Origin of the sequence: Sorangium sp. So ce321 (assembly GCF_051530195.1) — a bacterium.
Taxonomy (GTDB): domain Bacteria; phylum Myxococcota_A; class Polyangia; order Polyangiales; family Polyangiaceae; genus Sorangium.
Genome location: NZ_CP150329.1, coordinates 4,122,844 through 4,238,186, shown reverse-complemented (window position 1 = coordinate 4,238,186; position 115,343 = coordinate 4,122,844). Strand labels below are relative to the sequence as shown.

General features: G+C 72.7%; 81 protein-coding genes and 1 pseudogene (1 of these 82 running past the window's edge). 38 read left to right on the top strand and 44 right to left on the bottom strand.

What is annotated here, in order from left to right:
• Nucleotides 1-220: 220 nt before the first annotated feature.
• On the top strand, nt 221-1,642 hold the full coding sequence (locus tag WME89_RS16270) for an RICIN domain-containing protein (RefSeq protein ID WP_438010057.1): 1,422 nt from the start codon (nt 221-223) through the stop codon (nt 1,640-1,642).
• Nucleotides 1,643-1,679: 37 nt separating this feature from the next.
• Here WME89_RS16270 and WME89_RS16265 read toward each other — a convergent pair whose 3' ends face one another.
• The 3 genes from WME89_RS16265 to WME89_RS16255 are packed head-to-tail and all read right to left on the bottom strand — an operon-like array spanning nt 1,680 to nt 4,012.
• A complete protein-coding gene (locus WME89_RS16265) occupies nt 1,680-2,354 on the bottom strand; it encodes a glycine-rich domain-containing protein (protein ID WP_438010056.1) in 675 nt (224 codons plus the stop codon).
• A 3-nt stretch (nt 2,355-2,357) separates the two neighbouring features.
• Nucleotides 2,358-3,371 (bottom strand): hypothetical protein, encoded by a 1,014-nt coding sequence (locus WME89_RS16260; protein ID WP_438010055.1) that lies wholly within the window; start codon nt 3,369-3,371, stop codon nt 2,358-2,360.
• A complete protein-coding gene (locus tag WME89_RS16255) occupies nt 3,368-4,012 on the bottom strand; it encodes a hypothetical protein (protein ID WP_438010054.1) in 645 nt (214 codons plus the stop codon). Before WME89_RS16255 ends, WME89_RS16260 begins: the two co-directional genes overlap by 4 nt.
• A gap of 253 nt (nt 4,013-4,265) precedes the next feature.
• On the opposite strand from WME89_RS16255, the gene WME89_RS16250 reads away from it, so the two are divergent.
• Nucleotides 4,266-4,421 carry a hypothetical protein gene (locus WME89_RS16250; protein ID WP_436617348.1) on the top strand — a complete coding sequence of 52 codons (156 nt, stop codon included), beginning with the start codon at nt 4,266-4,268 and terminating at the stop codon, nt 4,419-4,421.
• A gap of 124 nt (nt 4,422-4,545) precedes the next feature.
• Here WME89_RS16250 and WME89_RS16245 read toward each other — a convergent pair whose 3' ends face one another.
• A complete protein-coding gene (locus WME89_RS16245) occupies nt 4,546-5,439 on the bottom strand; it encodes a LysR family transcriptional regulator (RefSeq protein WP_438010053.1) in 894 nt (297 codons plus the stop codon).
• Nucleotides 5,440-5,597: 158 nt separating this feature from the next.
• Between WME89_RS16245 and WME89_RS16240 the strand changes: the two genes are divergently transcribed.
• Together WME89_RS16240 and WME89_RS16235 are read left to right on the top strand one after the other, a co-directional pair.
• The gene (locus WME89_RS16240; RefSeq protein ID WP_438010052.1) at nt 5,598-6,884 is read left to right on the top strand and encodes an MFS transporter; all 1,287 of its coding nucleotides are present in this window, start codon (nt 5,598-5,600) and stop codon (nt 6,882-6,884) included.
• A 540-nt stretch (nt 6,885-7,424) separates the two neighbouring features.
• Nucleotides 7,425-7,580 (top strand): hypothetical protein, encoded by a 156-nt coding sequence (locus tag WME89_RS16235; RefSeq protein WP_437626131.1) that lies wholly within the window; start codon nt 7,425-7,427, stop codon nt 7,578-7,580.
• Nucleotides 7,581-8,061: 481 nt separating this feature from the next.
• Here the strand turns inward: WME89_RS16235 and WME89_RS16230 are convergent, their stop codons facing one another.
• The 7 genes from WME89_RS16230 to WME89_RS16200 all read right to left on the bottom strand — a co-directional run bounded on the left by WME89_RS16230 (nt 8,062) and on the right by WME89_RS16200 (nt 17,895).
• Nucleotides 8,062-10,173 carry an ATP-binding cassette domain-containing protein gene (locus tag WME89_RS16230; RefSeq protein WP_438010051.1) on the bottom strand — a complete coding sequence of 704 codons (2,112 nt, stop codon included), beginning with the start codon at nt 10,171-10,173 and terminating at the stop codon, nt 8,062-8,064.
• The gene (locus WME89_RS16225) at nt 10,170-12,968 is read right to left on the bottom strand and encodes an ATP-binding cassette domain-containing protein (RefSeq protein WP_438010050.1); all 2,799 of its coding nucleotides are present in this window, start codon (nt 12,966-12,968) and stop codon (nt 10,170-10,172) included. The genes WME89_RS16230 and WME89_RS16225 overlap by 4 nt, the downstream gene beginning before the upstream one ends.
• On the bottom strand, nt 12,965-14,116 hold the full coding sequence (locus WME89_RS16220; protein ID WP_438010049.1) for an HlyD family secretion protein: 1,152 nt from the start codon (nt 14,114-14,116) through the stop codon (nt 12,965-12,967). Before WME89_RS16220 ends, WME89_RS16225 begins: the two co-directional genes overlap by 4 nt.
• A 1-nt stretch (nt 14,117) precedes the next feature.
• Nucleotides 14,118-15,128, bottom strand: a complete 1,011-nt coding sequence (locus WME89_RS16215; protein WP_438010048.1) for a sigma-54 interaction domain-containing protein — start codon at nt 15,126-15,128, stop codon at nt 14,118-14,120.
• An 827-nt stretch (nt 15,129-15,955) separates the two neighbouring features.
• Complete coding sequence (locus WME89_RS16210; protein ID WP_438010047.1) at nt 15,956-16,159, bottom strand: hypothetical protein; 204 nt, start codon at nt 16,157-16,159, stop codon at nt 15,956-15,958.
• A 71-nt stretch (nt 16,160-16,230) separates the two neighbouring features.
• On the bottom strand, nt 16,231-16,764 hold the full coding sequence (locus WME89_RS16205) for a hypothetical protein (protein ID WP_438010046.1): 534 nt from the start codon (nt 16,762-16,764) through the stop codon (nt 16,231-16,233).
• A 108-nt stretch (nt 16,765-16,872) separates the two neighbouring features.
• Nucleotides 16,873-17,895: a hypothetical protein gene (locus tag WME89_RS16200; RefSeq protein ID WP_438010045.1), complete on the bottom strand. Its 1,023-nt coding sequence runs from the start codon at nt 17,893-17,895 to the stop codon at nt 16,873-16,875.
• A gap of 329 nt (nt 17,896-18,224) precedes the next feature.
• On the opposite strand from WME89_RS16200, the gene WME89_RS16195 reads away from it, so the two are divergent.
• On the top strand, nt 18,225-19,892 hold the full coding sequence (locus tag WME89_RS16195) for a LamG-like jellyroll fold domain-containing protein (protein WP_438010044.1): 1,668 nt from the start codon (nt 18,225-18,227) through the stop codon (nt 19,890-19,892).
• Between the two features lie 87 nt (nt 19,893-19,979).
• Here the strand turns inward: WME89_RS16195 and WME89_RS16190 are convergent, their stop codons facing one another.
• The 3 genes from WME89_RS16190 to WME89_RS16180 all read right to left on the bottom strand — a co-directional run bounded on the left by WME89_RS16190 (nt 19,980) and on the right by WME89_RS16180 (nt 24,189).
• Nucleotides 19,980-22,844, bottom strand: a complete 2,865-nt coding sequence (locus tag WME89_RS16190) for a CHAT domain-containing protein (RefSeq protein WP_438010043.1) — start codon at nt 22,842-22,844, stop codon at nt 19,980-19,982.
• Between the two features lie 142 nt (nt 22,845-22,986).
• The gene (locus tag WME89_RS16185; protein WP_438010042.1) at nt 22,987-23,235 is read right to left on the bottom strand and encodes a hypothetical protein; all 249 of its coding nucleotides are present in this window, start codon (nt 23,233-23,235) and stop codon (nt 22,987-22,989) included.
• 72 nt (nt 23,236-23,307) lie between these two features.
• Nucleotides 23,308-24,189 (bottom strand): hypothetical protein, encoded by an 882-nt coding sequence (locus WME89_RS16180; protein ID WP_438010041.1) that lies wholly within the window; start codon nt 24,187-24,189, stop codon nt 23,308-23,310.
• Between the two features lie 441 nt (nt 24,190-24,630).
• Here WME89_RS16180 and WME89_RS16175 point away from each other — a divergent pair, with 441 nt between their 5' ends.
• From WME89_RS16175 to WME89_RS16160, 4 genes are all read left to right on the top strand, one after another.
• Nucleotides 24,631-25,344 carry a hypothetical protein gene (locus WME89_RS16175; protein WP_438010040.1) on the top strand — a complete coding sequence of 238 codons (714 nt, stop codon included), beginning with the start codon at nt 24,631-24,633 and terminating at the stop codon, nt 25,342-25,344.
• Nucleotides 25,345-25,372: 28 nt separating this feature from the next.
• Nucleotides 25,373-32,314: an eIF2A-related protein gene (locus WME89_RS16170; protein ID WP_438010039.1), complete on the top strand. Its 6,942-nt coding sequence runs from the start codon at nt 25,373-25,375 to the stop codon at nt 32,312-32,314.
• Nucleotides 32,314-34,263: a metallophosphoesterase family protein gene (locus tag WME89_RS16165; protein WP_438010038.1), complete on the top strand. Its 1,950-nt coding sequence runs from the start codon at nt 32,314-32,316 to the stop codon at nt 34,261-34,263. The genes WME89_RS16170 and WME89_RS16165 overlap by 1 nt, the downstream gene beginning before the upstream one ends.
• A gap of 303 nt (nt 34,264-34,566) precedes the next feature.
• Nucleotides 34,567-35,742: a polysaccharide deacetylase family protein gene (locus WME89_RS16160; protein WP_438010037.1), complete on the top strand. Its 1,176-nt coding sequence runs from the start codon at nt 34,567-34,569 to the stop codon at nt 35,740-35,742.
• 177 nt (nt 35,743-35,919) lie between these two features.
• Here WME89_RS16160 and WME89_RS16155 read toward each other — a convergent pair whose 3' ends face one another.
• From WME89_RS16155 to WME89_RS16130, 6 genes are all read right to left on the bottom strand, one after another.
• Nucleotides 35,920-36,918, bottom strand: coding sequence for a HupE/UreJ family protein (locus WME89_RS16155; RefSeq protein WP_438010036.1), 999 nt, complete (start codon nt 36,916-36,918; stop codon nt 35,920-35,922).
• A complete protein-coding gene (locus WME89_RS16150) occupies nt 36,915-37,691 on the bottom strand; it encodes a peptidyl-prolyl cis-trans isomerase (protein ID WP_438010035.1) in 777 nt (258 codons plus the stop codon). Before WME89_RS16150 ends, WME89_RS16155 begins: the two co-directional genes overlap by 4 nt.
• Nucleotides 37,692-38,000: 309 nt before the next feature.
• The gene (locus tag WME89_RS16145) at nt 38,001-39,332 is read right to left on the bottom strand and encodes a DUF1254 domain-containing protein (RefSeq protein WP_438010034.1); all 1,332 of its coding nucleotides are present in this window, start codon (nt 39,330-39,332) and stop codon (nt 38,001-38,003) included.
• Nucleotides 39,333-39,844: 512 nt separating this feature from the next.
• Nucleotides 39,845-41,896: a hypothetical protein gene (locus WME89_RS16140; RefSeq protein WP_438010033.1), complete on the bottom strand. Its 2,052-nt coding sequence runs from the start codon at nt 41,894-41,896 to the stop codon at nt 39,845-39,847.
• A 303-nt stretch (nt 41,897-42,199) separates the two neighbouring features.
• Nucleotides 42,200-42,607, bottom strand: a complete 408-nt coding sequence (locus tag WME89_RS16135; protein WP_438010032.1) for a tautomerase family protein — start codon at nt 42,605-42,607, stop codon at nt 42,200-42,202.
• A 95-nt stretch (nt 42,608-42,702) separates the two neighbouring features.
• Nucleotides 42,703-43,119: a MarR family winged helix-turn-helix transcriptional regulator gene (locus tag WME89_RS16130; protein WP_438010031.1), complete on the bottom strand. Its 417-nt coding sequence runs from the start codon at nt 43,117-43,119 to the stop codon at nt 42,703-42,705.
• Nucleotides 43,120-43,412: 293 nt separating this feature from the next.
• Here WME89_RS16130 and WME89_RS16125 point away from each other — a divergent pair, with 293 nt between their 5' ends.
• Nucleotides 43,413-43,853, top strand: a complete 441-nt coding sequence (locus WME89_RS16125; RefSeq protein ID WP_438010030.1) for an NADAR family protein — start codon at nt 43,413-43,415, stop codon at nt 43,851-43,853.
• Nucleotides 43,854-43,878: 25 nt separating this feature from the next.
• Here the strand turns inward: WME89_RS16125 and WME89_RS16120 are convergent, their stop codons facing one another.
• From WME89_RS16120 to WME89_RS16095, 6 genes are all read right to left on the bottom strand, one after another.
• Entirely contained in the window at nt 43,879-44,016 is a 138-nt protein-coding gene (locus WME89_RS16120) for a hypothetical protein (protein ID WP_438010029.1), read from the bottom strand.
• Nucleotides 44,017-44,128: 112 nt separating this feature from the next.
• Nucleotides 44,129-45,607, bottom strand: a complete 1,479-nt coding sequence (locus WME89_RS16115) for a sigma-54-dependent transcriptional regulator (protein ID WP_438010028.1) — start codon at nt 45,605-45,607, stop codon at nt 44,129-44,131.
• A gap of 265 nt (nt 45,608-45,872) precedes the next feature.
• Entirely contained in the window at nt 45,873-47,294 is a 1,422-nt protein-coding gene (locus WME89_RS16110; RefSeq protein WP_438010027.1) for an SGNH/GDSL hydrolase family protein, read from the bottom strand.
• Nucleotides 47,295-47,694: 400 nt separating this feature from the next.
• A complete protein-coding gene (locus WME89_RS16105) occupies nt 47,695-48,906 on the bottom strand; it encodes an MFS transporter (RefSeq protein WP_438010026.1) in 1,212 nt (403 codons plus the stop codon).
• 175 nt (nt 48,907-49,081) lie between these two features.
• Nucleotides 49,082-50,209, bottom strand: a complete 1,128-nt coding sequence (locus WME89_RS16100; RefSeq protein WP_438010025.1) for a Kazal-type serine protease inhibitor family protein — start codon at nt 50,207-50,209, stop codon at nt 49,082-49,084.
• Nucleotides 50,210-50,343: 134 nt separating this feature from the next.
• Nucleotides 50,344-51,072 carry a hypothetical protein gene (locus WME89_RS16095; RefSeq protein WP_438010024.1) on the bottom strand — a complete coding sequence of 243 codons (729 nt, stop codon included), beginning with the start codon at nt 51,070-51,072 and terminating at the stop codon, nt 50,344-50,346.
• Nucleotides 51,073-51,197: 125 nt separating this feature from the next.
• Here WME89_RS16095 and WME89_RS16090 point away from each other — a divergent pair, with 125 nt between their 5' ends.
• The 3 genes from WME89_RS16090 (at nt 51,198) to WME89_RS16080 (ending at nt 57,754) form a co-directional block, all read left to right on the top strand.
• On the top strand, nt 51,198-56,369 hold the full coding sequence (locus WME89_RS16090; RefSeq protein WP_438010023.1) for a sigma 54-interacting transcriptional regulator: 5,172 nt from the start codon (nt 51,198-51,200) through the stop codon (nt 56,367-56,369).
• A gap of 211 nt (nt 56,370-56,580) precedes the next feature.
• Nucleotides 56,581-57,186, top strand: coding sequence for a BON domain-containing protein (locus tag WME89_RS16085; protein WP_438010022.1), 606 nt, complete (start codon nt 56,581-56,583; stop codon nt 57,184-57,186).
• Nucleotides 57,187-57,208: 22 nt separating this feature from the next.
• A complete protein-coding gene (locus WME89_RS16080) occupies nt 57,209-57,754 on the top strand; it encodes a DUF3341 domain-containing protein (RefSeq protein WP_437666279.1) in 546 nt (181 codons plus the stop codon).
• 150 nt (nt 57,755-57,904) lie between these two features.
• On the opposite strand, the gene WME89_RS16075 is transcribed toward WME89_RS16080, so the two are convergent.
• A complete protein-coding gene (locus tag WME89_RS16075; RefSeq protein WP_438010021.1) occupies nt 57,905-58,504 on the bottom strand; it encodes a cysteine hydrolase family protein in 600 nt (199 codons plus the stop codon).
• 257 nt (nt 58,505-58,761) lie between these two features.
• Here WME89_RS16075 and WME89_RS16070 point away from each other — a divergent pair, with 257 nt between their 5' ends.
• Nucleotides 58,762-59,679 carry a Ku protein gene (locus WME89_RS16070; protein ID WP_437626095.1) on the top strand — a complete coding sequence of 306 codons (918 nt, stop codon included), beginning with the start codon at nt 58,762-58,764 and terminating at the stop codon, nt 59,677-59,679.
• Between the two features lie 165 nt (nt 59,680-59,844).
• The gene (locus WME89_RS16065) at nt 59,845-61,056 is read left to right on the top strand and encodes a putative sensor domain DACNV-containing protein (protein WP_438010020.1); all 1,212 of its coding nucleotides are present in this window, start codon (nt 59,845-59,847) and stop codon (nt 61,054-61,056) included.
• Here the strand turns inward: WME89_RS16065 and WME89_RS16060 are convergent.
• The 8 genes from WME89_RS16060 to WME89_RS16025 form a co-directional block, all read right to left on the bottom strand.
• Nucleotides 61,041-62,273 (bottom strand): PAS domain-containing protein, encoded by a 1,233-nt coding sequence (locus WME89_RS16060; protein ID WP_438010019.1) that lies wholly within the window; start codon nt 62,271-62,273, stop codon nt 61,041-61,043. The genes WME89_RS16065 and WME89_RS16060 overlap by 16 nt on opposite strands.
• 141 nt (nt 62,274-62,414) lie before the next feature.
• Entirely contained in the window at nt 62,415-63,452 is a 1,038-nt protein-coding gene (gene cheB, locus WME89_RS16055) for a chemotaxis-specific protein-glutamate methyltransferase CheB (RefSeq protein WP_438010018.1), read from the bottom strand.
• Complete coding sequence (locus tag WME89_RS16050) at nt 63,449-64,279, bottom strand: CheR family methyltransferase (protein ID WP_438010017.1); 831 nt, start codon at nt 64,277-64,279, stop codon at nt 63,449-63,451. Before WME89_RS16050 ends, cheB begins: the two co-directional genes overlap by 4 nt.
• Before the next feature lie 10 nt (nt 64,280-64,289).
• Nucleotides 64,290-66,650, bottom strand: a complete 2,361-nt coding sequence (locus WME89_RS16045; protein ID WP_438010016.1) for a HEAT repeat domain-containing protein — start codon at nt 66,648-66,650, stop codon at nt 64,290-64,292.
• The gene (locus WME89_RS16040; protein WP_438010015.1) at nt 66,647-69,184 is read right to left on the bottom strand and encodes a methyl-accepting chemotaxis protein; all 2,538 of its coding nucleotides are present in this window, start codon (nt 69,182-69,184) and stop codon (nt 66,647-66,649) included. The genes WME89_RS16045 and WME89_RS16040 overlap by 4 nt, the downstream gene beginning before the upstream one ends.
• On the bottom strand, nt 69,174-69,608 hold the full coding sequence (locus WME89_RS16035; protein WP_438010014.1) for a chemotaxis protein CheW: 435 nt from the start codon (nt 69,606-69,608) through the stop codon (nt 69,174-69,176). Before WME89_RS16035 ends, WME89_RS16040 begins: the two co-directional genes overlap by 11 nt.
• Nucleotides 69,605-71,758, bottom strand: coding sequence for a chemotaxis protein CheA (locus WME89_RS16030; protein WP_438010013.1), 2,154 nt, complete (start codon nt 71,756-71,758; stop codon nt 69,605-69,607). Before WME89_RS16030 ends, WME89_RS16035 begins: the two co-directional genes overlap by 4 nt.
• A gap of 4 nt (nt 71,759-71,762) precedes the next feature.
• Complete coding sequence (locus tag WME89_RS16025; protein ID WP_437666300.1) at nt 71,763-72,146, bottom strand: response regulator transcription factor; 384 nt, start codon at nt 72,144-72,146, stop codon at nt 71,763-71,765.
• A 528-nt stretch (nt 72,147-72,674) separates the two neighbouring features.
• On the opposite strand from WME89_RS16025, the gene WME89_RS16020 reads away from it, so the two are divergent.
• Nucleotides 72,675-75,212 (top strand): hybrid sensor histidine kinase/response regulator, encoded by a 2,538-nt coding sequence (locus WME89_RS16020; protein ID WP_438010012.1) that lies wholly within the window; start codon nt 72,675-72,677, stop codon nt 75,210-75,212.
• 88 nt (nt 75,213-75,300) lie between these two features.
• On the opposite strand, the gene WME89_RS16015 is transcribed toward WME89_RS16020, so the two are convergent.
• The 3 genes from WME89_RS16015 to WME89_RS16005 form a co-directional block, all read right to left on the bottom strand.
• Nucleotides 75,301-75,789: a VOC family protein gene (locus tag WME89_RS16015; protein WP_438011940.1), complete on the bottom strand. Its 489-nt coding sequence runs from the start codon at nt 75,787-75,789 to the stop codon at nt 75,301-75,303.
• A gap of 397 nt (nt 75,790-76,186) precedes the next feature.
• The gene (locus tag WME89_RS16010; protein WP_438010011.1) at nt 76,187-76,567 is read right to left on the bottom strand and encodes a response regulator; all 381 of its coding nucleotides are present in this window, start codon (nt 76,565-76,567) and stop codon (nt 76,187-76,189) included.
• An 83-nt stretch (nt 76,568-76,650) separates the two neighbouring features.
• Nucleotides 76,651-79,797, bottom strand: a complete 3,147-nt coding sequence (locus WME89_RS16005; protein WP_438010010.1) for an ATP-binding protein — start codon at nt 79,795-79,797, stop codon at nt 76,651-76,653.
• A gap of 272 nt (nt 79,798-80,069) precedes the next feature.
• Between WME89_RS16005 and WME89_RS16000 the strand changes: the two genes are divergently transcribed.
• The 14 genes from WME89_RS16000 (at nt 80,070) to WME89_RS15935 (ending at nt 95,621) form a co-directional block, all read left to right on the top strand.
• A complete protein-coding gene (locus WME89_RS16000; protein WP_438010009.1) occupies nt 80,070-81,083 on the top strand; it encodes a carbohydrate kinase family protein in 1,014 nt (337 codons plus the stop codon).
• Between the two features lie 21 nt (nt 81,084-81,104).
• Entirely contained in the window at nt 81,105-82,214 is a 1,110-nt protein-coding gene (locus WME89_RS15995; RefSeq protein WP_438010008.1) for a hypothetical protein, read from the top strand.
• Entirely contained in the window at nt 82,211-82,834 is a 624-nt protein-coding gene (locus WME89_RS15990) for an RNA polymerase sigma factor (RefSeq protein WP_438010007.1), read from the top strand. The genes WME89_RS15995 and WME89_RS15990 overlap by 4 nt, the downstream gene beginning before the upstream one ends.
• On the top strand, nt 82,831-83,745 hold the full coding sequence (locus WME89_RS15985; protein ID WP_438010006.1) for a hypothetical protein: 915 nt from the start codon (nt 82,831-82,833) through the stop codon (nt 83,743-83,745). The genes WME89_RS15990 and WME89_RS15985 overlap by 4 nt, the downstream gene beginning before the upstream one ends.
• A 63-nt stretch (nt 83,746-83,808) precedes the next feature.
• Nucleotides 83,809-84,543, top strand: a complete 735-nt coding sequence (locus WME89_RS15980; RefSeq protein ID WP_438010005.1) for a hypothetical protein — start codon at nt 83,809-83,811, stop codon at nt 84,541-84,543.
• A gap of 273 nt (nt 84,544-84,816) precedes the next feature.
• Nucleotides 84,817-86,391, top strand: coding sequence for an MYXO-CTERM sorting domain-containing protein (locus tag WME89_RS15975; RefSeq protein WP_438010004.1), 1,575 nt, complete (start codon nt 84,817-84,819; stop codon nt 86,389-86,391).
• Between the two features lie 16 nt (nt 86,392-86,407).
• Entirely contained in the window at nt 86,408-87,097 is a 690-nt protein-coding gene (locus tag WME89_RS15970) for a helix-turn-helix domain-containing protein (protein WP_438010003.1), read from the top strand.
• Nucleotides 87,098-87,217: 120 nt separating this feature from the next.
• On the top strand, nt 87,218-88,378 hold the full coding sequence (locus tag WME89_RS15965) for an epoxide hydrolase family protein (protein ID WP_438010002.1): 1,161 nt from the start codon (nt 87,218-87,220) through the stop codon (nt 88,376-88,378).
• A gap of 523 nt (nt 88,379-88,901) precedes the next feature.
• Nucleotides 88,902-90,935 (top strand): type VI secretion system Vgr family protein, encoded by a 2,034-nt coding sequence (locus WME89_RS15960; RefSeq protein WP_438010001.1) that lies wholly within the window; start codon nt 88,902-88,904, stop codon nt 90,933-90,935.
• A gap of 27 nt (nt 90,936-90,962) precedes the next feature.
• Nucleotides 90,963-91,298, top strand: a complete 336-nt coding sequence (locus tag WME89_RS15955) for a PAAR domain-containing protein (RefSeq protein ID WP_438010000.1) — start codon at nt 90,963-90,965, stop codon at nt 91,296-91,298.
• Nucleotides 91,299-91,300: 2 nt separating this feature from the next.
• Complete coding sequence (locus WME89_RS15950) at nt 91,301-91,819, top strand: DUF4123 domain-containing protein (protein WP_438009999.1); 519 nt, start codon at nt 91,301-91,303, stop codon at nt 91,817-91,819.
• Nucleotides 91,820-91,843: 24 nt separating this feature from the next.
• Nucleotides 91,844-94,606 carry an RHS repeat-associated core domain-containing protein gene (locus WME89_RS15945; protein ID WP_438009998.1) on the top strand — a complete coding sequence of 921 codons (2,763 nt, stop codon included), beginning with the start codon at nt 91,844-91,846 and terminating at the stop codon, nt 94,604-94,606.
• A gap of 15 nt (nt 94,607-94,621) precedes the next feature.
• Complete coding sequence (locus tag WME89_RS15940) at nt 94,622-94,990, top strand: dihydroorotate dehydrogenase (quinone) (RefSeq protein WP_438009997.1); 369 nt, start codon at nt 94,622-94,624, stop codon at nt 94,988-94,990.
• 70 nt (nt 94,991-95,060) lie between these two features.
• Nucleotides 95,061-95,621: a hypothetical protein gene (locus tag WME89_RS15935; protein ID WP_438009996.1), complete on the top strand. Its 561-nt coding sequence runs from the start codon at nt 95,061-95,063 to the stop codon at nt 95,619-95,621.
• A gap of 40 nt (nt 95,622-95,661) precedes the next feature.
• On the opposite strand, the gene WME89_RS15930 is transcribed toward WME89_RS15935, so the two are convergent.
• Nucleotides 95,662-98,376 carry a DUF2169 domain-containing protein gene (locus WME89_RS15930; RefSeq protein ID WP_438009995.1) on the bottom strand — a complete coding sequence of 905 codons (2,715 nt, stop codon included), beginning with the start codon at nt 98,374-98,376 and terminating at the stop codon, nt 95,662-95,664.
• Between the two features lie 346 nt (nt 98,377-98,722).
• Here WME89_RS15930 and WME89_RS15925 point away from each other — a divergent pair, with 346 nt between their 5' ends.
• A complete protein-coding gene (locus WME89_RS15925; RefSeq protein ID WP_438009994.1) occupies nt 98,723-99,898 on the top strand; it encodes an amino acid--tRNA ligase-related protein in 1,176 nt (391 codons plus the stop codon).
• Here the strand turns inward: WME89_RS15925 and WME89_RS15920 are convergent, their stop codons facing one another.
• Together WME89_RS15920 and WME89_RS15915 are read right to left on the bottom strand one after the other, a co-directional pair.
• Nucleotides 99,899-100,615 carry a hypothetical protein gene (locus tag WME89_RS15920; protein ID WP_438009993.1) on the bottom strand — a complete coding sequence of 239 codons (717 nt, stop codon included), beginning with the start codon at nt 100,613-100,615 and terminating at the stop codon, nt 99,899-99,901.
• A 1-nt stretch (nt 100,616) separates the two neighbouring features.
• The gene (locus WME89_RS15915; RefSeq protein WP_438009992.1) at nt 100,617-101,561 is read right to left on the bottom strand and encodes a histone deacetylase family protein; all 945 of its coding nucleotides are present in this window, start codon (nt 101,559-101,561) and stop codon (nt 100,617-100,619) included.
• A gap of 143 nt (nt 101,562-101,704) precedes the next feature.
• Here WME89_RS15915 and WME89_RS15910 point away from each other — a divergent pair, with 143 nt between their 5' ends.
• Nucleotides 101,705-102,709 (top strand): metallophosphoesterase family protein, encoded by a 1,005-nt coding sequence (locus WME89_RS15910; protein WP_438009991.1) that lies wholly within the window; start codon nt 101,705-101,707, stop codon nt 102,707-102,709.
• 138 nt (nt 102,710-102,847) lie between these two features.
• Here the strand turns inward: WME89_RS15910 and WME89_RS15905 are convergent, their stop codons facing one another.
• Complete coding sequence (locus WME89_RS15905; protein ID WP_438009990.1) at nt 102,848-103,414, bottom strand: hypothetical protein; 567 nt, start codon at nt 103,412-103,414, stop codon at nt 102,848-102,850.
• A gap of 821 nt (nt 103,415-104,235) precedes the next feature.
• Here WME89_RS15905 and WME89_RS15900 point away from each other — a divergent pair.
• From WME89_RS15900 to WME89_RS15875, 6 genes and pseudogenes are all read left to right on the top strand, one after another.
• A complete protein-coding gene (locus WME89_RS15900) occupies nt 104,236-104,880 on the top strand; it encodes a hypothetical protein (protein WP_438009989.1) in 645 nt (214 codons plus the stop codon).
• Nucleotides 104,881-105,243: 363 nt separating this feature from the next.
• The gene (locus WME89_RS15895) at nt 105,244-107,622 is read left to right on the top strand and encodes a DUF2169 family type VI secretion system accessory protein (RefSeq protein ID WP_438009988.1); all 2,379 of its coding nucleotides are present in this window, start codon (nt 105,244-105,246) and stop codon (nt 107,620-107,622) included.
• 60 nt (nt 107,623-107,682) lie between these two features.
• On the top strand, nt 107,683-108,456 hold the full coding sequence (locus WME89_RS15890) for a hypothetical protein (protein WP_438009987.1): 774 nt from the start codon (nt 107,683-107,685) through the stop codon (nt 108,454-108,456).
• Nucleotides 108,457-108,566: 110 nt separating this feature from the next.
• Entirely contained in the window at nt 108,567-110,573 is a 2,007-nt protein-coding gene (locus WME89_RS15885; RefSeq protein ID WP_438009986.1) for a type VI secretion system Vgr family protein, read from the top strand.
• A 13-nt stretch (nt 110,574-110,586) separates the two neighbouring features.
• A pseudogene (locus tag WME89_RS15880) lies at nt 110,587-110,844 on the top strand (PAAR domain-containing protein); the annotation flags it as partial.
• 116 nt (nt 110,845-110,960) lie between these two features.
• Nucleotides 110,961-111,794 carry a DUF4123 domain-containing protein gene (locus WME89_RS15875; RefSeq protein WP_438009985.1) on the top strand — a complete coding sequence of 278 codons (834 nt, stop codon included), beginning with the start codon at nt 110,961-110,963 and terminating at the stop codon, nt 111,792-111,794.
• A gap of 21 nt (nt 111,795-111,815) precedes the next feature.
• Here WME89_RS15875 and WME89_RS15870 read toward each other — a convergent pair whose 3' ends face one another.
• Together WME89_RS15870 and WME89_RS15865 are read right to left on the bottom strand one after the other, a co-directional pair.
• Entirely contained in the window at nt 111,816-113,117 is a 1,302-nt protein-coding gene (locus WME89_RS15870; protein ID WP_438009984.1) for a peptidoglycan-binding protein, read from the bottom strand.
• A 45-nt stretch (nt 113,118-113,162) separates the two neighbouring features.
• Nucleotides 113,163-115,343, bottom strand: the 3' portion of a protein-coding gene (locus tag WME89_RS15865) for a hypothetical protein (RefSeq protein ID WP_438009983.1). Its footprint extends 1,566 nt past the window's final position; only the last 2,181 of its 3,747 coding nucleotides appear in the window; the start codon falls outside the window, past its right edge — the gene reads right to left on this strand; its stop codon occupies nt 113,163-113,165.

Genomic DNA, 115,343 nt, shown 5'->3' with positions numbered 1-115,343 from the left:
GCCCCTGCGTGGCGGCGGGCGATCCCGCAGATCGCCCCTCGGCGTGAGGGGGCGATCCCGCAGATCGCCCCCGCTCCTCCCGGATCTCGGCGAAATCACAGGAGAATTGGCGCGGCCTCGTCGCGCGCCCGGCGCGGCCCAGCAGGAACGCGACGTGCAGTGTCGCCTCCACGAGAGGCGCCCCGAGATCCAGGGCGCACCGCAACGACGAGGAGGGCTCATGGCTCGCAAGATCCAGGTGGGTGGTCTGGCGCTGGCGCTGGGGTGGACCCTGCTGCTGGGGGGGTGTCTGGTCGCCGACGACGAGACGGCGTTGACGGAGGACAGCGCCGAGGACTCGGACGCGGTCATCGTCTCGAGCATCACCGAGGGGGACTATGTCATCCGCTCGGTCGCCACGAACAAGTGCCTCGACGTGCCCTCGGCCAGCACCGCCGACGGGACGCGGATGCAGCAGTGGACCTGCAACGGCTCGAGCGCGCAGAGGTTCCACATCTCGCCGACCAGCGACGGCTACTGGAAGATCGTCAACGTCAACAGCAACAAGGCGCTCGACGTGCGCGACGTGAGCACCGCGCCGAACGCGGTCATCCATCAATGGACGTACGTCGGTGGCGCCAACCAGCAGTGGAAGCTGGTCAATCGCGGGGGCACGGAGTTCAGCATCCACGCGCGCCACACCGACCAGGTCGTCGACCTGGCGTGGGGCAACGCCGCGGACGGGACGGACATCCTGCAGTACCCCTATGGCGGCACCACCAACCAGCGCTGGACGCTCGACAGGGTGAGCGGCGGTGGCGGCGATACCTCCACCGGCGGCGCCCGCACGCTCAAGATCATCAACAACTGCTCGGCGCCGATCTGGGTCGCCCACTCCACCAACGTGGAGGGCGCGCAGAACGTCAAGCTCACCCGCGGCGCCGCGTACACGTACAACGTGCCCGAGGGCGGCATCAGCGCGACGCGCTTCTGGCCGAAGACCGGCTGTGACGAGAGCGGCCGCAACTGCACCACGGGCGACAGCGTCGCTCCCTGCCCGGCCGGCGGCTGCCAGCCGCCGTTCGAGTCGAAGTTCGAGGCCACCTTCGCGGCCAAGGGGGGCGCGGCCCAGACCTGGTACAACCTCAGCCAGGTGGACGGCTATACCCTGCCCTTCAAGGTCGTCCCCAGGGGCGTCGGCGCCGAGCAGGGGAGCTGTATCACCTCGGACTGCTCCCGGCTGTCGCTGGCGCAGTGCCCCGGCGACGAGGATCTCGGCAACGGCCAGTTCCCGGCGTACGCGCACCAGGACCTCCGGGTGCGCGACCGGAACGGCGTCGTGGTCGCCTGCATGGCACCGTGCAAGAAGTGGAATTACCCGGCGCCCTGGGGCCTCGGCCAGCCGGAGAGCGCCGATCCCGGGCTCCACCTGTGCTGTCCGACGCCCATCGATCCGGCCACGGGGCAGTGCACCGCCGCCAATGCGTGCATGACGTCGGACGCGTGCCGGAACACAGCGGATCCGCGCAGCGTGGAGCACACGGATTACGTGCTGCGGATGCACGAGATGTGTCCCACGGCGTACAGCTACGCTTACGACGACGCCGCGGGGCTCCACGCCTGCTCGTCGGAGACGAGCTTCGAGGTCACCTTCTGCCCTTGATCGACGGTCTGCGCTGCCCGCGGCGCTACACCGCAGGCTACGGCGCGACGCGGAGCGTGCGCGACGCGACGAGCGCCTTGCAGAGGGCGATCCGGTCGTCGAGATCGAGCCCGGGGAGCTCGCGCACGTAGAAGATGCCGTGCCGGGCGATGAAGCGCAGCGCGGCCTCACCCCAGGCGTCGATGCGGACGAGCACCGCGTCGCCGTCGACCAGCTCCGCCTTCCCGTCCTTCAGCCGCACCGACACCTCGCGATCCCGGATGACGCGCCGCGGGCCGCACACGGACGCCGCGTCGTTCCACACCTCGGGCGGCGGCTCGCCGTAAAGGGCGCTGTACGCGGCCACGAACTCGTCCCACGTCGCCTCGCGGACCGCGTGCGTGACCGGCGCGTTGCCGGGCGCGTGGTGCAGGAAGCGGCCGAAGAAGCGCTGGCAGAAGTCGGCATACTCGATCGTGAACAGGACGAACTGGTGCCAGGCCTCGTCGACGCGCAGCGAGAACATGGGATAGGCGCGGGTGCGGTCCGACTCGACGAGCCAGAGATAGCGCGCGAGCTCCCGGAACAGCACCTCGGCCTCGTGCTCGGTGGCCACGGTCTTGTTCATGAGCAGCTTGGAGATCACGAAGGGCGCCCGGTACGCGAAGAGATCGGGCCGCCTGCGCGCGGGCGAGGTGCTCGACGTGGAGGGTTCCGTGTGCATGAGTTCCATGGGTCAGTTCTCCTGGGCTTCGAGGGGCTGAAAGGTCCCCCAGTCGACGAGCGCGCGGGCGAGCGCGAGCTGCTCCGCCTCGGCGAGACCGGGGATGTCGCGGGGTCGGAGCTCGCCGGCGACGGAAAGCGCGCGGAGCGCGGGCGCGGCCCACGCCTCGACGCGGAGCAGGGGCTGCGCGCGACCGCCGCAGCGCGCCAGGAGCTCGGCGCGGCCCGCGTCCGACGCCACGTCGAGGTCCACGCCAGGCCACCTGCGCGCGAGGACCGTTTGCGCGTCGAGGTCCTCTGTCCGGCCGCCCGCGCGGGCGGCGCGCCGCCGGGTCCCGGCGTCCCCGCGGGCGTGGAGGCGCGCGAGGAGCGCGGCGGCCGCCGGGCCCCGCCGCGCGAGGGCGTCGATCTGCGCCCGGCGCACGCACTCCCGCTCGTGCGAGAGGAGCGCCGCCGAGAGCGCATCTTCCGCGGCGGCCCGCGGCGCCGGGGGGCTCAGCCCCTCGATGGGGCCCACCTGCTCCTCGAGCACGGGACCGTCGTGAGGGCCGAACAGGTGCAGCGAGATCGACCAGCTCCGGGTCGGGTTCCGCGGGTCGTGGATGCACGGCCCGTGGATGTGGCCGACCCGCCCGGCCTCCGCGGAGAACAAGCGCTTCGGCACGAGCCGCCGCGCGCGCACCGTCTCTTCCAGGTCGAAGGTCGCCACGTCGAGCGCGTTGTGGAGCACCGCCGTGACCGTCCAGTCCGAGTGCTCGTGCGCGCCGGCCGCGCGCCCCGGACGCCAGTACGCGAACGCCATGCGGACACCGAGCTCGGGAATCACGTGGAACGGCGCGAGGTCCGGCGCGCCGTCCCGCCGCTCGATCTCGAGCGCGAGGAGCTCCAGCGGGAGCTCGTCGTCCGAGAGCCCGGCCCGGACCGCGCCCTCGACCGCGCGGACATGATCGCGCGGCGGCCGGGTGCGGTCCGCGGCGCGCGGGAAGTCGAGTTGCCCGAACAGGGCGGTGAGCTCGGCGAGCCTCATGGCGCGATCCGGAGGATGTCGCCCTTCACGAGCGGACGGCAGAGCGCCACGCGGTCGCCGTCCTCGAGGCCGGGGAGCTCGCGGACATAGAAGTGGTCGCAGTCGACGATGAACTGCAGCGCTTCCCTCGCCCACGCGTCGATGCGCAGGAGGACGCGCGGCGGCTCGAGCGACCACACCAGCTCCGCCATCCCCTGCTCGACCTGCACGAAGATGGGGCGGCCGAACTTGACGCGGATGAGGCGCGTGTCGAGCGTCACCGCGAGCTCGTCTCGCCACGACTCCGAGATGGGCCCGAACAGCGCCTCGTACTCTGCGCGGTACTGGGCGAAGGTCATCTCGGGGCGCGCGCCGAGCTCGCCGCGAGGGGCGGTGTTGGCGGTGTGGTGGACGAACTCGCCGAAGAAGCGGTGGCCAAAGGCCGAGTACTCCTCGGTGAAGAGGACGAACTGGTGCCAGACCTCGTCGATCCGCCGGGAGAACATGGGGACCTGACGGGATCGGTCCGCCCGGCAGACGAAGATGTACTTCTTCACCTCGTCGAAGAGCCGCGCCGCCTCCTCGCGGGAGGAGGCCATGCGGTCCTTGACGAGCTTCTCTTCGAGCCACGGCGCACGGAAGGAGAGCAGCTCGGGGATCATCGACGTTTCCATCACCGGGAGCTCGCTGCGAAGTCCGTGCCGCGCGCTTGAGCGCTGCGCGCCTCGGCCGAGCACGGCGCCAGGGAAGGTCGGTTCCCTAGCCGCTGCCCCAATTGGGAAAGGGGTTGCCCAACCCGCCCGAGCGGGGCCGTTTCACCGCGAAAACCGCGGTGGCACGGCCGCTGCACTAGCCCTCATCGCACGACGTCGAGTGCGCAACTGAAAATAACCAACCATCCACGGAGCGATCACCATGAGCGAGCAGATCAAGATCGAGGTCGAGGGCGAGATCGAGCAGAAGCAGGACAAGATCGAGGAGCGCCCTGCGCGCCTGACGGTCGAGGTCCCCACGGACCTCCAGGCCGGCGCCAACGTCGTCTGTACCTGCCCGCCCGGCTGCTGCTGCTGACAAGCCCGCGAGGAGCCGCGGACCGCTGCCCGCGGCGAACGGCTCCTCGAGCATGACGGCACGACACGACCGCGAAGGCCCGCGCTGCGAAGAGCAGCGGCGGGCCTTTCGCGTTTGGACCGGCTCAGCGCGCCCGGGCCGGGCGGCGGGCGAGATCCGCCTCGATGAGCGCCCGGAACGCCGCGACCGCGGGGTTCGGCTGATCGCGGCGCCACATGGCGCCGACACGCCAGAGCGCCTCCGCCGGGGGGAGCCGCAGCGCCGCGACCCGCGCGCTGCGCCCCTTCATCGCCGACGCCGGCACCAGGGCGACACCGACCCCCGCAGCCACGAGCGCGAGCACGGTGGCGAGATCGCGCGCCTCCTGCGCGACGCGCGGCCGGAAGCCGAGGTGCGCGCAGACGCGCAGCACGTGGTCGTAGAAGCTCAGCGACACGGCGCGGGACACCACGACGAACGGCTCGTCGCCGAGCGCGCGCAGGCCGGCCGCCTCGATGGCCGCGGCGCGCCCGCGCGGCACCGCGGCCACGAGCCTGTCGCGCACGACCGCGAGCGACGCGAGGTCGGGCGGCGCCGGCAGCCGCGCGAAGCCGAGGTCGAGCGCGCCGGCGCGCAGCGCCTCGAGCTGGGCGGGCGTCGACATGTCCTGGAGGTCGATGTGCACGTCCGGAGCCCGCTGGCGGAAGCGCACCACGACGCGCGCGACGAGCGCGGCGCTCGTGACGCCGAAGCCGAGCCGCAGCGCGCCGGCCTCACCGCGCGCGATCCGCCGCGCGCGCGAGAGCGCCTGGTCGGCGTCGCGCAGGAGCGCGCGCGCGTCGTCCGCGAACTGCCGGCCCAGCGCCGTGGGCGCGACGCCGCTGCGGCCGCGCACGAAGAGCGCCCCGCCCAGCTCGCCCTCGAGCTGCTTGAGCTGCTTGCTGAGCGCCGGCTGGCTGACGTGCAGCGCCCGCGCGGCGCGCCCGAAGTGCAGCTGCTCGGCCAGCGCCGCGACGGCCCGGAGGTGGTGGAGGTCCATTCGATTCCTCCAGGTTATCGAACCCGGCTCGAGATGTCATTGGACGCATCGAACGCACGACCCCAACTTCTGGACAGGCAGAGTTCCCGGGGGAGACGCGACCAGGCGCGTTGCCGCGTTAGCCGCGCGCGAGGGGCCTCTCACCGCCGAGGAGACCTATGGAACCAGGGTTCGTGATCGAGACCGATGGGTTGCTTGCGCCCGCGCTTCCCGGCCGGGGCGGAGGGGCGACTCGCCGCCGTCCCGGTGCGGCGCCGGCGCGCCCTGCGCCGCGCTCCGCGCCGCCCCACCTGCGGGCGGCGCGCATCGGCGTCGGGGCGACGTTCTTCGCGTACGGCGCGGCGTTCGCCAGCTGGATCGTGCGCATCCCCTCGGTGCGGGAGGATCTCGCGCTGAGCACGGCGGCGCTCGGCGGCGCGCTGTTCGGCGCCTCCGCGGGCGCGCTCGTCGCGATGCCGCTGGCCGGCTGGCTCGTCGAGCGCGCCGGCAGCCGGACGCTCATCCGGGTCGCGCCCCTCGCGCTCGGCGCGGCGCTCGTGCTGCCCGCGCTCGCGTCGAACCTGCTGGAGCTCACGATCGCGCTCGTCGCGATGGGCCTCGCGGGCGGCGCGCTCAACCTCGCCGTCAACGCGCAGGGCACCGCGGTCGAGCGCGCGTACGGGCGCCCGATCTTCGCGTCGTTCCACGGGCTGTACAGCCTCGGCGGGCTCGCCGGCGCGGCGGTCGGCGGCGCGCTCATCGGGCGGGGCGTCCCGACCCTGGCCCACCTCGCGGCGGCCGGCGCGGGCATCGCCGCGCTGGCGTGGTGGGCGACGCGGCACGCGCTCTTCGTGGTTGCCGCGCCGGAGGCCGGGCCCGCCACCGCTGGCAGCCGGCCCGGCCTCCGCGCGCTGGCGCCGGTCGGCGTCATCGCGTTCTGCGTGCTCGTGGGCGAGGGCGCCGTCGCCGACTGGAGCGCTGTCTACCTGCGCGACGTCGTCGGCGCCTCGCCCGCGGCGGCCGCGGCCGGCTATGCGGTGTTCTCGATCGCGATGACGAGCGGCCGGCTCGTGGGCGACCGGCTCGACGCCGCGCTCGGGCCGCGCCGGCTCGTGTACCTCGGCGGCCTCGTCTCGGCGCTCGGGCTCGGCCTGGCGCTCGCGGCCCCGGGCTTCTGGACGGTGCTCATCGGCTTCGCCGGCGTCGGCGCGGGGTCGTCGGTGGTGTTCCCGATCGCGCTGCGCGCCGCGAGCCGCGACGGCGGCCCCGGGTCCGATGCAGCCATGGCGGCGGTCTCGACTGCAGGCTTCCTCGGCTTCCTGATGGGTCCGCCGCTCATCGGCCTCACTGCGTCTTACGTGTCGCTGCGCGGCGCGCTCGTGTGGGTTGTGCTCGCGAGCGTTGTGATCGCCGTCCTCTCGCCCGCCGTGCAGCGGCGGGCCGGGGCGCTCGCCGCCGGGCAGTGACCGCGTTCCCGCGGAGAGCCCGCGCCTGCCGGGCGGCGGCGCTCGGCAAGCTCTCTGGGTCCAGACAGAGGGATGTCGGGATGGCATCGGGCAGGATCCTCTTCCCGGTCTCGTTCTCTCAGGGCTTGTGATGAAGGTGGGGGCCTCCGACAAGGCGGAGCTCCGGGAGGCTCGAGGGTGGCAGCCCTCGAGCCTTCAACGTTTCGGCGGGCGCAACGGCCACGACGCGGAGGCGACTGCCTGGCGCCCTGGCGCCCTGGCGCCCTGGCGCCCTGACGCCCTGGAGCCCTGACGCCCTGACGCCCTGACGCCCTGACGCCCTGGGGGCTCGTATCCTTGGTCCGCGCAGCAAGCCAGGGAAGGTCACTTCCCGAGCCGCTTCCCCAACTGGGAAAGGCGTTGCCCAAGGAGAGCCGCTGGTTGCCCGAAGGAGGCCGCTGCAGCGCGAAAACCGAGGTGGCACGACGGCTGCACTAGCCCTCATCGCGCGACGCCGAGTCCGCAACTGGAAATAACCAATCAGCCTACGGAGCAATCACCATGAACGAGCAGATCAAGATCCAGGTCGAGGGCGAGATCGAGCAGAAGCAGGAGAAGGTCGAGGAGCGCCCTGCGCGCCTGACGGTGGAGGTCCCCACCGATCTCCAGGCCGGCGCCAACGTCGTCTGTACCTGCCCGCCCGGCTGCTGCTGCTGACAAGCCCGCGAGGGGCCGCGGACCGCTGCCCGCGGCGAACGGCTCCTCGAACATGACACACGACCGCGAAGGCCCGCGCTGCGATGAGCAGCGTCGGGCCTTTCGCGTTTGTAACGCGCGGAACGATGGCGAGACAGGCCTTCGCGATGGCCGATCCGATCGCTACGCCGCCGCTGCGATCACCCGCCTCAGTCGCCGGCCGCTGCCGCTGGTTGGACGCGCCGGACAGCCATCAGGATGTTTGACGCGCTCCCGGAGGGAGCCGTTCGACGCGCTCCCGGAGGGAGCCATTCGACGCGCTCCCGGAGGGAGCCGTTCGACGCGCTCCCGGAGGGAGCCGGCGAGCTCCGCCAACCGCGACGACGCTCGGCCCAGGGTGAGCGTCGAGGCAGCTTGACCATCGCTGGTCCCGTGAAGGCGACACGCCCTCGGAGCCACTGTTCGTCGTGATCGCGGGGAGGGCCGATGCGTGAGTGCTCGCTCAGGGGTGCGCGATGACGACCAGCGCCGGCGCCCTCTCGAGCACAGCCCCCACGCACTCGCGGGCCGTCAGCGGATCCAGCGCGCCGAAGCTCTCGTCGAGGATCACCGCGTCCGCGCGCTGCAGCAGCGCGCGCGCCAGGAACAGCCGGCTCCGCTCACCATGTGAGAGCTGCCACCCCGTCTCGCCCACGACCTGATCGAGCCCCGACGGCATCCGGTCGAGCAGCGGCCCCAGGCCGAGCTTGCGGCAGACGCTCTCCGCCTCTCGCCGGTCCTCGGGCGACGCGGGCCACGCGCGGCCCATGAGCAGGTTGAACGCGAGCGTCCCCGAGAGCACGTGGTTGTCGTGGAACTGCGGCGCGCTCGCGACGCGGCTACGCCACGCCGCGCCGCCCAGCGTCCGCCGATCGAGGCCGCGGAGGAGGACGAGGCCTGACGCCGGCGCATGGAGGCCGCTGAGCACGCCGGCGAGCGTCGACTTGCCGCCGCCCGAGCGTCCTTCGAGCAGCAGCCGGTCGCCCTTCGACAGGACCAGGCCGCAGTCGCGGAGGACCGGCTCGCCGCCCTCCCCGTAGCGAAACGACACCCCCCGCGCCTCCAGGACCACGTCCGACGTCGCGGGCCGCCCGAGCACGGCCTGCGGGATCCCGGGCGGCTCGCGGTCCGCGGCCGCCGTGAAGAGCCGAGCGATCGAGCGCCACGATACTGCGGCGGAGAGCAGCGCCCCGAGGCTCGTCGCCAGCATCGCGAACGCCGCCTGCGCCTGGAGAATCCCGCCCGTCGCCACCACGAGCGGCCCCACGCTCACCCCGCCGAGCACCGCCGGGACCAGCCCGAGCAGCCCGAGCGCGAGCCACCCGCGCGCCGGCAGCGACGAGAGCAAGTCGCCCACCCGGTCCATCGCGCGCGACGCGACGTGGTACCGCTCGAGCACCGCGTCCTCCTCCACGTGGTGCAGCTGCGGGAGCTCCTGGGCAACGCGCGTCCGGTGCCCGACGACGTTCTCCACGAAGCCGCTCGTGATCGCGAACCGCTCGCGCGTCCACGCCGCCCGCTGCCGCGCGAACCGCCGCGAGAGCAGCGCCACGGCGAACGCCCACCCGAACAGCAGCGCCACATGCAGCCCGCCGCCCGCGCCCGCGGCGAGGACCACCGCCGCGCTCGCGAGCTGCACCACGCCGACGATCGCCCCGAGCGCGCCGCCGAGCCCCGCCGTCTCGACCGCCTCGGACTCGGAGACCATCGCCAGGAGCGCGCCCGACCCGCGCGTCCGGATCGCGGCCGGATCCAGGCGGAGCGCGCCGCAGAGCAGGCGCTGCTTGAGGAGCGCGGCGACGTCGATCGTGAGCAGCCCGCCCGTCCACGACGCGAACAGCTGCACGAAGATCGCCGAGAGCGACAGGAGCACCCACGCGACGAGCCACCCCGGCTGCACGTCGCCCTCGAGCGCGCCCGCGCCGATCAACCACCACGCGAACACCCCGAGGGCGATCTGCAGCGCGGCGGCGCCCAGGAAGACCGCGCCCCGGCGGAGCACGCCGCGCATTGACAGCAGGCGCCGGAAGCTCGACCCGGGGTCAGCGCGCAGCAGCCACATGCCGCTGATCGGCTTATCCGCGACGAGCTGGGCGAGCAGCTCGGCGCGCGCCCGCGCCGCGCGCCGCGGCGAGACGCGCGCGGCCGCGAGCCATTTGTCCACGTGCGACGCGGGCCGGTCCTCGAGGTGGGCCGACAGCGCCCGCCGCACGGTCTCCAGCGGGACCCGCGCCCGCGTGAGCGCCGGCGTCAACACCGAGAGGCCCCGCCCGCTCGCGGACGTCACCGCCAGGTAGCCCTGCTCGACGCGGACGATCGACGGCCCGAGCGACGCGATCGCGCGCGGCAGGTCGGCGAAGCTCGACTCGACCGCCTCCGCCTCGACGCCCATGCAGCCCGCGTACGCCTCGATCCACGCGGTGGGGTCGCTCTCCGGCGGCGCGCCGGGCGACGCCGCCGCGCCGCTCGCGAGCCCGCACGCGGCCGTGAGCGCGCTCATCGCCTGCCCGAGCGCGGCGGGCTCCCACGCGACAGCGGCCAGCGCGGCCGCGCGATCGGTCTCGTCCGCCTTCATACAGCCTCCTCGAGCAGCCGCCCGCTCTCCATCGTCGCGCTCCGGAAGCGCCCCTTCGACCACACCTCGTCGCGCGCCCGCGCATCCGCGTCGGCCAGCGCGCGGTATCTGCTGCGCGCATCCTCCATGAGCTCGCGCGGCGCGCCGTCCTCCACCACCTTGCCGCCCTCGATCACGAGCACGCGATCGAACCCGAGCGTGTCCATGACGTCGTGGCTGACGAAGATCAGCGTCGCGCCCCGCCAGTGCTCGCGCGCGCGGGCGAGGAGCGCCCGCCGCCGCTCGCGCTCCAGCCCGCGGAACGGCTCGTCGAGGAGCACGAGGCGGGCGTCGCCCTTCATCAGCGCCCGCGCGAGCCGCACGCGCTGCCCCTGCCCTCCGGAGAGGCGCGCGCCGCCCTCTCCGATCGCCGCCTGCAGCCCGTCGGGCAGGCTCTCGAGGACGTCGGCCAGCTCGGCCTGGCCCATGGAGTGCGGCACGCGCGCGAGGGCGTCACCGGCGTGGCCGAAGGTGATGTTCTCGAGGAGCGTGCGGTTCCAGAGCTGGATGGCCGGATCCACCCACGCCGTCCCGCGGCGGAGGCGCGCGAGCGCCGCGTCGTCGAAGGGCCGCCCGTCGACGAGGACCTCGCCCCGCGCCGCCCGGAGCCACCCGAGGAGCAGCGAGAGCAGCGACGACTTCCCCGCGCCCGAGCTCCCCACGATCGCGACGTGCTCCCCGGCCGGGACGCTCAGCGACACGTCAGACAGCAGCGTGTGCCCGCCCGCCTGCACGCTGACGCCCCGCAGGTCGATCGACGCGCCGCCGGCGCTGCCCACGCCGCCCGCGTCGCCCGGCGCGGCGCCCTCGCCCGGCGCGGCGCCCTCGCCCGTGTCGCGGGGCATGTCCATCTCCGGCGCCGCCAGCGGCGCGAAGAGGCGCACGGACGCGTTGCGCACGTTCTTCCAGCCGAGGAGCGCCGCGACGAGCTCCTGCGCCATCACGGGCAGGCGCAGCGACCAGAAAACGAGCAGGAGCAGCGCCGCCGGGGGCCCGCCGGAGACGACGTATCCGCCGACGATCGCGACCGCCACCGCCGTGCTCGCGAGCCCCTGGACGGCCTGCATCGCCGTCGACTGCGCGTGCACGAGCCGGCCCGTCCGCGCCCACTCCACGAGGAGCGCCTCGTGCTCGCGCCGCACCGCCCGCTCCGCGCCGTGGACCCGGATCGGCACGACGCCGAGCAGCGCGTCGAGGTAGAACCGCTCGAGCGACGCCGCGTGCGTGCGCAGCCGCATCAGGCTCTCGACGAGCGGCCTCCGCGCGAGATACGGGGCGACCAGCGCGACCGCCGCCGCGACGAGCGACAGCCGCGCCCCGCCCGGGTAGAGCCAGAGGACGCCGAGCAGCGTCGCCGCGAACGACAGCCCCGCGCGCGCGATGCGCGAGAAGAGCGCCGGGGCCTCGCGCATCAGGTGCATCGCGTGCCCCCGCGCGGTCATGTCCGAGGTGGGCCGGCTGCGCAGGTAGCGGTCCTCGAGGCGCGGCAGCTTCTCCAGGAAGGCCGCGCGGAAGCGCACCTCCAGGGCGCGGCCGAGGCGCGAGACGGCGTGGGCCGCGAAGAGCTCGAGCAGGAGGCCCCCGGCGGCGAACGCGACGAGCGCGAGCAGCCCGAGCGCGCGCTGGTAGTCGACGGTGATGTGCTTCACGGCGTCGAACAGCCCGCGCAGGACGACAACGTCGATCGCGGCGATGGCCGCGCTCGCCGCGAGCGCCACGAAGACGAGCGCGAGCGCCCGGCCCGCGTCGGCGCGCAGCATCCAGAAGAAGAGCCGGGAGGGCGACGGCGTCGGCAGCTCGAGCTCGCGGCGAACGGGCGCCGGGAGCACCGCTGTCGCGACAGCGCGCGGCGCCTGCTCCGCCGGCGGGACCGGTGGCGCCGCGCTGCCGCGGTAGCTCGGCGGCGGCGGCGTGCGCTCCAGCGTCGCCGTGCCGGCCCCCGCGCCCACGGCGGCGCCCGCCCCGACCGCGCCGCCCTCGCGCTGGGCGAAGTGCACGATGACGGCCCCGTGCACGAGGAGCTTCCCCGCCCCCTTCCCCTCCGTCGCCCAGAAGAACCCCTTCGGGATCGCGCCCGCCTCCCCGGCGAGCGCCCGGTCGAAGACGCCCTCGAGCACACGCTGCGCCTCGCCCCCGCGCGAGATCGCGCCGCCGCGGACCAGGCGCGCCGCCATCCGCACCGCGGCGTCGAGCGCCGCGAACGGCCGCCACCCCGGGTCGGCGTCTGCCCGGCGGATGAGCGCCTCCCCGCCCGCGCCCGACACGCCCAGCGCGCGCAGCTTCGCGCGGAGCGGCCCGAGCGAGTCCTCGGACGACACCCACCGCCGCCACCGCTCGATCGAGATCGGGATGGGGAAGTGCGGCATGTCCTCCATGAAGCGCTCGCCGTGCACCCAGCGGCGCCCGCTGCCGGGGTCGAGGATCTGGACGAACGGCCCGAGCCTGCGCCAGACGACGACGAAGTGCAGCGTGTCGCCCGCGCCGCGCTTGACCACGATCGCGGGGAGGCAGTCGGCCTCCGGCAGCAAGAAGCTGTCGTGCGGCACCACCATCTCGGCGGTCGCGAGCCCGAGCTCCTGCCCGAGCGCGGCGAGCGCGTCGATCGACGTCCCGTCGACGTCCGTCTGGCACCTGTCGCGGAGCCACTCGTAGTGCACGTCGACGCCGAACCCCTGGAGCACGGCCTTGAGCGCGGCCGGCCCGCAGTCCATGAGCGACGTCTGCAGCACCTCGGGCACGAGGAACGCGCGCTTCATCGCGGACCTCCCGGCGCCACGGCGCGCAACAGCAGCGCCCACGGGGAGACGCGCTCCACCTCGACCTCGGTCGTCCCCGGCATGCCGTGCTGCACCGGGATCGACGCCGCGCTGTCCGGCCGCACCAGGAGCTCGACGCGGATCGCGCCGTCGAACGGCTCGCTCGCCACGTGGGAAACCTCCCCCTCGAGCATGCCGAACTGCGTCCACGCGAACCCGTCGAGGCGCATCCGCGCCTTCTGGCCGGGGACGATGCGCCCGACAGCGTCGGAAGGCGCGAAGAGCGCCACCGCGTGCACGTCTTCGCCCGGCACGACCGTCGCCACGACGTCGCCGGGCTTCAGCACGTCGCCCACCTGGAGCGCGGCGATGTTCCCGAGCTTGCCCGCGATCGGCGCGCGGATCTTCCGCCGCTCGATCTGCGCGAGCGCCGTGTGCACCGCGGCCTCCGCCGCCCTCTGCTCGGCGAGGAGATCGCCGAGCGAGCGCTCGAGCTCGGCGACGTGGGCCGCCGCCTGCCGCTCGTCGTGGCGCCGCGCCACCGACAGCCGGTGCAGATCGGCGCGCGCCCCCTCGGCCTTGAGGAGCTCGTCGGCGGCGCGCGTCTTCGCCTGCAGGTGATCGGCCTTCGACGCGAGCTGCTCGTCGCGCAGCCGCTCGGAGATGGCGCGGAGCTCCTCGCCCTGCGCGGCCGCGAGATCCCGCTGGCGCAGGTCGATCCTGGCGCGCGCGATCGAGGCGTCGGACAGCCTGTCCTGCCACGCGCGCACCTCCTCCTCGACGGCGATCTGGCGCCGCACCGCCTCGAGCTTCGGCGCGAGCACGGCCACCTTGGTTTGCTCCTCCTCGAGGCGCTTCTCCTCGACGGCGGCGTCCAGCTCGACGAGCACCTCGCCCTGCTCGACCGCTCGCCCGAGCTCCACCCGGACGACCGACACGCGCCCCGGCTCGGCGGCGGCCACGCGGTGGGCCATCCGGCTCACCTCCAGGCGCGCCTTCGCTGTCGTGGCGTAGACCGAGACGCGCGCCGCGTGCATCCAGGCCGCCCAGGCGCCGAGCACGGCGAGGATCACCGCGAGGCGCATCCAGGTCCTCGTCCCGCGCTCGATCTCGAGCGATCGCATGGTGCGGAGGAACGGCGAGGCCACGTCAGCACTCCTCCAGCGCGACCTTCTTCCGGGGTCGCGCGATGCCGTAGGCGTTGAGCTTGTTGGTGAGCGTGCGCCGCGACACGCCGAGCAGCTCGGCGGCGCGCGTCTGGTTCTGGCGGGTCTGGTCGAGCGCGGCGACGATGCGGTCTCGCTCGAACGAGCGCACGTCGCCCCTGATCCCGGCGACCTCGGCGTGCGCGCGCGGCGCCTCGAGCATCAGGTGGCTCGCGAGGGCGTGCGCGCGCGGCGCCTCGAGCATCAGGTGGCTCGCGAGGATCGGCCCCCCCTTGGACATGACCACCGCGCGCTCGATCACGTGGCGCAGCTCCCGGATGTTCCCCGGCCAGGTATGGGCGAGCAGCGCCGCCGTCGCCTCGGGGCCGAGCCGCGGCGCCGGGCGCTCGAGCCGACGCGCGAGGCGCGCCGCGAAGAGCTCCGCGAGCGGGAGGATCTCGGTGATGCGGGCCCGGAGCGGCGGGATCCGCAGCGTGACCGCGTTGAGGCGGAAGTAGAGGTCCTGGCGGAAGTCCCCGTCCCTCACCATCTGCTCGAGATCGCGGTGGGTCGCCGCGATGACGCGCACGTCCACGCGCCGCGGGCGCGTGCTCCCCACGCGGACGATCTCGCCGTACTCCAGCGTGCGGAGCAGCTTCGCCTGCGTGCGCGGGGACAGCTCCCCGACCTCGTCGAGGAAGAGCGTGCCCTCGTGCGCGGCCTCGAACAGCCCTTCACGGGGCGCCACCGCCCCGGTGAAGGCGCCGCGCTCGTGCCCGAAGAGCTCGCTCTCGACGAGCGACTCCGACAGGCTCGCACAGTTGACCTTCACGAACCGATCGCGCGTGTGCCGCGACATGCCGGCGATCCACTCCGCCACCACCTCTTTTCCCGTCCCTGTCTCGCCGAGGATCAGGACCGGAAGCGGCGTGGGAGCCACTGTCTCGAGGGCGTCTCGCAGGCGCCGCATCTCCGGATCGAGCGCAAGAAAACCGTTGTTACAGTCATCCACCATGAACGCTCCCCATCACACGAAATGCGTGAATCACGTCTCCCACGGAACGCCGCGGCCATCGCCGTATGGCCACCCCGCGGCGCATCACCCCTCGGCAGGGCGAGGCAAAACCCTCTGATATAGCTCTCCCCCCCTCGTACGCTGACAGACCGCGAATGGTTTCGGCGATGTCGCCGGCGCCTGCGGGCCGCGCGGAGGCCAGCGCCACGGCGGGCGACTCCGCTGGAGAACACACGCGTGCCGTTGGCCATCCTCCGATGCTGCGAGGGGCCTCTTGCCGCGGCGTGGCCGGTGCCTCCGCGCGGGCCGCGCGGCGCTCGGTCGCCGCGCCGGCGAAAGGGGTCGGAAGCGTGTCCAAGCAAGTCGGCGGCCAACCCCTCAGCCCGCCGGCGGCGTGCTGTCCGCCGCGGAACCGGCGGGGGCCTCGGGTCAGGTCTGCACGACGATCTCTGCAGAACCGGCGCAACCTGGACCAAAGCCGCACAATCCGTGCGGCGCCGGAGACGGCTACACCGAGGTCTTGACAGACGGGGATCGGGCCGGTGCTTCGGCTCCGCGTGGGTTGCGCGGAGCACCGCCAAGGGGGTGCGCGTGGTTCCCGTGGGATGTCCCAGGTGGGGTCGCACGTCGAGGCGTGTTCACGGGCTGGAGGCCGGAGCCTCCACCTGAGGGCGGACACCACCACCAGCGGGATGCTTGGAGAAGCAGCGGAACGGATGGAGAGAGGGCGACCCGTGTGACGACGACGAGGTCAGCGCCGATGTGGCCGGCCGGCCGGCCGGCCAGCGTAGATGGCATGGGCGAGACTGGCCATCAGACGCGGGGGATCAAGCCCTGCGGTTGCCGTCACCTGCCAGGCTCTTCCACTCCCAGAACCACATCACGATGCCGTCCGCCGCCGCGGAGCCGGTCATCGTCCACTCCCCATCCGCCCTCACGTGGTCTGGCTCGTGCGGGTCGTCGCAGTAGGCGTTGCCGTTCTGCAGCCTGCCGTAACGCCCGAGGGTCGTCGCCCTGATCAAGCCGCTCATGATCTACCACCGTATCACCGCCGCGGGCGCGCGGTCGACCACCTGCCCGCGGCAGCTGGCGCCGCGGGCGCCTACCGCATGACGCCGAGCGCGGCCTCGATCTGGTGGCGCAAGATGACGCCGTGGTCGTCGACCGAGTAATCGTCCGCCTCGAGCCGGAATGTGCGCGTCGCCGTGACGTCCGCGCGGCCGCTGAAGCGGTACGGGATGACGGGTGACGAGAACGACTCGCGCAGCAGCTGGAAGCCGAGGTCGACGGGGATGCTGATCGGGACGCGGACCTGGGTCGTGCGGTCCGAAGCGAGCCAGACGCCCTCGCCGTCGGCGCGGAAGTCGACCGGCAGCGTGTAGCGGCCGGCGAGCATGACCTGGCCGCGGACCGCGCGCACCGCGACGTCATACGAGTTCGGGTTGTGGACGTTGACGACCACGGTCATCAGGACGCCGAGGCTCGGCGGGAAGGAGATGCGGATGCCGGTGATCTCGGCGTGGTCGAGCTGCATCGTCGGCTTGCTGACGCAGGCGGGACCGGCGATCGCGGTCAGCGCTGCGAGCGCGAGCGCGGGCAGGCGGCTCAGGGGGTTGGTCTTCCGGGGGCTCGGCACGGCGAGAGCTTACCCGCGCAGGGGCCCCCCGTCACCTCGCAGCCAGACGTCTGGCCACGCACAGCCAGGCGTCTGGCCACGCGCGGCCAGCCCGGCCGGCGGCGCCGTTCAGGCGCCAGCGCGCCGGAAACGGACCCTGCGGAGGCCGCCGTCGGAGATCTGCTCCACGAGGACCTCGTCGCCCGACGCGATCCATTGCACGATGCCCCCGTCGTCCGCGAGCGTGATCGCGCCTGTCGGCTCCCCGTCGTCCCACCGCGCGTACAGGACGCCGGCGGGCAGCTCGGGCGCCGGCTCGCCGCTGCGCTCCTCGCCCTGGGCCCCCGCGACGCGCACGCTCACGCCGACGTCGGGGAAGCCCTCGCGCACCGCCGCGAGCAGCGCGCGCACGCTCGCGATCTCGCGCGCCACCGCGGCGCACGGCGCCACGCTCATCTCCGCGAACGCAGGCGGAGCCCAGATCGCGAGGTCGCCCCTCAGGAACACCGCCTGGCAGGCGTCGCTCAGCTCGTCCACGCGCCCGGCGCCGACCGCCGCCGCGAGATCGACGGCGATGTCCACCGTCAGCTCCACGGCCATGCGACCAGGCCAGCCGAACGCGGCCACCGGATACTCCTGCCCGATCGCGAACCGCTCGAAGAGGCGCCGCGCATCCTCGGCGAGGACGAACGGCTCGACCACCCCGTCGTCGACGACGACCTGACCGCGCGCGTCCATCCAGTAGCTCCCGTGCGGGTAGTCGCCCATCACCACCCGGGATTTCCGCGGCCGCGCGCCTCGCTCGAGCGCCAGCCCGATCCCGAACCAGAGCGCCTCGCCCTCCGCCGACGGGACGCACGTGCCGCCGAAGGCCTCCTCGAACCGCAGCATGGCCCCAACGTCGGTCAGCCCCCGGCGCGCGAGCTGCTCGCGGAGGGCCGCCGGCGCCGCCGCGCGCTCTGGATCGCGCGTCGCGCCGCGCTGCCTGAGCCACGCCGTCGCGCGCGGCGAGAGAACGCCCGCCAGGGGCCCCGCCGCCGTGCCGGCGTCCCGCCGCTCCACCGCGCCTTCTCCCGGCTCGCCCGCCGCGAGCGCTCCGCCCTCGCGGCCCTCGTCGTGGGTCGCGGGGCGCCCTTCCTTTCCGCTGCTCACACGCGACCCTCCTTCGCTCGATCCGCGGTCCCTCCGGGAATGGCGGGGAGGTCCGGCACGGGCGCGGTCCGAGCCATGGCGGGGATCTTTCCCGGGGCGCGAGGCGCTGACCAAGCGGCGCGTGCGCGCATGGATCGACGGAATCGCGCGTCGGCGGCCCGGCGCTGTTTTTTTATCGCTGTCGATGTCAGACGCCGGAAGGGCGCGGCGAAGTAACAGGCAGGCAGGCAGCTCGGGACCAACCCCAGGGCGCTGCCGCATTCCGCGGCGCGGGCCTGCCGGCGCAACGCGCTCTCGAGAGCGCGCGCCAGCAAGAAAGGAACGATTCCATGCTGAATTGCGTGCACACGGGATACCGAGCGGCTTCCCTCGCCTTGATGGCGAGCCTCGCGGGCTGCGTCGCGCCTGGACCTGCGGAGGAGCCTGCAGGCGAGGAGGTCGACGCGGCGGCGGACGCGCTCGTGACGGACCGGGCCAGCCTGCCGACGCCGGCGGCCTACTGGAGCTTCGATACGTGCGCCGCCGGCGCGATCACGCGCGTCCGAGAGGACTCGGGCCGGGGGGCTTTCGGGGTGATGTCCGGCCGCCGCCTCTGCAGCCCGGGCTGGTCCCTGTCGGCCGGCGACTTCGACGGGGTCGCGGATCAGGTGGAGATCAGCAGCGACGGGCGGAGCTTCCTCCACTTCCAGGACCAGATCACGGCGGCAGCCTGGGTCAACCCGCGGAGCGTGACCGGGACCCGCACCATCGTGAACCAGTGGTACGGGGCAGACTCGTTCCTGCTCGGCATCGACAATGGCCAGTACTTCTTCTCCGTGGCCTTCCCCGACGGGGGCGCGGGCCGGCACGAGATCGTCCACGCCCCGGCCGTCGCGAACGCCTGGGCGCACGTCACCGGCGTGTACGACGGCGCGGCGCTCAAGCTCTATGTCAACGGCGTGCTCAGCGCGTCGACGCCCACGTCGGGCACGCTGCAGCAATCGACGCGGCCGATCGTGATCGGCGGGCACCCGTCCTGGAACGCCTACAATGGCCTGATCGACGAGGTCCGCCTCTACCAGCAGGCGCTGAGCGCCGCGCAGGTGGCGCAGCTCGCGGCGGGCGAGGTCTACCCGGTGAGGGCGTATTACGTTTATCCGCACGACCAGCCGTATCACCAGGAGTACGTCGACGCCATCAACACATACCTGGACGAGCTGCGCGGCTGGTACCGGGAGGAGTCTGGCGCCTCGTTCCACCTGGTGGGCTTCGTGCAGGCGGTGCGCTCGTCCCAGAACTACGTGAACATGCGCTGCGGCGCGACGCCGACGAGCGCCTGCCAGAACGACCCGCAGGACCTCACGAACTGGCTGAACGCCGTGTCTCAGGCTGTCGGCGGCTTCCCGGCGCGGCAGTCGACGCTCGTGTTCGCGCAGGGCGGCGGCGGCTGGGCCGGCGCCAACCTCACCGGCGACTACACCGGGTTCGCGCTCGTGGGCGACTGGGTGCTGGAGCCCATCTCCGGCGTGCGGGAGCCGCTGGCCATCCATTGCGGATACGCCACCTGGCAGTGCGGCACCGGCGTGCCGAAGGGGACCGTCGCGCACGAGCTCGGGCACTCGTTCGGGCTGCACCACCCGGACGGCTATCCAGGCACGACGATCATGAGCTGGCACGGCGACTACCCGAGCACCGATTTCCTCGATCACGAGCAGCTGATCCTCCAGGAGAGCCCGATGCTCTCGTCCGGGGTGCTCGTGCGCGGCGGGCTCTGGCTCGACTTCGGCAACGCCGACGTCATGCACTGGGGCACGACGGTGAGCCTCGCCGGCTCCGGCTTCGCTCCCGGCGCGCAGGTCGAGTTCGTGGACGCCACGCACACGGCCGTCGCCAGCCCGACCAGCGTGAGCGCCACGAGCCTCACGGTGCAGGTCCCGAGCGGCGTCGGCCCCGGGTACATCCGCGTGCGCAACGGCGGCGCCGCGAGCAACAAGGTCCCTGTGAATATCTATCCTTGAGGAGAGGGGCGGCGGCTCTGTCCTTCGCCGTCGCCGCCCGACCTCTGACAGGCACATTTCATCTGTGGGTTTCCGGTTCCGGGTGCGTCAGGGGACGAGCGCCCGGAAGCTGGCCCAGTCGCACGAAGGATCCGCGCGCAACGCCGCGAGCGTCGCCTCGCGCAGCTGCGCGCCGGGGTCCTGCTGCTCGCCGGCGTAGAGCGCGGCCATCACCCGCTCAGCCAGCGCGTCGTCGACCGGGCGCGTCGCCGCGATGACCGAGCGAGCGCCGGCGACGAGGAGCGCCTGGGCGAGGCCGAGCCCGAGCCCCCGCGCCCCGGGCGAGGCCTCGGTGCGCGCCGTGTCGCAGCCGGACAGGACCACCCGCGCGGGCGCTCGGCGCAGCGCGAGGATGTCGCCCACGGCGAGCTCGCTCCCGCCGGCGAGCGCGAGGCCGCTGTCCCAGCCGTCGAGGCCGCCGAAGAAGCCGTGGCCTGCGTAGTGGAAGAGCTCGATCCCGGGCTGCTCCAGCGCACCGGCGACCGCGCGGTGCGTGGCGAGCCCGCCCGACAGCCGCTCGACGCGCAGCCCCCGCCCTTCGAGCGCCCTCGCGACAGCGTCCGCCTCGCGCCGCGCGGCCGGCAGATCGCGCCGGGGATCGGCGACGACGAGCGCGGATCGGGGGGCGCCGGCGGCGTCCGTGGGTCGGGGCGCGCCGGCGGCGTCCGCGGGTCGGGGCGCGCCGGCGGCGTCCGCGGGTCGGGCGCCGCGCTCGGGCAGATCCAGGCCGTACGTCACCGGCATGCGGTCGACGAGCGGCGCGCCTTCCCAGGGCAGGGCGTGGAAGTCGATGCGGTCGAGCTCGCCGTGCGCGGCGACGCGGAGGCGCGTGGCCGCGCGGAGCGGCGCCGCGAAGGGCGCGAGCAGCCCCGCGGCGAGCTCCGCGGCCGGGGCCGAGAGGTCGAGCGCCGGCAGCCGGCGGGCCATGACGTCGCCGCGAGAGACGGCGAAGCCGGCCCACCCGTCGCGGATCGGGTGGAGCACGAGCATCAGCTCGCCCTCCGCGAGCGCGGGCGCGTCCGCGAGCTCCGCCAGGGCCGGCTCCCCGCGCCTCGCCAGGAACAGCGCCTCGTCGAGCAGCGCCCGGATCGACCGGCCGCGCGACGCGCGGGTCACCCTGGCCGCCTCGAGCTCGTCCGACGAGAGCCGCCAGTCGTCGCGGCCCTCCTCGTCGAAGGCCGCGCGCGCGTCGCGGTAGGCCGCGAAGGCGCTCTCCCAGCGCGCCCGCTCCTCGCCGCCGAGCGCCTCGATGCCGTCGATCCACCGGAGCGCCGCGAGCGCGAGGGCGCGCGAGCGCCGGGCGGCGCGGAGGGCGCGCCGCGGGTCGCGCCGGAGCAGGAGGTCGACCTGCAGCCGCGCGCTCTCCTCGAAGCGGCCGAGGTAACCTCCCCTGCCCTGGCCGAGGGGAACGAGCAAGCTGAGGTCGCTGCGCACCGCCTCCGCGCCCTCGTAGGCGGCGATGGCCGCGTCGGGCCGCCCCAGCGCCTCGAGCGCCCGCCCGCGGCCGAGCGCCGCCCGGTAGCGGCCTTCCGGCAGCTCGCTCGCCTCCGCGAGCTGCCAGAGCCGGTCGTAGATCCGCAGCGCGCTCGCAGGGTTGCCGCTGCGCAGCGCGATGCGCCCCTCGATCTCGATCCAGTACATCGCGACGCGGGCGTCGGGGCGCGGGTCCGTCCGCCGGGCCTCGTCGAGGAGGGCGCGCGCCGCGACCGTCTGCCCTGCCTCGAGCTTCGCCAGGGCCAGGTTCGTCAGCACGTTGTCCTGCTCCGCCGGCCTCGGGCACGGGCCCCGGTACAGCGCGAGCGCGGCGATGAGCGGCGCCTCCGCGTCGGCGAGCGGCCCGCTCGACCCGCCGCTCGCCCACGCGACGTGGAGGGCGTTCCAGCCGATGTCGTTCAGCAGGGAGGCCTGCTCGCACGGGGCGCTGCCGGCCGGGAGCAGCGCCTTCACCTCGCGCAGGAGCGCCTGCGCCTCCAGCGGCCTGCCGAGCGTCTGGAGCAGGTCGGCGCGCATCTGCAGCACGTGGCGCCGGTGGTCGCCGAGGCCGAGGCGCTCGGCGCCTGCGGCCGACGCGTCGAGCTGCCGGAGCGCCGCGCGCAGGTCGCCGGACTCGGACGAGAGCAGCGCCTCGTAGTACGGCTTCAACGCGCGCCCCTCGGGGTGGACCGCATCGAGCGGCCCGAGCGCGCCGAGCGCCGCCCGGGCCTCCGCGAACCTGCGCCCGTTGTAGAGCAGCGTGTACGAGAGCGCGAAGCGGTCGAGGAACTCGTCGGACACGCGCCCCGCCTCCCGGTGCGCCCGGATCGACGCCTCGAAGCCCGCGATCGCCGCCGGGATCCGGCCGCGCGCGAGGTCGACGCGCGCCCGCTTGCCGATCGCCAGGGCCTGGACCGCGCGATCCGGAGCCGACGCCAGCGCGTCGAGCGCCGACGACGCCTCGTCGAGCTTGCCGTTCCGGCGCAGCGCCTCGGCGTCCTTCAGCAGGGGCGCGTCGAGGGGCGGGACCAGTGGCAAGCGGAAGGACGTGCGCACGCCGCCCCGCTCGGCAGTCACCGAGAGCGCGTCGGCGCCGTCGGGGACGGGGACGCGCGCCAGCACGCCTCCCTGGACGAGCGCGCCGCCGAGCGCGGCGAGCGGGGCGTCCGCCGCGACGGTCGCGTCGACCTCGATCACGACGCGGGCGTCCATGGGGGCCTTCACCCAGAGGCGGAGGGTCCGGTCGCCGGGCAGCGCGCAGGCGGGGCCGGCGTGCACGGCGCTGCAGCCGGCGAACTCCACCTCGAGGGGCGGCGCGGGCGCCGTGGACGCGGGCGTAGCTGGCGTCGGCGGGCGGTGCGCGTCGCCCGCGAAGGCGAGCGCCATCGCGCCGAGGATCGCCGCTTCCAGCGCCGTCCGGAGCGCTCGACGGCGCGTCACGGGGCCATCGGCGGCGCCGCGGGCACCGGGAGCGTGGCCGGATGAGCCGGTCGATGCCACCGGCGCTCGTGGCGGCCGCTGCTGCGGGTGGAGCGCCGAGCTCGGTGCGAGCACGCGCCCGCTGGCGCCGGGGGGGTGGAGGTCAGGATGAGCGTCTGGCAGCGCCCGCGGAGAGGGCGTCGTCCACCTCTTCGCGCTTCCCGGTGCCGGCGAGCAGGTTCCACCGCTGAAGCGTCGGCAGATCGCGCATGGCTTCCACGGCGGACCGCAGCACCGGCGGCATCGATCCGAACCGCGCCTCGTACAGCGCGATGGTGGCTTGCGCGATCGCCTGCGTGCGCCCCTGCTCGATGAGCTGCTCGATGAGCTGCTGGGTGGTCTGGGTGGTCATCACGAACTCCTCTTCTTCCGGCATCGTCAGCCCGGGTCCGGTGATCGCCGCCCGGAAACGTGGCATCGGAGGTCAGGCGGAGCGTCCGGCAGAGCCCGCGGAGAGTACCTCGTCCACATCTTCGCGCTTCCCGGTGCCGGCGAGCAGGACCCACTTCTGAAGCGTCGGCAGATCGCGCATGGCTTCCACGACGGACCGCAGCGCCGGCGGCATCGATCCGAACCGAGCCTCGTACAGCGCGATGGTGCTTTGCGCCATCGCCTGCATCCCCTGCGTGCGCCCCTGCTCGATGAACTGCTCGACGAGCTCCTGGGTGGTCATCACGAACTCCTCTTCTTCCGGCGTCGCCGGCCCGGGACCGGTGATCGCCGACCGGAAGCGTAGCAGAGGACCGAGCGCGATGGCGCGCTCCGGCGCGTCGTCCGGGAGCTGGCGGAGCTCCTCGATCGCCTCGCGGAGCACGCGCCCGCCGCCCATCAGGCGGATGAGGAGGGTCGAGCGCTCGCGCGGCAGCTCGCAGAGCACGACGACCACGGTCCGCAGCAAGCCGGGGCCTTCGTACACGCCCGCGGGCCAGCCGACCATCGGCGTCGTGCGCAGTCCGTCGAGCACGGCCGCCGGGCGCCCGGTCGACATGATCCACAGGAACGGCGCTTCGGCCGCGCGCTCCCGGCCCGCGAGGCTCCGCCACGCGCCGAGGTGCTTCTGCAAGCACGCGCGCGCCTCGTCCGCGCTCGGCGTGTCGCTGTACGCCTCGATGGTGCACGCCGTGGCCGCGATCCGGCCGAGGAGCCCGAGCCGCTCTCGCCCCGAAGCGCGCGCCGGATCGGGCTCGTACCACACGTCGGCGTGCTGCGTCTCTCCGGCGACCTCCGCATTCGTCACGACCTTGCCAGTCGGCCCGAGCCCCTCCTGGGCAACGTCCTTTGCCAGTCGATCGAACCGGTTTCGCATGGCGGGCGCAGGCTCGCATGCGCGCCGACGACATCCAAGGCCAAAGCATGCTTTGACGAGACCACAAGCGCGCCGTTCAGCGCGCGTTCACGCTTACGTGGATGAAGGCACAATGATCTCGCTTTCTGCTCACGCAGCGGGCGCCACCGCTGCTCTGGCCAGATCGTGGCCAGACGTCTGCGTAATGCCACATCGGACATCGCTCGAGAGCGAGCGTGCCAGAGGCCGAGCGCGGCCGTGCTGCGCCCAGGAGCGCCGCCCGAAGCAGCCGATGGCGTGGCTCCTGCCGGCGTGGCCAGACGTCTGGCCACGGACAGCCAGACGTCTGGCCACGGACAGCCAGACGTCTGGCCACGGACAGCCAGACGCTCCGCTTTCGCTTCCACGCGCAGCGCTCGCGCGATAGCCTCGCGGCCTCGGGGCGCAGACAAGGAGCACCGGATGACGGGGAAGACGGGGAAAGGCTCGATCGCTGCGGGCAAGCGGAGGCCTGCCAGCGAGGGGACGGCGCCCGCGAGCGGCGCGCTCGCGCGGGTCCGAGCGGAGGCGACGAAGGGAGGCGCCGCGGCCGAGAAGCGGGCACAGGCGCTGCTGGAGCTCATCGAGCGGCGCAAGGCGCGCATCGCGGAGGACTTCTACGAGATCGGCGAGGCGCTGCGGGAGCTCCAGCGGAAGAAGCTGTATCTCGCGCTCGGGCATGCCTCGTTCGGGGAGATGCTCAAGGCGCGCGACCTCATGGGGCTGAGCCAGGCCAAGAAGCTCATCGGCGTCGTCGCGGCGCTCCCGCGCGACAGGGCCCTGGCGCTCGGGCCGGAGAAGGCTTACGCGCTCACGCGGTACACGGCGGCGACGCCGGAGGTCGACACGCCGGCGTGGCTCCTCGATCAGGGGGCCACGGTCGCGGGGAAGAGCCTCGAGGAGATCTCGGTGCGCGAGCTGTCCGCCGAGGCCGGCAAGGTTCGCGCGCAGGCCGCAGGGCCGAAGCGGCGAGACCCCGAGGAGCAACGGGCCAGGTCGGCGGCCCGGGCGGCGCAGGCGGCGCTGCGGAAGCGCGGTGCCAGGGGTGCTACCGTCGAGGCGCACCGCGCGAAGGGCGGCTTCTGGCTGCGCGTCGAGGTGCCCCTGGAGGCGGCCGCCGCGCTCCTCGGCGAGTAGCGAGCGCGGGCGGAGATCGAGCGAGCGAATGCAGAAAGCGGTGGGGGGATCCACGTACACGCGGGTTGCCGTCGTGCAGCTTGCCTATCATCCGGCGATCGTCCTGGATCGGAGATCGCCGCTCGAGGACCCGCTCTTCGATCCACGGGCGGCGTCGGACTCGCTGCTCCCGCCGCGGGGCGAGGTGCCGGAGGCGATCAAGCCGAAGCTCGACGCGCTCCGGCGGCGCATCCGGGAGGCGTACGGTGCGCAGCTGCTCGCGCGGATCCGGGCGGTCCTGGCGGCTTGCCGGGAGTACGGGGCGAGGCTCGTCGTCTTTCCCGAGTACAGCGTCCCGTGGGAGATCCTCGGGGACGTCGCCGAGGCCGCAGCGGACATGGTCGTCGTGGCAGGGTCGCACACCGTCGATCGCGCGGCGCGGCGGTCCGGGGTGTACGAGCGGCTCGGCGCGGCCGCGCTCCCGGCGATCGGACAGTCGGTGTGCCCGGTGCTCCACGGCGGCAAGTTGATCGCCCTGCCGGCGAAGCGGAACGCGGCGGCGGTGGAGCGGAGCACGATGCGCGCGGGCGAGACCTGGGCACCTCTGGAGATGCCGGACGGCCTCCCGGGCCCCATGGGCGTGATGGTCTGTCTCGATTTCCTGCTCCGCGAGGGCGAGCCGCACCGGGCGATCGGCGCGGAGCGGCTCGGCGAGTGCCGCTTCCTCGCGGTGCCCAGCGCGACGCCGCACACCACGCTACCTGAGCTCGCGGGAACGGTCTGGGAGCAGGCGCGCCGCTATGGGCGGCCCGTGCTCTACGCTGATGGAGCCGAGGGCGGCGGGACCACGGTCCACGTCGACGAAGCCCAGGCCCAGGAGCTGCGGCGATTCCCGGATCGTGCGGGGTACCTCGATCCGGGCGATGAGGGGGTGATCGTCGCGGACATCGATCTCGGGTACGAGCGGACGAGCGCCGGCGCCGGTCGTTCCGCGCGCCCTGCGGGGCTGCGGCCCGTCGTGCCGGTGGCCGAGGCGACCCTCGTGTACCGGGGGCATCCGGCGGGAGAAGCCTATGCGCGGTGGCTCGACGGGGCGCGGGAGATGCTCGGGCGGGACGACGACTCGGCGCTGGAGGAGCTCGTGGCGCGGCTCGAGGAAGCGCGCGATGTGCTGTTGAACGCAGGCGCCCTGTCCGGGGCCGCGGCCCGAGGGAGGCGGCTGCGCCGGCTGTACGGCGAGCTCGACAAGGTGACCCGCGTCGAGGAAATACGGCAGTTCACGCGGGAGGTCGTCATCCCCCCGGAGGTGCTGCCGCTCGATGTCCTGCGGGCGGCGATGGCAGGGGCAGCCGCCGATGTCGTGTTCGCGTGGATGACCGAGCGGGAGGCGCGGGAGGCCGGGTTCGTCGAGGTCGAGGCGCGCCTCCGGAAGGCAGTGGACGCGAAGCGCGGCAACGGAGAGTGGACGACCGACGGGATGGCGGCGCTCAGCGCCGTCGCGCAGGCAGTGCGCGGCGCGCCGGAGGCGAGCGGCGACGAGCGGGAGAGCTCGCTGCCGGCGGAGGTGCGGGTCGAGCTGCCGAGACAGCTGGATCCGGCGACGCTGGGGACGCGGAGGCACCGGGGCTGGGTGCTCTCCTTCCAGCGACAGCCATCCGACTTCCGCGCGGGGATGGTCGACGACGTGCCGCGCGCCTCCGGCGGCGCCGGGGCAGCGCAAAGCCTGGCCGCCGAGCTGAGCACGAGAGGGCTCACTCCGCAATTCTCCGAGCATCAGATCCTCTCCGCAGACACCATCTATCTCCTCGCGGTGGCAGAGGGGAGTGAGCACGTGGCGGCGGTCGGCGTCTGGCCTGAAGGCCGCCCTGCCTGGTGCACGCTCATGGTTGCGTCCCTCCGGGACGAAGGGTGGGCCCTGCTGTGGATCGACGGTCACGAGCGCTGGACAGGGCCCAGGCGAGAGTGGGAGAAGCTGCCCGTGGCGGCCGCCAGGTCCGGACTGGTGAACGCCACGCTCGAGCCGATCCCGCAGGACGCGCTGGCGCGCCGGATCGCGCGCCTTCTCCCCCGCTTCGACGGCGCGCGCGCCATCGTCGCGGCGTTCCGTGAGCAGCGCCTGCGCGAGGTCACGGGGCGGTTCGTGGAGCCCGACGCTCGCCTCGACGGGCGCGATGAGCCCACGCCCCTCCTCGGCGCCCTCGACGCGTGGCTCTCGTCGGGCGAGAAGATCGCGCTGGTGCTCGGCGAGTTCGGCCTGGGGAAGTCCACCGCGCTCGCCTCGTGGGCCGAGCGGCGCTGGGCGCCAGCCGAGGGACCGAGGCCCCTGCTCGTCAACCTGGCAGGGGCCTCTCCCGACATGAATCCGGAGCAGCTCCTGCTCCAGGCGGCCGGGGCCCCGGACCTCCCCGCGAACCGCGCCGCCCTACGCCTGCTGATTCGCCACCGGCTCCTCGTGCCCTGCTTCGACGGATTCGACGAGATGGCCACCCGCCTCGAGGCCTCCGAGCTCGCAGGGCGGCGCTCGAGCCTGCTCGAGGTCGCGACGGGCGGCGGGAAGGTGGTCGTCTCCTCGCGAGATGACTACTTCCCCGCCGAGGCGCACGCCGCGACGTCCACCGAGAACGGGCCCTCTCAGGCGTCCGGCACGTCGCCTGGGATCCGGCGGTTCATCATCCAGCCGTTCACGGACGCGCAGGTACGCAATCTCGTGCGGCAGATCCGCGGAGAGGACGGCGCCGCGGCGGCGCTCTCGCGCATCGCTGCCATCTACGACCTCAAGGATCTCGTGCACCGGCCGCTGCTCCTCGGAATGGTGCTGGCCACGCTGGACGATATCGCCTCGGGGGCGAAGGTCGGGCGAGCCGACCTGTACGAGGCGTACCTGCGGCGGTGGCTCGACAACACGCGGAAACATGACCCCAGGTGCTTCACCGACGAGCAGAAGAAGGAGTTCGCCGAGGCGCTCGCCGAGCAGCTCTGGCGGTCCGGCCGGCCGGCGTGTACCTGGCAGGAGCTCCAGCAGTCGGTCCGCGCTCGGCTCTTCCGCTTCTTACCCGAGGGCATGCCGGCGGACGCCGCGTTCCTGGACCTCCAGGAGGGGACGTTCCTCGTGCAGGAGGGCAGCGATGGATACCGCTTCGCGCACAAGTCGTTCCGCGAGTACTTCCTGGCGCGCGCGCTGGTGGCGACGCTGGCCGAGCGGCCGCTCGAGGCGCTCCGGACCAAGCCGATCACGCGAGAGATAGCGGCGTTCGTGGGAGAGATCCTGCGGACGTCCGGCGAGCCGAGGCGCGCGGGGGCGGTGCGCTCGGTCCAGTCGTTCTTGAAGATGGACCGGCAGCTGACCCCTTCGACGCGCGAGCCGGCCGAGAACGCCCTCCGGCTGCTGCTCGGCCTCGCGCGGTGGGCCGAGGAGACGGCCGGGTGGATCCCGGAGGGAGCGGATCTCCACGGCGTGCAGCTCACCGGCGAGGACCTGCGCGGCGCGCCGCTCGCCGGCGTGAACCTGAAGGACGCGAATCTCGCCGGCGCCGACCTGTCCGGCGCCGACCTGACGGATGCCGCGCTGAGCGGAGCTACGCTGTCGGGCGCGAAGCTCGACGGGACGGTCCTCCGGCGCGCGACCGCGCACCGGACGGACTTCACGCAGGCCGAGGCGAAGGGGGCCATCGTCGAGCAGGCGCAGCTCAGCGGCGCCATCCTCCGGCAATCCACCTGGACAGGGTGCCGCTGGAGCGGCGTGCAGGCCGAAGGCGCCGACCTCAGCGCCTGCGCTGTCGCGGGTAGGGGCGCGCAGCTGGAGCGCACGCGGAGGCTCGCCGTCACGCCGCCCCTCGCCTGCGCAGAGCTGGTGTCCGGACACACCGGCACCATCAACACGCTCGCGTGGTCCCCGGACGGCATGCGCCTGGCAACCGCTGGATATGACCACACCGTGCGCCTGTGGCACGCGGACACCGGCAAGGAGCTCGCTCGGCTCGAGGGTCATTCCGACTGGGTCCTGGTCGTGGCGTGGCGCCCGGACGGCGAGCGCCTGGCCAGCGCGGGATTCGACCTGACGGTGCGGGTCTGGCACGCTGGTACCGGCAAGGAGCTCGCCCGGCTCGAAGGCCATTCCGACTGGGTGAGAGCCGTGGCCTGGCACCCGAACGGCGAGCACCTGGCCAGCGGGAGCGACGACCATACGGTGCGCATCTGGGCGCCGAGCACCGGCCAGGAGCTCGCTCAGCTCGAGGGCCATTCGCGCGGGGTCAAGGCGCTTGCCTGGCACCCGGACGGCAAGCGCCTGGCGACCGCGGGCGACGGCAACACCGTCCGCATCTGGGATGCGGGCACCGGCAAGGAGGTCGCGCGGCTCGAGGGGCACGCGCACGGCGTCACGGCCGTGGCCTGGCACCCGGACGGCAAGCGCCTGGCCAGCGCCGGCGACGGCAACACCGTGCGCATCTGGGACGTGAGCACAGGGGGCGAGATCGCCCGGCTCGAGCGCCGTTCCAGCGGGTTCAGGGCCGTCGCCTGGCGCCCTGACGGCAAGCGCCTGGCCAGCGCGGGCCACGGCAACACCGTGCGCATCTGGGATGCGAGCACTGGCCAGGAGCTCGCGCGGCTCGAGGGCCACGCCAACTGGGTCAGGGCCGTGGCGTGGCACCCGGACAACAGGCGTCTGGCGACCGCGGGCGACGCCAACACGGTGCGGATCTGGGACGCGGGCTCCGGCCACGAGCTCGCGCGGCTCGAGGGTCACCTGAACGGCGTCCTGGCCCTGGCCTGGAACCCGCTCGGCAGCCGCCTGGCCAGCGCAGGGCACGATGGCACGGTGCGCATCTGGGACACCGGGACTGGCAAGCAGCTGGCCCTGCTGGAGGGTCATTCCAACTGGGTGCTGACCCTGGCCTGGAGCCCGGACGGCAATCGCCTGGCCAGCGCGGGCGATGACCAGACGGTGCGCCTCTGGGAAGCAGCGACCGGCGAGGGGCTCGCGCGACTCGAGGGCCACTCGAACGGCGTCCTGGGGCTGGCCTGGCACCCGGACGGCGACCGCCTGGCGAGCGCCGGGCACGACGGCACGGTCCGCATCTGGGAACCGAGCACCGGCCAGGAGCTCGCGCGGTTCGTGGGCCACTCGAACTGGGTCCTGGCGCTCGCCTGGCACCCGGACGGCGACCGCCTGGCGAGCGCCGGGCACGACAGGATGGTGCGGATCTGGGACGCGGATACCGGCATACAGCTCGCGCGGCTCGAGGGTCACACGCGCGACGTCAAGGCCCTGGCCTGGCGCCCGGACGGCGAGCGCCTGGCCAGCGCGGGCGACGACACGACGGTGCGGATCTGGCACGCCAGGACGGGCGAGGAGCTCACCCGGCTCGAGGGCCACGCGCGCGGTATCACGGCGGTGGCCTGGGCACCCCGCGGCGATCGGCTGGCCAGCGCGGGGCACGATGGCACGGTGCGGATCTGGGACGCGGGCACGGGCGAGGAGCTCGCCCGCCTCGAGGGTCACTCGCGAGGTGTCATGGCGATGGCCTGGGAGCCGCGCGGCGATCGACTGGCCAGCGCGGGGCACGATGGCACGGTGCGGATCTGGAGCGCGGGCCAGCGCAAGCTCCTCGCGTCCTTCGTGTCCGCTGGCGTGACCGCGCTCGCCCGCACGCCCGGGGGCTTCTGCCTCCTCGATGACGCGGAGCCCGACCGCGCTCGCCTCGCCCTTCGCCGCCCGGACTCGAGGACGACGCTCTATCTGCCCCTGGCTGGCTTTCGCGACGTCCTGCGTCGCCCCGACAAGGTGATCGCGGCCCTCGCCGGGGATCTCCGCGGCGACAATGTGGACGAGGAGCTCGCGAAGCACGGCTACGCGGGCGGTGTCCCCTGGGACGGCAAAGAGCGCTTCATCTCCGAGGGTCCCGCGGCGCTGATATCTCGTGATGTCAGCTCCGCGCCTCCGCGCGCGTCCACGGACCGGCCCGCTGTCCTCGAAGCTCCGTCGGCGGGTGCTCTCACGAATCCCTTTCGCCCCGGTCCCGCCCTCATCGACGCGCCTTCTCTCCCGGGCCGCGACCCCGTGCTCGCCGAGCTCTTCGCCTTGATCGAGAGCCGCAGCCCCGCGATCCTCCGCGGACCGCGCCGCTCGGGAAAGACATCCATCCTCCATCACCTCGCGGCGCGCCTCTCATCGACCCGCGCCGTCCATCACAAGACCCTCGAGGGCCGGGCCGAGCCCATTCGCACCGCCGACGAGCTCGCGATCTTCCTCGACCCGTCCCTCGTGTCGGACGCCGCCCCCGCGCTCACCCTCCGCAACCGCCTCTCCAGCGCCGGCAACGCCGTCCTGCTCCTCGACGAGGTCGCCAACCTCGACCAGGCCGACGCCACCGTCTTCGCCTGGCTGCGCGCCGTGGGACAGGAGCAGACCAGCGTGGTCCTCGTCGGCTCGCACTGGGACTGGGTGACCATCGTCGAGCACGCGTTCGACACGGCCCCGGGCTCGTCGTTCGGCAACGACGTCACCCCGGTCAACCTCGGTCCCCTTGGCGAGGCGGACGCGATCCGCTTCCTCGTCGATACCGCACCTCCGGACGTCCCTGTCGAAGCGGAGCGCACCGCCCGCTGGGTCGTGGAGATCTGCGGCCCCTGGCCCTTCTATCTCCAGGTCATGGGCTACGCCCTCGTCCAGGCCGTCCGCGCCGGCCAGCGCCGCGCCCTCGTCGAGCGCGCCGGCGTGCGCGAGCTCTACGAGCAGCGCCTGCTCCTCGACCGCGACGCCGCCTTCTTCCGGCCGCGCTGGGCCGAGCTGCCGACGCGCGCGCGGGCCGTGCTCGGCGGGCTCCGCGGCTCGCCCGACGCGGCGCTGCCCGAGGTGCGCAGGCTGCCCTCCGAGGACGTCGCCGTCCTCTGCGACGCGGGGCTCTGCGACGCGCTCGGGGCGTGGCTCGCGGATCCTCCGTTCTTCGACTGGATTCGACGGGTGGCCAGGGAGAGAGGGAAGGATTCGTGATGCGCGCGTTCGACGTGAGGAGACCCTACTCGCCGGAGCGCGACGTCCGCGACCACGGCCACCTCCTCGATCTGCTGCTGTCGCTCCCCGCGCACGGCGTCGTCTGGCCGCTCATCGGCGCGCGCAGGGCCGGAAAGACATGGACGCTCAAGGCGCTCGAGCACCACCTCGGCAGCGCCGGCGGGGCGGCCGTGCGCTACATGGACCTCCGCAGGGTCGGGCCGGCGCTGCCCGTCGTGCCGTCCGGGATCACGCTCCTCCTGGACGAGCCGCAGCTCGCCGGCAAGGGCGGCAGCCCGCGCGACGCGACCGCATTCCTGCGGTGGTGCGACGATCTCTACCGCGCGAACACAAGAGTCCTCCTGGCGATGAGCCCCGCCGAGTGGGTCGCGCTCGAGCGCGCGGCCGGCGGGGACGCGGGGCTGCTCTCCTCGCGGGACATGCGCTTCCTCGACCCGCTCACGCCCGACGAGGCGCTCAAGCTCGCCCGCACCGACGCGTCGAGGGCGCTCCTCCCCGAGCTGCCCGCGATCTGGCGCCGGAACCCCTTCCTGCTCGAGTTCGTCTTCGAGCTCGCTGAGCAATCGCCCGATCTGGCCGAAGAGCCATGGACGCTCCTGTGGACGGCGCGCATGCGCAGCGAGCTCCTGGAGTTCGCCTACCACCGGGCCGTCTTCGAGGACGGCCTGACCGACGCGCAGCGGGGCGTGCTCCGCGAGGTCGCGCGCGGCGCGGCGCCCCGCGACGAGAACGTCGATCTCCTCGAGCGCTGCGGCCTCGTCCAGCGGCGCGGCGGGCGCTCGGTGCTCGCCGACCCGATCCTCGAGGCGAACCTGTGCCCGCTGCGGATCCATCACGTCTCCGATATCCACTTCGGCCCGAAATCCGCCGAGCGCGTCGACGTGAAGGAGAAGGGCAAGCACGGCGACACGATGGCTCCGGCCCTGGGGCCCCCGCGCGTGTGCGACCATTACGTCGAGCACGTCGCCGAGCTCGCCGCCGCCGGGCGCGCGCCGCACCTGCTCGTCGTCTCCGGCGATATCGCCGAGTGGGCCGACGACGCGCAGTACGCCGAGGCGCGGGTCTGGCTCCAGAAGCTCTGCAGGCACCTCGCGGATCACCCCCGCTTGCCGCCGAACGAGCCCAACGTGCTCCTCGTGGGTGGCAATCACGATGTCGACTGGCGGCAGGCGGCGAGGCCGGCGCCGGCCGGAACGCAGGCGCGCCATGCGCCTTTCGGGAGGGCGTTCGACGACCACCCGCGCTGCGCGCGGCCGCGGCTCGAGGATCCACCGGAGGCGCGGGCGCTCGCGGTGGCGCGGTACGCGGATCTCGGCGTCGAGTTCGCGCTGCTCGGGTCGGCGGAGTTCGGCGGCCAGGCGGAGGCGGATCCGGCGCGGGACGAGCTCCTGTCGCTGATCGGCCGCCTGCGCCAGGGCGCGATGGAGGAGCCGGACGCCGAGCGGGCCGCGGTCCTGCGCGACAGCGTGGCGCGCATCGACCCCGGCCTGGTCCACGACGCGGATCTCCAGCGCGTGCGCAGGGCGCAGTGGCACGCGCCGATCCGGATCGCGGTGCTGCACCACCCGGTCTCCCCGCTCCCGGCAACCGAGCTCGCCCGCTTCGGCGGCCTGATCAACGCCGGCGAGGTGAAGGACGCGCTCGTCCACAAGGAGTTCTGCCTGGTGCTCCACGGCCACAGCCACACAGGCTGGTTCGGCAAGGAGCAATGGCCGGAGCGGCACGAGGACTGGACGATCCGGATCGCCGCGGCCCCCTCGCTCTCGAGCCGCGAGGTGCAGGAGCACAACGGCTACAACGAGGTCGAGATCGCGCGCGACGGCGTGGGCGGCGACGTCAGCTATCGAATCCACGTCCATCGCGTGGTGAGAGAGGGCGCGACCTGGACCCGGAGGTCGTCGATGGGGCCGTTCGCTCCGGGGAAGTAGCGCGGCCAGGCGAACGGGACGATGGACGAGGTCGCGAGGCCGAGCACGGCGCCGCACACGGCCGACGCGAAGCTCGGGATGCTCCAGCGATCGCCGTGTCGCTAGAAAAATTCGATGGAGCGCTCCGTCACACGACCCTCGCTCCTTCGTGCCGCCGGCGAGCGGCTCGTGCGCTGCATCGATCCGCTTGCGGCGTGATCATTCCAGTGACTTGTGGGAATCTTTACCACCATGTCTAAGCTCTCACGATTGCGCTACCTTGGGAATTTTCCTACATCACTGACACCAGCGCTCGGCGCGCTGGTGTTGTTGGGCACGCTACAACTCAGTGGCTGCGGCGATGACGGTGGGGGCGGCACCGGCGGTAGCGGTGGCCAGCCGACGACGGACGCCAGCAGCACGACTGGCAGCGTCACCTCCGGCGGTCCGGGCAGCGCCACCTCGACGTCGACCGGAGTCACCACGAGCGGGTCGGGCACCACCACCAGCAGCAGCAGCGGTGGCGATGGCGGCGGCGGAACGGGCGGTGAAGGCACGGGCGGTGAAGCGCCGCCGGTCGAATCCGGCCTTCCGGTGCCCCCCGGCGCCGCCGACGTGGCGAAGCCGTCCGGCGCGCCCGGCGGGTTCAAGGTCATCGACTGGGCCGGCTTCTCGGGGGCCGTGACGTACACGTTCGACGACGTGAACTCGACCCAGATCCAGAACTACGACGCGTTGAACGGGCTCGGCGTGCCGTTCACCTTCTACGTCTGGACCGGCAAGGCCGAAGCGAACGATCCGGTGTGGCCGAGGGCGCTCGCCGACGGGCACGAGCTCGCCAACCACACGAAGAGCCACTCGAGCAACGACAACGGCTCCGATACGGACGCCGCAACGCAATTCATCAAGGACAAGTTCAGCCTCACGCCCTTCACGATGGCGGCTCCGAACGGCGCGTCGGTGTACACGGGCATCGCCCGGACGCGCTTCATGATCAATCGCGGGGTGGCCAACAACCTGATCAGCCCGAACGACTCGACCGATCCGTTCACGCTGCCCACCTTCATTCCCCCGACCGGCGCCTCCACGGCGGTGATGGACGAGCAGGTCACGAGCGCGCGGACGGCGAAGAAGTGGCGCACCTTCTGCATCCACGGCTTCACCGGCGGCAGCGACGGCGCCTATCAGCCCATCCCGCTCCAGGCCTTCGTCGATCACGTCAAGCACGTCAAGGATTTCGGCGACGTGTGGATCGGCACCATGGAGAACATCGGCTCCTACTGGCGCGGTCAGAAGGCGATCACCTCCGGCACCAACATGCAGGCCGGTAGCGACACGACCTACAACTGGCAGCTCCCCGACAACTTCCCGCCGGGCAAGTATGTGCGCGTGACGGTCACCGGCGGCACGCTCAAGCAGAACGGCGTCGCGCTCCCCTGGAATCCGCACGGCTACTACGAAGTGGCGCTCGATGCGGAGTCCGTCACGCTGTCGCCCTGACACGAGCCGCCCGAAGCCCCGCGCCATCACCGGCGCGGCTTCGGGCGGAGCCGCCCCCCCACACCCGTCCGTGCCAGGATGGCGCGCCCTCGCGCTGCCTGTGCGTCTCGCGGCATGGTCCCGGTATACCGCGGGCTCTGTGGCGGCAGGCCCGCGCCTCACGGCCCGCGGCATTCGCTACAAGCTGGGGCCCGTCAGCGCCGCCACGATGCGCTCGATCGACCAGTAGCCTGCCATTCCGCCCATCGCATACACCAGACCGCGCCGCACCGTCTCTGGTTGCATGGGAAGCCGCGCGGCAAAGAGGCGCAGCGCAACCACCAGCGCGATCACGCCGAGCTGACCGACCTCGACGCCCACGTTGAAGAACAAGAGCGCAGTCGGCACATGCTTTTCCGGCAGTCCGATGTCGAGCAGCGACGACGCGAATCCGAGCCCGTGAAGGAGCCCGAAGGCGAACGTGACGGCCCATGGGGCCCGGCGAGCTAGCGAGTCGGTCGGCCGTATGCACTCGCCGCAGACCATCACGATCGAGAGCGCGATGGCCGCTTCGACAGGCGGGGCCGGCAACGTCAACCAGCCGAACACGGCGCAGGCCAGGGTCAGGCTGTGCGCAACCGTGAAGGCCGTGACGGCGCCGATCAGCTTCCTGCCGCCGCGCACGAGGAGCGTGAGCGCAATGACGAAGAGAAGGTGGTCGAACCCGGTCAGGATGTGCTCTATGCCGAGCCGCGTGTAATCGACGACGATCGGCCTCAGCGCGAGAAGCCCGGCGGAAGCGGGAATACCGTAAACCACCAGGCTCGGGTCGCTGCCGGTCAACACCCGAAGAAGTCGGCTTCCATTCCACCACTCGATCACGACCATCACGTTGGTCTCGGCTCCCTCGAGCCAGGGAAGCTCGATGGTGCCGACCAGGCCGGCGTCACCGCAGTCGAGAAACGCTCCATCGAGCTTGCAGCGCGGGGGGAACACGGCGGGCTTTGCGAGCTCGGACCTGAGCGCGGACGAGCTCGCCTCCCAGTGTAAGAGGAACCGCCCCTCGTGCCCTTCCACTTCCGTCAGCGAAAGAGACGCCGAGTTGAGCTCGTGGCCACCTGCGGGGGCGGGCGCCATGAATACGGCCAGCAAGAGCGGCAGGGACCACGCCAGCCGGTGCAGACACAGACGGGTCAAGGCTTCTTCTCGAATCTGTACCGCGCGACGACGCTCTCGACGAAGTCGTCGGCGGCTTGCTTCTTCATCGCGGCGACCCAGTCAGCGGTGAGGATCGGGCGCAATTCCTCGCGGCTGAGCAGCCCCCCACCTACCCGGTTGACCCGCACGAGCAGCAGGCTGTCCTCGGTCTCCAGGGCCTTCCACGTCGCGAGCGGCGAGCTGGAAATGCTCTCGGAAACCGCAGGACCGAACCTGGCTGCAAGCTCATCGCGGGTGAGGTTGCCACCCACGATCGGACGTTCGAGCGTCCTTGGGTCTGCACCGTCGGCCAGCGCAAGTTGATACTTCGACCGCTGCTGCTCTGCGGCGGGGTCGCTCCTGGGAAAAGCTACGACCTGGAATTCATACCGCCGCGGCGTCTCGTACTGGCTCCGGTGAGAGGCCAGCCACGCGTCCAGCTCTGCATCCGTCGGCTTCCGCGCGACCAATTGCTGAGCTGCCCGTGCCCGCAGCTTGTCCGCCAGCACGGTCCGCACCGTCGCGTCCTGCTGCTCGAGCCCCTCCCGCAGCGCCTCACGATAGAGCACCTCGTCCCGCTTCCACGCGTCGATCGCCGCCTTCAGCTCCGCTTCTGTCGGAGCCCGCCCCGTCTGATCGCGGAGCTGCCGCTCCAGGTCCGCCTGCAGCCCCCCGCTGACGACGACCACCCTCGGATCGCCGACGATGAGCCGGTGGGCGAGAAACAATAGCGCGCCGATGAAGAGGAAATGAATGACCGGCTCGCGGAGCAACCGAGCGAAGCTCCTCATGGTTCTCCCGCTGGTGTCAGGCATGGGACGCGCTCTCGTTGGGGGGAGCAGGAAATCCAAACTCTTCGTAGACGTCAAGCCCCAACTGCGGAACCTGTCCGTGGCCAGACGTCTGGCTGTCCGTGGCCAGACGTCTGGCTGTCCGTGGCCAGACGTCTGGCTGTCCGTGGCCAGACGTCTGGCTGTCCGTCATGCGGCCCGACCCACGTTGCGCCCGTCGCCCGGCCGGCCGGCTCCGCGTGGCTGCCGGCGCGCGGGCAGGCGCCGGCCGGGGAGCCCTGGCGCAGCGAGCTAGGGCGCGGGCAAGGTCGGGTTGAGCGGCGGCACCTCGTAGGGCTCCGGGCCCCATATCTGCTCCTCCGGCATGTACACCCGGAGCACGAGATAGAACTCGGACTCCGGCGCCGGCAGCCAGTTGCGCAGGGCGGGATCGGCGGGGCTCGTGGACGGCGCGTCGCGCTGGATGTAGAGGGTCACGGAGCCGTCCTCCGCCTGGGCAAGATCGGAGTCCGATCCGAGCGAGTAGCGTTCGATCGGGTTGGGGACGAAGCCCATCGTGCTCTGGTCGTACATCGACAGCGACCAGAACGCCTTCGCGGGCGGCAGCGCGCCCTCCTCGAAGCGCATCGTGTAGCTCAGCTCGCCGGTCAGGACCCCGCCGACAGCGTCGTGGTAGGCCAGCGGATACACGGCCTCCCGGGGCGAGTTCATGTAGATGTGGCGGTGAGCGGCCTGGGCCCGCTTCCGGTAGTCCCGCCAGCCGTGGCCGAAGACCCGCGTGTCCCTCGGCGGGATGCTCCAGTCGTCGTCGCCGTTCCCCGCGCGCGCCCGGATCACATCGTAATAGGCGCTGGCGACCCCCTGGACCAGCGCCTGCTGGATGTCCGGCGGGAACGCATCCAGGTTGAACGTCTTGCCTGGACCGACGCCGATCGCCGCGAACGCCCGCACCAGGCGCTCGTCGATGCTCGGCGGGGCCTGGAAGGCGGTCAGACACCTGTTCACGAGCTGAAAGAAGCCGGGCAGCGTCGGGGTGTACTGCTGCGGCAGCGAGATCCGGGGGAATGTGAGCGCCGGCGCCGCGGGAGGAGGCGGTCGCTCGAGGAACCTGTGGAGCGGCGTGAGCCGGTACCGCTCCTGGATCGCCCGCACGCTCGGGAGGTCGGCCTGGCCTTTCACCTGCGTCCGGCCGAGGACATACACGAGTCGACTCTGACTCTGGATCGTCTTCGCCACGCCCGGGACGGCCCCTTCCCAGCCGGGGCCCGCGATCAGGTAGCTGGCCGCCGCGAGCTCCCCCTCGTTCGTGCCGATGTAGCCGATGTTGTTGGTGAAGTAGTCGACGAGCTGGAAGCTGTAGTAGCGGTCCGCGATCGCCGGCACGGACAGCACGTACGGCTCGGCGCGCAGGTCCAGCCACGCCTGCGAGTAGAGCGTGTCGTTGTTCGGCGTGACGACGTTCGTCTCGGGGGTGGCGAGCGCCGTCGCGCTCCTGAACTGGTTGAACAGGTGGCCGTGCGCGACGAAGTTGTTGTACATCAGGCTGTAGTTCGCGACCATCGGGTAACCATAGATGGCGGCCGCGCGGGCGAGGAACTGCACCTGGGCACGCGAGAGGGACATACCTTCTTCCTTTCGTGGATCGCTCGATCCCGGCAGGCAGGCGCGAGCCCGCCTCGCCGCAGCACGGCATGAGCGGCCGCGCTGCCGTATGCGCGACGCGGGTCAACAAACAACGTGCCGACGCTCGCGATGTCGAGCTCCGGCCTGGATCCCCGTGGGAGCGCGCGGACAGGCCTCCCCCGCTACGCCCGCACTGTCGCGGGGCCGCGCGCGTCGAGGCGGGCTGTCCTCAGGTGAGGAGCGCTGTCATCAGGAGAGCGACTCCGATCCGGTGAGCCAGCAGAGCGATCGAGGGATACGGCGATATATCGAGCGAGCTCGACCGATGAATCGGTGCGCCCGGCAGCTCGTCAGTGTCTCGATCGAGCGCGACCGATGAATCGGTGCGCCCGGCAGCTCGTCAGTGTCTCGATCGAGCGCGACCGGTGAACCGGGCCGCGCGGCAGATCGTCAGTGTCTCGATCGAGCGCGGCCGAGGGCTCGGTCGCTCGCGACGTTCGTCCGACGCCGCCTCAGCCCCCCGCGGGGCCGAACCGGCGCTCCTCGGCCGGCGGCGTCCCGGGGGGCGGCGGCTCGGGGACGAGCTCGCCGCCGTGGGTCAGCACGTGCCAGCGCGCTTCCCGCGGCTCTGGCGCTGGCCAGCGACGTCCCTGCGCGTCCGGCGCCGGCTTCGGGATCACCCGGAACCGCACCCGCCCGTCGCGCAGCGCCATCTGCACCAGGTTCTGGGAGACTTCCACCTCGCGCGCCAGGGCGAGCACCGGGTGACCCGGGCGATCCAGCGCCAGATCGAGCCGCCCGCCCGCCGACGCCGCCGGCGAGCTCGCGAGGAGCGCCGCGCCGCCGGGGGCCGGCAGCACCGCCACGCCGTCAGGCACCGCGACGCGCCGCCACGCCTGCGGCGCGCCCGGCGGCAGCGGGCTGCGCACGAGCGCCAGCAGCGGCTCGCGTCGGACGCTCGCGGCGCTCGCGGGCGGCTTCGGCCCGAGCAGGAGCAGCGTGCCGTCCGGCGCCGCGACGATCTGCTCGACCGCCCCGGCCGGGATCGCGTGCTCCCCCTCGGCGCGCCACGGGCCCTGCGCGCCCGCCCGCACGAAGAGCGCCGCGCCCCCGCCGCCGCCCCGGCAGACAAGCACGCCGACGCCGGCCGCGTTGCGCAGCGCGACCGGCTGCGGGCACCCCTCGGGCGCCGCGACGGGCGTCACGGTGCCCGCGGCGCGGTCGACCACGGCGAACGTGGGCGGCCGCGCGAGGTGCGCGGCGCAGGCGCCGCCCGGCGGCACGCGCGCCGGATCGCAGACGCCATCGCCGAACGTGGCGACCGAGGTGCGCGTCGGCGGCGGTCGCGGCGGGACGCTCGCGAGCAGGCACAGCGCGCCTTCGCAGGAGGCGCCGTACCCGCCCGTGATGCCGCTCACGACGCCGCCGCCCTCGTCGTCGGCCTTGCAGGGCAGCTCCCGTCCGACCGCCGCGGCGCCTCGCGCCGGCGGCTCGGGCGCCGGCGGGGCGACGGCAGAGCGGAGGGAGCCGGCCGCATGGGCCCGGATCGCGGTGGAGAGGTACAGCGCGGCGCCGAAGGTCGGCCTGCCGTACAGCAGCTCGGCGGGAGCGGCCCTGGTCCACATCCGGCCGTTGCGGCTGAGCACGGCGGGACAGACCGGATCGCCGTTCCAGATCCAGGAGCCGGCGCGCTCGACCGCGCGCGGCTGGAACGGGGAGCGGGCCCAGGTCTGCCCGCGATCCGACGAGAGGAACGTGTCGGGCGCCGCCGGGCGCTGCCCGCGCGCTGGCCCCTCGACGACGGCCGCGAGCACGCCATCGGGCCGCACGAGCACCGCGCGCACCGCCTTGCCCGGCGCGACGACGGCCGAGGTGAAGCTGCGGCCCTCGTCTGCGGTGACGCTGACGCGCTCCCCCGACGCCGCCGCCACGAGGCCGCCAGCGGCGTCCCAGGCCGTCGCGCCAGGGACGTTGCCGCGTAGCGCGAACCCGTCCGGCCGGAGCGCGTCGCGGACGTCGGCGGCGCGGAGGAGGGCGCCCTCCGGCGTGGCGGCATAGAGGGCGTCGCCCCGCAGGCCGGCGACGCCGACCCAGGTGGACCGCGCCGGCAGCTTCAGGGGGCCGACGACGCCGAGCTCCGCGTGGACCGCGAAGGGGCCGACGTCGGAGCCTGCCGCTGCGACCGCCGTGCCCGCGGCGCCGGCCGTGCCTGGGGCGCCGGCCGTGCCTGCGGCGCCGGCCGTGCCTGCGGCGCTGGCCGTGCCTGCGGCGCCGTCTCCTGTCGCGGCGAAGATCGCGACGTGCGTGCCGAGGGCGACCTCGCGGTGGCTGCTGAACAGGTCCCGGTTGGCGCGCGCGCTCTCCGGCTCAAGGAGCGGCGACTCGAGCCAGGCCGCAGGCGGGATCGCGGCGGCCGGCAATGCCAATGGGGCCGACGGATCGACCGTGGCGGCCGGCGGATCGACCGCGCCGGGCGCTGGCGGTGTCACCGGGGCGGGAGGGATCGCGATCGACACCGGCGCGACCCCCGCCGGGGCCAGCCCGGCGGCACGACCGCACGACATCGCGAGCAGCGCCAACGGCGCAAACGACGGGAGCGAGAGACGCCGAGTCACCTTCAGGGAGAACCTCCGGCTCCACCTGTACCAGGCTCCCCCGACGGATCACCAGGCGAGGCGACGCGCTCACGGCGTCGAGGGTGGCGCGCTTCGGACCGGCCGGAGGCGTGAGCCGAGAGAGCGGCGGTCGAACAGCTCGAGACCTCGTCAACCCACGTGGTTTGACGGGAGGCGGGGATGGGTCCTGCAGATCACCGCGACCGTCGTCGACCACGAGCACCGCGGCGCCGAGCTCGGGCCCGCGGCGGCTCACCCGGGCAGGAGCTTGCTGCGCACGTAGCGGTATTCCTGGGTGAGCCCGCCGTAGCCATAGGCCTCTGCGCGGACGTCGTGCACATGGATGTAGCTCTCGTCGTGCAGGTCGCCGAGCAGCCCCGCGAACGCCTCGAAGGCCGCGGCGATGTAGGCCGCCTTCTCGTCCTTGGTGTTGGTGCCGTCGACGACCTTGATATCGAAGTAGAAGCTGCGCTTGCCCTGCTCGGCGAGCGTCCTGCCGCCCACCACCCAGTGCTCGGGCCGCACGAAGTCGAAGGTGATCGCGGTCAGCTCTCGGTTCTTGCGCAGGATCCGCGTGGTGAGATCGAGCAAGATCTCGGTCGCCTGGTGGACGAGCTCCGGGCTGGGCTCGGCGCTGAGCTTGACGTTGAGGATGGGCATGGCGGTTCCTTTCATCACGTTGGTTGTCTGATCACGTTTGATTAGTTAGCTAACTATCAGGCCGAGGTGCCGGGTCCCCGGGGGGCCCGCGGCGGCTATCCGATCGCGGCGCGGATGCCGCGCAGCTGCCCGACGGCCTGCTCGAACACCTGCTTGCCGAGCACCTGCTTGAGCTCCCTGGTGACCTCGGCGCTGGCGGCGTCGAGCGCCTCCGCGATCTGCTCGGCGGCGCGGGTCGGGTGGATGTGCTGCTCGCGCGCGTCGGCCTCGCCGGTCCGGCGCTCGACCAGCCCGCGGCCGACCAGCCCGTCGAGGATGCGGGTGGCGGTGGGCCGCGAGATCGTCATGATCTCGGCGAGCTCGCGCTGAGAGAGGCCCGGTCGCCGGAGCACGACGCGCAGCAGGAAGCCCTGGGGCGGCGTGAGCTCGAGCGGCGCGAACGCCGCGCTCCACGCGCGCTCGAGCAGCCGGGCGAGCGACGTCGTGTTGAAGTACAGGCAGTGATCGAACACGCAGGGACTCTAGCGCCAGATGATTAGGCATGCAACTGTTTTTCCGGAGCGCGGCCCTGGCAGAGGCTTTGCAATGGCTGCGGTGCGGTGCGGTGGCGGAGGCGGTGGCGGAGGCGGAGACCGGGCGATGGCGCGTCCGCCGGATCTCGATCGCCACCCCGTGGCTCGGCGGCGTTAGAGTGTGCCGATGAGCGAGCGCGCGCGGCACGCCGCATATCTCCAGTGCACGACACGAAGCGGCGCGCGCGGGCCGCGGCGGTGCTCGCCTCGGGATCGATGAGAGAGGAGCGATCATGGCCATTGGCTTCCGCGTTCCACAGGGCGAATACGGCTGCTTCTCGAGCTTCTCTGCCCACGGCTTCGAGCTGGATGGACGGCGCTGGAGCACCGTCGAGCACTACTTCCAGGCCCAGAAATTCGCCGGCACCGAGCACGAGGAGCGCGTTCGCCTCGCGCCGACACCCGAGCGCGCGAGGGAGATGGGCCGCGATCGGCGGCTCCCGCTCCGCTCGGACTGGGAGAGCGTCAAGGATGACGTGATGAGGCGCGCGATCCTGCGCAAGTTCGAGACGCACGCCGACATCCGAGGGATACTGCTGGCGACGGGGGACGAGGAGCTCGTCGAGACGTCGCCAGCAGACTACTACTGGGGTTGTGGCGCGGAGGGCGTCGGCAAGAACATGCTCGGGAAGATCTTGATGGAGGCGCGGCGCATCCTGCAGGGTCGCGGGTAGCGGGAAGCAGGCGGTACCGAGCCGCTCAGGGCACCGGCGTCTCGAACGACACGCTGTAGCTCGGCTGCGCAACACGCGTCGTCGAGCCGACGAACGGATCCGAGTCGCGGAGCTGGCCCCAGGTGGGGAATCGGTTCGGCCGGGCGGAGGCGCGGGTGGTCATCGCGCAGCCGACGGTGACGCCGCTCGCGGGCAGGGGTGCCTCGGGGCGATCCGTCCGGTGCGCGGTGATCGGCGCGGCGCGGTCCCCGAGCGCGCCGCGGTCGGCCGGCTGCTCAGGAGCGCGGCCGGGGGATCCCGAGCCGCTGCCGGCGCTCCCACAGGGCCTTGCGGCTGATGCCGAGGCGACGGGCGATCTCGGTCTCGGTCAGCTCGTGCTGATGCTCGAGGACAAAGCGGCGGAAATAGCCCTCGAGCGAGTCGGACGAGGGCGCCCCCTCGTGGGGGTGCGCGGACGGGTGCGCGGGCGGATGCGCGGGCACAGACGCAGGCGGAGCGGGCAGCGGCGGGGCGTCGAGCCCGAGCTGGGCCAGCTCGATCTCGCTGCCCTCGGCGAGGACCATGGCGCGGTGGACCGTGTTCTCCAGCTCCCGGACGTTGCCCGGCCAAGGGGCCGCCGCGATGGCGGCGCGCGCCTCCGGCGACAGGGTGAGCGGCGCCTGGCCCGTCGTCCACGCGCGCCGCTTGAGCAGCGACTCCGCGAGGCGCACCGCGTCGCCGGGGCGCTCGCGCAGCGGCGGCAGGCGGATCTCGAGGACCCGCAGCCGGAAGTAGAGATCGCTCAGGAACGACCCCTCGCGCACCATCGCCGCGAGATCCCGGTGCGTCGTGGCGATGAGGCGCACGTCGACGCGCCGGGCGCGCGCCGCGCCCACGCGACGCACCTCGCCGGTCTGCAGGAAGCGGAGGAGCCGCGCCTGGACCCGCGCCGGCAGCTCACCGATGTCGTCGAGCAGGAGCGTGCCGCCCTCCGCCGCCTCGCACAGCCCGGCGCGCGCCGAGAGCGCGCCGGGGAAGGCGCCGCGCTCGTACCCGAACAGCTCGGCCTCGATCAACCCCTCCGGGATGGCCGCGCAGTAGACCGGGACCAAAGGGAGCTGCCGCCGCGGGCTCAGCCGGTGCACGGCGCGGGCGAGCGTCTCCTTGCCGGTGCCGCTCTCGCCCAGCACGAGCAACGTCGCCTCGCTCGGCGCCACCTTGCGCGCCTGCGCGAACACCTCCCGCATGGCCGCCGAGCCGCCGACCATGCCCTCGAGCTCGTCGTCAGCCGGCGCTGGCGGCATGGACGGCGCTGGCGGCGTGGACGGCGATAGCGGCGCTGGCGGCGTGGACGGCGCTGGCGGCGTGGACGGCGTGGACGGCGTGGCGCCCGGCGCGATCTCGGCGGGGGCGCTCTGCCCGGACCGCGCGCCGGCGAGGTGGTGCTCGACGAGGGCGAGGAGCTCGTCGTGGTCGAACGGCTTCGACAGGTAATCCGCGGCGCCGCGCTTCACCGCGTCGACCGCCGCCTTCACCGTGGCGTAGCTCGTCATGAGCACGACCGGCGCGCCGCCGCACCGACCGACGAGCTCCGTGCCCGGCGCGCCGGGCAGGCGCACGTCGGCCAGCACCAGGTCGAACGCGCGGAGATCGCGGTCCGCCTCGGCCTCGGCGATCGACCCCGCCTCGACCACGTCGTGTCCGTGGCGGACGAGCAGCCGCCGGAGCTCCGTCCGGATGATGACCTCGTCCTCTACCAGCAGGATCCGGCTCATGCCTCCACCTCCGGCCAAGGCTACTCAGGACCGCAACGTCTGAATGCGCAGGGACGCACAACGCGACGTATCAACATGAAGCCGATCGGGAGTCGGCATGATCGACAGGAGCGATCGCGGCGCCGCGACACCGGTTGGTACCGCGCGTGGCGCCACGCGATGGTCGGGGTCACCACGCGCTCCCCGCCGGGGGAGCGCGTGGTCTTCGCCGGGCGCGCACGAGCTCCTCGCGCCCGGCCGTGCTCCCCCGGAGCCCACCTCTATGTCAATGGGCGAACAGCGAGAGGTCGACGGCGTTCGCCATCGTCTCGAGGCCAGTCGGGTTCAAGTGCAGCCAATCGTCGAAGTCCAGGCTATCCTGCAGCCTGGAAGGATCGTTCGGGTCGCGGACCGCCGCGTCCAGGTCGATGACCTCGTCGAACTTGCCGCTCGTGCGGATCCACTCGTTGACCTCCTGACGGGCGGCCTCGTGCTCGACGCTGTCGTACTGCGAGCCGGCGAACGGCAGGATGGGCACGCCGTAAGCGAGCATCCCTGCGTCGTGGGCCTTGTCGATGAACTCGCCGTAGGCCGAGATCAAGCCATCCGCGACGCTCGGGCCGGAGCCGGCGGGGGCGTTGCCGATGTCGTTCACTCCCTCGAGGATGACCAGCCAGCGCGCCCCGCGCTGCTCGAGGACGTCGCGCTGGAAGCGCGCCTTGGCCGTCGGCCCGAGCCCGCCGGACAGCACGGTGCCGCCGCCGATCCCGAGGTTCAGCACGGCCACGTTCTCGGTCCCGGGATTGGCCCGCAGCCGTCGCGACAGGAAGTCCGGCCAGCGCGTGTTCCCGTTCGTGACCGAGCCGCGGCCGTCCGTGATCGAGTCGCCCAGGATGACGATCGCCGCCGCCGTGGGATCGGCCATGACGTCGAGCCCGGTGATGTAGTACCAGTGATCGGTCTTCACCGGAGATGACAGCGTCGCCGACGAGACCCCATCGCCGGTCTGGATATACGAGGTGGTCCGCGAGCCCGGGTGCCCGGTGATCCCGCTCGGGACGTTGCCGAACCGGATGGTCACCGCGAGCTTGCTGATGGGCTTGAGGTTGTAATCGATCGGATCGGAGAAGACAGCCTCGCCCACCGGGATGGTCACCGAATCGGCGCCCGAGAAGGTCAGGGCGTGATCGGTGCCCGTGGCGATGCCGTCGTCGGTCGTCGAGTCCGCGATGTGCACGGACTGCATGGTCACCGGCCCGTCGCCGAACTCGTTCGAGAGCAGCAGCCGCACGTTGCTGCCGCCGATCGAGGTATACACGACCTGACGCAGGGTGTTGTTGGCGAGGCCCGGCGCCGGCGGATTGTTGTTGGTCTCGGTCAGCTGCGGGCCGGTCGTCCAGGTGCCGACCCAGCGCCGCTCACCGGCGCTGCCGCCCTCGCCCCCCGACCCGCCGGTGCCGGTCGCTCCGCCCGCGCCGGCCCCGTTGCCGCCTTCCCCGCCGGCGCCACCTTGCCCGGTGCTGCCCGAAGCGCCGGCGCCCGTGGCGCTCGAGGTCGTCGGCGCGCCGGTGGATCCCGACGCGGCCGTCGAGCCGGAGCCGGAACCGGTGCCGGAGCCGGCGCCGCTGGTCGAAGCCGAGGATCCGGTGGAATCATCGCCGCAGGCGGCGACCGATACAAACAGAAGAGCCCAGAGAATTTTCCGCATGGTCATCAACCCTCGAAAGGTTGCTCCGTTCGTGATCGCCCGAGTTCCCCCGCGGCGCAGCGCCCCAGCCCCCTGCCCCTTCAGCCCATCCGGAGCAAGATCGGCAGATCCAGACGGATCTCCGCCCTGCGTGATGCGGCTACCGGGCCGGTCAAAGAGTTCAATCAGATGGCAGCGTTGCCCGCCGTCGGTGTCGGGCGGCGCGCGCGAGAGCGCGAGTCGATGCCATTGCTCCTCACACGCGCACTCTGCTGTACCACACGAGGATTCGAGGGCCTACACGTTTCACCGCCGCAAGACGCGCGGATGGTCTCGTTGGCGAGGCCGCGTTACGATCGGTAACACCTCGGCGAGATCGCGGCGTGGCCGGCAACACCGGGCCACGTCGCGCCACGGCTGGTCATGCGTGGTCCGGCTCGAGGGGGCGGCGTGGCCCGCGGGCCCCCCGCGCCGCCCAGAGCCACAGCAGCGCCAGCGCCGTCGCCGACATGCCCCCGCCCACCGCGCAAACGCCGCCCCACCCCCAGCGCGTCCAGGCCGCGGTGCCGAGCCACGCCCCGGCCGCGCCGCCCACGAAATAGGTCGTCATGTAGATCGTGTTCATCCGGCTGCGCGCCTCGGGCCGGAGCGAATAGACGCGCGCCTGATTCGAGATCTGGTTGGCCTGCGCCCCGAGATCGAGCAGCACCACGCCGAGCGCGACGCCCCACAGCGACCACCCGAGCAGCCACAGCACCCCGAAGGAAGCGAGCAGCACCGCGATCGCGAGGGCGTTGATCCGCCGGTCGCCGCGCACGTCCGCGTACCGGCCGACGAGCGGCGCCGCGGCGGCCCCGGCCACGCCGACGAGGCCGAAGAGGCCGGCCGTCTGCGGGCCGTGGTGCTCGGGCAGGCTCTCGAGGTAGAGCGCGAGCGTCGCCCAGAACGCGCTGAAGGCGCCGAACGTGAGCGCGCCGAGCGCGGAGTGCAGCCGCAGCACCGGCTCGTCGCGGGCGAGGCGCCCCAGCGAGCGCAGGAGAGCGAGGTACGGCATCGGCGTGACGGGCGGCTGCGCCGGGAGCGAGAGGCGCAGCACCGGGCCCAGCGCGAGCATCACCCCCGCCGCGAGCCAGAACACGGCCCGCCAGCCGAGGTGCGTGCCGACGAAGCCGGCCACCGTGCGCGACAGCAGGATGCCGATGAGGAGCCCGCTCATCACCATGCCCACGACGCGCCCGCGCTGCGCGTCCGGCGCGAGCTGCGCCGCGAAGGGCAAGATCAGCTGGGGCACGACGCTCGCGATGCCCACCGCGAAGCTCGCGGCGACGAGCCACGGCAGCCCCGGCGCGAGCGCCGCGCCGACGAGAGACACGCTCGCCAGCAGCGACATCACGACGATGAGCCGCCGCCGCTCGTGGCTGTCGCCGAGCGGCACGAGGAAGAGCATCGCCGCCGCGTAGCCCACCTGCGTCATCGTGGGCACGAGCCCGAGCAAGCCGCCCGCTGGGGCGCCGAAGGCGCGGCCGATGTCGGCGAGCAGCGGCTGGTTGTAATAAAGGTTGGCCACGGTGGCGCCCGCGGCCGCCGCCATCAGCCAGACCAGCCCGGGGCGCAGCGACGCGGGCGAGGACATGGAGGAGGTCTGCATGGGAGAAGGAGGGCAGCGCAGGCATACGCCGCGTGCCCTCCCACATCAATCGCACAAGCCTGTCCGGCTTCCCCTGATCAGGAAGGGAGAGGAGCGGGAGCTATCGAGTCGCGTCGCGTCGCGGGGTGCGACGCGGCGCGGCCGGCCCCCGCGGCGCCCGTCACCCGCGGGGGCACTCGCCGAGCAGCGCCACCGAGACGCCCGCCTGGTGCGCGGCGCACGCGTTGCTGTACGTCCGGTCGTCGCAGCCGCAGACCGGGTCGTAGTTCGCCGTGCACGCCTCCGGGATGACGTCGCAGGTGCCCGTCTGGTCGGCCGCGCCGCAGATCGCATCCAGGCTGTAGTTGCAGAAGAACCCGGGCTCGCACGCGAAGCCGGCGAGGCCGCCGCAGATCTGCCCAGGGGCAGGCGCGCACTCGCCGCGCGACGCGACCGAGACGCCCGCCGCGTTCGCGGCGCACGCGTTGCCGTACGTCTTGCCGTCGCAGCCGCAGACCGGGTTGTACTCGAACGTGCACGCCTCCGGGATCGGCGCGCAGGTGCCCGGCGCGTCGAACGTGCCGCACTCGTCCTCCGGCGCGAAGTCGCAGAAGAACCCGGGCTCGCACGCGCCGCCGCCGCGGGAGCCGCAGAGCTGCTCGGGGGGAGGCTCGCACTCGCCGCGCGACGCGACCGAGACGCCCGCCGAGTTCGCGGCGCACGCGTTGCCGTACGTCTTGCCGTCGCAGCCGCAGACCGGGTTGTACTCCTCGGTGCACGCCTCGGGCGTGGGCACGCAGACGCCCGTCTGGTCGCCCGCGCCGCACTGGGCCTCAGGCGCGTAGTCGCAGAAGAACCCGCGGTCGCACGCCAGGCCGGCGAAGCCCCCGCAGAGCTGCTCGGGGGGAGGCGCGCACTCGCCGAGCGACGAGATCGACACGCCCGCCGCGTTCGCCTCGCACTCGTTGCCGTACGTCTCGCCGTCACAGCCGCAGACCGGGTTGTACTCCCTCGTGCACGCCGTGGGGACGCGCTCGCAGGTGCCCGTCTGGTCGAACGCGCCGCACATGGCCTCGAGCTCGTAGTCGCAGAAGAAGCCGCGCTTGCAGCTGAGGCCGAGGAGGCCGCCGCAGGCGCGCCCCTCGTGCCCGCCGCCGCCCCTCACCTCCTCGGAGCCGGAGTCGGTGTCGGTGTCGGCGGTCCCGTCGACCACGTCCACCTGACAGCCCACGGTGAGCGGGATCATCGAGAGCGCGAGCCAGAGAACGGAACCGATACGGCTGCTCTTGATACGATTCTGAACGTTCATGATGTTCCTCCAACAAAGGCCCCGCCGATGCCGGCGAGGCGAAAGACACGAGCGAGCCCCTCCCCTCCCGAGGAGGGGCCCCTGGCGCCGAGCGCGAGCGCGGCGCGTGATCCGATGTCGCCTCCCCGGCCGGTCTAGTCGGGGAGCGTGAGCGTCAGCGCGCGGCGACCGGGCTCGGGCGCCGTCACGTCGAGAAACAGCACGTCCTCGCGCTCGACCCCGCCGCCGTCCGCGCGGACGGTGACGAGGGTGGACTCGCCCGACGGCACCACGAAGGCCGCCTCCGGGCTGACGCTGAACGGCCCGCCTTCGCGGCGCAGGCGCGGCGCCTCGATGGAGACGTCGTCGGCGCACGTGTTGCGGACGACGATGTCGCGGGCGCCGCCCTCGACGGTGACCCACGCCTCGGGCTCCATCTCGAGGCAGGGCAGGTGATCGAGGATCCGCAGCGTGGAGCCGGCGGGCGACGCGTCGAGCAGCAGGTCCACCGGCCTCGAACGGCGCTGGCCCTGCTTCACCTGCACCCGCAGGATGTTCTCCGTCGAGGCGGTCACGGTGACGAGGAAGCTTCCGTCCTCGTTCACCTCCCCGAGCACCGGCGCGTCCGTCGTGTCGAGGTTCGTCACGACGATCAAGCCCTCCGCCGGCGCGACCGCGCCAGGCCGGCCCTCGACGGAGATCTGGTCCCGCAGGATCCCGAACTCCCCGTTCACCCCGACCAGCTCGCCGACCACGATCGGATCGCGGACCGGCGGGCTCGGTTGCGGGCTCACGACGCAGCCGCCGAGGAGCACCGCGAGGAGCGCCACGACCGCGCCCCGCCGGTCTCCGTCTCTGGCTGTCGTCCGCGTCGCCGTCGCCATGCCTTCCCCTTCAGCAAGGGCAATGCCGAAGGAAAAGATTCGGAAATCAGCGCGAAATCCAAGGCACAGGTGTCTCATTTAGTGTCTCACTGTCTCAGGTGGCACATCGGTGATACACTGTGCACGTGAGCCCCGCCGAGGGAACCCTCGTCGCCCGCCGCTACCGCCTGATCCGCCCGCTGGGGCGGGGCGGCCTCGCCACGGCGTGGCTCGCGCGCGACGAGGCGCTCGGGCGCGACATCTGTCTCAAGCTGCTCGGGCGCGCGCGCAGCGCGGAGCGGGCGGCGTTCCGCGGCGAGTTCAGGATGCTGGCGGGCCTCTTCCACCCCCACCTCGTCCGGGTGCACGACTTCGGCATGCTCCGGGAAACCGGAGAGCCGCGGTTCTACTTCACCTCCGAGGCGGTGCTCGGGGCGCCCCTCGACGAGTACGTGACAGGCCGGCGCTTCGAGGAGGTGCGGGCCGCGATCGTGGACGTGCTCGACGCCCTGCGCTTCCTCCACCGCGCGCGCATCCGGCACGGCGACGTGAAGCCGGCCAACATCCTCGTGGGCGCCTCGGGGCGCGCGGTCCTGATCGATCTGTCGTGCGCGGCGCGGGTCGGCGCGCGGCCCGACGGCGGCGTCTCGGGCACCCAGGGGTTCCTCGCGCCGGAGGTGATCCGCGGCGAGCCGGCCGACGGCCGCGCGGATCTCTTCTCGCTCGGCCGCACCCTCGGCGCGATCGCGCCGCTGCTGGCGGAGCCGCTGCCGGAGGCGATCGCCGCGCTGGCCGAGCGCCTCGTCCGGCCCGAGCCGCGCGACCGGCCCGCCGACGCGGGCGAGGTACTCGACTGGGTGGGCGCGTCGCCGCGCGCGCTGGCCCCGCCGCCGCCGGAGCCGCCCCACCTCGTCGGCCGCGACGCGGAGATGCGCGCCGTGGCCGAGGCGCTCGCGGCGCTCGAGCGGGGCGAGCGCGGGCCGCGCCTGTGCGTGATCGCCGGGGAGCCCGGCTGCGGGAAGAGCCGCCTCCTGCGCGAGGCGAAGTGGAGCGCCGAGCTCCGGATGGAGGCCGTCGAGGGGTTCGCCCGGGCCGGCGCGCCGGTGGCGTCGATGCTCGGCCGCGCGACGGGCGAGGAGGGGCTGCCGGCCGGGGCGCTCGGCGCCCTGCGCGCGCACGAGCGCCTGACGCGCGGTCGGTCGGGGGCGGGGGCAGAGCCGCTGGTGCTCGTGCTCGACGACGCGGACGAGGTGTGCGGGGCGGACCGGGAGATGCTCGAGGCGCTGGTCCGCCTGCTGGGCCCCGAGGACCCGGTGCTGCTCCTCGCGGCCGAGCGCATCCCGCACGGGGGCGGCCGGGCGCCGCTCGCCGCCGTGGCCGCCGAGGCGGGGCAGAGCGCGCGCGAGGTCGCGCTGCCGCCGCTCGGGCGCGAGGCGGTGCAGCGCTGGATGGACGACATCGGCCTGGGCGACGCGACCGAGGCCGTGCTGCGCGCGAGCGCGGGGTGGCCCGCGGACCTCGTGGTGACCGCGGGGCGGGTCGCGGAGAGCGGCGACGTCGCGGGGCTCGACGCGACGACGCCCGGGGCGAGCGCGCGCTACGCGCTGCGGCTGCGGGGGCTGCGGGGGACGCTGCGCGACGCCGTGGCGACGCTGGCCGTGCAGGGCGGCGCGGTCGCCGACGAGGAGCTGCCGTCGCTCGGGCTGCCGGTGGCGCACCTGGCCGAGCTCGCGGCCCGCGGCGTCGCCGCCCGCGCCGCGGGGGGCTGGACGCTGACGCGCGCCGGGCCGATCGCCGCCCTGCTGGAGGCGCTCGGGGGCGAGGCGGTGCGCGCGGCGCACGCGCGGGTCGCCGGGGCGTACCCGGCGCGGGTCGAGCAGCAGGTGCTGCACCTCGCCCTGTCGGGCGACGCGGGGGCCGCCGAGCGCCTGTTCCTGGCGCGCCGGGCCGAGCGCGACGCGGACCCGCGGCGGTGGGCCGCGGCCGCGGAGGCGCTGCTCGAGGCGGCGACGGCGGCGGAGACGCTGCTCGAGATCGCGTCGACCCTCCAGCGCGGCGGCCGCGCGGCGCGGGCGCGCGAGGTGCTGGAGCAGCTGCTCGCGGCGGGGCAGGACGCGGGGGTCGGCGCGCGGCGGGGGCAGGCGCTCGTCCGGCTGGGCGCGTGCCTGCTCGAGCTGGGCGACCCGACCGGGGCGCTGGCGCGGCTCGAGGAGGCCGAGGGGGCCGAGGGGGCCGAGGGGGCCGAGCGGGAGGCGGGGGACGCCGGGGCGTCGTCGGCGTTCACGCCGCGCGAGCGGGCGGGCCTGGCCGACCTGGCGAGCCGGGCGCTGCTGCGGCTCGGCTCCCACGCGGAGGCGCGCGCCCGCGCCGAGCCGGCGCTCGCCTGCTGCGACGACCCGGAGGTGCTCGCGAGCCTGCACGAGGACGTGGGGGTGGCGGCGAGCTACCTCGGCGAGCGCCGGCTCGCCGGGCTGCACCTCGGGCTCGCGGCCGGGCTGCACCGCGACAGGCGCGCGCCGCGGGCGCTCGTGCGCGCGCTGTCGTACCAGGCCATCGACGCCTTCCGCGCCGGGGAGGTCGAGGCGGCGCTCGTCGGCTACCGGCAGGCGCTCGCCACCGCGGAGGAGCACGGCCTCGGGGACCTCGTCGCGCGCTGCAGCCTCAACGTGGGTACGGCGTGCCACCAGTCGGGCGAGCTGGGCGAGGCGCTCGCCGCCTACGAGCGCGGCGCCCGGCTCGCCTCGGCGCTGGGCCAGGCCGACCTGGTGCTCGTGCTCGACTTCGACCTGGCGAAGCTCTGGGCCGACGTGGGGGCGTTCGAGCGCGCGGCCCGCGTGGCGTCGCGCGTGGAGGCGGAGGCGGCGCGGCGGGGGGCGCCGTTCTTCGCGGCGGCGGCGGCGTCCGTGCTGGGGGATTGCGCGCTCGCGGCCGGCGACGCCGAGGAAGCCGCGCGGTGCTTCGAGCGCTCGCGGCGGGGGTTCGAGGCGCAGGGCGCGCAGCGGGAGGTCGTGGAGGAGGAGCTCGAGCTGTGCCGGGCGCACCTGGCGCGCGGCGCGCTGGGCGAGGCGCGCGCGGCGCTGGCCCGGGCGCGCGAGCACGGCGCGGTCCGGGAGGCGCCCGACCTCGGGGCGCGCGCCGCGCTGCTCGAGGGGCGGCTCGCGCTGCTCGAGGGCGGCGACGACGACGGCAACCTCGGCGAGGGCGAGCGCAACCTCGGCGAGGGCGGCGGCAACCTGGGTCGGGCCGACGCCAACCTGGGTCGGGCCGACGCCAACCTGGGTCGGGCCGACGCCAACCTGGGTCGGGCCGACGCCAACCTGGGTCGGGCCGACGCCAACCTGGGTCAGGGCAACCTGGGTCGGGCCGACGCCAACCTCGGTCGGGCCGACGCCAACCTGGGTCAGGGCAACCTGGGTCGGGCCGACGCCAACCTGGGTCGGGACCTCGCCGCGGCCCGGGAGCTCCTCGAGCGCGCCCTCGGGCTCGCCGAGCGCGCAGCGCAGCCGGATCTCGTCGCGGACGTACGCCTGGCGCTCGCCGACGCCGAGGAGCTCGCCGGCGCGCCCGACGCCGCGGCAGCGCAGCGGGCACGCGCGACCGCCGCCTGGACCGCCATGGCGCGCTCGCTGCCAGAAGCGCTGCAGCACGCCTTCTGGACGCACCCCCGCCGCCGCGCCGCGCGCCCCGCGCCAGCCGACGCCGCGCCGCCGCCAGGGAGCACCGAGGCCCAGGCGCAGCCCGCGTCCGGGCGCGCCGCCAAGCTCGAGCGCCTGCTCGAGGTGTTCCGCAAGCTCAACTCCTCCGTCGAGATCGCCGACATCCTCGCCATGGCCATGGACGCCGCGATCGACCTCACGGCCGCGGAGCGCGGGTTCCTGCTGCTCGAGCAGCAGGGCGGCGAGCTCCGCGTGACCGTCGCGCGCAACGTCGACCGGGAGAAGGTCGGCAGGAGCCACCTCAAGTTCAGCTACAGCATCGCCGAGCGCGCGATCGCGACCCAGGAGCCCGTGGTCACCGTCGACGCGCAGGAGGACGAGCGCTTCCGCGAGCACGCGTCGGTGCACGCGATGCGGCTCAGGTCCGTCATCGCCGTGCCGATCCGCTCGCCGGACGGCGTGCTCGGCGCCCTCTACCTCGACAACCGCTTCCGGCGCGCCCGCTTCGCCCCCGAGGACGTCGACCTGCTCCTCGCCTTCGCCGACCAGGTCGCGCTCGCGCTGCGCAACGCGCGGCTCGTCGAGGACCTGCGCCGCCGCACCACGGAGCTCGAGGCCGAGCGGCGCCGCGTCGAGGAGCTGCTGCGCGGACAGGCCGCCGAGATCGACCGCCTCCAGGAGGAGGTCCTCGTGCGCCAGCAGGCCCTGGAGCACCGCTACGACTACGGCGCCATCGTGGGGCGCGGCCCCGCGCTCCGCGCGATGTTCGCGACGCTCGACCGCGTGGTCGACACGCCGGTCAGCGTGCTCGTGACGGGCGAGAGCGGCACCGGCAAGGAGCTCGTGGCGCGCGCCATCCACTTCGCCGGCCCACGCAAGGGCGGGCCGTTCATGGGGATCAACTGCGCCGCGCTCCCCGCGGCGCTGCTCGAGTCGGAGCTCTTCGGGCACGTCCGCGGCGCGTTCACGGGGGCCGACAGGGACCGGACCGGCCTCGTCGTCGCGGCGCGGGGCGGGACGCTGTTCCTCGACGAGCTGGGCGAGATGCCGCTCGAGGTGCAGGCGAAGCTGCTCCGCGTGCTCCAGGAGCGGGAGGTGCGCCCGGTCGGCAGCGCCGAGGCCGTGCGCGTCGACTTCCGCCTCGTGTGCGCGACGAACCGCGATCTGCTCGCCGAGACGGCGCGCGGGCGCTTCCGCGAGGATCTCTACTACCGCGTCGCGGTGGTCCAGATCCGGCTGCCGCCGCTGCGCGACCGGCTGGAGGACCTGCCGGAGCTCGCCCTCCACTTCGTGCGCCGCGCCGCCGAGCAGCTCGGCCGCCCGGCCCCGCTGCTCTCCCGCGAGGCGCTGCGGCGGCTCGGCCAGCACCGGTGGCCCGGCAACGTGCGCGAGCTGGAGAACGTGATCACGAAGGCCGTCGTGCTCTGTGACGGCCGCAAGATCGGCCCCGACGACGTCGACCTGCCCCGGGCCCGCGACGGCGGCGGCCGCGGCACGCCGAGGTCCCCGCGCGACGAGCGCGCCGCGCTGCTCGGCGCGCTCGAGCGGACCGGATGGAACGCGCTGCAGGCCGCGCGCGAGGCGGGGATGTCCAGGGCGACGTTCTACCGGAAGCTGCGGCGGCTCGGGATCGAGCGCCCGACCAGCGCCCGCGAGGACTGACCCTCAGCGTCGCGCAGCGAACGAACGAGCAGGCCATGACGAGCGCCAGCGTCGGGCGCTGTTCACGTGTCCGTCAGAGGCGCACACGGGATGAGGCCATTTCGTCCGAGATGACCGATTCTCCTGATCTTGGCCGTGCCTGCACGGGGCAGTTCGCCCCACCTGGGGCGGTCCGCCATGAAGGGAGGCATGAGCCCGGTTGCCGCCTTGCGTGGCGATCGATTCGACGGATGAGCCTTCCACGATGCAGCGCGGAAAAGAGCATCTCGTTACCCGAAGTGAGGAACATCATGATCCGCCCCGGCCACAGCAGCGCACGGACGGACGCTATTTGCCGGTGGTGGCCCGGACCTTGCTGAGGCGTCGGGACATGAACACTGCGAAACTCTTCCTCGCTATGTCTCTCTCGGTAGCTGCCGCGGTCGGCTGCGACAGAGCGGAGGGCACGTCTCGTTCAGACAACAACACCGCGACCGTGCCTGGCGAGGTCGCCCAGCGGGCGAACAACCCCACGCCGGCGGCGGCCGACAACACGGACAAGAACGATCGCGATCGCGATCCCGCCGCGCTGACCCCCGGGGATCAGGGCGAGAACGAGACCGACCGCACGATCACCCAGAAGATCCGCCAGGCGGTGGTCGCGAACGACACGCTGTCGATGAACGCCAAGAACGTCAAGATCATCACGAACGGGCAGGTCGTCACGCTGCGCGGCCCGGTGAAGAGCGACAAGGAGAAGGCCGACATCGCCGCGATCGCACAGGGGATCCCGGGCGTGCAGAAGGTCGATAACCAGCTCGAAATTGACGTTGATTGAACCAGTCCGAAAGGAAGACACCATGACAACGAAGAAAGCGGTTCTGGGCCTCGTGAGCACGCTCGCTCAGGCAGACATCATCGTCGGCGAGCTACAGCGCGCCGGGTTCCTGACCAGCGATATCTCGGCGCTGTTCCCGGACAAGCACGGGACGCGGGACTTCGCGCACGAGAAGAACACGAAGGCGCCCGAGGGCGCGACGGCCGGCGCCAGCGCGGGCGGCGCGCTCGGCGGGACCATCGGCCTGCTCGCCGGCATCGGCGCGCTCGCCATCCCCGGGCTCGGGCCGTTCATCGCGGCCGGGCCGATCATGGCCGCGCTGAGCGGCGCCGCGGCCGGCGCCGCGCTCGGCGGCGTGACCGGCGCCCTGATCGGGCTCGGCATCCCCGAGGTGGAGGCCAAGCAGTACGAGGGCAAGATCAAGGGCGGCAACATCCTGATCTCGGTCCACGTGGAGAACAGCAACGAGCGCTCGCTGGCCAAGCAGGTCCTGGAGCGCGGCGGCGCTACCGACATCGCCGTCCTCACCGAGGAAGGCCTCTCGACGAAGGACAAGGCGCTGGCCTGAGCGCGGCGCGCCAGGTCTGACCCTTGAAGAAGACGTGACCGAGAGCGGCTGCCCGTCCGGCGCCCGGCCCCCCTGGCGGCGTCAGGCGGGCAGTTGCTCTGGGTCGACCTCGCGGAGCTGCCCGCCCGACGCTGCACCCCCCCAGCGGCGTCAGGCGGGCAGCTGCTCGAGGTCGATCTCGTCAGATGGCGTGATGTCGGCCTTGAGGAAGCGCTGCATCTGGCGCAGCGCATAGGCGTTGTCCTCCTCGCCCTCCGACGCGATGCAGTCCGAGGGGACGAGCAGCCGGTAATCGCGCATGTAGGCGTCGTTCGCCGTGAACAGGACGCAGATGTTCCCCGCCATGCCGGTGAGGATGAGCGTCTGCACGCCGAGGGATTCGAGCAGGATCTCCAGCGTGGTGCCGTAGAAGCCCGAGTGCTTGGGCTTGAGCACGAAGTAGTCCTCCTCTCCAGGCCGCAGCAGCGCCGCGATCTCCCGGCCGCGCACGCCGTCCTCCAGGCAGTGCTCGATCTGCCGGTGGAAGTTGGACTGCCACCGGCCGAAGTTGTCGTTCACATAGACGACGGGGATGCCTGCATCGCGACACCGCTGCTTCAGCGTTCGGATGCGGTGCGCCATCGGGAGCGCATGGGCGAGCAGCCGGTCGCCTTCCGGGAAGTCCAGGTCATTGATGACGTCTATGAGGAGCAGCGCCGTCCGGCTGTTGTCCGGCGCAGCTCCGTGCAGGTCATGGGTCCGACGCGGCATGTTGGCTGTTCGTTATACAGCGATCACAGGCGAGCGGGGCAGCAATCGTCCCGCGATCACGGGCGAGCGGGGCAGCAGTCGTCACGCCGCGCAGCCCGCTGTGGCGAAACGCGACATCGGGACCGGGTGGGGCGGCCGCTGCGGGCGCGAAGCGCTGGAACGGCCGGTTCGGGCCGTCGGCCGCTGGCTTGCATTGCTGCCGGTGACACACCGCGAACGGACCTCTGGGTAGGAACTCTGGGTAGGAAGGAGAGCGCATGCCGCGCAGCATCTGGAAAGGGAGTATCAGCTTCGGCCTCGTGCAGATCCCGGTGGCCCTCTACCCTGCAGAGGAGCCCAACGAGCTCCACTTCACGCAGCTCGACAAGCGGAACATGACGCCGATCCGCTACGAGCGCGTGAACCGGGAGACGGGGGAGCCGGTGAGCTGGGACGACATCGTCCGCGGCTATCCGTACGAGAAGGGCGAGTATGTCGTGATGTCCGACGAGGACCTGCGCCGCGCGAACGTCGAGGCGACGCAGACCGTGGACATCCTCGATTTCGTGGATGAGTCCGAGATCGACCCGATGTACTACGACAAGCCCTATTACCTCGCCCCCGCGTCGCAGAACAAGAAGAAGTCCCCGATGACGGCGTACGTGCTCCTGCGCGAGGCGCTGCGGAAGACGGGCAAGGTCGGGATCGCCAAGGTCGTGATCCGGACGCGCGAGCACATCGCCGCGGTGCGGCCGCGCGGCCGCGCGCTCGTGCTGAACCTGCTCCGGTTCGCGCACGAGCTCCGCACCGACGAGGAGCTCGATCTGCCCGAGATGGACGCCGAGGGGAAGGGGCTCGGCAAGCGGGAGCTCGAGATGGCCGAGCGGCTCGTGGCCGAGATGGCCACGGAGTGGAAGCCGGAGAAATACAAGGATGAGTACCGCGACGACGTGATGAAGCTCATCGAGAAGAAGGTGAAGTCCGGCCAGACCACGACGCCCGCGGAGCCCGCCGAGGAGGAGGAGAAGCGCCGCGATACGGGCACGGTCGACCTCATCGCGCTGCTCAAGAAGAGCCTCGGCCAGAAGGGCGGGAAGGCCGCGAACGACGACGACAAGGAGCCCAGCGAATCCAGCCCGAAGGTGCGCAAGACAGACACTCCGAAGCGGAAGAGCGGCTCTCGCCGGGCCGCGTAGCGCCCTGGGCGCCAGACACGAGGACGCGCCCGGCGCGAGGAGCAGAGGCGACCGAGGAAATCGGCCTCTCTGCTGCCTCGCGTCGCGCAGCTCTCCGGGGTTCGCGAGCGTTCGCAGGCGGCCGGCCGGGCTGACCGGGGGCGCCCAGGATGGTATATCGAGCTCATGCGCCCCAAGTATCCTGCGGACGTCACGGCAGCGTTCCTCGAGCTCGAGGGGCAGTCCCAGCTCACGGCGCACAGGCTGGTGCTCACGCCCAGGGACGCTCACGGCGCGCCGGCCCTCTCGGCGGACGTCCTGACCCAGCTGATCGAGACGATGTTCTTCGCGTCCATGGCGACCGAGGAGGGGCGCCTCAACCCGGTCGGCATCGTCTTCGCGGGGGCCCCCGCCGACCTCGAGTCCGGCGGGCCCGCCTGGGATCTCGTGCGCTTCGGGTCCACCGTGCCGTTCGACGTGGAGCACGTGGCCAACCTGGCCTCGGCGTGCGCGTGGCCGCGCTCGTTCCTCTCCGTCGTGCCGTGCGAGGGCTCGCTCGTGATCGCCGGCATCGCGACGCCGCACAGCCGGCATGCCTTCGATATCGATCAGCTCGTGCGCGTCGTCGTCCCGAAGCCGGGCGTCGTGGCCGTGTACCGCGGCGAGTGGGAGATCGTCCGCTACGAGCGCGGCGCCCTGCGCACGTGGATGCCAAAGCACCGCCCCCAGCTGGACTCCATCGAGAGGACCCTCTGCGGGGACCAGACCAGGCCGCTCATCCGACACGTGCGCAACTACCTCCTGCGCGTCGTGGAGGGGATGGTCGAGCTCGGGCGCGGAGGGCTCCTCGCGATCCTGGGGCCAGGCGAGGGTTTGCCGCAGCTCTTCGGCGAGGAGGGGAATCCGTTCGACACCGAGGTCAAGCGGCTGGATCCCGCCCTGTGCCTCGGCTCGACCATCCTGGACATCGCCGAGGCGCGCGGGGTTCAGCTGGCGCTCGATCCGCGGCAGGCGCCCGGGAAGGCGCCGGCGTCGCCGGGAGAGGCGCGCGACCCGGAGCGCGCGCGGACGAGCCCCGATCGCGTCCACCGGCTGCTCGACCTGATCGTCCGGCTGACGACCGTCGACGGCGCGGTGGTGATGAGCCACGCCCTCGACGTGCTCGCGTTCGGCGCGAAGCTTCCCCCGTCGAAGACGATCATCTCCGAGATCTTCGCCGCGACGCCCGATCAGCGGATGGACGCGAGCTGGTGCCTCGACGCGCGAGGCACCCGGCACCGCGCGGCGGCGGCGTTCGTGGCGGGGTATCCGGAGCGGATCGCGTTCATCGTCTCCCAGGACGGCCTCGCGGCCACGTTCCAGGAGCTCGAGGGGAAGGTCGTTTACTGGCCGCTGTGACGGGGCGCCGGGGCCGCGCGCTCCCGCGCGGGGCGCCCCTCCCGCGCCATCTGCTGGATGCAGTGCTGGAGGCCGGAGCGAAGGTTCGTGTGCACCGGGATGCCGGAGAGATCCACGCCGAGCGAGATGATCGTCTGGGCGACGGTCGCGCGGATACCGGTGATGACGGCCTCGGCGCCGAGCAGGCGGATGGCCCGGACGAGGTCGATGAGGTAGGCCGCGGTCTGCGTGTCCACGATGTCGACGCCGGTGAGATCGATGATGGCGTACTGCGACCCCGAGCGGCTCACCTCGCCGAGCAGGCTATCCATGAGCTCGGAGGCGCGCGCGCTGTCGACGACGCCGACGAGGGGGGCGGTCAGCACGCCGTCCCACACCCGGATGATCGGCGTGGAGAGCTGCTGGATGAGCCGCTGCTGGCGCTGGATCAGCTCGAGCTTCGTGCGCAGCTCGCCCTCGGCGCTCTTCGACTCGGTGACGTCGAGCGTCACGGTGATGACGCCCTGGACCTCGCCGCGCTCGTTCAGATCCGGGACACACCAGCTCTCCCAGCAGCGGTCCATGGCGGACGCCACGGCGTGCGTGCTCTGCTTCTGGTGCATGGCCGCCTTGACCTGATGCAGCGTCTCCCGCGCTCCTTCGTGGTCGCCCCAGAGCTGCCAGAGGTTCTGGCCGAGCCACGATCGGCGCTGCACGCCCGTGACATCGACCCCCATGCCGTCGTGGAAGAGGTAAGTGCCCTCTGTATCGACAGCCCAGATCGCGATGGGGAGCGAATTGAGGACGACGCTGAGGACGCGCTCCTCGACCGTGGGATTGCGGGGGCTCTGGCCCGGGACAGGCAGCCCCATGCAGATCCATGACATCGACCGCTCCCCCTCGCCGGCGACTACTGACTGATTGCGCCACTCACACGCGAGCGTGCCGCCCCCCTTCTTCAGGCAATCGAAGACCCGCGGCTCACCGTCCGCCAGGGCACGACGCCACGCCCCGGCCTGATCGTCAGAGAAGAGGAGCTCGGCGATGCTCCGGCCGAGGGCCTCCTCCTCGCTGAAGCCGAAGCACCGCGCGGCGCCCTCGTTCCAGCCGGTGACGACGAGCTCGGCGTCGTGACGGATGACCGCGAAAGGAGCCCGCTCCAGGAGCTCGACCGACGCAACCGCGACTCTATCGCTCTCGGTGGACCTGACCTGGGTGGCGGATGATGGTAGTCCCATGATGATCCGCCATCGTAAAAGGTAAAGGCCTGTTCGATCAAGCGCCGTGACGCCTCGGCGCGATGGCTCCCACGTCGCACCTCCGCCGTGCAGCGAGGTGCCGCGGGGCGAGGGCACAGCCGGTCTGGCGCGCGGCGCAGCTCAGAGGTGGCGCAGGATCGCCGCCGCCATCTCGTCGATGGGCGCCTCGGCCACGGCGAGCCCGGCCTCCATGACGCGGCGGGGCATGCCATAAACGACGCAGGACGACTCGGCCTCTGCGAGGATCCTCCCGCCCGCCTTGTGGATCGCGCGAGAGCCCTCCAGGCCGTCGTCCCCCATGCCCGTGAGCACGACCGCGAGGACGCCCGACCCGAACTCGGCGGCGGCGCTCGCGAAGAGCAGGTCCACCGACGGGCAGTACAGCGACATGGTGGATGCCTGCGCGAAGCGTACGCTGGCGCGCTCCAGCTGCCGCCGGACCTCGAGGTGCCTCCCCCCGCGCGCGATGGCGGCGAGCCCCGGCCGGAGCTGGAGGTCGTCCGAGGCCTCGACGACCGAGATCGCGCTCGCCTCGTCCAGACGGCGCGCCAGCGATTCCGTGTAGCCAGGGGGGATGTGCAGCGCGACGACGACCGGGACCGGGAGACCGCCGGGCAGCGCCGTGAGCAGCCGCGTCAACGCCTGAGGGCCGCCTGTCGACGTGCCGATCACGACGACCTGCGTGCGCGCCGGCGCGGGGATCACGGCAGGCGGAGGGGGCGGCGGCAGCGGCCGAGGCTCCGCACGCGGGCCCTTCGCCCCGGCCGCGGCGATCACCTTGCGGACCAGCTCGTCCGAGAGCTCGAACAGGCGGTCGGTCGCGAGCGACGTCGGCTTCTCGACGAGGTCGATCGCGCCCTGCTGGAGCGCCTTGACGCCGAGCTCGCTGTCCGCCTCGGCGTTGCTGACCACGATCACCCGCGGCGCGCCCTCGCGCGGCAGCGCCGCGAGCACGCCGATGCCGTCGAGGTTCGGCATCACGAGATCGAGCGTGATGACGTCCGGCTTGTAGCGCGCGATCTTCTCCAGCGCGTCCAGGCCGTCCATGGCCGTGTCGACGACCTCGATCGAGGAGCTCGCCCCGAGGACCTGCCGCAAGACCTTGCGCACGAAGGCGGAGTCGTCGATCACCAGCACGCGGATGGGAGACACAGTCATCGCTCTGCCTTCCGATAGACGAATACGCCACCCCGCTCCTCGCAGGAGAGCGCGGTGCCGAGCCGCAGGAGCGACTCGGAGACCCCGACCAGGAGGACCCCGCCCGCCACGAGCGCCCCCGCCAGATTGCTGACCACCCACCGCGCCGTGTTGTCGTGGAAATAGATGAGCACGTTGCGGCAGACGATGACGTCGAAGTGCCCGAGCGCCGCGACCTCGGTCGCGTCGAGCAGGTTGATCCGCCGCCAGTCGATCGCCCGCTGGAGCTCCGCGCTCACGGTGATGCGGTCGGGCGCCACCTGGAGCCAGCGGGCGGCGAACGCCGGCGGCGGGGCGTTGCTCCGGAGCGCGCGCGGCCCGAACACGCCGGCCCGCGCTCGCGCGAGCGCCCGCGCGCTGATGTCGCTCGCGACGAGCTCGACCTTGTCGAGCAGGCCGCGCTCGGCCAGGAGCATCGCGATCGTGAGCGGCTCCTCCCCGCTCGCGCAGGCCGCCGACCAGATCCGCGGCCGCCCCCCCGCGGCCACGCGCGGCGCGATGAACTCCGTGATCGTGACGTCGAGCTGCGCGAGCTCGCGGAAGAAGTACGTCTCGCTCACGACGAGCGCGTCGGTCAGCGCCTCGATCTCGGCCGCGCCCGCCGGGTCGTAGCGGAGGAAGTAATAGTAGTCGAGCAGCGAGTCGAAGCCGACCTCGAGGGCGCGCACGGAGAGCTTGTCGCCGAGCAGCTCGCGATCCCCCGCGTCGTAGTGGATCCCGATCTTCTCGGTGATGAGCGCGGTGAAGATCGCGAAGATCTGCGGGGAGATGGGGAGGCGGCTCGTCATGACCACTCCCTCATACCCACTGCGAGAGGACGGAGGCGGACACGCGCCGCACCTCCGGGTCCGGATCGGTGCGCGAGGCGTGCTCGACCGCCGCGAAGGCCTCTCGCGTGGCCACCGCGGCGAGCGTCGTGGCCGCCGCCTTGCGCGCCGGCGCGCGCGGCAGCCGGAGCGCCTGGAGGAGCGCGGCGTGCGCCTCGGGCAGCCGCATCCGCGCGAGCGCCGCGGTCAGGAGCGGCGCGAGCTCGTCGTCCGCCGTCGCCAGCGCCTCGAGGATCCCGTCGATGCGCCCGGGCAGAGGCGTCGCCAGCGCGGCGAGCAGCGGGGCGGGCGCCCGCGAGGAGACGAGCAGCGCGATGAGGCTCCGCGTCGCCTCGACCCCGGGCCGCCCCGCGATGAAGCTGGTCGCCGCGGCGCGCACGCTCTCGTCCGCGTCGCCCGCGGCGCGCACGAGAACGGGCAGGACCTCGGGCGACGAGAAGCCGGAGACGGCGGAGACGCCGACGAGCCGGGTCGCCACGTCGGGGGACGAGAGCGCGCCGAGCAGCGTCGGCAGCGACGCCTCCCGCCCGGCGATGCCGAGCCCGATCAGCGCCGAGCGCCGCATGTCGGTGTCGCTCTCGCGCGCGGCCTCCTCGAGCGCCGCGAGCGCCAGGTCGCCCTTGATGCCCGACAGCGCCTCGACGGCCGCCACGCGCACCTGGCCGCTCTCGTCGCGGAGCCGCTCGGCGATCGCCCCGGCCGCCGCCTCCCACCCGAGCTTCCCCAGCGACTGGCAGGCGTAGTAGCGGACCCAGGCGTCCTCGTCGCGGAGCCCGGCGAGGAGCGCCTCGATCACGCGCGCGTCGCGCTGCGATGTCTGGCCGAGCGCCCGCATCGCCACGGCGCGGGCCCGCCCGGAAGGGTCGGCCGCCACGGCGACGAGCGCCTCGATCGCCCCGGGCTCCGCGCAGCTCGCCAGCCCGTGGATCGCCCGCTCGCGCACCCGCAGATCGGGGTCGCGGAGGCCGTCGATGAAGATCGGCAGCGCCGAGGGGGGCGCGAAGTAGGCGAGGATCCGGAGCGCGCTCCGCCGCATGGCGGGCGTCCCCTCGCGCGCCGCCGAGAGCGCGAGCGCCTCGACCTCCGCGCCGCCCAGGCACTGGATCGCCGTCATCGCGGCGTGCACCACGCGGGGGTTCGGGTCGTCGAGCAGCGGGAACAGCGCGCGCGCCGAGCGGGGCTCCGCGATGCGCCCGAGCGCGTCGCACGCCGCCGCGCGGACCTCCGGGTCCGGATCGGCGAGGCACCCCTCGACGTCGGCCGCCGCCGCGGCGCCCCGCACGAGCGGCAGGAGCAGGAGCCTCCGGGCGCTGTCGCCGTCGCGCAGCGCCGCGAGCACCCGGACGTCCGCGCTCCGCGACAGCCGGCCGAGCGCTTCGGCCGCGGCGCTCGCCACCGGGAGATCGGCGTCGAGCAGGCGGGTCAGCTCGAGGAGGACGTCCTCGCCCCCGATCGCGCCGAGCACGCTGCAGATCATGGCCTGCTCGCCGGGGTCGGACCCGGCGAGGCTGTGGGAGAGCCGCCGCGCCGCGCCCGGCGCCAGCACCTCGCTCCGGAGCGCCTCGTCGATCGGCTCGGCGGTGCCGTAGCGCTCGCGGTACCGCTCGCGCAGCTCGGCGAGCGCCACCGCGGCGACGCGCGCGACAGCGTCGCTCGGGCGCCCGATCAGGCGTACCAGCGGCGCCACCGCGCTCCGGCTGCCGGTGCGGCCGAGCGCCCGCGCCGCCTCGAGGAGGTACCGCGGATCGTCGAGGAGCGACGACAGCGGGCCGATCGCGCGCGGATCGCCGCTGCGGCCCAGGACGTCGATCGCGGGGAAGACACGGAAGAAGTTCCCGCTCGTGACGGCCCCGACGAGCGAGTCGACCGCCGCCCTGCCGCCGACGCGGCCGAGCGCCTCGATCGCGGCGACCGCCACGTTGTCGTCGTCGTGCGACGTGAGCTCCGCGAGCCGGGACACGGCCCCCGTGCTGCCGCGCCGGCCGAGGATCTGCGCCGCGTCGGCCACGATCGCCGCGCGGGGATCCCGGGTCAGCGCGAGCACGGGCCCGTCGACGTCGGCGAGCGACGCGACGAGCGCGTCGACCGTGGCCGCGATGCGCGCCTCGCTGTCGCGCCGCGCGCCGAGGCTATCGCAGAGGGCATGGGCCGCGGCGCCGCCGAGCGCGGCGAGCGAGGCGACGACGGCCCGCCGCACGCTCCAGCTCGGGTCGGCCAGCATCTCGATGAGCCCGGGCACCCCCGGGCTCCCGGAGGCGGCGAGGCGATCGACCTGCTCGACGCGCTGCCGTTCGGGCTCCGAGAGGGCGAGCGGGGGCCGCCGAGAGGTCACGCGGGCTCCGGCGGCGCGTGGGGCTGCTTCCCGTTCGCCCTGAGGTGCACGACGGCGGCGGAGACGCCGGCGATCGTGTCCACGTGCTCGGCGCTCGCGTGCCGGATCTTGCTGACCTGCTCCAGCACGTAGCCGGCGTCGGTCGCGACCGCCCCGGAGTCTCTCGTTTGCTTGGCGAGGGCGGCGAGCAGATCGCGCAGCGGATCGCGCAGCCGGGTGAGCGAGGCGGCGTGCTGCTCGCTCCGGGCCGCGTGCTCCGAGGCCGACCCGGTGACGGCCTGGAGCGCCGTCGCGTGGCGGCTCGTGCCCGACGCCAGCGCGGCGACGGTCCCGACGTGATCGGTCACCGCCCGCGCCGTCTGCCGGGCGATGCGGCGCACGGCCTCGCCCTCCTTGACGAGGGCCGACGTCGCCTTGCTCTGGTCCGCCGCCGCGGCGGTCACCAGGGCCGCGAGCCGCGCGACCTGGCGGGCCGAGGACTCGAGCTGCTTCGCCGCCCGCGCCTGGTCGCCGGTCCCCCGCGCGGACTGGGCGGACAGCTTCCGGATGTCATCCATCGTGCGCGCCACCTCGGCCGCGCCGCCCGCCTGCTCCGCGAGCCCCGCGACCATCCGCTGCGCCGCGCCGGCGACGTCCTGCGTGAGCGCCGTGATGCTGGCCAGGGAGCGCGTCTGCTCGGCCATGACGGTGCTGGTCTGGCTGGTCAGCGAGCGCATCTGCGCCGCGACCTTCGCGAGCTGGGCCGCCCCCGCCGCCTGCTCGTCCATCGCCCGCGACACCCGCTCGGCGCTCTGGGTGAGCTGCGCGTTGACCTTCACGGCGTCGCGCAGCGCGTGCGCCTGCTCGGCGGTCGCCTCCTTGGTCTGCCGGGCCATGCGGCGCATCTCGGCGCTGCCCTGCGCGAGCGCCTGGACCGCCCTGGTCTGCTCGGCCGCGGAGCGCGCGATCGCCTTGCCCTCGTCGCTCATGCGCGCCGCGGTCTGCGCCAGCGAGCCCACCGTCTGCACCTGATCGGCGTTCGCTCGGTCGATCTCGCGGATCGAGCGGCCGAGCTCCTCGACCCCCTGGAGGATGCTGCCGAGCGCCTGCTCGGCGTCGCCCGCGAGCCGGGTGCCCTCGTCGGCGACCTTCACGCCCTCGGTCGAGGCGGCGACCGCCTCCCGGGCGCTCCCCTGGAGCGCGCGGACGATCTTCGCGATCTCGGCGCTCGAGACGGCGGCCCGGTCCGCCAGGTTGCGGATCTCCTCGGCGACGACGGCGAAGCCCCGTCCGTGCTCCCCTGCCCGCGCGGCCTCGATGCTGGCGTTGAGCGACAGGAGGTTCGTGCGATCGGCGATCAGGTTGATCGTCTGGACGATGTCGCCGATCTCCTCGGCGCGCTTCCCCATCTCCTTCATGACCGACGCGGAGTCGACCATCGCCTGCCGGATGCTCCCGAGGCCGGCGATGGACCTGCCCACCGTCGACGCGCCCAGGCGGGCGGTCGCGACGCCCTGCTCCGCGGTCGTGCGCGCGGTCTCGACGATGGCGACGATCCGCCGCGTGGAGGTCTCGACCTGCGACGAGGCGGCGGCGTTGCTGGCGGCCAGGGCGCTGATCTGCTCGGCGCCCTGCGCGACCTGCTGCGCGGTCCGCGCGAGCTCCTCGGCCGCGACCGCGTTCCCCTCGATCGTCGCCGCGTTCTTCTCGGCCGTGGCCGCGACCTCCTCGACCGAGCTCGCGATCTCCGTGATCGTGTTCGCGGTCGCCGAGGCGCTCGAGTCGAGGGCCCTCGCGCTCTCCGCCACCCCGCGGATCGTCCGCGCCATCTGCTCGGCGGTCGCGGCGGTCTCCTCGACCGCGCTCGCCATCTCGGTGGTGTCCTTCGCGACGCGGTTGAGGGAGCCCGTCACGCCCGTGGCGGCCCCGGCGATGGTCGTGATCTGCGCCCCCACCTCCCGGGCGTCGACCGAGAGGCGGCCGATGCCCTTCGACATCTCCTCGATGGTGGCCGCGATCTGCTCGAGCGCCGAGGCGCTGCTCGCGCCGCGGTTCGCCGCCTCGTCCGCGGCCGCGCTCATGACCGAGACCGAGCCGAGGAGCTCCTCGCTGGAGGAAGCGAGCTCCTCCGCGCTGGTGCTCACCGCCTTCACCGAGCGGGCGATCTCCTCGAGCGCCGCCGCGGTGGTCTCCGAGGACTCGGCGAGCGTGTCCGCGTCGCTCTTCACGGCGGCGAGCGCGGGGGAGAGGGCGCCGAGCCCGCTCGAGGTCGCGTCGAGGCCCTGCGCGACCTCGCCGAGGGCGCCGCTGATCCGCTGCCCTGACCGGGCGAGCGCCTGCGCCGCCGCCCCCGCCTCCTCGAGCTCGCCCGCGAGCGCCCCCACCGCAGCCCCCTGCTCCTTGCCGGTGGCGGCGTGCTCGGCGCCCAGGGCGGCGATCCGCGCGGCGGCCTGCTCGACGCCCGCCGCGGTCGCGATCGCCTGCCGCAGCGAGCGCTCGGCCTGCTCTGCCTGCGCGAGCGCCCCGTCGATGTCCGCGATTGCATCAGCTGCCATGATCTTGCTCCTCACCGATGATCCTGCCGACGTCGACGAGCATGACGAACCGCTTCCCGAGCTTCGCGACCGATCTCACGAAGCCGGCGCTCTCCTCCGCCATGACCTCGGGGGGCGGGCGGAGCTCCTCGGCGGCGATGTTGACGACCTCTCGCGCGCTGTCGACCAGGAGGCCCACGGTGCGCCCTCCGCTCTGGACGACGATGACGCGCGAGTCCAGCGTGGGCTCGATCGTCGGCAGGCCAAAGCGCGCGCGCAGGTCGATGACGGGCACGACGCGGCCCCGGATCTGGATGAGCCCGCTGACGTAGGGGCGCGTCCCCGGCACCCGCGTCGCCCCGGTGAACGACTCCATGTGGAGCACCTCGGCCGCGGAGATGACGTACTCGGTGTCCGCCACCTTCAGGACCACGTGCAGGCTCATGAGGCCACCCGCACGAGGCCCGGCTGGCCACCGCCGCCGCCGCTGCCAGAAGAGAGGCGGCCGCTGAGCGTCACGAGGTCGAGGACGAGCGTGGGGCGCCCGTCGCCGAGATCGGTCGAGCCGCTCACGCCCGGCACCTTGACGAGCGGGTCTTCGAGGGGCCGGACGACCACCTCCTGCTGGCCGAGCACGCGGGTCACGCCGAACGCGAAGGGCGCGCCGTTGCGCCGCACGAGGAGCGCCCTGCTCGCGCCGGCGTCCCCGAGCTCGAAGAGGGCGCCGAGGTCGACGATCGGCACGACCTCGCCGCGGCGCTCGATGAGCTCCGTCCCGCCCCGCGCGCGGCCAGGCGGCGGCGCCGCGGGCAGCGCGGTCCCGCCGTGGCCGCGCGGGGCTGGCAGCGCCGCCACACCCCGGGCGCGGCCCAGCGCGGGCAGCTCCGCGGCGCCCCGGGCGCGGCCCGGGGCCGGGCCGCGGAAGATCCGGGCCAGATCGATCTCCATGACCTCCTCCACGCCCGCCACGGGCGTCACGAAAGCCTGATCACCGCACAGGAACGAGAAGGCGTCGACGATGGTGAGCGTGAGCGGGACCCTCAGGGTGAAGGTGGTGCCGGCGCCACGCGCCGTGCTCACGGAGAGCTCGCCGCCGAGCTGCTCCACGGCGATGCGCCGCACGATGTCCATCCCGAGCCCGCGGCCGCTGGTCTTCGTCGCCAGGTCGAGCGTCGACAGCCCGGGCAGGGTGATGAGGTCGAGCAGCGCCGCGTCGGTCTCGGGCGCGGGGCGGCCGGCGCGCCTCGCCACCTGCGCGCGGTCGATGCCGCGGCCGTCGTCGGCGACGCTGAGCTCGAGCTGGTTGTTCGAGCGCTCGAAGCAGGAGACCCGGATGACGCCCTCCTCGGGCTTGCCCAGCCGGCGCCGCTCGGCGGGCGTCTCGATGGCGTGATCGACCGCGTTGCGGAGCAGGTGCACGATCGCCGGGAAGATGCGCTCCGCGACGGCCTTGTCGAGCTCCGCCTTGCCGGCGTCGATCTCGATCCGGACCTCCTTGCCCGTGGTGCGGCCGAGGCCGCGCACGACGAGCGGCACGCGCTCGAGGAGCTCGGTCACGGAGATCATGCGCGCGCGCATGATGGCGCCGCGGAGGTCGCGCAGCTGGCGGTCGTGCTCGCGGAGGATCTCGGCGAGGTCGCGGACGTCCACGCCGCGGGCGCGCAGGTCCGCGGCCGCCCGGGCGAGCCGGAACCGCGCGACGACGAGCGCCGACAGCTTGTCGAGGGCGTCGTCGAGCCGCGCCACCTCGACGCGCACGACGCCGCGGAGCTGAGGCTCCCGCTCCGCCGGCTCGTCCAGCTCCTGCTCGGACAGCTCGGCGACGGCCAGCGGGGTTGGGGGCGCCACGGTGAGCGGGCGGATGACGTCCGCCGCCGCCGCCCGCGCGAGCTCCTCGTCCGACGCGCTCGTGAGGACGAGGAGCGCGAACGCGATCCCGCCCGGGGCCCTGTCGGTCGCCGGGACCGAGAGCGGGACGACCTTGACGATCTCCGCGAGCTTGCCGACGCGCTCGCGGACGCTCGTGATGTTGAGCCCCTCGGCCGTGCGCGCCGGCGACGGGACGAAGTCGACCCGCAGCGCGCGCCGCCCACCCGCCACCCCCTGCGCGAGCTGCACGCGCTCGCTCGACCCGAGCTTCGCGAGGATCTCTGGGTCGGCGCTGATCGTCGGCGCGGGCGGCGACGGCGCGGCGGCGACGTCGAGCGCGGCGAGCGCGTCGAGGAGCGAGGGCGCCGCGGGCGGCACGGGCTGCTTGTTGGCGAGGGCCCGGATCCGCTCCTCGATGGCCCGGAGCCCGCGGAGCAGCACCTCGATCGACGCGGCGGAGAGCCTCCCCGCCGCCCGGTCCGCCGCCCGGAGCACGGTCTCCATCGCGTGGGCGATGTCCACGACCGGCTCCACGCCGACCATGGCGGAGAGGCCCTTGATCGTGTGCAGAGAGCGGAAGAGCTCCCGGGTCGCCTTGGGGTTCGAGTCCCCGGCGCGGAGGGCCGCCTCGGCGGTGAGGAGGTTCGCGGTCGACGCGGAGAGGTGCTCTTCCACCTCGACGAGGTAGCCGGCGACGAACTCGGTGACGTCGAGCGCGTCGCTCATCCAGTCATCCGGCGCTCGCGACGCCGTTCCCCAGCAGCGACCGCACGCTGGCCAGGATGGCGTCGGGAGCGAACGGCTTCGTCATGAACTCCGACGCCCCGGCGCCGAGCGCCCGGGCCCGGGACTCCTCATCACCCCGCGTGGTCACCACCAGAATCGGCAGGCTCCGGAGCTTGTCCTGGCCGCGGATGAACTCGATGACCTCGATTCCGCCGATGTCCGGCATGTTGAGGTCGAGCACCACGAGATCGAACGGCCGGAGCGAGAGCGTCTCAATCGCTTCGAGCCCGCTCGCCGCGTGGGCGAACCCGTACTGCTCGGCGCGCAGGCAGGCCACCACCATCTCGCGCATCACTCTGCTGTCGTCGACGACGAGGATCTCTGCCACAGCGGTGCTCGACTGAGGGAATAGCCGGCCTGGATGCGAGGTGTCAATCAAGCGCAGAAGCGTCCTTGGAAGATTCAGGGATCTCCCGTCGGACACGTCCCGAAGCTGATTACCGACTCCGGGGCTCGCCGGGCGCGCGACGGCCCCGGCGGGCGCGGACCGCGGCGCTGGACGCTGGACGCGGAACGTGCGTGAAGGCCCCGACGGCGCGGGCGGCGACCTCGCCGGAACACCACGTCGGACGAGGTCAATGACGCGGACGAGGCGCGGACGAGGCGGACGAGGCGTGACGAAGCGGACGAAGCGGACGAAGCGGACGAAGCGGACGAAGCGGACGAAGCGGATGAAGCTGACGAGGCCGACAGCGCTTTTCAATGCGCCGGGCTTGCTTCGCTGCGCGCGCTCGATCAGATGAGACTGGGCGGTAATGATGCTTGAGGGCTCAACGCCTCGTCGCGCACCGACTCCTCCCGGAGAGCGTCCCTCCGGGCAGAGGAGTCTCACGGCCCCCGCTGCTCCTGGAGAACCATGAACCGGCCCACAACGATGGATTTCCTGCTCGCCGACGCGATGCGGGACGCGAGCGCCCTGCGGCGCTTCACGCTCGAGGCAGGGCCAGGCGCCCGCCAGGCGGGCTCGGAGCCTCCGCCGAGCGAGCGCGCGGCGCGCGCCGTCGTGTGGATCGTCGACGACTCGCCGCTGGAGGCCGAGATGGCGGCGCACTCCCTCGCCGTCCGGTACGAGGTCCAGGTCTTCACGGACGCCGCGGTGATGCTCGAGCACATGACGTCGCGGGAGCCGCCGGACGTGCTCGTGCTCGACCAGGTGATGCCGGTCATGTCCGGCACCGAGATCTGCAGCCTCCTCCGGTCGTGCGCGGCCACGGTCGGGCTCCCGATCCTCATCCTGACCGTGGCCGGGCAGGAGCAGGACCTCGTCGAGGGGCTCACCGCGGGCGCCGACGATTACGTGGTCAAGCCCTGCCCCCCGGCCGCCCTCTCGGCGCGCGTCGGGGCGCTCGTCCGCTCGAAGCGGCTCCGCGAGCGGGCCGAGCGGGCCGAGCGGATCGCGGCGGTGGAGCGCGATCTGCTGCGCGCGCTCATCGAGCAGAGCGGCGACGGCATCATGGCGATGGACGAGCGCGGGGTGATCCGCATCTGCAACCGGGAGGCCCAGCGGCAGCACGGCCTCGCCGAGCGCGAGGTCACCGGCGACATGGAGTCGCTCCGGACGCTCGGGCTGCTCGCGCTCGACGGCCAGCCGCTGCGCCTGGAGGAGCACCCGCTGTACCGCGCCGTGCGGGGCGATAAGGTCGAGAACGCGCGCTGGCTCGTGACGCGCCCCGACGGCTCGCTCCGCGCGCTCGCCGGGACGGCTTCGCCGCTGCGGCACCCGGACGGGTCGCCCGCGGGCGCCGTGCTGATCACGCGCGACCAGACCGACGCGATCGAGGCGGAGCGGGCGCTGCGAGACAGCGAGGAGCGCTACCGGGTGATCATCAGCGCGCTCGATGAGGGCATCACGCTCCAGGACGAGCGCGGGATCATCCGCACCACGAACGCCAGCGCCGAACGGATCCTCGGGCTGTCCGCGGCGCAGATCATCGGATCGACGACGCTCGACCCCTCGTGCAGGGTCGTCCGCGAGGACGGCTCGCCGTTCCCCGAGGACATGTACCCCCTGGGGGTCGCGCTCCGGACCGGCGAGCCCCAGTCGGGCGTCCTGCTCGGCATCGAGCGGCCGGACGGGTCGGTCCTCTGGCTCTCGGTCAACGCGCAGCCGCTGCGCCGCCCGGACGGCTCGCTCGCCGGCGTCGTCTCCTCGTTCTTCGACATCACCGCGCGGAAGCAGGCAGAGGAGGAGCGGCAGCGCCTGCTCGCCGCGGCGCAGGCGGCCCGCCGTGAGGCCGAGACAGCGAGCCAGCTGAAGGACGAGTTCCTGGCGACGATGAGCCACGAGCTCCGCACGCCGCTCACGGCCGTCCTCGGCTGGGCCCGGATGCTGCGCACGGGCAAGCTCACCGAGGATCGGCGCGAGAAGGCGCTGGAGACGGTGGAGCGCAACGCGCAGGCCCAGGCGCAGCTCGTCGACGATCTGCTCGACATCTCGCGGATCATGGCGGGGAAGCTGCGGCTCGACGTCCAGCCGATCGAGCTCGTGGCCGTGATCGACGCCGCGCTCGAGGTGGTGCGGCCGGCCGCCGACGCCAAGGGCGTGCGGCTGGAGCCGGTCCTCGACCCCGGCGTGGGCACCGTGACGGGCGACGCGGGCCGGCTGCAGCAGGTGGTCTGGAACCTCCTCAGCAACGCGGTGAAGTTCACGTCGCGGGGCGGCCTCGTGCGCATCCGCCTCGAGCGCGCCGACGCGCTGGCCGAGATCATCGTGTCCGACACCGGTCAGGGCATCGACCCTTCGTTCTTGCCCTACGTGTTCGAGCAGTTCCGGCAGGCGGAGAGCGGCACGACGCGCAAGCACGGGGGGCTCGGCCTCGGGCTCACCATCGTGAAGAGCCTGGTGGAGATGCACGGCGGCACGGCCCAGGCGCTGAGCGACGGGGAGGGCCGGGGCGCGACGTTCATCATCCGGCTGCCGCTCGCGGTGAAGCCGGACCACGCCGAGGGGCGCCGGAGGCCGGCGCTCGGGGTGTCGCCCCTCGACACCGATCGTCCTCCGGAGCTGAACGGGCTGAACGTGCTCGTGGTGGACGACGAGGACGACACGCGCGAGCTGCTCGTCACGATGCTCGAGCAGTGCGGCGCGCGCGTGACGGCCGTGGCGTCCACGACCGAGGCGCTGCTCGCGCTGAAGGCGCTGCGCCCCGACGTGCTCGTGTCCGACATCGCGATGCCCGGGGAGGACGGCTACACGCTCATCCGCAAGGTCCGCGCGCTCCCGGCGAAGAGCGGCGGCAGGACCCCTGCGGTCGCGCTCACCGCCTACGCGCGCACGGAGGATCGCACCCGCGCGCTGCGCGCCGGGTTCAACACCCACGTCCCCAAGCCCATCGAGCAGGCGGAGCTGCTCGCCGTGCTCGCGAACATCTCCGGAGCGAGAGAAGGAGCTTAGGTGTCGCCGGGCAGCCCGGCCCGGCGAGAGGGTGTTCGTCGCGCGGGGTGGGAGAGCAGAGTGACACGATCGATTGCCGGGACTCGGCTCATGTCGGCACGGCCGTGCCGCGCACCGCCGCCTCGATCTTGGCGACGTCGATCTTCTGCATTTCCATCATCGCCTCGAACGCGCGCTTCGCTACATCGCCGCCCCTGGCCATCGCCTCGGTCAGGACGCGCGGCGTGATCTGCCACGACAGGCCCCATTTGTCCTTGCACCAGCCGCACGCGCTCTCCGCGCCGCCGTTGCCGACGATCGCGTCCCAGTAACGGTCGGTCTCCGCCTGGTCATCGGTGGCGATCTGAAAGGAGAACGCCTCGCTGTGCTTGAACGTGTCCCCGCCGTTGAGGCCAAGGCACGGCACGCCGCACACAGTGAACTCGACCGTCAGGACGTCGCCCGCCTTGCCGCCTGGAAAGTCGGACGGCGCCCGGTGCACCGCGCCGACCGTGCTGTCGGGAAAGGTCCTGGCGTAAAAGCGCGCGGCCTCTTCCGCGTCATGGTCGTACCACAGACAGATCGTGTTCTTCTTCATGGTTACTCTCCTCTGTTCGCCGCCTACCAGGGGAAAGTCCGCGCCATGCGGATCGGTGCCCTGGACAATCCAGTCGTTTGGCATGGTCCGGCGCGCCGCCGCCGCGCTCGTCGAGCAGGGGCGCGAAGCCGCCATGGGTCATGCGCTTGCCGTCGAAGGGCATCCACATAGCTCATGACCGCCTCCGTCGAACGAACCGGCTTTCACGAGCCCGCACTCGACGGCGTCTCGGCGGGTAGGAAATCCTGAAGCTCCTGTAGGCGTCAAGGAAATTCAGATCATCCAACCTCAGGACCGGGGCGAGTGGACATGATCTCCCGGACACCTTTCGCCAGCGACACGCCATGTGCTGGACGCGCGTCAGAGGCTGAGCGCGCGCGGCGCCCGGGCTCGACGCTCACGCCCTCCGGCAGCTCCGCGCGATGGTGTCCATCAGCTTCAGGAGGTCGAACGGCTTGCTGAGGATGGCTTCCGCGTCGATGCCGGCGCGCTCCGTCGCGCCGCGCGCGGTCATCACCACGATCGGCGTGGCGGCGAGCGCCGGGTCGCGCTTCTGCTCGGCCCGGAACTGGAACCCATCCATGACCGGCATCATCAGGTCGAGCAGGACCAGCGCGATGGAAGACGGGTCGTCCCGCAGGTAGGCGAGGGCCTCGAGCCCGTTCTCGACCGAGGCCACAGAATACCCTTCTTCTTCCAGCAGCTCGCTCAGCGTCTGCCGGATCGCGACATCGTCGTCGACGATCAGGATACGCTTGGTGGGGCGGCTCATCGTCATGCGCACTCGCTTCATTCCCGAGGCGGGGACCGGGCGACACGGCCCCTGGCCGGAGCCGCCACGCCCCCCGCTCCCGGAGCGCGTCAGGCCACCTCGGGGCCCGGCAGGGCGGGCCGGCGCGCGGCGCCAGGGCCGGCGAGCGGCAGGGTGACCTTGAAGGTCGAGCCCTCGCCGAGCACGGAGCTCGCCTCGATCGCGCCATCCAGCGCCTCGACCACCTGCCTGGAGATGTAGAGCCCCATGCCGAGGCCTCCATAGTTCCGCGCCGACACGGCGCGCTCGAACCGCCCGAAGATCCGCCCGATGTGCTCCGGCGCGATCCCGATGCCGTGGTCCCTGATCGTCAGCGTGGCGGTCGAGCCCGTCGACGTCACGGCGATCTCGATGGGGTTTCCCTGACCGTACTTGAGCGCGTTCGAGACGAGGTTGTCGACGACCTGCTCGAGCCGCATCCGGTCCCAGTGCCCCGCGGCGTCGTCCTCCGCGCTGACCGTGATCCGGGAGCCTGACTCCGCGATCTCGCCGCCCTCCTGACAGCGGGACACCACCTGCCGGACGATCTCCGACAGCCGCACTGGCTCCAGATCGAGGGCGAGGCGCCCCGCCGCGATGCGGGAGACGTCGAGCAGGTTGTCGACGAGCCGCCTCAGCCGCTCGCACTGCCGGCGGACGAGCCCGAGCCGGTTCGTCAGCCACGTGAAGCGCTCCTTGTCGCAGCAGAGCTCCGACGCGCGGCGCGTCAGGATCTGGATCTGCAGCGAGAGCGGGGTGAGCGGCGTCTTCAGCTCGTGCGAGGCGATCGAGAGGAACTCGTCCCGGAGGGCGATCGCGCGCTGGGCGTCGTTGTAGAGGCGCGCGTTGTCCACGGCGAGCGCGCAGCGGCGCGCCAGCTCCTCCGCGGCCGAGAGCTCCGTCCGGCCGTACCGGCGCCCGGAGCGCGCGGCGATGAAGGTGAGGGTCCCGAAGGCCCGCCCGCGCGTCGCGAGCGGGACGCACATGAACGAGCGCCCCCCCATGGCCCGCATCACCCGGAGGTGCTCCTCGTCCTGCGCGATGGCGCGCATGTGATCGTCGGTGAAATGCTCGATGAGCACCGGCTTCAGCTCGGTCATCACCCTGACCTGCGCGTTCCAGTTCGCGCCGTCGAGCACGGGCGCGAAGCGCTTCGCCGCCTCGGCCAGGGCTGCCAGCTCGGGGTCCGCGCAGCCCACACCCACGCGCCGGAAGCCGCCGCCCTCCTCATCGTCGTTCAGGTCCACGAGGCAGAAGTCGGCGAGGAAAGGCACCGCGAGCTGCGCCACCCGCGCGAGCGTCGTGTTGTAATCCAGCGACTCGCCGAGCGTCACGCTCGCCGCGTCGAGCATGCGGGGGAGCTCCTGCGCGCGCTCCCGCTCCGCGGCCTCGGCCGCCGCCCGCCGCATCCGCGCCATCTCGATCTGCGTCCGGGCGCGGGCGAGGAGCTCGCGCGCCGAGAAGGGCTTCACCAGGTAATCGTCGGCCCCCGTCTCGAGCGCCTCGACGACCGCGTCCTCCCCCGCGCGCGCGGACAGCAGCACCACGGGGACCATGCTCGTCCGCGGATCCGCCCGGAGCTCTCGCAGGAGCGCGACGCCGTCGAGCCCGGGCATCATCACGTCGCTCACCACGAGGTCCGGCGGCCGCGCGCGCGCGACCGCGAGCGCCGACCTGCCGTCCGGGACCGCCTCCACGCTCCAGCGCTGCTCGAGCAGGCGGACGAGGTAGTCGCGCATGTCCGCGTTGTCGTCCGCGACGAGGATCCGCCCCTCGCCCTCGCGGGGGCGCGGCCCCGCCGCCGCCTCGGCGCGCGCCTCCGGGCCCTCCGGCGCCGCGTCTCCGTCGCGCCGGCGAGGCCACTGGGACGCCTCGAGCACGTGGAGGCGCGCGCTCGCCGGCGAGGGCGCGCGCTCGCCTGGCGGGGCGACGCGCTCCGGGGGCAGGTGCGCGCGGCCCCTCGGGATCGAGACGACGAACGTGCTCCCCTGCCCCGGCTCGCTCGAGACCCGCAGGCAGCCCCCGTGCACCGTGACGAGCTCCTGGACCAGCGCGAGCCCGATCCCGGTGCCCTCGATGCTGCGGCAGCGCGCGCCCGGCACGCGGTGGAACCGCTCGAAGATGCGCGGGAGCTCGTCCGCCGGGATCCCGCCGCCGGTGTCGCGCACCGACAGCTCGACGTGATCCGGGTGCGCGCGCACCGAGACGGCGATCTCCCCCTCGAGCGTGAACTTGAAGGCGTTCGAGAGCAGGTTCAGGACGACCTTCTCCCACTGCGCCCTGTCGATGTAGACGGGCTCCGGCAGCGGCGGGCAGTCGACGACGAGCGACAGGCCCGCGCTCTCCACGAGCGAGCGGAAGGAGCTCGCGAGCTCCGCGGTGAGCTGCGCGAGATCGGTGGGCTCGAACGACGTCTGGAGGCGCCCCGCCTCGATGCGGGAGAAGTCGAGCAGCGTGTTCACGAGCCGGAGCAGCCGCAGGGTGCTCCGCTGCACCGCCGCGAGGCCGTCCCCGCCGAGCGACCTCTCCGGGCGGGACAGCGCGTGCTCGACGTGCCCGAGGATGAGGGTGAGCGGCGTGCGGAACTCGTGGCTCACGTTGGCCACGAACTCCGTCTTGAGCCGGTCGAGCGTCGCCAGCTCGTCCCGGTGCCGCTCGACCTCCCGCTCGAGCCGCCGCTGCTCGGTGACGTCGCGCCCCTCGGCGATCAGGAAGACCACGTTGCCCTGCCGGTCCTTGACGGGGTTGATGTTGAAATCGATGGTGATGATCTCGTGGCCTTCCTTGCCCCCGATGATCTCCACATCGTACCTGACGAACTCGCCGCGCGCCGCGCGCCCCACGGCGTCCTTCAGCCGCGCCTGCGCCGCCGGCGAGCCCTGCCACCAGCGGCAGTCCCAGAATGGGACTCCGTGCACGTCTCTCCGCGACACGCCCGCGCCGCGGACCGAGGTGTCGTTCGACTCCCAGCTCGTGCCGTGGGCGTCGAGCAGGCCCCAGAACTGGAAGGCGCTGTTCATCGCGACCCGCGCCGCGAGGAGCCGCATGAGCCCCGACTCGCGGCCAGGGCTGGCGCGCGCGATCTCCTGCTTCAGGAGCTCCATGTCCCGGAGGAGGTGGTCCTCGGTGTCGTCCACGGGCCTCACGAAGGTGAGGTCTTCCAGACCTTCGATGAAGTCGCGCCCTTCTGAGTGTTCCTCGCTCGACCGCTGTTCCATACGTTGGCCCATCACGCTTGCGGCTCCGCTCGACGCAGGGGACAGCTCATCGTGAAACGCTTAGTGAAGATCGTTGGTCGTGCAAGCTCTGATCGGCTCGCCCCTGCCGAGCGAGGCTTTGTGGAGGGCGGCGGCGCGGGCGGGCGGGCCTTCGCGGGGCCGGAGCTCGGCTGTCCGTCGCGTGGCCGCGTGGCCGCGTGGCCGCGTGGCGCGCGCGCCGGGCTGGCGGACGCGGCGCCGCGATCTCTGGTAAGCTCGCCGGCCAACGAACCATGAGCGCTCCTCCCGAGGTCGTCGTCGTCGGCAACATCGGCATCGACACGAACATCTATCTTCATGGCGACTCCATCGACTGGAGCGTCGAGGGCAATTTCACCCACAACACCGACGCTGTCGGGCAGGCCGGCGGGTACGCGAGCCGCGGCTACGCGGGGCTCGGCCGCCGCACGGCCTTCGTCGGCGCGGTCGGCGACGACGTCCTCGGCCGCTTCATCCGCGAGGCGCTCGCGGCCGAGGGCATCGACGCGAGGGGGCTGTTCATCGACCCGGTCGGCACGTGCCGCAGCGCGAACATCATGTACCCCGACGGGCGCCGCCGGAACTTCTATGACGGCAAGGGCCATATGGATCTCGCGCCCGATCTCGACGCGTGCCGCGCGGCGATGGCCGGCGCGCGGCTCTGCCATTTCAACCTCCCCGACTGGGCGCGGCGGCTCTTGCCGATCGCGAGGGAGCTCGGCGCCACCATCGCCTGCGATCTGCAGGATGTGGTCGACCCGCTCGACCCGTACCGGCGGGACTTCATCGCCGCCGCCGATATCCTCTTCTTCTCCGCGGCCAACCACGCGTCGCCGGAGCCGGTGTGCGCGGCGTTCCTGCGCGAGCGGCCCGATCTCCTCGTGGTGGTGGGGATGGGGGCCAGGGGGTGCGCGCTCGCGACGCGGGGCGGGGTGCGCTATTTCCCGCCGGTCGCGCTGGACCTGCCGGTCGTCGACACCAACGGCGCGGGCGACGGCCTGGCGGTCGGGTTCCTGGTGAGCCACGTGCTGGAGGGGTTGCCGCTCGAGGAAGCCATCCGCCGGGGCCAGATCGCGGCGCGCGTCACCTGCGCGCAGCGGGCGCCGAAGCACCGGCTCGCGAGCCGCGAGGACCTGCTGCGCCACGAGCGGGCGCTCTCGACGGGCGCGGGCGCGGCCGCCGCGGGAGAGGGCGCGTCGGCCGCGGGCGCGGGCGCGGCCGTCGCGGGAGAAGGCACCTCCGGCGGCGCGCCGCGCGGCGGGCTGTAGGGCGTGGTGGATCGGCCTGCCGTGCCGCCCGCGCGCCGCGCTCACCGCGGGATCTCCCTCGCGCTCGCCGCCGCCGCGCTCGCCGCGCCCGTGGCGGAGGCGCGCGCCGGAGAGGGCGCGTGGGGCGTCGACCTCGACTGGATCGCGCCCGGCGCGTGCGCGGATCGCGAGCCGGTGCTGGCCGAGATCGAGCAGCGCCTCGGGCGGCCCGCGGCGGCCCATGGCGGGGCTCGGCTGAAGGCGCGCGCCGAGGCGTCGCAGAACGAGCGCGGCTCGTGGGACCTCCACCTCACGACGACGCTCGGCGAGGCGACGCGGTCGCGCGACCTCCACGGCGAGACGTGCGCCGAGCTCGCCAGCGCGGCGGCGCTGATCATCGCGCTCGCCATCGATCCGGAGGCGGTCGCGCGCGGCCCCGCGAGCGCGGAGCCGGGCGCCGGCGCTGCGCCGGGCGCCGGAGAGGGGGCGGAGCCCGACCAGACCGGAGCGCCCGACGCGGTCCCCGCCGCGGACGCGCTCCCCGAGGCCACGTCGCCGCCTGCGCCGGACCCCGGCGCTCCCGCCGCCTCCGCGCCCGTCGAGGCGCGCCCGTCGCCGGGCGTCGCCCCCTCGCCGGGCCCCCGCCTGCGCGGCGCGCTGAGGGCGCTCGGCGTGCTCGACACCTCGGCGCTCCCGGCCGTCGCCCCGGGCGCGGGCATCGCCGCGGGCGCGCTGATCGGGCCCGTGCGTGTCGAGCTGTCCATCGCCTACTTCGGCGCGCAGCAGGCGCTCATCGAGGCCACGACCATGGGCGGAGACGTCTGGCTCATCGCGGGCGGGCTCCGCGTCTGTTACGCAACGCGTCACCATGCGTTCGAGCTCGGCCCTTGCGCCGGCATCGAGGGGGGCGTCATGAGCGCGGCAGGGTTCGGCGTGGCCGCGCCCGGCTCGAACCGGGCGCTCTGGCTCGCGCCGCAGCTCGGGGCGCTCGCGACCTACGCGCTGTCGGACGGGGTCCGCATTCCCCTTGCTGTCGACGCCCTCCTCCCGCTGGTGCGCGACGACTTCGTGCTCGTCGGCATCGGCTCGGTGCACCGGATCCCCGCCGCCACGCTCCGCGCCTCGCTCGGGGTGGAGGTGCGGTTTCCGTGACGGATCCGGACGGGTCCGGCCATGTCCTGCGCGTGACGAGGACGTCCCCGGCGCCAGCGCTCCCCTTCGCGGGGTCCGTCTTCGAGCCGCGCGCCCCCGTGCACGAGGCGCACGTGCCCCTCGAATTCGACGCGGTGTACGACGAGCACGCCGACTTCGTGTGGCGCAGCCTGCGCCGGCTCGGCGTGCGCGAGGCGAGCCTGGACGACGCGCTCCAGGACGTCTTCCTCGTGGTCCACCGCCGTCTCGGCGAGTTCGAGCCGCGCTCGAGCGTGAAGGCCTGGCTGTTCGCGATCGTCTGCCGGGTGGCGCGCGACCACCGGCGCCTCGTCCGGCGCAAGGGAGAGCACGAGGAGCTGCCGGCCGGCGTGCCCGACCGCGCGCCGGGGCCCGCCGAGCGGCTCGAGAAGGCCGAGGCGCTGAAGCTCGTCGACGCGCTGCTCGCGGAGCTGGACGACGACAAGCGCGCGGTGTTCGTGCTGGCGGAGATCGAGGAGCTGAGCGCGCCGGAGATCGCCGCGGCGCTCGACGTGAAGCTGAACACGGTCTACTCGCGCCTGCGCGCCGCGCGCCGCGAGTTCGAGCTCGCGCTGGCGAGGCGCGGGGGCGTGCGGCCATGAGCGATTCGACCGAGAGGGCGCGCGCGCTCCTCCAGGCCGCCCGCGAGGACGGGCTCGCGCCGTCCCACAAGGCGCGGCTCCGCGCGGCGCTCGCGGCGAAGCTGGCGGCCGCCGCCCCGCCCGGCGAGGCGCCTCCCGCCCCGCCCGGCGAGGCGCCTCCCGCCCCGCCCGGCGAGGCGCCTCCCGCCCCGCCCGGCGAGGCGCCCGCGGGAGCAGGCGCGGGCGGCGGCGTCCTGTCGGGCAAGGCGGCTGGCGGCCTCCTCTCGGGCAAGGCGCTCGCGGCGGGCGCGCTGATCGGCGCCGTCGCCTTCGCTGGCGGCTTCTTCACCGGCAGGGCGAGCGTCGACGCCCCTCCGCCGGCGGGCGCGGCGTCGCCGGCCAAGGTGGTCGTGGCGCCGCCGCCAGCGCCCGCCGCGCCGGGGCCCGGGGCCGGCCCGGAGCTCGCCGCCTCGCCCCCGGAGCCCGCGAGCGCCGCGACGCCCCTGCACGCCGCGCCGGCGGCCCCACCAGCCCCGCCGCGGCCGCCGGAGCCGACCGCGCCGGACGCCCCGCGCGCGCCGGCGGACGGCGTCCCGCGCGCGCCGGGCGCTCCGGCGGCGCGCGCGCGCGGCGGGCCGCCGGCAGGGCCGAGCACGCTCGCCGCGGAGATGGCCTTGCTGCGCGAGGCGCAGGACGCCGTGCGGGACGGCGATCCGTCGGCCGCGCTGGCGCGCCTCGACGACCTCGGCGCTCGCTTCCCCGAAGGCCAGCTCCGCGAGGAGCGCATGGCCGCGCGCGTGCTCGCCCTCTGCGCCGCCGGCCGGGCGCGCGAGGCGCGCGCGGAGGCAGAGCGGCTCCTCGGCGACGCGCCGGGCTCGGTGCATATCGAGCGAATCCGCGCCTCGTGCGCGTTCCGAGAAAATCTCGACTGACAGAGACGGATGTTCCTCGCGGCGGCCATGTACGGATGGACCCAACGAAACAGGAGGAACCCGATGAATTGCTCGAATCGCGCTGCGCTCGCGTTGATCTTCACCGCTGCCCTGCTCGGGAGCACCGGCTGCGATCCGCACGATCTGCCCATCGGCGGCGGTGAATCCGGCACCGGCGACGAGGGCTCGGGCGCGGCCGCGCTGCTCGTCGCGCGCTGGGAGGGCTACGTCGAGAACTACAAATTCCGCTCGGGATCGGACGAGATCCAGATCGACATCGACGCCGTGGAGGGCGACGAGATCCATGGGACGGTGCGCTTCGGCGCGGGCCCCTCGATCCCCCCGCCCACGGATCCGGACGTGGGCTATCCCCCGAACGCCGCGCCGGAGACCGAATCCGATGCTCGCCTGCCCTATGAAGGGTTCGATTTCACCATGCTCGGCGCGCAGCTCACCGACCGCCGGCTCCGCTTCTCCGTCGACACCCGGGAGCTCTGGAAGGGCTGGTGCGAGCTTCAGGCCTCGTACGCCGCGGCCGCCAGCTCGGACGTCTACAAGTGCATGCCCAACGAATCGACAGAGGAACGCAACGACGTCTGCAACCTGGGCGGCGAGCCCGTCGACTGCGGATACATGCATCTGTGCGGAAGCTCTATTTGCGATTGCCGTGAGTCCGGGTGCACCATCAATACCTGGGGCGGCCTCGACTTCGATTTCGCCGTCGACCAGCAGGAGGCGAACGGCAGCATGGCCCGCGAGGGCGGCATCTTCAACGTCCGGCTGACGCGCGAGCCCTGACGGCGGCGTCGCCGACGCGACAGACGGGTGCCACCCATCTTTTGCCACCCATCTTTTGCCACCCATCTTTTGTCACCCATCTTTTGTCACCCATCTTTTGTCACCCATCTTTTGCTGGACGAACGAATTTGCGGTGCCGAACCGTCGCCGCGCCGGCACGGGTCGCCGCGGAGCTCGATGAGCCCAGCCCGTTCGGGGAGAAGGTCGCGCGCGGACGTCACCCGTCGCACGCGCCGTCTTGACGGACGAGCGCACCGGCGCATCCTGGCAGCCATGTCGCTACGCCGCGCGCCCATCGCTCCGCTCGCCCTGCTCACCTCCCTCCTCCTCGCCGCCCCCGCCGCCCCCGCCGCGGCGGCCGTCGTGCCGGTCGGCACCACCGACGAGCTCGTCGCCGCGATCGGCGCGGCCGAGGCCGGCGACGAGATCGTCCTCGCCTCGGGCACCTACGCCTTCGACGGCGTCTCCTGCGCGGCCGCAGGCACCGAGGCCGCGCCGATCGTCGTGCGCGCCGCCGAGCCGCTCGGCGCGATCCTCGAGCTGTCGGGCGTCGAAGGCTTCAAGGTCAGCGGCCCGAACTGGCACTTCGAAGACCTCGACATCCGCGGCGTCTGCGCCGACGACTCGGACTGCGAGCATGCCTTCCACGTGTTCGGCGCTGCGAGCCGCTTCACCCTCCGCCGCTCGAAGGTGCGGGACTTCAACGCCCAGCTCAAGATCAACGCCGCGCAGGTGGACGGCGTCTGGACGGCCCCCGACGACGGGCTGATCGAGCGATCGGAGCTGTTCGACACCCACCCGCGCAGGACCAGCAATCCCGTCACCAAGATCAACATCGACGGCGGCAAGCGCTGGACCGTGCGCGACAGCTACCTGCACGACTTCCAGAAAGACGGCGGCGACGCTGTCAGCTACGCCGCGTTCATGAAGAGCGGCGGCTCGGACGGGCTCTTCGAGCGCAACCTCGTCGTCTGCACCACCACCGGCTCGCCGGACGGTGCGCGCATCGGGCTGTCGTTCGGCGGCGGCGGCACGGGGGCGCAGTACTGCGCCCCGGCCTACGACCCCGACGTGCCCTGCGAGGTCGAGCACACCGGCGGAACGATGCGGAACAACATCATCGCGAGCTGCTCGGACGTCGGGATCTATCTGAACCGCGCGACGGACACGCGGCTCCATTTCAATACGCTGATCGCGACGAGCGGGATCGACTTCCGCTTCGCGACGACCAGCGGCGTCGCGCGCGGCAACGTGCTCACGGGCAAGATCCGCGACCGCGACGGGGGCACGCATCAGGAGAGTGACAACCTGGCCGAGGTAGGACTCGCGACGTTTCAAGCGTGGTACGAAGATCCAGGTCTCGGCGACCTGCACCTCAAAGGGGATGTGGCGTCGCTCGTCGGCCAAGCGCCCGCCGAGGCCGCGGTGACCGACGACTACTGCGCGCGCGGGCGGCCGGGCAGCGGGAGCTTCACGCTCGGCGCGCTCGAACATTCGCTCGGCGACTGCGCGACGGTGCCACCGCCGGGGCCCTCCGGCGAAGGGGGCGCGGGCGGCGGCACCACCGGCTCGGGCGGGATGGGCAGCGGCACCGGCTCCGCGGGCGGGGGTGAGGCGGGCGGCACAGGCGGCGCGGGCGCAGGCGCAGGCGCAGGCAGCGGCAGCGGCAGCGGCGCGGCCGGCGGGGGTGGCGACGTCTCCAGCGACGGCGAGGGCTGCGGCTGCCGCGTCGCGGGCGTCGGCGGGGATGACGCCCTTGGCCTCCTGACGGCGGTCCTCGCCGCGTTCGCCCTCCGGCGGCGACAGGCCTCCTCATCGCGGAGCGGTCGGCCATACTGCGCAGCATGACGAAGGGGAGCTGCCTGTGAAGACCACGCGCTCCATCCGCGGCAGCGACCATGCGCTGGTGCAGCGGATCACGCACGTCGCCTATGGCGACGACACGCAGGACCAGTCCCTGCCCGACGGCTGCTGGGACCTGGTGTTCATGAAGCGCCGCGGCCGGCTGCAGGTGCTGCATACAGGTCTGATCACGCACCCGGTGGCGCTGGGCTACGAGACCGGCGACGAGTACCTGAGCATCGCCTTCCGGCCAGGCGTGTTCATGCCGGGGGTGCCGGCGATGGGCATGCTGGACCAGGGCGTGCTGCGCCCGCTGGCGAACCCGCGCTCGTTCCTGCTGGGGCCGCGAGCCTTCGAGGTGCCCGACTTCGAGAACGCCGACGATCTGGTGGCACGCCTCATCGGGGCCGGCCTGCTCGTGGAGGACCCGGTGGTGTTCCGCGTGCTGCAAGGCGATCCCGCCGGCACCAGCCTGCGCTCGGTGCAGCGCCGGTTCCTGAGCGCCACCGGTCTCACGGCGAAGCAGCTGTCACAGATCCACCGCGCGCAGGCGGCGCTGCAGCAGCTGATGCATGGCGATGCGCCGGCCGACGTGGCTGCCGCCTGCGGCTACGCCGACCAGGCGCACCTGGGCAATTCGCTGAAGCGGCTCATGGGCAGGACGCCCGGCGAAGTGGCGCGGGCTGCGGCCCGGCCCGGGCCCAGGCGCTGAGGGCCCAGACGGTCCGTCGAGGCCTGAGCCTGTCGTTTTCTTCCAAGACCGGGCCTACCCCGGTGGATACGGTGGCGCCGCCGGCTCGCACCGGCGAGCTCGACCAACCCGAGGACCTCCATGCACCGCGACTCCGAGATCCACCCCTTCCGCATCGACATTCCGCAAGCCGATATCGACGACCTGCGCGAACGCCTGGCGCGCACGCGCTGGCCGGCGCAACTGCCGGGCGGCGACTGGGTGAGGGGCGTGCCGGTGGCTTACCTGCAGCGGCTGGCCGCGCACTGGCAGCACCAGTACGACTGGCGACGCTGCGAGGCCCACCTGAACAGCCGCCCGCAGTTCACCACCCGGATCGATGGCCAGACGATCCACTTCGTGCACCTTCGCTCGCCCGAGCCGGACGCGCAGCCCCTTTTGTTGCTGCACGGCTGGCCCGGCAGCTTTGCCGAGTTCGACCGCGTGGTGGACGCGCTGTCCGACCCGCGCCGCCACGGCGGCGACCCCTCGCAGGCTTTCCACCTGGTGATCCCGTCGATCCCGGGTCACGGGTTCTCGATGCCGCTGGCCGACGCCGGCTGGAACCACGGCCGCTGTGCCCGTGCGATGGCGGCGCTGATGCAGCGCCTGGGCTACGCACGCTACGGCGTGCAGGGCGGCGACGTGGGCGCGTTCATCGCGGTGGAGGTGGGCCGCGTCGACAGCGAGCATGTCAGAGGCCTGCATTGCAATGCGCTGGTGACGTTTCCATCCGGCGACCCCGCCGAGCTGGAAGGCCTGACGGCCTCGGAGCAGCAGCGCCTGGCCCGGCTGCAGAACTTCCGCGACCGGATGATGGGCTTCGCGCACATCCAGGGCACGCGGCCGCAGACGCTCAGCTACGGGCTGCACGATTCGCCGGTGGGCCAGCTGGCCTGGATCGTCGAGAAGTTCAAGGAATGGACCGATCCCGCGGCCGCGCTGCCGGAGGACGCGGTGGGCCTGGACGCGCTGCTGGACAACGTGAGCCTGTACTGGTTCACCGGTACCAGCGGCCCCTCGGCCAACCTGTACTATGAAGCCTTCAACGACCCGTCCGCCTGGGCGCCCAAGCCGCACGGCACCGTGCCCATGGCCGTGGCCGTGTCGCTGACGCAGGACGTGGCGGTGCGCCGGCTGGCCGAGCGCGACCACCACATCGTGCGCTGGACCGAGCTGGCGCGCGGCGGGCATTTCCTGGCGACGGAGGCGCCCATGGCGCTGGCCGTCGATCTGCGGGAGTTCTTCGGTTCGCTGTCCTAGGCCAGGGCGGCAAACATGTTAAAAATCGTCTAATTCCAATGGTTTACGCCGCCTCCTGGAACAGACGATGGGCGGCCTCGAGATTCTGGATCGCTGCTGCGCGCCGGAGGTCAAACAGGTCTCTCCTCGCGCCGATGTAGCGCGCGCTGTGTCCTTTCCGCGCCGCGATGTGGGCGAGCGAGGTGATGAGAAGGTACGGCCGGCTCAGGGAACCGGAACGAGAGGGCCGGTGAGCGAAGCGTCGCCCGAGCCTGTCCCCCGGGGCCGCGCTCGCGCGCCGTCGCGCGGCTCACCGCCGTGCAGCCCCGCCCCGTTCTGCGGTAGTATCGACCGGCCCCATGAGCGACCTCCCGCCAGCCCGCCGAGACCAGGCACGATCACGAGCTCGCGGCCCTCACCGCCGGAGACGAGGCGCCGAGACCGTCCGGGTGGCGCCTCTCGCCGGGAGGGCCGCCAAAAGCGAGGTCCGGGAACGCGGCATCGGGCCAGAAGGACCTCCCTCCATCGACGCGAGGATCTCAGGATGACGTTTGCACCCAAGCCCCCCGGGCAGCCCGACCAGCGCGACGAGGCCGACGCGAGCGACCCCCTCCAGCCCCGCCCCCAGCGCCGCGTGGGCTCACCCAGCAGCGCCCTCCGGCTCCCGAAGGCCGCCCCGATCCAGGTCGAGGTCGCCTCGGGCGACGCCCTCGACATACGCCAGTTCTCGGTGCACGAGCGCCTCTCGTCTCTCTTCTCGATCAGCCTCATCGCCGTCAGCGAGAACACCGACGTCACCTTCGATAACGTGGTCGGCAAGCCCGCCACGTTCACCGTGCACAGCGGCCTGCACACCCGCCGTTGGTCGGGCATCTGCAACCACCTCCTGCAGATCCGGGTAGAGGAGGGCACGCCCAGGACCCCCACCCTCGCCACGTACGAGCTCTCGATCGTCCCCACGCTCTGGCTCCTGACCCAGCGCCGGAACTACCGCATGTTCCAGCAGGAATCCGAGCTCGATATCGTGCGGAAGCTCCTCGAGGAGTGGTCCATCGAGCGCGACGAGCGGCTGACCGAGACCTACAAGCCGCGGAAGTACCGCGTTCAGTACGCGGAGAGCGACTACACGTTCATGTGCCGGATGCTGGAGGACGCAGGGATCACGTTCTACTTCGAGAACCAGCAGGGCGAGACGAAGCTGGTGCTCGCCGATGCCCCGCAGTCGAACCCGCTGCGATCGCCGAAGATCGCCTACCGGGACAACCCGATGACCGTGCCCGACGAGGAGCACGTCACCGGCGTACGGATCGGGCAACGGGTGCGGCCCGGGAAGTACACGATACGGGACCACGACTACCGCCTGGCCCCCAGCTACAGGCTGATGAAGACCGCCGACGCCCTGCAGGGGGGGATCGAGGCGCAGCTGGAGCGGTATCATTACACGCCGGGAGCGTTCCTGTTCCGCTCCGAGAAGGGGGAGAGCACGCCCGTCGCTGACGATCGGGGCAAGACCCGGACCGACGAGCAGGAGGGGGACGCGCTCGCGAGGAAGCGGCTGGACGCGAAGCGCGCCACAGCGAAGGTCTGCACCTTCGAGACGAACGCACACGACCTGGCGCCCGGGATGGTGATCAGCATGCAGGATCACCCGAAGTCCGAGCTGGGCTCGGGAAAGAAGCTGCTGCTCCGGGAGTCGTCGCTGAGCGGGACGGAGAGCGGCGAGTGGTCGCACCGCTGCGAGGCGGTGAGCGGAGAGGTGCCTTACCGGCCGGCGCTGACGACGCCGAAGCCGAAGGTGAACGGCGTGGAGAGCGCGACCATCGTGGGGGCCCCCGGGGAGGAGATCCACTGCGACGAGTTCGGGCGGGTGAGGGTGCACTTTCACTGGGACCGCGAGAGCCAGATGGATGACGGCAGCTCTTGCTGGATCCACGTGAGCCAGCCCTGGGGCGGCGCCGGGTTCGGCGGGATGAACCTGCCGCGGGTCGGGCAGGAGGTGCTGGTAGATTTCCTCGGGGGAGATCCGGATCGTCCGGTGATCGTGGGCAGGGTGTACACGAACCTGCAGAGGGTGCCGTACAAGCTGCCGCAGAACAAGACGCAGAGCGGGTGGAGGAGCAACTCGACCGGAAAGACGGGCGGTTACAACGAGCTCATGTTCGAGGATGCTCAAGGCAAGGAGCTGATCAACATCCAGGCGGAGCGTGACCTGAGCGAGCTCGTCAAGCACGACGCGACGCACGTCGTGAGGAACGACCAGCGCACCACGGTCTGGAAGAACGACGCGTCGCTGGTCGGCGTGCAGCGCTCGCTGACCATCGCCCAGCCCGGCGGAGGCGAGCCGGCCCCCGGCCTCACGACCGTGACGATGACGCACGAGAAGATCACGCTCACCACCGGGAAGGCCACGATCACGATCGAGGGCGGCAAGATCACGCTGGACGCGAACGAGAGCATCACCCTCGAGTCGCGCGGGAAGATCAGCATCCACGCGGCCACCGGGATACAGATGGTAGCGGACGACGGGGACACCGTCATCAAGGGCGACCCCAAGGTCAAGATCAACTGCTCGGGCTGACGAGCGGAGAAGGGAGCGTCTGGACTCATGCCGCCTGCTGCCAGACTCGGCGACAACCACCTTTGCAAGCGCCATGGAGCGGGGCCCATCTTGCCCGCGTGCTGCCCGACCGTGCTGATCGGCGACAGGCCGGCCGCACGCCAGGAGGACATCTGCGACTGCTGGTGCACCGAGGATCCGATCAAGGAGGGAGAGCCGACGGTGCTCATCGGCGACAAGCCTGCTGCGCGCAAGGGCGACCCCACGGACGGGGGCGAGATCGTCGAGGGTTGCCCGACGGTCCTCATCGGGACGCCACGGGCCGCGGCGTGCATGGTCGAGGCGGCCAGCGCCGGCGCGCCGTTCGTCGACGCGGGCGAGTAGCCATGATCGAACGAGCCGCCGCCCTGCTCGCGCGAGAGCCCACGACGCTCTATGCCCTCCTCGACGGGGCGCGAGATCGCTCGATATCGCGGCGCATCCGCGCCTCGGAGCTGCCCAGCCGCTCCCTCTACGAAGGAGAGCGCGGCGAGGAGCTGGCCCCCTTCGGTCCCTACCTGATCGAGCTCCCCAGCGCCGCCCACGTCGTCGAGTCCTGGCTCCGGGAGGACTGGGGCAAGTCGCACGGCGTCTTCCTCACGAGCAAGGAGTCGTTCGCGGCGGTGCGGCGCCACCTCCGGAGGTTCCTCAAGGTGCAGCTGGAGGACGGGCGCGAGGTCTACTTTCGGTTTTACGACCCGCGGGTCCTCCGGCTGTTTCTCCCCCGATGCACGTACGAGGAGTGGATCGAGTTCTTCGGACCTGTCGAGTCTTACTTCGCAGAGGCCGAGGACGGCCATGCCCTGCTCCGGTTCAGGCGAGACGCGGACGCGCCCGATCCGGAGCGGATGGCTCTGGCAACCTGAGCTACAGCGAGAGGTCAGACGCGCATGTTCCGAGTTCGCCACGAGCACGCCCAGGCGTTGAAGCCCGCCCTCGACGGCTCGCTGCCGGATCGCATCCTGCGGGGCCTCCGGCAGCGGGGCCTCCAGGCCGAGCGGGAGCCCGACTCCGGCGCGATCGCCGCGACCGACGCGCGCGGCTCCCGGATGAGGCTCAGCTTCTCCTCGGATGGGTCGCCCCGTGAGGCCACGTTGCCCTCGGGGGCTCGCTTCGGGTTCGAGGGCGACAGGGCCGGCTGCGTCTCGGCGGTCACGTTCCCGAGCGGCGAGCGCGTCGAGGTCGGCCACGACGAGCGCGGGGACATCACCTCTCTGACGAGACCGGGGCTCCTCGCCTATACGATGGGCTACGACGAGGAGCGCCGGCTGGCCCGGGTGACCTACCCGGACGGCTCATCCACCCTCCTTCACCACGGCCCTGCGGGCCTCGAGCGGGTGGTCGACCGGACAGGAGCGGCGACGACCTACTCCAGGGACGACGCTGGCGGCCGCCACACGGTCACGGACACGCTGGGGCGCGCGACGACGTTCCTCACCGGCGCGAGAGGGCGGCTGGATCGGATCCTGTTTCCGGACGGCTCCGAGCAACACGTCGAGAGGGGCGAGGGAGGTCATCCGCTCGGCGTGAGGCGACGAGATGGAGAGCGCGTCGCGTACGAGCGTGACGAGGCGGGTCGTGTCGTCGCGCTCCGGTGGCCCGATGGCGAACGGACGGAGGTGGGGCTCGTCGAGGAGGACGGCGCCGTCCTGACCCTCAAGAACACGACGGGGACACTGATCCTCACCTTCGCCGAGGACGGGACCCTGCGCTCCGAGCAAACGTCCACCGGCGCGCTCGAGTACGGCCACGATGCGGAGGGTCGGCTCACCGAGCTGCGAACGCCGTGGGGCGACAGGATCACGTACCGCTACGACGTCGATGGCCGCCTGGAGGCGGTGCGTGATTGGGACGGCAAGGAGACCCGATTCGGCTATACGCCGGACGGCGCCATCGCATCGATCGATTACGGCGGGGAGCTCCGAGAGGTCCGGGCATATGCTCGCCTCGGGGGGATGGCTCGCGCCACGGTGGTCGACGGGCAAGGGTACACGCTGAGCGAGCAGACCTACGATCACGACCCCTGCGAGCGCCTGGTGGGCGTGACGGACGCATGGGGCGCGCACCCTGGCGACGTCGAGCGGCGTCGCTTCGTGGTCGACGCCGAAGGTCGCCTGCTCGCGGAGCTCGACCCGGCGACGGAGCGCGTGCTCGCCGAGTACGACTACGACGCCAAGGGGAACCTGACGTTCGATGACGGGAGGCGCGTCCACGTCGGCGTGATGGACGAGCCGCTCTCCCACGACGGCCGTGAGATCGTCTACGACGGCTGCGGCAACATGCTCCGCTCCCCCGGCCCGACCGGGGACGAGCGCCGCTGCTCCTTCGGCGGAGACGGCAGGCTTCGTGAAGTGGCGATCGGCGACAGGCGGGTCCGGTTCACCTACGACGCCCTGGGGAGGAGGGTATCGAAGGCTGTCGGTCATTCCCTGTGGCGGTACGGCTGGGCTGGGTGCCAGCTCCTGTGGGAGGAGCACATCCCGCACCCCGGCGCGACGCCCGTCCGTCGAGACTACCTCTATCATCCGGACGGCATCACGCCGCTCGCCTTCCGGGAGGCAGGAAAGACCTACTGGATGCAGACCGACCCCAGGCGCGCGGTCATCCGGGTCTTCGATGGGTCCGGCAACGTCGTCTGGAGGGCGCGGTACGAGTCGTTCGGGCGGGCTCGCGTGGAGGTCGGGCTCGTCCGCCAGCCGCTCCGGCTGGCCGGGCACTACGAGGACGAGGAGACGGGGCTCCACTACAACGTGGCGCGCTACTACTGTCCGTGGCTCAAGGCGTACCTGTCGCTCGATCCCTCCTGGTCCCACGCCGGGGCGACGAACTATGCCTTCGCCAGGAACGATCCCTGGAACAAGGCGGACGCGACCGGCGGGCTCGCGTTCCTCGCCGTCATCGGCGTCATCGCGCTGGGCGCCGTCATCGGCGCCGCGGTCAGCGCGGCGGTGGCGTACTTCAGTCATGGCGATATCCTTGCCGCCGCGCTGGCGGGCGCCGTCGAGGGCGCCTTCGCCGCCACGGGCACGCTCGTCGGCATGGCGATCGGCCAGCCGGTCCTCGGGGCCCTGGCAGGGGACTTCGTCGGGGCGACGCTGGGCTTCGCGCTCGAGCAGTGGATGACGACAGGAGACGTATGCTGGAGCTGCGCGCTCGGCGCTGGAGCCACCTCGGCCATCGTTTCGCTGATCACCGCCGGGCTCGGCAAGATCCCCGGCGTCAAGAAGGTGCTCAGCGAGGCGGTCGACCAGGTCCGCAAGCTGATCACGGCGCACGTCCCGGCGTCCTGGATCGCGAAGATCGCGGCGAGAAACAGCCCTGTTCCGATCCCGGACAACGCCGTGATAGCGGCGCAGGCGAAGGACGGGTACCTCCAGGTCAGGTACAAGTGGGACGACGGAACTTACAAGTACGAGGGGCGCTGGCACACGCGCACCCCCGGCGCGCCCGCGGAGCAGGGCAATACCTGGGTGATCACCCGCACGACGCCGGGCACGCCAACGGGGCAGTCGAAGGCGCAGCACGTGCTGACAGGCGACAACGAGTGGACGCCCATGCACGTCTGGCAAGACGCCGTGAAAGCAAATCAGCAGGGTACGGCGACGGCAGCTCAGAAGGATCTGCTGAACCGAGGGCACTGGCCTGCACCATGACGCATCGGGGCTGAGATGAACGGAGCTATACGTGACTATTATGCCGGATTCGAAGGTGAGCCGGAGGTTCGCTTCCACTGGACCGGAGACGACGGCCTCGAGCGCGTCGTCCGGCTGTGGGAGGGCTACTTCGATCGGATCATGACCGCCATCGAGCCGGAGGAGGTCGGCTGGACAGGGCTGGCGCTGCCCTACCATCTGGATGAAGGCTGGTACGATAGCAGCCCGTGGCCGATCCCTGATCTCGAAGCGGTCATCGAGCAGTGGCGCCGCGTCGACACGAGCCGCTTCGACGAGCCAACCAGGGCGGTCCACGCCGACGTGCTCGCGCTCCTGCTCGAGGCGCACACCGCCCACAGACCCGCCTGGATATCGTACGAATGAGCTCGACACGCCACGACGGGATCTGCTCGGCGCCCCGCGTCCCGCTCCGGGCGCCGCCCAGGGGGGAGCGGTGACCGAGCTCACCCTCTGCTCTCCTCAGCCGATCTACGTGATCGTCGAGACGGTCTACCCCGGCCGCGGCTTACCTCAGCTCTGGAACACCGTTGGGCCGGAGCTCACCAAGGTGCAGCGGCACGTCGCGCAGGTCTGCGCCGTGGAAGACATGTTCTTCGACGGCGAGCGTCTCGACGGTCTCCCCGGCGTCTTCGAGCTGCTCCGGGAGTACCTGACGCCAGGGACGCAGATCACGACGCGCCGGACCGGGAGGCGGGAGCTCTCGCTGGTCTACGCGGGTTTTCGTAACATCCTCCGCGCGTTCACCGAGGTGCCGGGCCTGCCGAGCGCCGTGACGCGCGAGCGCGATCTCGGCACGCCGCCGAGCCCCTTCGTCTACGGCGTGGACCCGATCCCGCAGGTTCATCTGTACGGCAATCCAAGAGTCATCTTCACGAGCCCTGGTGGCACGAGCCCGCCGACGGCGGTCGCGGTGTACCACGCGACGTCAGGTCGGCTCGAGGTGCCCCCTCACGCGGAGCGAGAGGCGGTGATTCGTGGGCTCCTGCTCCGGTGATCTGACCACGGCCTCGCGGCGAAGGGCGTGCGGCCGCCGCTCAGGCGCGCTCCCTCAGAGAGACCACCCGAGCGATCGCGAGGCACCGCCCCGCGACGGGCTGCTCCTCGAACTGCTCGATCCGCGGCCTCGGCTCGAGCACCATGCGAACCGTCATTCGCAGGAAGCCCGGCAGCTCCCCCTCGACGGACGAGGGCAGGTACACCGGGATCGGCTTCGAGGCGCCGCGCGCGAGGAAGAGGGTCCGGAGGCGCAGCTGCCCGAGGATCATCCGCTTCTGGTACGCCCGCTGGTCCAGCAGCATCCGCTCGGTGTGCGTTTCCATGTAGCTGGGCGGCACCGCCCGGTTGGCCTGCACGAACGCGTCCCGGATCTTCTGCGTCAGCCCCTCGGCCACGCTGCTCGCGCCCTTGAGCCACGGCGTCTGCAGGAGCTGCTCGGTCGTCTCGACGGTCTCCTTGAGCCTCCTGTCGCCCGACACGAACGGCATCACGGCAGCGATCGTCGCTTTCAGTGTCTCCAGCTCGTCGAAGGGGAACTCCAGCTCTCCGGCCGCCAGCACCAGCGGCGGGACGAAGGTGCCATCTTCCCGGATGGCGTTCGCCAGCGCCGCATCGATGCCGCGCAGGTCGGTCGGCTCCGCGCGCGCCAGCAGGCCGAATACTTCCCGCTGGTCCCGGAGCTCCTGCCGCCTCTCGGGCGGAGCCTCCCCGGGGTAGTCATCATCGAGGGGATACGGCTTGACCTGCGCCATGATCTCCTTCCAGCCGGGCTGGCGGCGGACGCGCGAGACGCAGGCGGGGTCGTACCAGAGGAGCTCGATGGCTTCCGGAGGGGCGCTGCGCGCGGCGGAGAGGCGGGGCGCGGGGGTCGAGGGCTCTGCGGAGGGAGGGCGCGCGGCGAGGGCGGCGGTGGCGCCGGAGGCAGCGCCCCCGCCTGCCGGGGAGGCCTGGACGAGCCGAGGGGGTGACGGGTTCGCAGGGCCGTCGACGTCGCCCTGCGCGACGGGCTTCCAGCCGCGTTTGACCATGGCTTCGTCGAGGGGAGCCGGCGGGAGCTCGGCGCGCGCAGGGGGCGGGAGCGGCGGAGAGGCGGGGACCAGCGCGGGGTCCCTGGCGAGCGCGAGCTGGCCGATGGAGGCCTTCTGTGCGGGGTTGGCGCCTGGGTCGGCGACGCTCCAGGGGCTCGAGGCGATGGGCAGGGCAATCGGCGCGAGCTGCGGGGGGCGAGTGACCAGCGGAGGCGGCGCGATGGGGGTAGCGGACGGCGGAGAGGCGGCCGGCAGGAGGCTTGAAGGCGGCGCGACCGCGGGGGCGCTCCGCGTCGCCGCAGCGGTGGGCGCGGGAAGATCGGCCGAGCGCGAGAAGGGGAGCGGGGCAGCGACGACATCGGGTGATCCGCTCGGTACCAGCGAAGCGGACATGGTGCCGGTGTCCGCGTGCGCGGCGGAGCGGCCGGCCTCCGTCGGGCGTGAGCGCGGCGAACCAGCAGCAGGCGCCGGAGAGGCTGAGACGGCGCTGCTGCGCGCGGCGTCGCGCGACGACGCGGCGAAGGGGAGCACCGGGGAGACGTTCGCCGCCGCGTCGCGGGGAGCGCTGTGGGTGCGGAGGGCGTCCGCGTCCTCGTCGGCGGCCTCGATGAGCTCGGCGGCCTCGATGAGCTCGGCGGCGACGGTGGCGCTGGTCGCCGGAGCGCTGGCGGCGGGAGGGCGCGCTCGGCCGAGGGGGGACTGGCCAGCATGGGACTCGGGGGCGGCGGCCTCGCGGGCCCAGGAGGTCGCGGGGGCGCTGAAGCGCTCCAGGGTGACGACGACGCGGCCGACCTCCTCGGCGTGAGTCAGCGAGAGGCGACCGCGCCAGACCAGGGCGCAGAGCCCGCGGTCGGCGTCGATCCAGAGGGTGTCGCAGAGGAGCGCCAGCTCTTCCTGGCCGCCGCTGGCGCGCTCGGCGAGCGCGCGGGGGCGCAGACCGGGGAGGCTGGTGACGAGGCGGGGGTGCTCGGGGTGGAGGTTCTCGAGGACGATGCGCTGGTTCTCGTGGAGCTCGGCGATCTGCTGATCGCGCGGGGCGACATTGAAGAAGGCGGGATCGAAGCCCTCCGGGAGGGGTTGCTCCCACCATCGATCGTGGGGCCACGCGCCCGCGTGGTGGCCCAGGCGGTCCCTGCGCCAGGGCCATGTCGGGGCGATGGGGCCGAACCCGATCGGCTCGATGAGGTCGTCGCGCCGGGAGATGTGAACGCCGGGCGGCTGGAGGTTGGGGAGCGGAACCCGGCCGTAAGGGTCAGGCGGAGCGTCATGGCGGACGCCGACCGGGTTCCAGGAATCCGGGCCGCCCGCGGCGCGCTCGTAGGGCATGGCGATCTGGGTGACGCGAGCCCCTTCGCAGAGCTGACCGTCCTGGGTCCAGGCGCGGTCGCACCAGACTTCGATCGACTTGTCGACCTCACCGACGATGAGACGGGCGAGGATGGATCGGGCCGGGAGCCCGCCAGCTGCGTGGGCGCTGCCGACGAGGACGACATCGGCGCGGGGCTTGAACGGGGCGAGATCGCTGGCCACAGCGAGGCTGCGGGCGGGGTCGTCACCCCGGTAGATGTCCTGTTCGTGCGGTGGTTCCTGGGCGAGGTGGAGGGGGGACTCGCCCGGCAGGAGTCGATAGGTGGCTTTGCAGACGACGGTCAAGATCCACCCGCCGCGCGCGGTGGGCCAGATGCGAGAGGCGACGCGGAGGGGGCAAGCCGAGAAAACCTGCATGCGGCGGCCACCTTATCAGCTCCGGCGCGCGCGGCGGAACGGCGGCGCGCCAGTGTCGCTCCTCCGGAGGCGAGCGCGACGAGGGGCGCTGAGCGGCGCCTGCTCATCGCGCGGCGCTCCGCGGCCGCGCCGCGCGCTCGCGACCATGAGCCCATTCGGCCCTCGGGCTGGCGATCGCGCGAGCTGCTCCAGGCGCCCATCGCCCATCGCCCCTCCAGCGCGGCGCGCCCCTCGTAGAACCTGGATACCCGGACGCCGCGCGATGAGGCATGGTGCCCCCATGACCTCGCCGCGCCGGCTCCACGGTCGCATCCTCGAAACATGGCAGGAAGGAGCGCTCAGCTCGATGGCCCTCATCGCCGGCGCCGAGAGGCACGTCGTCCGCGGCCTCCGCGCCGATGCGCCGCTCGCGCCGGGCGACATCGTCGAGGTCGAGCTCGGGGATGGCGGAGCGCCGCCGGTCGTCCGTCGCGTGGGCGGGCCCGCCGCGGGCGCCTGGGATCCGGGGGGCGACGCCCTGCGCTGGCGCCAGCCTGGCCAGGCGCCGAGCCGGATGGCGCTGCTCTTCCAGCGTCAGGCCATCCTGCGCGCCGTCCGCGAGTACTTCTTCGAGCAGGGCTTCCTGGAGGTCCAGGCGCCGCTGCTCGTGAAGGGCGCGTGCCCGGACGCTCACCTCAGCCCGATGCGCGCCGAAGGCGGCTATCTCACGACCTCGACCGAGTACCAGATCAAGCGGATGATCGTGGGCGGGTTCGAGAAGGTCTTCACGCTGACCCAGAACTTCCGCGGCGGCGACGTCGGAGCGCGCCACAACCCCGAGTTCACCATGCTGGAGTGGGCGCGCGCGTTCGCGCCGCTCGACGCGATCGAGGACGACGTGGAGGCGTTCGTGCAGCGGGCGCTCGATGCCGTCTCCCCCGGCGCCGAGCACGTGGAGGTCCGCGGCCGCGCCGTGCGGGTCGCGGGCGTCCGATGGGAGCGGCTCACCGTCCGCGAAGCGCTGGCGCAGCACCTCGGGGTCCACGTCGACCCGAGCTTCTCCGCCGCGTCGCTCCGCGCCGCCGCGACCCGACCCGACCTCGGCGTGCCCGAGCGGTTCCTCGACGATCCCCCGATGGTGCTGTCGATGCTGCTCGATCGCGTCACCGAGCACCTCGGCCACGAGCGCCCCGTCTTCCTCCGCGAGTGGCCGGCGCTGATGACCTCCTCCGCCGAGCTCTCCCCGGGCTCGGCGGCGCTGGCGCTGCGCAGCGAGCTCTTCATCGCCGGGATGGAGCTGAGCGACGGCTTCCCTTCCCTCCGCGATCCCGAGGTGCAAGCCGCGATGTTCGCGCGCGAGAACGCCCGGCGAGCGCAGGAAGGAAAGGCCCCCGTGGAGCTCGACGCGCGCTACGTGGAGGCGCTGAGGCAGGGAATCCCGCCCGGAGCGGGCATGGCGCTGGGCTTCGACAGGCTGATCATGCTCCTCACCGGGCAGGAGCACATCCGCGATGTGCTCGCCTTCACGTGGGACGAGCTCTGATCAGGTGACCCGGCGCGTGTAGACCTGCTCCGGCGTGCCGCCGATGACCAGCGTCCCCGAGCGCCGCATCCCGAACCGCTCGGCGACCCGGATCCCCTCCTCGGAGACCGTGATCGCCGCGAGCCCCCGGAGCGGCACGGCCGCGATATCGTCGGCCAGCGCGCGGAGGAGCCGCCGGGAGCAGGACGTCCCCCGGAGCGGCCCGAGGACGCTGTAGTTGAAGAGGTAGATGAAGCTCCCGGCGGGATCGAGGGTCGGGAGCGCTGCCACATTGCGACCGCGCAGCTCCGCCGCCCGCGCGGCCAGCGCCTCGAAGGACAGCTCCGCGATCGGAAACCAGCCGGTATACCCGACCGGAAGCCACCCGGCGCCAGGGGCCTCCGCCCACCACACCCTGAACCCCGCCGGGAAGGTGAACATCACCTGAAAGAGGCGCTCGATCCCGACCTGATCGACAGGCAGAGGGTAGCAGCTCCAGTCGGCCAGCAGCGTCGCCAGCACGAGCCTTCGCCAGGCGGCGTCGCCGTACAGGCCGAAGGGCGGTGTCGGCGCCCCGATCAGGTCGAGGACCGACACGGACCGGAATGACGCCTCGATCTCCGGTGACGGCCCGAGGGCGCGCAGGACCGCCAGCTTCGCATCGAACCAGGCGGTCGCCGCGGGGACGTCTCCGAGGTCCGGAACGTCGCCCAGGAGCGTGCTGTCTGTCGAGCCCATCTCAATGCTCCCGGCCGGCGCTCCTGCAGAGGAGCTCCACGCACGCTCGGACGCTCGCGCCGAGCGACGCGAGATCGTACCCGCCCTCGAGCACGAGCGCCACGCGGCCTCCCGCGGTCGGCTCGGCGATGCTGCAGACCGTCGCGCACAGCGCCGCGAACCCCTCCGTGGTCACCCGCTGCGCTGCCATGGGATCGTCCACGTGCGCGTCGAAGCCCGCCGAGACCAGCACCAGATCGGGGCGGAACCACGCCGCGAGCGGCGCGAGCTCGCGCTCGAAGGCGAGCTTCATCTCGTCGTCGCCGGCGCCGGGCGGCAAGGGGACGTTCCGCGTGTACCCGGCGCCAGGGCCCGCGCCGACCTCGTCGCTGCCGCCCGAGTCGGGGTAGAGCCGGTCCTGGTGGACCGAGAAGAAGAGCACGTCGTCGCGCTGCTCGAAGATGGCCTGTGTGCCGTTCCCGTGGTGCACGTCCCAGTCGACGATGAGCACCCGGCCGGCGCCGCGGGCGAGCGCGTGCGCGGCGGCGATGGCGACGTTGTTGAAGACGCAATACCCCATGCCCCGGCTGGACGTCGCGTGGTGCCCGGGCGGGCGCACGAGCGCGAAGCCATTCTTCACCCGCCCTTCCAGGAGCGCCTCGACCAGCGCGACGCACGCCCCGGCGGCCAGCAGCGCCGCCTCCACGGATCCATCGGACAGGCGCGTCTCCTCGTCGATCGCTCCGGCCCGCCCCCGCTGCCCGAGCACCTCGTCGACGTACGCCGCCGAATGCACGCGGCGAAGCTGCGCGGCGGAAGCCTCGCGGACCGCGCGCTGCAAGATCGCGCCGGCCGGCAGCGGATCGAGGGCGCGGAGGATGCTCGCGAGGCGGGAGGGGCTCTCGGGGTGCTCGGGGCCCGGATCGTGCGCGAGGAGCCGAGGATCCGTGATCAACAGGGTGGACATGGAGTATCCCGGCGAGCTCTCCTGCTCAGCAGCCCGAGCCCAAGCCCGAGGCCGTGTGCCCGTACCGAGGGAGATCGAGCCCGAGCGTCAGCGCCTTCATTCTCCCACGGGACGCGCGGACCTTCCAGGAATGGACGTCGATCATGGTAAAGCTCAAACGGCGCGGCGGGTCCGCGCGGGCGCTCGGGGTCGCCTGTATCGGCGTGGCCGCCGCGAGCGCGCTGCTCGCCGCGTGCGCGCCGCTGCCCGCGCCGCGCCGCTTCGCGGGGAGCCTCGATGTGCCGCTGCCGCCGACGACCGGCCGCATCGCCGTCATCGCCGATCTGCAGCGCACCTCGACCCTGGAGTTCTGGCGCGAGTCGAACGATCCCGAGCGCGCCGTGCTCGTGCAGGCGCTCGCCGCCGCTCGCCCCGACGCCGTGTTCGTGGTCGGCGACCTCGTATTCGACGGCGGCTCGGCGCGGCACTGGGCCGCTCTCGACGCCCTGATGGCGCCGGTGCGCGACGCCGGGATCCCGGCGTTCGCGGCGCTCGGCAACCACGAATACTGGGGCTGCCGCGGCGGTGAGCGCCACTTCTTCGCGCGCTTCCCGCACCTCGGCGGGCGCCGCTGGTACGAGGTCGCGTATGGCCCCGTCCGCGTCGTGGTCCTCGACAGCAACATCGACGAGCTCACCCCCGCGGTGTGGGACGCCCAGATCCGCTGGTACGAGGGCGCGCTCCGCCGCCTCGACGCCGATCCTTCAGCGCGCGCGGTGCTGGTGCTCGCGCACCACCCGCCCTACACGAACAGCACGGTGACGGGCGACGAGCCCCACGTGCAGCGCCACATCGTCCCGCCCCTCCTCCGCTCCCGGAAGGCGCTGGCGCTGATCAGCGGCCACGTGCACAGCCACGAGCGCTTCCGGCGCGGCGGAAAGCTCTTCATCGTGGCCGGCGGCGGCGGCGGCCCCCGGGCCGCGCTCGCCCAGGGCGCGGCCCGCCGCCACCCCGACGACCTCGCCCGCGGCTCGGCGCTCCGTCCATTCCATTTTCTGCTGATCGCGCCCGCCCCGGAGGGCCTCGCCGTCGAGGTCCGCGGGCTCCCCAAGGGCGGCAGCGAGGCCGCCCCCCTCGACCGCTTCGTGATTCCCTGGCCGGCGCCCTGAGGCGCGGCAGCGCCCGCGCTTGAGCCGATGTGGCCAGTCGAGGCGGTCGAGCGGCTCGACCGGACCGAGCGTCGCGGCCCTGGTCCGCGCCGCGAGGGTCTTGTCCGCGAGCCTGCGGCTGCTGATCACGGCGGGCCCTCAGCTCCAGTGCGCGGTCAACTCGAGGTGCTCATCGTGGTCGCCGCCCCCGGCGATGACGCGCTGGCGGACGTGGCTGGCGCCGCCGATCTCGAGGAGCTGTTCGCAGGAGCCGATGACCTCGGTCCACATGTTCTCGTCGAAGCCGGAGCAGCCGCTCCAGCGAGCGCGGGTGAAGCCGCGGCGGGACTGGAGGACCTGGACGCGGCCGACAGAGTAGTAGTTGGCGAAGACGCGCTGGCCGAGGGAGAAGAGGGCGGAGGGGGAGATGAGGGCCGCGATGACCTTGTAGATGCCGCTCATGTCGTCGCGGGTGCACTGGCGGCCAATCTGGTGGATGAGGTCCTTGCCTTCACCGCTGGTGCGCCGGATGGCCTGGAAGAGGTCCTTGTACCAGGCGATCGGGTACCAGCCGGTGGAGACGATGCTGCCGTAGCGGAGGCCGTCGCGCAGCGGCTCGCACATCTCGTCCAGGCTGAGCTTCTGGACGGGCTCTCCGCGCAGCTTGCCAAAGCTCACGAACGCGGAGCGGAACGCCACCCCCTTGACCCTGGGTTCGTCGGTCATCCAGTCGCGCCAGCGCCCTCGGCAACGAGGTTACCGCGCACCTCGCGCGTAGGCCAGAGAGGAGCCGCTGCCCCACGCGTGGCCAGAGCCCTGGGCGGGCAGCGACGTCCTCGGCCGGGCGCCTTCACCGCAGGAAAGCGAGGTGGCAGCCAGCGGCGCGTTCGATCCGGAGGACGGGTCGTGGCTCGGGGATGTAGGTCGTGCGGGGCCATCGTGTCCGGCACGCAGCGGGCTTCCGCCGTGTCCGCGGACGAGCGGTTCCCCCAGGGGTCGGTCGGGCAGGCAACGAAACCCAAACACGATCCGAAAAGTCAAGCTCCTCCTGGTGGCGGCCGCCCCATCGTGCAGCCATGCTACGAGGCCCCGAGGCGGCTGCTCGAGGCCGTGCGCGACGCAGCCTGCATGCGGTGGGCCCAGCGCGACGCGGTGGAACCCATCCGCGGACAGGCCAAAGCGGCGCTCGTCACAGGATCTCACCGGCACCCCATCGGCCGCGCGCTCGAGACGTGCCCTTGCCTCGGACCGATTCCGATCGGTCACATCATCCCTTCCGTTGTGTACCTCATGCGTTTCCGGACCCGGCTGCGCGCGTGATCGCGACAGCGCTTCGCGAGCTCCCCGCGGTCGAACTCGCCGGCGGCCCCACGCCGGTGCGCCGGCGGTCCGAGGGGGCGGGCGGCGCCGCAAAACCACGCGCCCAGCCCGATAGGGCGCGTTCTCCGATTCAATCAAAGCATAATAGATCAGGGCGACAGGCGGAATTTCTCGCGCTCGATGCCACGGGAATTGCCAGCAGCACCAGGGTCGCATATGCATAATAAATGCTATTTACCAGGAACACCCAGCTCCCTTTCCTCGCGACCACCGGCGCGCTGCTCCTCGCGCTCGCGGCGTGCGGCGACGACGACTCGACCTCGAGCACGACGAGCACCAGCACCACCACCACCAGCACCACCACGAGCGGCACGGCTGGCGGTGACGGCGGCGCGGGCGGCAGCGACGGCGGCGCGGGCGGCGGTGACGGCGGCGCGGGTGGCAGCGACGGCGGCGCGGGCGGCGGTGACGGCGGCGCGGGCGGCGGCGACGGCGGCGCGGGCGGCGGTGACGGCGGCGCGGGCGGCACGGGCGGCGGGCCCGCGGACGCCGCGGCGTGGGCGGACGTGGAGCCCATCCTCATGGCGCGCTGCGGGCCCTGCCACACCACGAGTCCGACGCCCGCCGGCGATTTCGAGATCGACTACGCGTCCTCGCAGCTGGACGCGGAGCACGCGGCGTGCGCGAGAGCGGGGCTCTCGAAGGGCGCGTGTGCCCTCATGCGCGTCCGCGACGGCTCCATGCCGGCCGTGGGGCAGGGCATGGCCAGGTGCACCGGCGACCCGGAGCGGGACGCCGGCAACGCCAAGTGCCTGACCGCCGCCGAGCAGGAGACGCTCGCCAGCTGGGTCGAGGGCGGCGAGCTCAACTGACCAGCTGAAGCGCGGCCTCGCCCCGCGCGAGGGCTGCGGGACGACACGGGCTCCGGAGGGCCGCCGCGCGCTCGGCGGCTCTCCCCTCCACTTCACCAGACACTACGGCCGACGCCCCCTGACCTCCGGTGAGCCGGCGAGGCAAACAGACCTCGCCGCGCACCACCTGCACGTCGTCGCCCTCGCTGGCGCCGTTCTGCACGAGGGCTCGTATGTGTCGGTCGGGCGCGTCTCGCGCGTGCTCGGCGACACCACGCCATCCTTGCGCGCGCCGAGCCGCTCGCGCCGCCGAGCGACGCCGCCGTTCACGACGGCCGAGACCCGGGCGCGTCAACGCCACATCCAGCTCGCCGGAGTGGTGATATGGTCGGTCCACTTATGGATGTCGTCTCCGACGGGTCGCTCCCCGTCGCCTCGCTCCTCTGGCAGGCGCGCGCCTCGACCTGGGTGCTCACCGTCGTCTGCAAGGCGACCTTCACGCTCGCGCCGACCGAGTCGCCGCTCGCGCCCGCGCAGGAGCCGATCCGCGAGCGCGACGCGTACCGGGACGACGACCCCGCGCGCAGCCTGATCGAGGCGAGCGATCTCGCGCCGTTGAAGCAGGGCGCCGACGTCGTCCTCGTCGGCCACGCCCACGCGCCCGGCGGCCGGCCCGCGCGGTCCCTGGTCGCGCGGATGGTCGTGGGCGAGATCGATAAGGCCATTCAAGCGTTCTGCGATCGCGTGTTCACCCAGGAGGGCGAGCTCGAGGAGGGCGAGCGCTTCACCAGGATGCCGCTCGCCTACGAGCGCGCGGCGGGCGGGCCGGACACGGAGAACCCTGCGGGCGTCGATCGCGAAGCGCGCGACGACCGCGGCAGGACCACCGTGCCCAACCTCCTCCCCGTGGATCAGGTCGTGGGCAGCCCGGAGGACTCCATCGCGGCGGTGGGCTTCGGGCCGATCGCCCCCACCTGGCCTTTGCGACACCGCAGGCTCGGCAAGCACGCGGCCGCCTGGTCGTCGGGCGCGCTCCTCTCGAACCTGATGCCCGAGGATTTCGATCGCTCCTTCTTCAACGTGGCTCCGCTCGATCAACGCCTGCAGGAGCTCCGCGCCGACGAGCGCATCCTGCTCGAGAACCTCCATGCCCTCCACCCGCGCCTCGTCACCAGCCTGCCTGGCGTCCGCCCGCGGGCGACCATCACCGGCCGCGCCGGCGGGCCGCGCGATCTCGTCATGCGCTGCGACACGCTCGTGATCGACACCGATCGTCTCCTCTGCACGGTGACGTGGCGCGGCCAGCTCCCGCTCGCGAGCCCCACGGAGGCAGGGCAGGTGCGCGTCGAGCTGGAGCGGCCCGCAAAGCAGGCTCCGGCCGAGGCAGCCACCCCCTCTGCGCCGGGGCTCCAGCCGCCGCCGCTCGTGGCCCCGCCCGCTCCCAAGCTGAAGACGCCCTCCCCCGGCGCGTCGACGCTGACCCTCGGCGCCTCGACGCCGTCGCCCGACGCCCCGCAGGCGCCGGTCATGCCCTTTCGCGCGGGACCGCCGACCCCGCCGCCCCCTCCCGAGCTGCCCCCTCCGCGGCCGTCCGAGCCGCCCGGTTTCCGGCCGAAGGTGAGCTCGCTCAGGAAGGAGACGCGCGAGCTCACCGAGACGGTGTCGAAGGTGCCTTTCCCGTTCGTCGCCTCACCTGCGGCGCCGCCGCCCTCCGCCTCCTCGAACACCGCTCCTCCGGTCGCTGCCCCGCCGATCGCGAAGGCCTCGCCCGGCGAGCCGGTGAGCCCCTGGGCGGCAGCCGCTCCGCAGCCTGCGTCCAGCGACGCGAGCGTGATGTCGCAAGCGCCGGCGGCGCCGCGGACCATCGGCACGATGCTCGCGGGCACGGGCACGGGCACGGGCACGGCAGCGGCGGCGGCGGCAGCGGCGGCGGACGCGAGCGCCGCGATCGCGCCGGCGGCGACGCAGCGGGATGCGCTGGCGCTCGTCTGGTTCGATCGGAAGAGCGTGCCGCGCATCGTCCGCAAGCCCGCCTGGCAGCGCCTGCTCGACGCGATGGAGGCCGAGCCCCTCGACCCGGAGGCCGACGATCCGGCCCTCTCCGACGAGCCCGCCGAGATCGAGGATCGGGCGCAGATCTTCGAGATCCTCTATCGCGCTGCGGCCGCCGACGCCGAGGGCGTGCACGCGGCGCTCGCGCGCGCCGCCGGCAAGCGCGGCACGCCGGTGCCGCCGCTCGAGCTGGTCGAGGGCGAGCTCTCGTTGTCCTTCGACGAGGTCGAGACGCTGAAGGCGCTGCTCTCCACCGCGACGCCGCTCGCGGCCGGCGACGAGGCGCTCGCGACAGCGCTCGGGGCCGCCGAGAAATTCCTCGGCACGCCGGGCGTATCGAGCGCGCCCGCCGTCGCCGAGGCGCTGTGCGGGAGGATCCGCGAGGCGCTCGCCCACGGAAAGAAGGGCCGGGCGGAGCTCGCGAACGACCAGGTGGAGCGCGCGCTCCTGGAGCAGCGCCATTACCAGAAGCGCAAGGTGCTCGGCGGGCCGCACCTGCGCGCCCTCCTTCACGTGACGGGAGAGAAGCAGCCGCTCGTGATCTACCTTCCGGCCTCGATCGCCGAGGATCTGCCGCTCTCGACGCGCTTCCGGGCGCGCTTGATCGCGGCGGTGCACCCGGCGATCGACGAGCGGGAGACCGAGCCAGCGGCGCTCCAGGCGGCGGCGCTCGGGCGGGTGGTGCAGGTCAGGCAGCGGCGCGCATCATGAGGATTCGACAGCGGGAGAGCCGCTCGCGCGGCGGGCTCGCTTCACCGGAGATCAGGCGAGATGCTGTTCCGCGTTCACGGCGTGACGGTCACAAACTGGGACAAGGACCCGCTGCTCGATCTTCGCCACGGCGACAGGAGCAAGCTCGGGCTCGGGGTCGTCTACGCCCGGGAGATCGTCAGCGACGCCGTCGATCTCGTCGGGGACTACCTGGCGTGGCGCCCCCTGGAGAGCGTCGACCCCGACTCGGCGAATCGTACCCTCCATTTCCCGCGTCTCTTCCCCGGGAAGAACGTCGCTCCCATCAACCATGCCGTCACCGTCGTGGAGGCGCTCGGGCGGTACTTCGACCTCGACCATAGCTCGCCCACGTTCGAGCAGGACGTGAGGACGATATGGCAGAAGCTGCGTCTCCTCCGGGCGGGCATCGGCGGCGCGTTCGAGATCGTGGTCGGCCACCCCCTCCTGCCGGGCGAAGCGATGAGGGCGGCGCGGGACAGCGCGACGGCCCTCCTTACCGGTGCCGGCCACGCCCGGCTCGCCTGCGATCATCTGCGGTGGATCGGGACGGGGGCCGCGGGCTCCGTCGGCCCGCGGGCGCGCATCCACATCGGCAAGCATGCGATCCAGACGTTCACCGCGGGCGATCTGGCCGTGAGCATTCTCCACGAGGCCTCGCACAGGTTCGCGAGCACGATCGACGTGGCCTATCGGTGGGAAGGCCTCAGGAACGACACCGGCGGCTTCACCGGCCTGACCAACGATGCCGACTCCTATGCGTGGGCGAGCCGCCGGATCTGGCAGGCGAGGCGCGGCCATCCCGCGCGCATCTGAGCGGCGAGCGCGGACCGCGCCGCCAAAGTCGACCGCGCGCCCGCTCGCTGGGCTACCATCACGCCCCCGACCGGCCCTGCGCCCCGTGGCTCCACCGAGGACCGTCCAGCATGCCGACCTTCGATCTCACGTTCGAGTCCGGCGAGACCTCGCTCTCCGTCCGGCAGTTCGCCGTGCAGGAGGCCGTCTCCGAGCTGTTCACGGTCTCCGTGCTGGCCATGTCGAGGCGACCGGACCTCGACATGGATTCCTTCATCGGCCAGGCGGCGTCGCTGCGCATCGAGACGGGGATCCTGCACGCGGCGCTCGACGCGCGGCTCTGGGAAGGCGTGTGCAGCCAGGTGGAGCAGGTGCAGCCCGAGCCGACCGGGCTCTCGACGTACTCGCTGACCATCGTGCCGAAGCTGTGGCTGCTCACGCAGCGCCGCGGACAGCGGATCTACCAGCACCTGTCGATCCCGGAGATCGCGGACAGGCTCCTCGCCGAGTGGGCGATCGTCCCCGTGTGGAAGGTGGATCGCGCCGCGTGCCCGAAGCTCGAGATCCGGATGCAGCACGGCGAGAGCGACTACGCGTTCCTCTCGCGGCTGCTCGAGGAGGCGGGGATCGCGTTCACGCTGCCCGACAACGGCGCAACGAAGACGACGCTCACCTTCAGCGACAAGCTCCATGTCGAGCCGCCGCGGCGGGCGCTGCCGTTCGTCGACAACCCCAACGAAGCCTCCCAGAAGGAATTCGTGACGCAGGTCCGGCTCACCCACGAGGTGCGGCCCGGCAAGGTCACGATGCGCGACAACGAGTTCCGAAAGCCGAGGCTCGAGCTCTCGGCCAGCGCGCCGCTCGCGCCGCCGGTCGGACCGGAGGCGAAGCTGGAGCAGTACCGCTTCGAGCCCGGGTCTTTCCTGGCGCGCGGCGCGGGAGGCGGGACACCGTTCGCCGACGACAGGGGCGCTTACCGGCACGAGGAGCGGCACGGGAAGGATCTGTCGGCGCGCGTGCTCGCCGCGATGCGAGGCGACAGGCGTGTCGTGAGCTTCGAGACCAACGTCGTCGATCTGGCGCCGGGCCGCGTCTTCACGATCGAGCACCACCCGCACACCGAGCTCGACGCAGGCGAGCTGCTGGTGACGGATCTCGCGATCACCGGCTCGCCGGGCGAGGCGTGGACCGTCCAGGGACGGGCGGTCCTCACCGACGCGAAGGTGCCTTATCGCCCGCCGCGAAAGACGCCGAAGCCGCAGGCGCTCGGGCTCCAGAGCGCCGTCGTGGTGGGCCCGCCGGGCGCCGAGATCCACACCGACGAGCACGGGCGCGTGCGCGTGCAGTTCGCGTGGGACCGAGAGGGCCGGCTCGACGACAACAGCTCCTGCTGGATGCGCGTGAGCCAGGGGTGGGCGGGCGCAGGATACGGGATGTTCCTCCTGCCGCGCGTGGGGCAGGAGGTGCTGGTGGCGTGCCTCGACGGCGATCCGGATCAGCCCATCGTCGCGGGGCGCGCCCACAACGGCCAGCAGGTCCCGCCGTACAGGCTGCCGGACCACAAGACCGTGAGCACCTGGAAGAGCAGCTCGTCCCCGCACACCGGAGGATACAACGAGATCAAGTTCGAGGATCAGGCCGGGATGGAGCTCGTGTACACACAGGCTCAACGCGACAAGCACGAGCTGGTCAAGCGGGACCAGGTGGAGCGCACGGGCCGAAACAAGCTCTCGACGGTGGTGGGCGACGAGGATCTGGTGGTGAGGGGCACGCGCAAGCGCCTCGTGATGGGCGGCGAGCACGTCCACGTCGTGATGAACCGGAGCGAGCAGGTGAACGGCAGCGCGTCGCTCACCGTGATGGTCGATCAGCACGAGCGCGTGGGGCTGAGCCACGCGCTCGAGGCCGGCGCGGCGATCCACCTCAAGGCGGGCGCGACGATGGTGCTGGAGGCCGGGCTGCGCCTCACGATCAAGGGCCCGGGCGGCTTCATCGACATCCACCCTGGCGGCATTGATATCGTCGGGACCATCGTGAACATCAACAGCGGCGGCGAGGCGGGCTCGGGCCCTGGCGCGAGCCCCTCCCCGCCCCGGAAGGCGGACGAGGCGCACCCCGGGGACACGCCGGTGCCCTGACGAGAGGAGACCGATGCCCCCCGCCGCCCGCCTGACCGATCTGCACGTGTGCGTGGCCGTCCAGGCCCCGTCGCCCATCACCTCGGCCGCGACGACCGTGAACATCGGCTTCTTGCCCGCCGCGAGGGAGGGCGACGCCACGACATGCGGGGGCGCGATCGATGACGGCTCGAGCAACGTCTTCATCGAGGACGAGCCAGCCGCGCGGCTCGGCGACAGCACCGCTCCGAGAGGGGTGATCGTGACCGGGTGCCCCACGGTCTTCATCGGCTCGACGCCGGAGATCGACGCCCTCGTCGCCGCGGCGAAGACGGGGATCCCGTTCCTCGAGTGCAAGAGCTGCCAGCGCGCGTGGGCGGCGTCGCAGGCGCAGGCGGGCTCGGGGCGATGAGGGCAGTCTTGCACGTCGCGTCGGGGTCGCTCGCGGGGCGGCGCGTGCGCCTCCGGGAAGGACAGGAGCTCCGCGTGGGGCGCACCGGGCGCGCGGACCTCGTCTTCTCGCAGGACGCGCGGATGGCGCCGGTGCACTTCGAGCTCGTGTGGGACGGGCAGGCGTGCCACCTCCGCGACGTGAGCCGCCGCGGGACGACGGTCGACGGCGAACGTGTGGGCGAGGCCGTGCTGCGCGACGGCGCGATGCTCGTCGCGGGCGAGATGCGCTTCCTCCTCCGGATCCAGCCCGACGACGTGCGCGCCGGGCTCCCGCCGGTGCTGCCGGGCCGCCCGCCGCCGGCGGCCCTCCTCGCGGCGCGCGCGTCGGCGCTCGAGGCGCTCCGCGCCGAGGCCGAGCCGCTGTTCGCGATCCTGGACGCCGCGCGCGATCGGCGCATCTACCCGTTGCTCCTCGCGTGCGAGGACGAGCACCGCTCGCTGTTCGAGGGCGCGCAGGGCGAGGCGATGGCGCGCGCCGCGCCGCACCTCGTCCACCTCGAGCGGGGATCGGAGCTGTTGCCTGTGCTCGTGAACGAGGGCTGGGGCGAGAGCTGGGGCGTGTTCCTGACGAGCGCGCGGCCGCTGCGCGAGGTGCGGCAGCGGCTGCGGCGCTCGCTCGTCGTCACGGGGGGTGAGACGGGGCAGGCGCTGTATTTCCGGTTCTACGATCCGCGCGTCCTGCGGCCATTCTTGCCGACGTGCTCGGCGCGGCAGCGGAGCGAGATCGTGGGGACGGAGATCGAAGGCTTCCTGTTCGAGGGCGAGGCGGGCGAGGTGCTGCGGGGCTGAGGGCCCGGGCGGCGCCGGCCCTCAAGACAGGTGGCGCGCCAGGAGCTCCGCCTGCGTCGCGGCGTCGATCTCGCCGGTGATCTCCAGGCCCCGCGCGCGCTGGAAGCGCTTCAACGCCGCCCGCGTCAGGTCGCCGAGCGCGCCGTCCTCCTCACCGCAGGGGTAACCGAGGTTGTTGAGCCGGGCCTGGGCGCCGCGGACGGTGTCCGCGGGGTCGAGGCACCCGAGCCGGAGCTCGTGCTCCTCCTGGTCCTCGCCGGCGCCGAGCAGGATCCGCCCCGTGGCCGCGTCCGGCGGGATGCTCTCGATCAGGAAGCCATCGCCGTCGGTGTGGCCGGCTCGATCTTCGATCTTCCTTCCGCCGGCCGCCGTCAGGCTGAGCACGTAAGGCTCGCCTTTCCTCGGCTCGTCGCCGAAGGTCAGGAAGCGGATGCGCAGGATCTCGGGCCAGCCCTTGCGTCGCAGCCAATGGCGCCATCCAGCGCGCGCGGGCTCCGCCCTGCGCCTGCGCGCGGGGATGATCACGCGGTCGCCCGGATTCAGGACGTTCTTTGATCGGCGGAGGCGCCGCAGGAGCGCGTTGTCCGGGATGCTCCAGAGGGTCTCGGGGAAGAAGCCGTGGCGATCCGCGATGCTCGAGATGCAATCTCCCTCCACGACGACATGGCAGCTCGACGCGCCGCCCTGCGCCCAGGCGCTCTTCCAGCTCGCCTGGTCCCGGCTCTTCGGATCCGGCAGGGTGGCTTGCCGGATGCGCACCCAGGCGTCCTCGTCCAGCTCGTGGAGGCAGATCGTGAGAGGCTCGTCCTCCAGCCCTTCGAAGCGCACCTGGCCGTCGCGGCCGGTCCTCTCGTAGAGCACCTGGCCCTTGCCGTTGCGAAGCTCCACGGACGCACCCGACAGCGGCTGATCGCGCTCGTCGAGCACCACGACCTCGAGCGCCAGCTTCTCCCGCGGAGGGCTGCCAGCGCCTTTCTCCGGCGCGCCGGCTGTCGTCGCGCGCGCGGCAGGCGCCGGCGTCGTCGCGCGCGCGCCAGGCGCCGGCGCCGGGGGCACCTCGGCGCGGGCCGGAGGCGCGACCGCGGCCGGGTAGACCGGGAGGTCGAGCGCGGGCCGGAGGCGCGCCAGGAGCTCCTGCCGGGCCGCGAGCCGCGCGGCGCGCGTGAGCCTCCCCGGGCGCGGGCACCCGAGGACGAGCTCGCCGGCGGGCGGCGCCGGCGCGTCTCCGGGAGTCCCGGGCTCGTCCGCGCCGGTCCGCTCGTCCTGCTGCCGTCGTCGCGCCATGGCGAGCGCGGCCAGTTGATCTTTCCGGAGGTGGAGCATGGCGGTCTTTCGCGACGTGCCTCGCCTGGGCGGCGAGGCGGCTGTTTACTGGGTGAGCTCCATGCCCTCCGATGCTTCACCGTCACCGTCCGGCGGCTCGCCGTCCTCTTCGCCGTCCTGCACGTAGAAGGGAAACCGCTCGGGCTCCACGACCACAAGGCCTACCTCTGTCCGGAGATCGCTGAGGATCCTGTTCAGCATAGCGAAGACCTCGTCGGGGTCCGGCGGAGGCGCCTCCAGGAGATCCAGGAGAGGCTGCTCCACGACGCCGGCCTTGTCTTCATCCTCTCCGAGCGCCTCCACCACACGCACGGTGAAGTCGCTCGCGACGTTCCTGTATCGCTCCTCGTTGTCCTTCTCGAGCCACCAGTCATCCGGGCCGCGGCCGCCGCCCAGCATCTGGCAGGCATCGATCATGTGCCAGATCGCCATCGCCCAGCGCTTCTCCGCGTACAGGTCCTCCTCCAGGGCGTCCACGAAGACGTGCCTCACGGCGAGATCGTGGGCTCGCGTCGAGAAGCGGGCTCCGACCGGGAAATGATCGCTGATCGTGCGCCACGTCACCGTCGAGGGCAACGTGACGCTTCCTTCGGCGTCGTGCTTCTCGTCCTCGACGCGAAGCAGGCCCTCCTTCGCATGGTGGAAGAGGCCCAGCTCGGCCGATCTCCAGCCCTTCGAGGCGACCACGAAGTCCGCGATGCGAAACGCGGTGTACTCGATGACCTTGCTGTCCACCTTCGCGCTCGAGTGCACGTTGGTGGCCCAGATGGTCTGGTAGATGTGGAAGTGCTCCTCGATCTGGGCGGCGAACGTGAGCCCCAGGTCCTTGCGCAGTCGCTGCTCGGGCTTGGCCGAGAGGAGGAGGTTTCGCGCGGAGTACGATTGTGTGCTCAGGTATTCGTCCCTCTCCTTGCCGATCTTGCCGGTTCCTCCGGCTTGCTCGTCCTCCGCGACGCCCACGCTCTTCTTGACGTTGCGCTCGAAGTCGATGATCCGCCCCTTCAACCCGATGAAATCTACGAACCCCTTCTTGAGCGTGGCCGTCATGGCGCGTAAGAGGAGCTGGGTGTCGCATTGCTCCTCGTCCTTCAGGCGAAGCTTGCCTGCCTGGAGCGCCGCGAGCCGCTCGAGGAGGATGAGGCCGCTGTGGGCCTTCCCGACATCGGCATCGAGCTTCCAGATGCTCACGCTGCCTTTGTTGTCCTCCCATTTTTTCGTCGCTGCCGTCAGCACATCGAGGAGATCCTCGATCTTGGCCCGCTGACCCGCCATGGCCTCTTCGCAGAGCTTCACTCCTGTCGCCTTCAGCTTCGCCAGCTCGCTCGCGCCTCCGGCGCCGTCCGCCTGCGTGAGGCTGCTCGTCCGCGCACCGCTCATCGCCTCGTCGATGGCGTCGATCTCCCGCTTCAGGGCCTCGATCTGGCCGAGGAGGATCGCGCGCCGGGCCTTGTTCGCCTCGACGATCACATCCTTGGCGATCGGGTCGTCCCGGTCCTTCCATGTGCGCACCGTGCGCGTCTGGTACCCCTTCCCTGCCTCGCTGGTCACGACGGACTCGTCGAGCAGGTAGAAGTCCCCCGCGATCAGCCACAGGGCTTCGACCCCGTCCGGCTGCCATCCACTCGCCACCTCGTTGAAGAATTTTTCGAGCTGGCTGTAGACCATCTTTCGCTCGAACTCCGTGCCGCCAGGCGTGGTGTGGACGATACCCACGTTGACGGACTGTTTTCCCCCGACGAGCAGGTGGTGAATGACGACGGGGCGGTAGAGGTGGTGTCTGACTTCCTCGATGATGGCGCTTCGCTGCCCCGAATTCAGCTTCCAGTAGCTGGCGCGAACCCCCTCTATTCTCTTTGCGAGATCGCTGCGGTTGACGCCTTCCTTCGCCGCTTCGAGGCCGTCACATATCGTCCGGACCAGCGCGTCCCTCTCCCCCTTGCGCTCGGCCTTGCCCTCGGCCTCGCTGCTGGGCCCGGCCTTGCGCCTGGGCCCGGACTTGCTCCTGGGCCCGGCCTCGCTGCTGGGCCCCGCGTTCAGCCTGGGCCCGGGCTTGCTCCTGCTCGGGGGCGGCGCATCCTTCGGGGTCGTCGCAGCGAGGAGCTTCCGCATGGCGACGACAGCTCCGCTCATGTCCTCGTCTTCGAGCTCGAGGCGCTCCAGGGAGCTCGCGGCAGCCTCGCCGCGAGCTCCGATGGACTGCTTCGCGTTTGCCGGCCGCTTTCCCTT

Excerpts from the sequence above, each read along its gene's own strand:
- WME89_RS16270 (WP_438010057.1), top strand. The coding sequence starts at position 221 with ATGGCTCGCAAGATCCAGGTGGGTGGTCTGGCGCTGGCGCTGGGGTGG.
- WME89_RS16265 (WP_438010056.1), bottom strand. The coding sequence starts at position 2,354 with ATGGAACTCATGCACACGGAACCCTCCACGTCGAGCACCTCGCCCGCG.
- WME89_RS16260 (WP_438010055.1), bottom strand. The coding sequence starts at position 3,371 with ATGAGGCTCGCCGAGCTCACCGCCCTGTTCGGGCAACTCGACTTCCCG.
- WME89_RS16255 (WP_438010054.1), bottom strand. The coding sequence starts at position 4,012 with ATGATCCCCGAGCTGCTCTCCTTCCGTGCGCCGTGGCTCGAAGAGAAG.
- WME89_RS16250 (WP_436617348.1), top strand. The coding sequence starts at position 4,266 with ATGAGCGAGCAGATCAAGATCGAGGTCGAGGGCGAGATCGAGCAGAAG.
- WME89_RS16245 (WP_438010053.1), bottom strand. The coding sequence starts at position 5,439 with ATGGACCTCCACCACCTCCGGGCCGTCGCGGCGCTGGCCGAGCAGCTG.
- WME89_RS16240 (WP_438010052.1), top strand. The coding sequence starts at position 5,598 with ATGGAACCAGGGTTCGTGATCGAGACCGATGGGTTGCTTGCGCCCGCG.
- WME89_RS16235 (WP_437626131.1), top strand. The coding sequence starts at position 7,425 with ATGAACGAGCAGATCAAGATCCAGGTCGAGGGCGAGATCGAGCAGAAG.
- WME89_RS16230 (WP_438010051.1), bottom strand. The coding sequence starts at position 10,173 with ATGAAGGCGGACGAGACCGATCGCGCGGCCGCGCTGGCCGCTGTCGCG.
- WME89_RS16225 (WP_438010050.1), bottom strand. The coding sequence starts at position 12,968 with ATGAAGCGCGCGTTCCTCGTGCCCGAGGTGCTGCAGACGTCGCTCATG.
- WME89_RS16215 (WP_438010048.1), bottom strand. The coding sequence starts at position 15,128 with ATGGTGGATGACTGTAACAACGGTTTTCTTGCGCTCGATCCGGAGATG.
- WME89_RS16210 (WP_438010047.1), bottom strand. The coding sequence starts at position 16,159 with ATGAGCGGCTTGATCAGGGCGACGACCCTCGGGCGTTACGGCAGGCTG.
- WME89_RS16195 (WP_438010044.1), top strand. The coding sequence starts at position 18,225 with ATGCTGAATTGCGTGCACACGGGATACCGAGCGGCTTCCCTCGCCTTG.
- WME89_RS16185 (WP_438010042.1), bottom strand. The coding sequence starts at position 23,235 with ATGACCACCCAGACCACCCAGCAGCTCATCGAGCAGCTCATCGAGCAG.
- WME89_RS16180 (WP_438010041.1), bottom strand. The coding sequence starts at position 24,189 with ATGCGAAACCGGTTCGATCGACTGGCAAAGGACGTTGCCCAGGAGGGG.
- WME89_RS16175 (WP_438010040.1), top strand. The coding sequence starts at position 24,631 with ATGACGGGGAAGACGGGGAAAGGCTCGATCGCTGCGGGCAAGCGGAGG.
- WME89_RS16170 (WP_438010039.1), top strand. The coding sequence starts at position 25,373 with ATGCAGAAAGCGGTGGGGGGATCCACGTACACGCGGGTTGCCGTCGTG.
- WME89_RS16165 (WP_438010038.1), top strand. The coding sequence starts at position 32,314 with ATGCGCGCGTTCGACGTGAGGAGACCCTACTCGCCGGAGCGCGACGTC.
- WME89_RS16145 (WP_438010034.1), bottom strand. The coding sequence starts at position 39,332 with ATGTCCCTCTCGCGTGCCCAGGTGCAGTTCCTCGCCCGCGCGGCCGCC.
- WME89_RS16140 (WP_438010033.1), bottom strand. The coding sequence starts at position 41,896 with ATGTCGTGCGGTCGTGCCGCCGGGCTGGCCCCGGCGGGGGTCGCGCCG.
- WME89_RS16135 (WP_438010032.1), bottom strand. The coding sequence starts at position 42,607 with ATGCCCATCCTCAACGTCAAGCTCAGCGCCGAGCCCAGCCCGGAGCTC.
- WME89_RS16125 (WP_438010030.1), top strand. The coding sequence starts at position 43,413 with ATGGCCATTGGCTTCCGCGTTCCACAGGGCGAATACGGCTGCTTCTCG.
- WME89_RS16120 (WP_438010029.1), bottom strand. The coding sequence starts at position 44,016 with ATGACCACCCGCGCCTCCGCCCGGCCGAACCGATTCCCCACCTGGGGC.
- WME89_RS16115 (WP_438010028.1), bottom strand. The coding sequence starts at position 45,607 with ATGAGCCGGATCCTGCTGGTAGAGGACGAGGTCATCATCCGGACGGAG.
- WME89_RS16110 (WP_438010027.1), bottom strand. The coding sequence starts at position 47,294 with ATGCGGAAAATTCTCTGGGCTCTTCTGTTTGTATCGGTCGCCGCCTGC.
- WME89_RS16105 (WP_438010026.1), bottom strand. The coding sequence starts at position 48,906 with ATGTCCTCGCCCGCGTCGCTGCGCCCCGGGCTGGTCTGGCTGATGGCG.
- WME89_RS16100 (WP_438010025.1), bottom strand. The coding sequence starts at position 50,209 with ATGAACGTTCAGAATCGTATCAAGAGCAGCCGTATCGGTTCCGTTCTC.
- WME89_RS16095 (WP_438010024.1), bottom strand. The coding sequence starts at position 51,072 with ATGGCGACGGCGACGCGGACGACAGCCAGAGACGGAGACCGGCGGGGC.
- WME89_RS16080 (WP_437666279.1), top strand. The coding sequence starts at position 57,209 with ATGACAACGAAGAAAGCGGTTCTGGGCCTCGTGAGCACGCTCGCTCAG.
- WME89_RS16075 (WP_438010021.1), bottom strand. The coding sequence starts at position 58,504 with ATGCCGCGTCGGACCCATGACCTGCACGGAGCTGCGCCGGACAACAGC.
- WME89_RS16070 (WP_437626095.1), top strand. The coding sequence starts at position 58,762 with ATGCCGCGCAGCATCTGGAAAGGGAGTATCAGCTTCGGCCTCGTGCAG.
- WME89_RS16065 (WP_438010020.1), top strand. The coding sequence starts at position 59,845 with ATGCGCCCCAAGTATCCTGCGGACGTCACGGCAGCGTTCCTCGAGCTC.
- WME89_RS16060 (WP_438010019.1), bottom strand. The coding sequence starts at position 62,273 with ATGGGACTACCATCATCCGCCACCCAGGTCAGGTCCACCGAGAGCGAT.
- cheB (WP_438010018.1), bottom strand. The coding sequence starts at position 63,452 with ATGACTGTGTCTCCCATCCGCGTGCTGGTGATCGACGACTCCGCCTTC.
- WME89_RS16050 (WP_438010017.1), bottom strand. The coding sequence starts at position 64,279 with ATGACGAGCCGCCTCCCCATCTCCCCGCAGATCTTCGCGATCTTCACC.
- WME89_RS16040 (WP_438010015.1), bottom strand. The coding sequence starts at position 69,184 with ATGGCAGCTGATGCAATCGCGGACATCGACGGGGCGCTCGCGCAGGCA.
- WME89_RS16035 (WP_438010014.1), bottom strand. The coding sequence starts at position 69,608 with ATGAGCCTGCACGTGGTCCTGAAGGTGGCGGACACCGAGTACGTCATC.
- WME89_RS16030 (WP_438010013.1), bottom strand. The coding sequence starts at position 71,758 with ATGAGCGACGCGCTCGACGTCACCGAGTTCGTCGCCGGCTACCTCGTC.
- WME89_RS16020 (WP_438010012.1), top strand. The coding sequence starts at position 72,675 with ATGAACCGGCCCACAACGATGGATTTCCTGCTCGCCGACGCGATGCGG.
- WME89_RS16015 (WP_438011940.1), bottom strand. The coding sequence starts at position 75,789 with ATGAAGAAGAACACGATCTGTCTGTGGTACGACCATGACGCGGAAGAG.
- WME89_RS16010 (WP_438010011.1), bottom strand. The coding sequence starts at position 76,567 with ATGACGATGAGCCGCCCCACCAAGCGTATCCTGATCGTCGACGACGAT.
- WME89_RS16005 (WP_438010010.1), bottom strand. The coding sequence starts at position 79,797 with ATGGAACAGCGGTCGAGCGAGGAACACTCAGAAGGGCGCGACTTCATC.
- WME89_RS16000 (WP_438010009.1), top strand. The coding sequence starts at position 80,070 with ATGAGCGCTCCTCCCGAGGTCGTCGTCGTCGGCAACATCGGCATCGAC.
- WME89_RS15985 (WP_438010006.1), top strand. The coding sequence starts at position 82,831 with ATGAGCGATTCGACCGAGAGGGCGCGCGCGCTCCTCCAGGCCGCCCGC.
- WME89_RS15980 (WP_438010005.1), top strand. The coding sequence starts at position 83,809 with ATGAATTGCTCGAATCGCGCTGCGCTCGCGTTGATCTTCACCGCTGCC.
- WME89_RS15975 (WP_438010004.1), top strand. The coding sequence starts at position 84,817 with ATGTCGCTACGCCGCGCGCCCATCGCTCCGCTCGCCCTGCTCACCTCC.
- WME89_RS15965 (WP_438010002.1), top strand. The coding sequence starts at position 87,218 with ATGCACCGCGACTCCGAGATCCACCCCTTCCGCATCGACATTCCGCAA.
- WME89_RS15960 (WP_438010001.1), top strand. The coding sequence starts at position 88,902 with ATGACGTTTGCACCCAAGCCCCCCGGGCAGCCCGACCAGCGCGACGAG.
- WME89_RS15955 (WP_438010000.1), top strand. The coding sequence starts at position 90,963 with ATGCCGCCTGCTGCCAGACTCGGCGACAACCACCTTTGCAAGCGCCAT.
- WME89_RS15950 (WP_438009999.1), top strand. The coding sequence starts at position 91,301 with ATGATCGAACGAGCCGCCGCCCTGCTCGCGCGAGAGCCCACGACGCTC.
- WME89_RS15945 (WP_438009998.1), top strand. The coding sequence starts at position 91,844 with ATGTTCCGAGTTCGCCACGAGCACGCCCAGGCGTTGAAGCCCGCCCTC.
- WME89_RS15940 (WP_438009997.1), top strand. The coding sequence starts at position 94,622 with ATGAACGGAGCTATACGTGACTATTATGCCGGATTCGAAGGTGAGCCG.
- WME89_RS15930 (WP_438009995.1), bottom strand. The coding sequence starts at position 98,376 with ATGCAGGTTTTCTCGGCTTGCCCCCTCCGCGTCGCCTCTCGCATCTGG.
- WME89_RS15925 (WP_438009994.1), top strand. The coding sequence starts at position 98,723 with ATGGCCCTCATCGCCGGCGCCGAGAGGCACGTCGTCCGCGGCCTCCGC.
- WME89_RS15920 (WP_438009993.1), bottom strand. The coding sequence starts at position 100,615 with ATGGGCTCGACAGACAGCACGCTCCTGGGCGACGTTCCGGACCTCGGA.
- WME89_RS15915 (WP_438009992.1), bottom strand. The coding sequence starts at position 101,561 with ATGTCCACCCTGTTGATCACGGATCCTCGGCTCCTCGCGCACGATCCG.
- WME89_RS15910 (WP_438009991.1), top strand. The coding sequence starts at position 101,705 with ATGGTAAAGCTCAAACGGCGCGGCGGGTCCGCGCGGGCGCTCGGGGTC.
- WME89_RS15905 (WP_438009990.1), bottom strand. The coding sequence starts at position 103,414 with ATGACCGACGAACCCAGGGTCAAGGGGGTGGCGTTCCGCTCCGCGTTC.
- WME89_RS15900 (WP_438009989.1), top strand. The coding sequence starts at position 104,236 with ATGCTATTTACCAGGAACACCCAGCTCCCTTTCCTCGCGACCACCGGC.
- WME89_RS15895 (WP_438009988.1), top strand. The coding sequence starts at position 105,244 with ATGGTCGGTCCACTTATGGATGTCGTCTCCGACGGGTCGCTCCCCGTC.
- WME89_RS15890 (WP_438009987.1), top strand. The coding sequence starts at position 107,683 with ATGCTGTTCCGCGTTCACGGCGTGACGGTCACAAACTGGGACAAGGAC.
- WME89_RS15885 (WP_438009986.1), top strand. The coding sequence starts at position 108,567 with ATGCCGACCTTCGATCTCACGTTCGAGTCCGGCGAGACCTCGCTCTCC.
- WME89_RS15875 (WP_438009985.1), top strand. The coding sequence starts at position 110,961 with ATGAGGGCAGTCTTGCACGTCGCGTCGGGGTCGCTCGCGGGGCGGCGC.
- WME89_RS15870 (WP_438009984.1), bottom strand. The coding sequence starts at position 113,117 with ATGCTCCACCTCCGGAAAGATCAACTGGCCGCGCTCGCCATGGCGCGA.